Here is a 115,343-nt window from a genome sequence, read left to right on the forward strand (position 1 = left end):
TCGGGCTGATAGTGGGGTGAACTTGTGTTTCAAGTTCCGCGCGTGCAGTTGTTAAAGGCGTGTGCTGCTCGTTAAAAAATATTTCGGTTATTTTGGTTGATGGCTTTGAATAAAAGCCTCTGTTCGGATTCCACCTTAGTGCACGTATTTTGTTCCAGCGGAATCGCACCGCATTGTATGTAGCGGAAGCTAATGCTTTGGCTAAATTCACTACCGTTAAATCAGTGGAGTGAGCCGTAGTTGTGTTGGGCACACGATAATTGTTTTCCAAATCATCGATAGCCGCTATCAATTCGCGACCAGATTGATAGCGTTGGTCAGGATTTTTAGCTAACAGTTTCTCCAGCACTTTTTGATATGCCAGATATTGCAGCGGTAATTTAGGAATGGGCGCGCTTATGTGCTTAAGCGCAATAGTGACCGCTTCTTCACCTTGGTAGGGCAGTGTGCCTGTGAGCATCTCATAAAACACAACGCCTAAACTATACAAGTCAGAGCGGCCATCGACACTGCTGCCTTTTGTTTGCTCCGGGCTCATGTAGTGCGGTGTGCCGACCACGGTACCAACATGGGTCATACGTGAGTTTACAGCGAGGCCGCGCGCAACACCAAAGTCAGTGAGCACTGCTGAATTGTCGGCACGGAATAAAATATTTTCCGGTTTTATATCTCGATGGATATATCCCTTGTCATGTGCATGATCAAGTGCGCTGGCAATTTCACGCGTAATACGCAGAACTTCTTCGCCGCTTAGACCAGTGCTCATTTTGTCGTGCACTGAACCGTTGGGAAGATAATCCATGGCGATGTAATTGAAATCCTCATGGCGGCCTATGTCATAAATCGCCACTATATTCGGGTGGGATAATTGACCTACGATGGTTGCTTCGCGTTGAAAACGTTCGCTAAAAGCTGGGTCATTATTGAGCTGCGGATTCATTACTTTTAAGGCAACGACACGCCCCACGCTAATCTGAATAGCGAGGTAAACGGTGGACATTCCACCTTGGTTAATTTTTCTTACAACCCGGTATCCGGGAATTTGCATTGCCATAAATCAGTATCTATCTAAAAAGAATCTGTGTAAATTTCCAAGAGCGATTGAACTATCAAGCGCCTAATGCCTAAAAGTTGATGACATAAAACAATAACCCAAGCAGTGATACCAGCGCGGAACCAAAAATCCAGGCATCGGCAATGGGTTTTCCGGTTAAATAGGGAATCCATTGCCACAACCCTTTGCGAGCGGAGTTATCGTGCAGTGGCGATTCAATAATTTGCAGCGTGATATTGTCGCGTCCGCCATTGGTAAGTGCAGCATGCAGAAGCTGGTCAACCGCAGCTAGACAATCCTGCGAGTCAGACAAAATGTGCGCGATGGTTTTATCGCTAAGCTCATCGGTGAGTCCATCACTGCACAATAAAATCCATTGGTTTTTTTGCCATTCCTGTTCAATAACATCCACTTTCACCCGCGTTAATTCCTGCATGCCAAGGCATTGGGTGATGATATTTTTATCCGGGTGTGAATCTGCATCCTCTGGCTTAATCACTCCCGTTGTCACCAGCATTTGTACATAGGAGTGATCGGCACTCAGTTGCTCCAGTCGTCCGCCCTCACTGGTTGGTGTCCATAAATAGGCGCGACTGTCACCGACCCATGCAATTTGGTATTTTTTTGACTGACTTTTAAGCGCGACAATGGTTGAGCCCATGCCGGGAGCTCCAACACCCTGTAATGCTGAGGCGAGAATACTGGTGTGCGCATGCTGGATTGAATCGAGAAGGGATATATTCGGATTTTCTTGCGTATCTTGCTCGAGGGTATCGCGCACAATTGCGCTTGCTACTTCGCCTGCTTCATGACCGCCCATGCCATCTGCAACTAGCCAAAGGCCGTGTTCAGGCTGACTGAGAAAACAGTCCTCATTATTATCGCGCGTTAAACCGGGATGGGACGCGGCGCTATATTCCAGCTGGTTGATAGTCATAAGTTTCAACAGGCATCAATGCAACGTTTTATGGTGATGTAGATTCCGTTATTGACCAATACTAGATGACTTTGGCGTGGAAAACTATGTGGCCGGGGGCAAACTATGCACCCCTGCACACTTGGTTGTTTTGCGTTCTTAACAAGTTTTAAGTGCAAGTCCCATTTTTTCAGCCACTTCTTTATTACCGGCATGAGTTACCAGCGCAATACTTGCTTTTTCCGGTATTAAATAAGTGTTAGCTACACGTTTTAAATCCGCTGCGGTAACGGCCAATACTCTGTTGCGGAATAGCTCGCGTTTTTCACGGGTACGATTAAATAGCTCTGCCTGATAGGTTGATTTTGCCTCGCCTGCGGGTGAGCCGGGTTTATCAATACTGCCAATCACACCCAATATAGCTTCTTCAACTGATTGCCATTGGTGATCAGTTTCTTGCAGCCAAACCAATGCATCATCAAAATCTTTCAGGGTTTCAGTCAGGCGCGGATCGCGATAGGAATAAAAACGAAACGCTGCGCTATTGCTGTCCTGATTGGCGCCGCCGCCGTATGCACCACCTTGCTCGCGAATCGCGCGATGCAAATAGCCATTGCGTAAAAATCCGCCCAATACAGTCAATGCTGCTGCATCAGGGTGTTCACTGGGTACTGTTGAGTAGGCTTTTGCACAAAAGTTGACTTGGGTATTGGCGATCCAGGCTTCGCGAATGGTTTCGCTTACCGGTGCTAAATCAAAAGAAGCAAAATCTACAGTTACAGTTTCATTTGGCCAGCGCGCTTGTAAGTCAGCGCGATAGCTATCCAGATGTTCCTGCTCGCCGACAATTAAAAATTGTTTGGGCGCTTTCAATACTAATTGATGAATACTGTTGAGCTGCGCTGCAAACTGGGCGAGATTTTTTTCATCATCCAGTGATTGATCCAATGCTTTTACCGCGGTAATTCCTTCGAGTCCGCCTAATTGGTGGGATATTTTTGCTGAAGGGCTCATGCCCGCGCAGGCGGCTGTCATTGCCAAACTGTGTCCGTGGCCGGTAATACTTTGTTCGCGGCGCGCGCGGTTTTGTGCAATCAATTCACGAATACGATCCAGTTCATCAAAGCGAACGTTTAATAATGTTTCTTTCATTAAATCATTCATGGCCGCGTTATTGCGGCTCAGTGCTTTGGATGAAAGCGTCAAGTAGGCATCAATATTCTGTACATCATTACCCGCGCCGCGAATGCTGCTAAACGCATGTAGTGAACCGACAACTTCTGCTTGCCAGCGCTGGGTTGCTAAATAATCTTTGTCGCCTGCTCCCAGTTCGGTAAGGCAAATACTGTAGTAAGGCAATATTTTGATTTGCTCATCGCTCAGCGCAGGTAACTTGCAAGTAATTTGCTGATACACCAAACCGTTAGTGCCGGCACTATAACGGCGCAATGGAAAATTATTGACGCTTTCATGGCTGCCGGCGATGTAATGCAAATTTGCGGGAATATCATCCAGTCCAACTTTGGGAAGAATGCTTTCATCATCTTGTTGTAACTGGCGCGCTTGTAAGGCGTGAGTTTGCGCAATGATGTGTTGTTTTTCATCATCGCTTAAGTTGGCTTTTAATTGCGCGAGGCGGTTGAGTTCGGCAGCTTGAATACGGCCGTTCATTTGCACATCAGGGCGCATGGTCAAACGAACGCGATGCGGATTATCCAGCAGCCATTTGCGTACTGTTTTTTGGATGAATTCTGGATCGCGGGTTTTGTTGCGCAGATTTTCCAGCGCTGCGTCTATATCGAGTAATGCAATAGCGTCGCCGCGATGTGTTGCCGATGTTAGCCCAGTTAAAATTAATTGCAATCCGTAAGGGTAACCATCGCCACCGACTTCGCGCTGCGATAATTCCAGTTGATGTAGCGAAGCTTCAATTTGCTCTTGTGGAATACCTTCTTCTGCTACTTTGTGCATTACATCCAAAATCATTTTTTCGATTTTGGGCGCGTCTTCTAATGCACAGCCTTCAAGCCCGCACACAAACGCCATTTCAAGTGATGAATCATCAAGCCCGCAGAGCGGCGAGGGCGCTTGTCCGAGTTCGCTGGTTTCTAGCGCTTGCTGTAATGGCGATGCGCTGTTATCGAGCAAAATATTGGAGATTAATTGTGTTTCCAGTGATTCATCGAGATTGGTGGTTTTACCCAGCAGCCAAGACACAACAACGTGGTTTTTGTGTTCTATATCCTCAGCATCATTTTCATCGAGAGGATAGGCTTCTTCTACCGCAATCGGCGCGTGATAGCGTTTTTCATCGCCTACGCTAATCATTTCCTCCAGCTTCTCAAATTTGCTCAGCGCTTGCAGTTCAAATTTTTCCTGATGGGTCGCCGCAGGAATATCACCGTAAGTCATGAAAATTGCATTGCTCGGGTGATAGTGCGTGCGATAAAAATCTTGCAGTTGTTGGTAAGTCAGATTGGGAATATCTTCCGGTTCACCACCGCTGTTGTAATGATATGTCGTCGTCGGGTAAAGATACTTACACAGGGTATGCCACACCTGTGACGAAACCGAACTCATCGCACCTTTCATCTCATTGAACACAACACCTTTAAACACCAGATCTGAATTCGGGTTGTCTGCTTCGGCAAATTCAACGCGATGACCTTCCTGCGCAAAATCCAATTCATCCAAGCGCGAAAAGAACACAGCATCAAGATAAACATCGAGCAGATTATTAAAATCTTTCAGGTTTTGACTGGCGAAAGGGTAAGCGGTCCAGTCGGAGCTGGTGAACGCATTCATGAAGGTATTCAGTGAGCGGCGTACCATCATAAAAAATGGATCGCGCACGGGATATTTCTGGCTGCCGCAAAGCGCAGTGTGCTCCAGAATATGGGCAACACCGGTTGAGTCGTGTGGCACTGTGCGCAAGGCGACGAGAAAGACGTTTTCATTATTATTGGCCGCCAAGTGAATGTGCTGCGCGCCAGTAACCTTGTGGCGATATTCTTCAACACGGATTTTCAATGCATCGATAGTTTGGCTGCGCAGTAATTCAAACGTCGGATAACTCATAAGTCGGGATTTCTCTGATCGGGAATGTGAGAAGGAACAAATGCCGATTGCTGGGCGACGAAATGGCTCATTGCATCTAGCAGGGGCTGATAATCAACCGCCCCCTGTTCCAGTTGTTGTAGAGCGTAACAACTTGCCTCCAGCGTGGAAAGCTGATTTTCGCTATGTGCCTTGCGGATCTTGTAGAGCGACGCCGGTGTGTGTGCCAGTGCGAGCCGCGGCAGGTTTTGGAGTGCAGGATTGAGGTAGAGCATTTTGCGGCTTTTGCGCCAGGTCGCATCTATCACCACCAAGCGAAGCTGATCAAATGGAGTATTGGCAAGTGGCTCGAATGGCGGAGGCGCAATCAAGCCAAGTGATTTGTGCTCTGGCGTATCCGGGTAAAGTAAAACGGGTGTTTTTTGGTTGGAAAACAACCACCGCTGAATGTCTTCAGCATTAAAAGTTTCGCCTACATGAAGCTGGCTGCTTTTTAGGCTTAAATGCAGCAATCCAGCGGTGTTTTTGGCATTGGTTGATTCGTCGGGATGTTGCAGTATCAGAACATCTACACGATTGGTTATATGCTTAACCAGAGCACAAATACAATTGCGGATTGGTCTTGCACAAGTGCTGCAAGTAGGGCGTTTGGTTGTCGAGCTCAATGGGGTAAATCCTCTAATTGATGGTGAGTAATTAGAGTGTTTGTGCGAGCTTGTTGCTCGGCAATCAATTGTTTTTTGGCAGCAGCAGTTAGGGATTTAATCGCATATTCACGCTGGCTGGCGCTGGAGCGATCATGCTCAGCTTCCAGATAACATAACAACACAGGTTTGCGCCCGCGAAAATAGCGAGCCCCCGCCTTTCCAGATGAATGCTCATGCCAGCGGCGCGCCATATTGGTAGTGATTCCGGTGTACACTTGCGCGTCGCTGGTACGGAGCATATAAACAAACCATGAGGTTGAACTAGGCATAATAGTGCGACAATTGTTCATGTATAAATTTGCAGGATATTGACGAATTATATGGCAAAAGAATCAAAGGGGCAGGATCGTAATTTCGATGATCTGGCCAAACGCTTTAAAAAAAATATTTATGGCGGATTAAAAGGCGATATACGCCTTGCAGTATTAGAGCGAGACTGTGCCGCACATATTCCTGTAGCTCCCTTTATTGCGAAGTCAGCGGAATCTGCTAAAGCCTGCTGGACTATTTTAGATGCAGGTGGTGGGCAAGGGCAGTTTTCCTTGCAGCTTGCATTGGCAGGCCACAAAGTGGTGATTTGCGATATTTCCGTAGAAATGCTTAAGCTTGCACAAGAGCAAGTTGATCTGCTCGGTGTGGCTGATCGGGTAACCTTGATTCATTGTGCGTTACAAGATTTACCGCAACACTTAGTGGAAGAAGAACGGTTTGATTTTGTTATCTGCCATGCGGTAATGGAGTGGATGCAAGAACCGCATTCTCTGTTGCCTTGCTTACTTTCCTATCTCAAGCCGCAAGGTTATTTATCGCTTACGTTTTACAATCTCCATTCGCTAATTTATAAAAATTTGCTGCGAACTAACTTTAAAAAAATTGTAAATAAAGATTATGGTGGCTCTGCGGGTAGCTTGACGCCAATTAATCCGCTAGAACCAGCGCAAGTATTGGCTTGGGTTGCAGAACTGCCGCTGCAGCTATTAACTCACAGCGGTATTCGGGTGTTTCATGACTATATTTTTAATGAGGAACATCGCGAGCGGGAGCCGCAGACTTTGTTGCAATTGGAGTTGGAATTCTCGCAGCAAGAGCCTTATAGGTCATTGGGGCGTTATATTCATTTGTTGCTGCGTAGTTCAGAAGCCTAGTGCTTGATCAGTCCCAGTAATAGGTCGCGCGCCTGATTTATTTTTGCGGCGAGATAATCATTGCCGCCTCGGTCAGGGTGAAGTTTTTGAATCAATCGGCGATGCGCCTCTTGAATCATATTTTCATCAATTTCACCTCTACCAATATCGCCAGACAACCCAAGAATATCCAGCGCTTCCTGTGTTGCCATAGCGACAGGAGGATGTTTAGGTTGTTCTTGTGAGGCTGTATGCTGCTGCGACTTTTTACTTGCCAGCCAAAGCGGCAATACCTGGCTGATTAGATTAAAACCAGTGCGGACAAACGGAATAAGTGCTCCTATTGCCGCACCGATCCAATGCATCTTCCCGGTAATAACAAGTAATAAGAGCACGCAGAAAAAAATGCCAGTACCCATTTGCCAGAGAGTTTTGCGTTGTTGGGCGGGACTCATTTTTTTATAACGAGCACCGCCTATGATGATCAGCGTAACAATAACGGCAAATAACAGGATTTTTAACATAGTGCCTCCAGTAATCGATGGGACATTATAGGCATAAGGTTTTACAGCTGATAGTCTCTTTTTTGTACTTGTATTTGCTCTTGGTTATGCTTGATTTGGTTTTTCAATTAATTAAAAGGTATGGCCTTATGTGGCTGATAAACGGTTTGACAAAGGCTCTATCAGGATTGATCAAAAGTGCCCGGATTCTTCCTTTGCTGATTTGCATGTGTTTGATTGCCTGTGGTGGCGGTAGTGGTGGATCATCTAACATCGCTCAAAGCAGTTCAGTTGCAAGCAGTACTATCACAATAAGTGGTCAGGTAACTTATGACTTTGTTCCTTACAGTGAACTGCATAATGGCCTTGACTATTCAGCTACCCAAATTAAACCGGTTCGCAGAGCTGTGGTGGAGTTGCTTGATGCTAATAATGTGCTTTTGATTGCGGGTTCAACGGACGATCAAGGCTCTTATAGTTTGAATGTTGAACTGAACAAAATTGTAAAGGTACGGATAAAAGCACAGTTACTTAAAAGCCAAACACCGAGCTGGAATTTTAAAGTGACTGATAACACCAACGGTAATCGGCTCTACGCTATAGATGGCAGCTTGATCGCGGCTAATTCTGATACTGCTGTACGTAATTTACATGCTGCGTCTGGTTGGACTAACACAGGTTACACGCAGCCGCGAGCGGCTGCTCCCTTTGCGATTTTAGATTCAGTTTTGACTGGCGCGGATCGTTTAATTGCAGCGGGAAACACTAAGGATTTTTCGCCATTAGAATTGCGCTGGAGTGCTCTTAACAAAGCTGCTGATGGTGAAATAACCTTGGGGGAAATTGGCACCAGTTATTATAAAGATTCAGTTGTTTATATTTTAGGGGATGCCAATAATGATACGGATGAATATGACCGCCATGTAATTCTTCATGAATGGGGGCATTACATCGAATATTCATTTTCGCGCTCCGACAGTCTTGGTGGTGATCACGCTTATGGAGAAAAATTGGACATGCGCGTTGCACTTTCCGAAGGCTTTGCCAACGCTTTTTCGGCAATGATGTTGGACAACCCTGAATATCGCGATACCAGCGGCTTTCAGCAAACGGATGGATTTGTTCGTAATCTGAGCCACAAAAATCATGCTGTGCGTGGATGGTACTCAGAGGCATCTATCCAATCAGTACTTTATAACTATTACAACGATATAGCCGAAGCAAAACTACAAAGCATTACCGATATTCTTAACGTAATAAGTTCCGAAAATTATTTTAATACTGATGCAATATTGTCTGTTTATGTATTTGCAGATGAGTTAAGGCACCAAAGTCCTGTTCGCGCAGAAACTCTTAACTCATTATTGATGGGACAAAATATCGCGATTACTGATACTTTCGGTGAGGGTGAAAGTAACAGCGGAGGTTATCCTGGTGCTTTACCGATCTATAAAACCGTATCCATTAATGGCCCGTCTACGAATGTTTGCAGCACCAATCACCTTGGGTCTTTTAATAAGTTGGCGGTCGCACAGTTTTTAAAGCTCGATGTTAGTGCACAAGGGAACTATAAAATTACAGTTCAGGAATCGGGTGATGATTCAGGTGAGTCGGATCCCGATATTTATCTTTATCAACAGGGGCGATTGGTGGGGAAAGCTGAATCGTCAATGGTAGATGGCGAAAGTCTGGTAAGTGATTTGATAGTGGGAACCTACATTGTAGAGCTGGTTGATTATCGAGCAGTAGACTCGGAATATAATCAAGCTGTTACGGCTTGCTTTGATGTTCTTGTGCAGCAAGTGAACTGATTGAGGGTAAATGAGTGAAAATTTCAGATTTTTATAATTCGGTTGTGTTTCTTTTTTCAACTTTCTTTTGCTGTCTCCTGCTGAGCGCTTGCGAAAGTAAATTGGTCGACGGAAATCAGCCAGAAACAAAATTGCATACTTCGTCAGGGACATCAGAAAACGTATCGATAAGTAAGGAAAAGCAGGATAAAAAGACAGGCAATATGTCTGCTCCAGCAAAACCTGGGGCGACAGTAAGATTAAAAACTAGTGAGCCAATTTTTATTGCTGTGTCGGGAGTTTTTGAATATTCATTGGTGTTGCTGTCTGCGCAGCATGAGGGTGAAATGAGTGTTGATATCTCAACCAGTGATGAAATTGCCATTCTTCCATCTGACACAAATACAGAGTTAGAAAATACTTATCGATTCCGTTTGGCACCTGATGGTGAATATGAAATTCCATTAACGCTAAATGTAACTAAAGAGGGGCGCTTTTATATTCATCTACATGTCACCATTCAAGCTGATAATCAGGCTACAACACGTGTTCTAGCGGCTATTTTGCAAGTTGGAAAACCTGATGCTAACGCTCAAAAACCGTCAACGAAAAGTCTTAAAAGCGATGTAGATGACGTTATTTTGCTACCAGCTCAAGAGACAATTTCACCGCGCTAATGTAACGAAATCATCGCTGCGGTTATAATTGCCTCACTTTAATGAGTTTCTTTAAGCTTTAACGAGGACTAGTTATGTCAAGTCAACGATTGCCCGCCGAATGGGAACCACAAGATGCGGTCATGTTGACCTGGCCGCACAAAAATTCGCCCTGGGATTGGATTCTGGACGATGTTGTTGAGCTGTATGAAGCTCTGGCGACAGTTATTTGTGATTATGCCGATGTGGTGATCGCTGTACCGGAAGAGCAAATCAATGAGGTTCGCTCGCGCCTTGAGGCTATGGGGGCACCATTGGAATATATCCATTTATATCCCTGTTCAAGTAATGATACTTGGGCACGCGATCATGGCCCGCTTACTGTTGAAACACCTGATGGTTTTAAGCTGTTAGATTTTCAATTTAACGGTTGGGGGAATAAATTTCCTCATGAGTTAGATAATAAAATTTCTCAGCAGTTAGCTGCGCAGGGAGCCTTTCCTTTTGCCTCCATTGAAACTCAGGACTGGGTGCTTGAAGGAGGCTCTATAGAAACCGATGGTCAGGGCACTTTACTTGCAACTTCATCTTGTTTGCTTAATAAAAATCGCAACCCTCAATTGTCAAAAAGTGAAATTGAAGAGCGTCTAAAGGCGGCATTCGGTGTAACAAAAATTAACTGGCTGGATCATGGCTATCTTGCAGGTGATGATACCGATGGCCACATAGATACTTTGGCGCGTTTGTGCCCTAACAATACAATTATCTACACCGCATGTGATGATGAGCAAGACGAACATTATTCCGAACTTAAAAATATGGAAGTTCAGCTGCAATCATTTTTCAATGCCAAGGGTGAGCCTTATCGATTATTGCCTCTGCCTTGGGCTGGAGCGGTTCTTGGTGATGAAAGCGATGAGCGACTGCCTGCAACTTACGCTAATTTTTTAATTATCAATGAGGCGGTGTTAGTTCCTATCTATGGCTTGCCAATGGATGAGGATGCGCTCGAGGTTGTTTCCCAAGCATTCCCGGGTTATGAAATTTTCGGTATTCCCTGTTTATCTTTGATTGAACAGGGTGGAAGTCTGCACTGCAGCACTATGCAAATTCCAGAAGGTGTAAGGGAGCAAATTTAATGCAAAACAATGCTGGAAAAAAACTACAGGTAGGGCTTGTCCAACAATCTTGCACTGCTGATCTTGCAGCGAACTTTGAAAAAACAATTGCACAAATCCGAATTGCTGCCCAGCAGGGGGCGGAATTGGTGGTGTTGCAAGAGTTGCATCGCGGCTTGTATTTCTGTCAGCAAGAAATCGCCGATTATTTTGATTTAGCCGAAACTATTCCTGGACCTAGTACTCAGGTTTTGGGCGAACTGGCAAAAGAACTTAATGTTGTTATCGTTGCATCTTTATTTGAAAAGCGTGCTGCAGGTTTACACCACAATACGGCGGTAGTGATCGAGCGTGATGGCAGTATTGCTGGCAAATATCGAAAAATGCATATTCCAGATGATCCGGGTTACTACGAGAAGTTTTATTTCACTCCCGGTGATTTGGGTTTTCATCCCATTCAAACTTCTGTTGGGAAGTTAGGCATTTTGGTGTGTTGGGATCAATGGTTTCCAGAAGCTGCACGTTTAATGGCAATGGCAGGGGCTGAGTTGTTGATTTATCCAACGGCAATTGGCTGGAGCCTTGATGAAGATGCTGATGAGCAGGTCCGTCAGCGTGATGCCTGGATTACGATTCAGCGCGCTCATGCCATCGCCAATGGATTGCCTGTTGTCAGTGTTAATCGGGTAGGGCATGAGCCCGATCCTGCTGGTGGTAAGGGGTTAAAATTCTGGGGGAGCAGCTTTGTTGCCGGGCCTCAGGGTGACTTCCTATTTAACGCCAGTATCGATCAGGAACAAACAAAGGTTGTGACAATTGACATGCAGCGCAGTGAGCAGGTTCGTCGCATGTGGCCGTATCTGCGTGATAGACGAATTGATCACTACGGGGATTTGTTAAAAATCTATCGTGACTGAGCTGCGTAGCTTTTATCTGCTCATTGGTACATCCAAGTGATTTCTGGTTGTGGCGCATAATATCGACTAGACTGTTGTTCAAATCTCCTGACTGAATGCAATGGTAACTATGGTTCTGTCTGCGCCACCATCCGATATTGACACTCCTCCTTGCCCGCTTTGCGGTACAACCTGTTTTTGCCAGCAGGAGTTACATCAACTGCGACAAGAAGTGGTACAGCTAAAAGAGCAAGTGCGGACGGATGCACTGACCGGTCTTTACAACTATCGATTTTTTTCTGAAATACTGCCTCTCGAAATAGAGCGTGCCAGCCGCTCTTATCAGCCGTTGTCACTCATACTGCTGGATATAGATCATTTCAAAAAATTCAATGATCGCTGGGGGCATGAGGTTGGCAATCGGGCGCTTTATCATGTTGCCCAATTAATTGGATTGACGATTCGTAAACTGGATTTTGCTTGTCGTTTTGGCGGTGAAGAATTTGTAATTTTGTTGCCTAACACTGACTTGAGGCATGCAATCAATGTTGCCGATCGGTTGCGAGAAATTATTGCCAATACACCCTTGATAAATGAGCAAGAACAAATCAATTTGACGGCAAGCTTGGGAGTTGATGAGTACCGTGGTGTTCAGCTAGGTTCTAAATCTTCAGCGAATGCTGAATCAAATATAGCGACTTATTTTATTGAGCGTGTAGATGCGCTCTTGTATCAAGCGAAAAACTCGGGGCGAAACTGTGTCGCATCGCCGGACGTTGATGAAGTTGATATCAATACAACGGTGACGCTAGAAGAAAAAAATGCACTGTTAGGTGCATTTCGCAGTGATGAGTAACTTGTAACGCACAATGCAGTAAGGTGATAACTAAATGACATTTCCAAAAATTGGCAATCTGGCTCCTGCTTTTGCATTAAAAAATCAAGCAGGGATCGAAGTTTCATTGAAAGACTATAAGCATAAAAAAAATGTCGTTCTATATTTTTATCCCAAGGCATCCACACCGGGGTGTACCGTTCAAGCCTGCGGCATAAGAGATGTACGTTCAGAGTTTGAAGCTTTGGACACCGTTGTTCTTGGGGTTAGTCCTGATGCTCCAACAAGGCTGCAAAAATTTATTGATAAATATGACCTGAATTTTGACCTGCTTGCTGACGAAGATCATTCAATTGCTGAAAAGTATGGCGTGTGGGGCTTAAAAAAATTTATGGGGCGCGAATTTATGGGCATTCTGCGTACCAGCTTTGTAATCGATAAAGAAGGCCGGCTGCAACATGTTATGGAAAAGGTAAATACAAAGACCCATGATCAAGATGTGCTCAAAATTTTGCGCAATGGCATGTAAAGGATTCTTGATATAATTTCTTGTGATAAGTGTCGGCTATTTTGATTGAAAAACGTACTTTGCCCTATTTGAATCAAAAAAAGTTCGTCTATAATCGCTAGGACTGTGTGTCGCTTGATTAGCTAAAAATGTAGCGCAAGGATGACGCTTGTACGGCAGAGTTTGCTCACTGCCAGAAAACTTCTGACTGATTTATAACCGCCCTTAATTGGCAAAGGAGAAGCCGGATGATCCAATTACAGCGTATTTACCGTAACAGCGAATATTTTTCGGAGAACTCGTTTGAAGGGTCTGATATCAGATCTTATGAAGAATATTTGACCATGGCTGAGATCCCCAAATTTGAAGGGGTGTCTGCTCGTGTTATAGATGCTTTGAAACAACGCGTAGGGAGTGAAGATCTTTCAATTGACCGAATTGCTGAAGATCTAAAGCTTTCAAAGAGAACGCTGCAGCGTCGCTTGCAGCAGCAAAACGCAAATTTTGCACAGTTGCGTGATGTATTGCGCTTTCATTATGCAATCAAATATTTAATTGATGAGCATATGAGCGTCGATACTGTTTCCAAAGCGCTTGATTTTTCAGATCGCACCAGTTTTACCAATGCGTTTAAACGCTGGACAAGTTTATCTCCCAGTGTATTTAGAAAATTGTTTCGCGATTACGCATAATTATTTCGCATATCTCCATCATCTCGCTGGATAGGGAAGCACTAATTGCCTGTGCCTTGTAAAACAGGTAGAGTTAGTGCTTTTTATTCTACGAGGTTAGTTTCATGAGTTTCTTTATCGCATCTGCAATGGCTCAGCAAGCAGCACCAGCTCCGCAGGGTAATCCTATGATTACTTTGTTAATGTTTGGTGGCATGTTCCTCTTTATGTACCTGCTGATTATTCGTCCTCAGCGTAAGCGTCAAAAGGAGCATCAAAATTTGGTTGCAGCTTTGGCCAAAGGTGATGAGGTAATAATGACTAGCGGAATGCTGGGTAAAATTCTCAAAGTTGATGATGCTTATGTGGTCATCGAAACTGGCAACAACGTAGAGTTGAAGTTCCAAAAAGTCGCTGTGCACGCAGTGCTTCCTAAAGGTACCATCAAGACTATTGATGCTGCCTAAGCGGTAAAAAATAATAAGGGGCCTCGGCCCCTTTTTTATTGCCCTCAATTTCCCATTCTTATAATTATTGTGGAGTCATTATGGAGCTTATTCATCATTATGTAGCTTGGTTGAATGGCGTTGTGTGGGGTGTTCCCATGCTTATCCTGATTTTAGGAACAGGTTTATTTTTGATGGTGGCGCTAAGGGGAATGCCGCTACTGCGAATTGCAATGGGCTTCAAGTTAATGTGGCAGGGGAGGGCTAAAGGGGATGCTACTACTGGCGAGGTCAGCCCATTTCAGGCTTTGATGACGTGCCTGTCTTCTACCGTTGGTACGGGCAATATTGCAGGTGTCGCGACTGCAATTTTTCTAGGTGGGCCGGGGGCATTATTTTGGATGTGGTGCACAGCGCTTGTAGGTATGGCGACCAAGTATTCCGAAATCGTCTTGGCAGTTCACTATCGTGAAAAGGATGAGCGGGGTGAATTTATTGGCGGGCCAATGTATGCCATAAAAAATGGCTTGGGGGAATCCTGGGCATGGTTGGGGTTCACCTTTGCTCTTTTTGGTGGCTTGGCGGGGTTTGGGATCGGCAATATGGTTCAGTCCAATAGTATGGCTGAAGTGCTGGAGACCACTTTCCATGTTGAACGTTGGGTTACAGGGTTGTTGGCAACTGTTGTTGTTGCCCTGGTAATTCTTGGTGGGATTAAGCGGATTGCAACCGTTTCCAGCTCTTTGGTTCCCTTTATGTGTGTTGGTTACGTTGTAATGTCGATTATTGTATTAGGGATCTATATTGATCGAATTCCTGCTGCCTTCGATTTGATTTTCACTCATGCCTTTACACCTATTGCGGCAACAGGGGGCTTTGCCGGAGCTGCGGTAATGTATGCAATGCAATACGGTGTGGCGCGCGGTATTTTCTCCAATGAAGCAGGATTGGGCACTGCAGGGGTGGCTCAGGCTGCTGGCACTACAGATAGCCCGGTTCGCTCAGGTTTAATTGGCATGATTGGTACTTTCATTGACACAATTATTATCTGTTCCATGACTGGTTTAACAATTATTTGTTCCGGTGTTTGGACGAGCGGTGAGAGAGGAGTCAGCTTATCCGCAGCTGCTTTTGAATCTGCGTTACCTGGTATAGGAAGTTATTTGGTTGCAATAGCCCTATTGATTTTTACATTTACTACCATTCTAGGGTGGAGTTATTGCAGTGAAAAATGTTGGATTTATTTGGGCGGGCGCAAAACTGTAATGCCATTTCGTATTTGTTGGGTTGTGGCAGTGTTTGGTGGGGCTGTGTTCCAGTTGGATTTTGTTTGGCTGTTGGCGGACACGCTGAACGCGCTTATGGCTATTCCTAACTTGATTGCGCTTTTACTGTTGAGTTCTGTGGTATTGAAGTTAACAAAAGATTATTTTGATAAGCAGAGACTTAATTCTTCGAATTAACTATAAGCAGTTGGTTGGTCGTGGTAGCCCTGCAATTTTGCTGGCAATTTTTGCAGGGCTTGGTGGAAATAGTTGTAATAAATAGATGCTGCGTCCTTTTTCTGGGCCAAGTTTTCTCTCGGTATATTTCACCAGTGCTCGCATTGCGGGTGACAGTTCAAACTCTTTGTAAAACTCTTGTAGTAATCTGATGATCTCCCAGTGCTCTGCTGAAAGAGAAATATTCTCCTGCTCAGCCAATGCCTCCGCTACTGATTCGCTCCAGTCATTGAGATTGCTTAGGTAGCCATCTTGATCCAGATTGATTTCATGCCCACCTAAATGAATTTGCATTAGTACCAGCTTTGCACGCAGCGGTGCTCAAGTGTTAGTTGAACAAAATTATTGTAATCAATCGGGGTTATGTTTGGAGCTAACTTTTCTTCGAGTCCTCGCGCCTTAAGGTCATTTACCAGCGCAAACACTTTAACGCCTTGCTGAATTAGCTCTTGTAGCTCTGTTGCACCAGGGATTGAGTTGATTGCACCAAAAACACCGTCTTCCAATAATAAAATTCCGTCGTGGTCACTACAGACCTTAAGGCAGGATGAAAGACTGTTGTTGCTGTAGGGGGATTTGTTGATGGTGTGAAGTGTGCTCATACTAAAAGCTCAGAAGTTGATCTTGCTGATTTAATAGTTGCCCCACGGCCTTATTGTCGAGCATTTTTACGTCATCGATAATAAGTTCGTTGATATTAAGTGCTCTCATGTCAATCGACTCTTTGTGTGCGTAAATATTCTCTATTCCGTACAGGGTTAGTGCTTGCAATATGGATGCAATATTTTTTTGATCGATATCTTGGCTCTTTTGATCTTTTAGCAACTGAAAGACGCCGTCATCCATAAATAAAATACTTATATTCTGATCATAAACAGAAGCGGCTAACGCTACATCGATTGCTTCTCGTGCTGTGCTTTTTCCATAAGGAGCTTGGCGATTAATTAGCAATATCTTTTTTTTCATTTTATTATCCAAAGCTAATTAATCGGTCTGAGGTTGCCGCTGCTTCTATCAGTTGACCTAGACCGCTGAGCGCAAATTCTGGTGCAAGATTCAGTGAAGGTTTGTTGTAGCGCTTGGACTCGTTGCTATCAAGAATGCCACGTCGTAAGGCTGCTGCTATGCAAACAACAAGATCGAGGTCGTACTCTTTTGCGAGCCGTTGCCATGCATTCTGCAGGTTGAATTCGTCCTGAGGTGGGCAGGCAAGGGCGGTTGAATTTTGGACCCCATCTTGATAGAAAAAAACGCGATGCACTTTATGCCCTTGATTTAGCGCAGCCAACGTAAATTGATAAGCGCTGTAGCTTGCCTGTGAGGTGTAAGGCGCTGCATAAATTGCTAATGAAAAAATCATAATTGCCTATGTAAAAAAATAAGGCTCCTCAAGAGGAGCCTCTTTTGTATCTCATTCGTGTTAGTCGTCGCTGGTTACACCGAGCAGATGCAACAGGCTAGTGAATAAGTTGACGATGGAAAGGAATAGGTTAGTAGTAGCCAAAATATAATTCGTTTCTCCACCGTGAATTATTTCGCTAGTTTGATATAGGATCAATGCGGACATTAACAAAACAATTCCTGCTGAAAATGCCAAATGTAAGCCTGAAAATTGGTAACCAAATAGTGATGCGCCCAATAGGAAAAGCATTACGGCGAGCATAACCATCATTCCAACCGCAACAAAACCACCGAGGAAGTTAAAGTTTTTGCGCGTCGTGAGCACATAAGCTGACAACCCAAGAAAAACAATTGCTGTGCCGCCCAGAGCTTGCATAATGATTGTTGAACCATTTGCCATGTTTAGGTATCGGCCAATCACTGGGCCAAGACCTGCGCCGATTAGCCCTGTAAACGCAAAGACTACAAGTAATCCAGTCGATGAATTGGCAGTACGAGGCAGTACAAACCAGATGAGCGCCATAGCAATAAGGCTCATGATCAAGCCTATTCCATGGCCAACACCTGCTGCCATGGAAATACCAGCAGTTAAAGAGCTAAATGCCAACGTCAAGCCGAGAAGCATGTAAGTGTTGCGCAATACTTTACTAGTATCTGCTTGGCTTAATGAGTGTGTTGATTGGGGGTTGTAAATATCTTGCATATTATCCTCGTTTAAAATTTTCCTAATGATCCTGAATAATTGAGTCGATAATACAAAATAAGTTGCAACAAGCCAAACGATTGCAAATTTATCTGATTGGAGTTTTTGCTGTGATATAGCGAATGGTTTGGGGGATAAGTTTGGAAGCTTAAATGAAAAAGGCACTGGAAAATCCAGTGCCTTTTTTGTTGATGCTACGCATCACTATATGGCGGAAGGGCAGGGATTTGAACCCTGGGTAGGCTCGCACCTACGCCGGTTTTCAAGACCGGTGCATTAAACCACTCTGCCACCCTTCCGAGTGCCGCAGATTATACAGAGCTTTTTTTATTGAGCAAGCGGAAAACGTCATTTTTATAGCTAAATATTGCACTGTAAAAAATTGAATCTTACCTTTTGCATATAAAAAAGCCGAATTGTTTCCAATTCGGCCTTTGCTGTTACTTTGTGTTGAATGCGCAGTTATTCGTTAGTGCTGCGCTTGTTTAATCGAGGGTCATTTGATGGTCTCGACAGTGGGCGCGGGTTGTGGTCAACACTTGGTGGTAGGCTGGTGTCCAATGCATTCGATGCCTGTGTCTCAATGGTTTCAGTGATGATGTTAATTTTGCTCACTGGCTTTGGCGCTTTGCGAGGATCATTGCTAGCTCTTGTTGGGGCTATAGAGACTTCGGTAATGGTTTTTCTCTCAGGAATATCGATTTCCACTTCAGTTGTTGAAATGGATTCGGTGTTTTCTGTTGCTGCAGGGACTGATTCGATTATCTCTGAGGTGATTTGTGTCACTTCAATTGGTTGAGCAACCGTTTCGTCTGTCGGCTGTGTTTCTGTGTCCTGCGCGTCTTGTGCTGCATGAGCTGTTGTTACTTCTGATGGCTTGGCAGCAAAATGGTTTTCTGTTGCTGATTCATCGATGTTGGGGATTGAGCTATCGGTTGGCTGAGCTGGTTCATCGATGAATGAATTGGCTACCACTGCTTTCACCATCTGATTTTGTTGTGCGTGTTCGGCAATTGCGGCAGAAATTTGCTGTGCCAGTTGTGCGGACTCGCTCAGCACCTTGGGTTCGGTTGATGTCTCGGGTGCTGCGACACTTTTTTCCTCGGTGCTTGGGGTGTTGTTTTCGCCCTCAAAGTTATCTCCGTTGTGGCGACTACGGCGGCGCTGTTGAGAGCGAGAGCGGCGACCAGCAGGGCGCTTTGATGGGCGTTGATCATCACCATCGTCTTGTGAGAGTTCACTGATAATTGGATCGGCTACAAGTGCCTCTTCTTTTTGGGTGGTGCGGCGATTGTTGTCGCGATCATTGCGCTGGTTGCGATTGCGTGGTTGGCGAGCATCCTCCTCACCAGCCTGTGTATCGCGCGGTTGTTGGTCGCGTTGTTGGTCACGATTGTTGCGCGATCTGCGTTGCTCATTGTTATCGCGGGATTCGCGAGAGAGATTGTCGCGTTTTTCGCCATCGCGAGCGTTTTCACGTCTGTCTTGGTCGCGCGATGGCTTTGCTTCGCCAGCAGGGCGGTGCTCCAGATTGTCGATAATTTCGCGATCTTCTTTGCGATCTCTGTCGCGGCGGTTGCGGCTATCGCGGCGGTTGCGATTTGAGTTGCGGCGATTGTCGCGCTTGTGTTCGCGTTTGCCTTTGGATTCTTCGTTTTTCTCGCCACCAAAAATACTGCTGATTGAGCCAATTAGGCGTGACAATAAGCTAGTTTTTTTCGCCGGCTCAGGTGCTGGTTGGCTTGGGCTGCTAGGTTGCACTAGTGGTTTTGGTGCGTTAAATGGTTTTGCTTTGAGGTCTTCCTCTTCAGCTTTTGTTTCGTCCGCATGTGCAACGATTTTATAGCTGGTTTCCAGTGTGCCCTCGTCGTCATCGCGCAAGCGTTGTACTTCAAAGTGTGGTGTCATCAATTCCGCACTTGGAACAATGACTACGCGAGTGCTGTTGCGCGCTTCAATGTTAGAAATGGTTTTGCGCTTCTCGTTTAGCAGGTAGGTCGCAACAGAAACAGGGCAGATGGCACGAATTTCAGCGCTGCGCTCTTTTTGTGCTTCATCTTCTACAAGGCGAAGAATTGAGAGTGCCAGTGAGCGGGTGCCGCGAATATTACCTACGCCGTCACAGCGCGGGCAAATTTTTGAATGGGTTTCACCAAGTGATGGGCGCAGGCGTTGGCGTGACATCTCCATCAGGCCAAAGCGAGAGATGCGGCCAATTTGCACGCGCGCACGATCCATCATAAGGGCGTCACGTACACGATTTTCAACTTCACGCTGATTGCGTACTGGCTGCATATCGATAAAGTCGATAACAATCAGGCCGCCCATATCGCGCAGGCGCAACTGGCGCGCAATTTCATCGGCAGCTTCAAGGTTGGTTTGTAGGGCAGTTTCTTCAATGTCGCCGCCTTTGGTGGCGCGTGATGAGTTGATGTCAATGGCAACCAAAGCTTCAGTTGCATCAATAACAATAGAACCGCCGGACGGTAATTTTACTTCGCGCTGGAATGCGGTCTCAATTTGAGACTCGATTTGGTAGCGATTAAATAGGGGGATATCGTCCTGATAAAGCTTAACTTTGCTGCGATAGTTAGGCATGACTTGCTGGATAAAGCCGGCTGCCAAGTCGAAGGCTTCTTTATTGTCGACAATAACTTCACCCACATCTTGGCGCAGGTAATCGCGAATAGCGCGAATAATTACGTTACTTTCCTGAAATAAAAAGGCAGGGGCTGGGGTGGTTTTGGATGCTGTTGCTATGGAGTCCCACAGTTGAAGCAGGTAGTTAAGATCCCACTGCAATTCTTCTGAGCTGCGGCCAACACCGGCGGTGCGGATAATCACGCCCATGCCAGAGGGAACTTCAACTTCGCCTAATGCGTCTTTCAGTTCGGCGCGATCTTCACCCTCGATGCGACGAGAGATTCCACCTGCACGAGGGTTGTTTGGCATCAATACTAAATAACGGCCTGCAAGACTGATAAATGTAGTGAGTGCGGCGCCTTTGTTGCCGCGCTCTTCTTTATCAATTTGAACAATAACTTCTGTGCCTTCTTTAAGTACATCTTTGATCTTGATGCGGCCATCAGAATCATTGCTGTTTTTGGTGAAGTATTCACGGGAAATTTCTTTGAGAGGAAGGAAACCGTGACGCTCAGCGCCGTAATCAACAAAAGCGGCTTCGAGGCTTGGCTCTACGCGGGTGATGCGCCCTTTGTAAATGTTGGATTTTTTTTGTTCGCGGTTGCGATTTTCAATATCCAGATCGTAAAGCCATTGGCCATCGACCAGCGCTACGCGCAACTCTTCAGGTTGAGTTGCATTAATGAGCATTCTTTTCATGTTTTACCTAATTGTTTATAGGCGTCCGACTGACGTGGCAATCAGGGTTAACATGATGTGTTTTGCGCAGCCTTATGGACTAAAGCGCTACCCCGTATGCAGGGGCTCGCGTTAGCGGCTGGCGGGATAATCTGTCGGTCATGCAGTGTGATCGCTTAGCAGCGGCTGCGAGTTTGACCTTGGAAACAGATAGCCCATTTGGCTCATTCATCTGCACCGGGTATGTCCGGCTTTTCTATTTGTGGTGCTTATAGTGGCATTCGGTCTAGGCGGTTTTCCATCCTGTATTGACCGGATTGTGCATTCATTGATCTTGGTTGATTGAGTGGCAGAGAAGGTAATCGACCTTCCAGTCTGTTTCTCAATCATGTGGTTAGTGTAATAACTTAAACCACAAGATTAAATTTGCAGTGTGCAAAATTAGCATCGGATAAGGCTTGGATAAAATGTGTTCCTGCTATCCGGAATTTACAAATAGAGCTTTCTTGAGCTCGGCAAAACAAAAACAGTGTTAACAATGAGTGCAACGTTGGTTGACGCGATTGTTAGAGTAGTGGGCGAGCATCCGCTCACGTCCTACCATTGTCAGTTTCATAAAGAGCGGGAGCTTATACGGTAAATGTGTATTTGGCTGGGCTCTTGCTGTCAGCGGTATTTCCTAATGATGCGCCTGTCTTTTGTGCGCGACCCGGAAACCAGCCTGTATCAGCGGCTTGAATATAGCAGCTCTCCTTATATGCGGCAATTAAATCAGTGATTTACACGTTTTTTGGGTGCTTTCCTAAATGTCGCTGGGTGTGGTTAGTTATTTGGATCAGGTATCATGGCTGCTATGAATATATCCTCTGAAAGTACTCCTCCTGTGACTATTGAAACCTCCAGCTCTCCCGCTTTTGCTCAGGTAATGACTCTCTCGATTGATGAAGATCAGGCGGGGCAGCGGCTCGACAACTTTCTTATCGCCTTATTAAAAGGTGTTCCCAAGTCGAAAATTTATAACGTTATTCGCAAGGGTGAGGTGCGGGTAAATAAAGGAAGGATTAAGCCAGAATATAAGTTGATGGCGGGTGACTCGGTTAGGGTTCCGCCGATTAGGACTGCAGAGGCGGGGACTGTGGCCAAAGCCAGCAATCAAATGATGACCTTGCTAGCAAAGTCGATAGTGTTTGAAGATGACGGTTTGTTGATTATCAATAAACCGCCCGGTTTGGCGGTGCATGGCGGTAGTGGCGTGACTCTTGGGTTGATAGAAACTCTGCGCCAGATGCGCCCCGATGCGCGCCATCTGGAGCTGGTGCATCGTTTGGATCGCGATACTTCTGGGTGTGTGATGGTGGCTAAGAAGCGTAGTTATTTGCGTCACTTGCAGGCCGCTCTGCGCGATAAGTCGGCGGGCGCTGTTGGTGGTATCACCAAGGTGTATCAGGCATTGGTCATCGGTGAATGGTCAAAGCGTTTTAATCAGGTCAATATGCCCTTGCTGAAAACGGAAGTGGCGGGAGGTGAGCGGGTGGTGCGAGTGCATCCCGAAGGAAAGCCCAGTTTGACAGAATTTAAGCTACTGCAGCGATTCAATGGTTTTAGTTTGGTGGAGGCGCGTCCAATCACGGGGCGTACACATCAAATCAGGGTGCATGCGCAATACGGTGGTTGCCCGCTTGTGGGAGATGAGAAGTATGGCGATGATGAAATTAATGCATCGATGCGTGATGTAGGTATTAGGCGCTTGTTTTTGCATGCATTCTCGCTCACGTTCACCTTGCCTGATTCGGATGAGTCCATTTATGTGGAGGCGCCGCTGCCGCCTGATTTGGCAACCCCCTTGAATAAATTGGCTGTAGTTTAGTTGTTGGAGAGAGTGTAATTGCTGTTTATCTTTGATTGGGATGGCACCCTTAGCGATTCAAAAGCCAAAATCACCAAGGCGATGCAATTGGCCGCGCAGGATATGGGGTGGAATCCACTGGATGATCATCATATTCACAATATTATTGGTTTGGGCTTGCCGGAGGCTATCCAGGCTCTGTATCCCGATGTCGATTTGATTAATCGCCAGCGTTTGCGCGATGCCTATGCGGTGCACTTTTTGTCGCTGGATGAGGCTAGTCCATCTGATTTTTTTCCGGGGGTTGTTGATACGTTGCATCGCCTTAAGGCTGATGGGCACATCTTAACTATCGCCACAGGTAAGAGTCGCAAAGGGTTGGATCGCATTTTGGGTGTGCTTGGCGTGGCAGAGTTTTTTCATGCAACTCGCTGTGCTGACGAAACTGCCTCCAAGCCTGATCCGCTAATGCTGTCGGAGCTGTTAATTGAGTTTAATGTGGTGGCGCATGAGGCGGTTATGATTGGTGATACCGAATATGACATGGAAATGGCTCGTCGACTCGGTATGCCACGAATAGCAGTGAGTTATGGTGCGCATCATATCGAGCGCCTGCATTCATATGAGCCTGAGTTGTGCCTGGATCAGTTTGATCAGCTGCTTGGTTGGGGTAAGTTACTCAACTAAGTGGGTCTACTCCTTCATTTATAAGCATGCGCGTAAGTGCGATCAGGGGGAGGCCAATTAAGGTGTTTGGATCTTCCCCGTCAAATTTCTCAAATAAGCAAATTCCCAGTCCTTCGGACTTAAAGCTGCCAGCGCAGTCGTAGGGCTGCTCTCGCTGTAGGTAGTTTTCAATTTGTGCGTCGGTAAGCTCGCGAAACTTAACTTTGTAGTGCTCAACACTGATTTGAGTGTGGTTTGTTTTTGGATTCAGTAGGCAAAGTCCGGTCATAAACTCGACTTCCTGATTGCGAAAGCTGCGGAGTTGTGCGATTGCATTTTGATGGGTATGAGGCTTTCCGAGAATTTGACCAGCCAAGCACGCTACTTGATCTGAGCCGATAATCATGTGATTCGGATAGGTGTTTGCCAGTTGGCGAGCTTTTTTCTCGGCCAGTCTGCTCACAAGCTGCATTGGGGGTTCATCGGGCAGAGGGGATTCATCAATATCCGGTGCGGCCCAGTCAAAGTTCAATTCGAGCTTTTCAAGCAGCTTGCGGCGATAAAGTGAGCTTGAGGCGAGTAAGATCTTGGTTTTTGTCATAACAGCGCTGCTTTTATGGGGGGGGGCGGGTGTTGTTTTTCCTGTGTCTGGGCTCTTTTGATGGGCGGGAAACGCTAAATAGAGTGATGATTCTACCTCTAAGCCACTAAATAGCGCTATTTAACCAGTTTTTCTTTGACACTCTAGATTGATATCCCTATTATGGCGCGCTTATGTTTAAGACCCCTTCTAACAAAATTCTGCCTCGGCAGGGTGACCCCCGAAAATTCGCCCAACACGGCGTATCTTTGGAAGGTGTTATTCCTGTATCTGAGTTGCCGCGGATAGTTGAATCTACGGAAAACTCAGTAGGTGAAGTTCAAGTAAAGCTTGAATTTGCAATTAGTGAAGAAAGGAAAAAGGTTGTTACTGGAAATGCTTGCGCCGAATTGGCAGTTGTCTGCCAGCGCTGTTTAGAACCTGTAACCATACCTGTTGAAAGCAATATCTCACTTGCAATTGTGTGGGATGAAGAAGCAGCAAAGGCATTGCCTGAGCGCTTTGACCCCTGGATTGCAGATGAGGGAATGGCAGATCTTTACGATATGATCGAAGAAGAGCTGCTGTTGAGTTTACCTGCGGTTGCCTACCATGATGAGCCCTGTTTGGACAGCAAGCTCTACTCAAGTGGAAAGCCGGTTGAGGTAAAGAAAGAAAAAAACCCATTTCAAGTGTTGGAACAACTTAAGAGCTCGCCGAAATCCTGAGGCGCCTCGGTTCCAATGAGTCAGTAAATAGGAGCTAACCATGGCAGTTCAACAAAACAAAAAATCCCGTTCCAGACGTGATATGCGTCGTTCACATGATGCATTGACTGGCCCAACCCTGTCTGTCGACGCAACCAGCGGCGAGAAACACCTGCGTCACCATGTGACTGCTGACGGTTTCTACCGTGGTCGCAAAGTAATCGACAAAGGCAGCAACGAGTAATTATTTACTCAAGCCGACTGCATCTTGTCTGCAAGAATTCGAATAGCGGTTGACGCTATGAGCGGGGACTTAGGTCCCCGCGTTGCTATTTGTGCTTCGCAAAAATTTCTGGATCAGTTCCCCGATGTGGATTTATTGCTTGTTGGTAATGAACCACAGATTCTCTCCTTTATTCCCAAAAATCAAAAAGTCCACGAACGAATGACACTTGTGCATGCTGCTGATGTAGTAACTATGCATGATGATCCCTTGTCTGCGCTGCGCCAGAAAAAAGACTCTTCAATGTGGATGGCGTTAGATTTGTTGCGCAATGAAGATGCAGATGCTTGTGTCAGTGCGGGAAACACAGGTGCGTTATTGGCTATTGCACGATTTCTGATTAAAACTTTTCCGTCAATCGAGCGTCCGGCTATTTGTAAGTCCATGCCGGTGAGTTCAGGAAATACGTATTTATTGGATTTGGGTGCCAATATCAATTGCTCACCGAGTCATCTTCAGCAATTTGCACTAATGGGAAATGTACTTGCAGGAATGCAGAAAAAGTCCCCTAGTATTGCCTTGTTAAATATCGGCGTTGAGAAGCAAAAAGGAACGGAGGTATTGCAAGCGGCATATTCACTGCTTAACTCTGACTCGCGTATTAACTTTGCTGGTTTTGTCGAGGCTAATTCTATTTTTACTGGTGAGATGGATGTCATTGTCTGTGATGGTTTTCATGGCAATGTTGCGCTAAAGGCCAGTGAAGGGGTTGCAAGACTTATTGCCAATAAGATCTCGGCAATTGCTAAGCAAGATATGATCAGCAGGTGCTTTAGTTTTTTAATGTTGCCATTTTTGCGGAGGTTAAAGCAGGAGTTAGATCCTTCGTCGTATAATGGTGCAAGTTTTTTGGGCTTGCAAAAAACGGTTGTTAAGAGTCATGGCGGTGCAGATGTAGAGGCGTTTTTACAGGCACTGATAGTGGCGCGCGAACAGGTTATTCAGCAAGTGCCTGCGAAAATTCAGCAGATATTGTTGACTGCAAAAAATCATCACTAGGCTTTATGTATAACCTGAAATTTATCCGTTTGTTACTGCTTGAAATCAATCATTCGTAAAACCGTTCGTAAATTAAGAGAAGCGATTAATTACTATGATAAATCAACATCTTGCTTTTGTATTTCCAGGTCAGGGCTCGCAAAAAATAGGTATGCTGGCTGAATTGGCGGCTGAGTTTTCTGTTGTGGAAAAGACTTTCGCGGAAGCATCTGAAGTGCTGGGATACGATTTGTGGGCTTTGGTGCAAACTGGTGCACAGGATGAGATTAATTTAACCGAGCGCACGCAGCCGCTGTTATTGACCGCCAGTGTTGCAGTTTGGCGTGCGTGGCAAGAAAAAAATGGCACGCAACCGTCACTTATGGCTGGCCACAGCCTAGGTGAGTGGTCTGCGCTGGTTTGTGCCGGTGTTGTTGCGTTTAAGGATGCAGTCAAACTGGTGCAGCAGCGCGGTAAGTTTATGCAAGAGGCGGTGCCGGCCGGTCAAGGTGCGATGGCGGCAATTATCGGGCTTGATGATGCATTGATTTTGGAGGCTTGTAAAAAAGCCGAGCAGGGTGAGGTTGTCGCTGCGGTGAATTTTAATTCGCCGGGGCAGGTGGTTATTGCGGGAACGGCGGCAGCGGTTGAGCGTGCAAGTGTGTTGTGCAAAGAGGCTGGCGCAAAACGAGCTTTACCGTTACCGGTTAGCGCTCCATTCCATACGGAATTGATGCGTCCTGCTGCTGACCGTTTGGCAGAGCAGATTGCTGCTACTGCTTTTTCTGCGCCAAAAACACCTGTTGTGCACAATGTGACTGCGGAAGTAGAGGCAAATCCTGAAAAAATAAAAGCGTTAATGATTGAGCAAATTTACAGCCCTGTTCGTTGGGTTGAATGTGTTAGTGCTATGGCTGCAAAAGGTATAAATACAACGCTTGAGTGTGGCCCGGGCAAAGTGCTTTCTGGCTTGAACAAGCGAATCAATGGCGAGCTAACAACAGTTTCTGTTGAGAAGCCGGAAGAGCTGCAAACGGCATTAGCTAGCATTGTGTGATAGCGCAAGAACTAGAAAACCTCTTTTTATCTATTACGCGGGAACGAAAAATGATGAACCTTAACGATAAAGTTGCGCTGGTTACCGGTGCTAGTCGTGGAATCGGTGCGGCAATTGCTGAGCAATTGGGTAAGGCCGGTGCGGTGGTGATTGGTACTGCAACCAGCGCCGCAGGTGCTGAGAAAATTTCAGCACGTTTTGCTGAGTTGGGCATTCGTGGCGCAGGTAAAGTGTTGAATGTGACTGATGCTGACTCGGTTGCAACACTGTTAAAAGATGTTGGTGATGAATTTGGTGCGCCATCTATTCTTGTGAACAATGCAGGTGTCACCAAGGATAACCTGTTGATGCGCATGAGTGATGAAGAGTGGTTTGATGTTATCAATACCAACTTGAGTGCTATCTATCGCCTGAGTAAAGGTGTGTTGCGCGGCATGATGAAAGCTCGCTGGGGGCGCATTATCAATATCAGCTCAGTTGTCGGCGCTATGGGAAATCCTGGGCAATCCAACTACGCTGCAACCAAAGCGGGTGTTGCTGGATTTGCGCGTTCTTTGGCGGCGGAAGTGGGATCACGTAATATTACAGTGAATACAGTTGCACCAGGTTTTATCGATACTGATATGACCAAAGTACTGCCAGAGGAGCAAAAACAACAGTTGATGTCTCGTATTCCTTTGGGGCGTCTTGGTGCTCCTGAAGAGATTGCTTCTGTTGTCGTTTTTCTCGCCAGTGATGCGGGCGCTTACATCAGTGGTGAGACAATTCACGTCAATGGCGGTATGTATATGTCGTGATTTTTTAATTTTAACCTTTTGTTTTTATTGGTTATTTTCTAAAAATCAAAGAATTTTGCCTCTTGGCATTACAACAACCTGAAAATCGATGTAAAATGCGCATCGATTTTGACCGGAATGCTCGGCTCAAGTATTTGTAAATTGATAGTCAGGCATTTCGAACATATAACCACTAGGAGTTACATAACATCATGAGTAGCATTGAAGAACGCGTAAAAAAGATCGTTGCTGAGCAACTGGGTGTGAAAGAAGACGAAGTTAAAAACGAAGCTTCTTTCGTCGAAGATCTGGGCGCTGATTCTTTGGATACCGTAGAGTTGGTAATGGCTCTCGAAGAAGAATTCGAAACTGAAATTCCGGATGAAGAAGCCGAGAAAATCACTACTGTTCAATTGGCTATCGATTACATCAATGCCAACTTGGCATAATTTGCCAACTTGGTGTGATTTGACTGACAGTTGATACCTGTTTTTCAGAAAAGCCGTATTATTGAAAAATAGTACGGCTTTTTCTTTTGCCTAAGGGCATTTCTAATCGTAGTTTCCGATTTCTTACGAAATTAATAAGGTAATTGGTGTTTTCATCTGATTATCTTTCGCAGGAGAACCTCAATCGTGTCGCGTAGAAGAGTTGTTGTTACTGGTCTGGGTATGATCAGTTCACTGGGCAATACAGTTGCTGATACATGGCAGGGCATTGTCAATGGCAAAAGTGGTGTTGCAACCATCACTCACTTTGATGCATCGGCTTTTACCACGCAATTTAGTGCATCGGTGAAAGGTTTGGTGGTGGATGATTATTTCCCCAGCAAAGAAGCGAAGAAAATGGATCCGTTTATCCAGTACGGAATGGTTGCTGGTATTCAGGCGATTCGCGATTCCGGTTTGGAAATTACCGAAGAAAATGCCGGGCGTATTGGTGTCTCGATTGGTTCGGGTATTGGTGGTATTGGAACTATAGAGGATGGCTCCTCGACTCTGGAGCATAAAGGGCCGCGTCGTATTTCCCCTTTCTTTGTACCTAGCGCAATTATCAATATGATCTCTGGCAACCTGTCAATTATGTATGGTTTGCGCGGTCCCAATGTTGCAATTACCACGGCCTGTACCACTGGTACCCACAGCATAGGTTTTGCTGCACGTATGATTCAGTACGGTGATGCAGATGTAATGATTGCTGGTGGTGCAGAGATGGCTACAACGCCGCTGGGCTTGGGTGGTTTTGCTGCTGCTCGTGCGCTGTCTACTCGCAATGATAATCCGCAAGCGGCGAGTCGCCCTTGGGATAAAGATCGTGATGGTTTCGTGTTGGGTGATGGTGCTGGTGTCTTGGTGCTGGAAGATTACGAGCATGCCAAAAAGCGCGGTGCAAAAATTTATGCAGAGTTGATCGGTTTTGGTATGAGTGGCGATGCATATCACATGACTTCTCCACCAGAAGATGGCTCAGGCGCAGCGGCTTCTATGCGCAATGCAATTTTGGATGCAGGTATATCGCCAGAGCTTATTCACTACATCAATGCTCATGGAACCTCAACGCCAGCGGGTGATAAGGCAGAGTGTCAGGCAGTTAAATCTGTGATGGGCGCGGCTGCGTCACAGGTTGCAGTTAGCTCAACCAAGTCAATGATTGGTCACTTGCTGGGTGCTGCTGGTGCAGTTGAGGCGATCTTCAGTGTGCTGGCGATTCGCGATCAAGTTGCTCCGCCAACAATCAATTTGGATAACCCGGAAGACTCTTGTGCGGATATCAATCTGGTTCCGCACACGGCGCAAGAACGCAAAATTGAAGCGGTTTTGTCCAACTCATTTGGCTTCGGCGGCACAAACGGGTCATTGATTTTCCGCAAGTTGTAAAATTTGTTTATTTTCAGTTAAAAATGACGCCGGGCTCTTACCAGTCCGGCGTTTTTGTATAGACTCCGCCTATGCCAATAAATCTTCCTCTAATCAATGTCAATGGTGAGTTCAATGCCGCTATCTCCCCGCTGGATAGAGGCTTCGCTTATGGCGATGGTGTATTTGAAACCTGCTGTTACAGTCATGGCTCTATTCCCTTGTGGGATGCGCATTGTGCACGTTTGCTGCACAGCGCAGAACGATTGAATATTCCTGTTGATATAGATCTGTTAAAGCATTATCTGAATGATGTGTTGGTCATTCTCACGGAAGAAAATATCACTCAGGCAGTAATAAAAATTACACTGACGCGCGGTGTTGGCGGGCGCGGCTACCGAGTGATAGAGCAAGTTCAACCTACCTACTGCATTGGTGTCTTTTCAGGAAGTTCATTGCAGTCAGATAACTACCTGAACGGCGTTTCTGTACGTATTTGTGATTTGCACTTGTCGCAATCGCCCGCGTTGGCTGGAATGAAGCATTTGAATCGTCTTGAGCATATTTTGGCGCGTGCAGAGTGGCACGATGAATTTGCTGAAGGGCTGTTACTTGATGTACAAGATAAAATTATCGAAGCAACAGTCAGCAATGTGTTTGCGGTCAAAAACAACAAGCTCTATACGCCTGATTTATCGTTTTCCGGTGTTGCAGGAATTATGCGCAAAACGATTATTGATCAGCTGGCGCCTTTGGTGGGCGTTGATTGTGATGTGACGGATATGGGGCTGGCGTTTTTGTATGCTGCAGATGAAGTGTTTCTGTGTAATAGCGTTTATGGAATATGGCCGGTAAATTCAATCGTTGATGATCGTCAGGCTCAGATTGTCGAGGTGCAATATTCTCATCATCAAATCACCCATAAATTGCAGCGTCAGTTAGAGCGATTGCTGGGGAATAATACGAATCCTTTATGAGTAAAAAAAATTCTTTCGTAGTTAAGTTATTAGGTGCAACAGCAATTTGTCTTTTGCTGGCTTTATTAGTGGCCGTATCTGCATGGTTTTATGTGCAAACCTGGCTTAAGGCGCCTTTGGAAATTTCAGAACAAGGTTATGTGTATGAGCTGAAACATGGTTTCTCGCTCGGGCATTTAGCTCATGATTTGGATGAGGCAGGGGTGTTGAATCATCCGCGGTTATTGCGTCTTTATGCGCGGCTTAACAATGCCAATAAAATTCACGCGGGCGAATATTTTTTCCCTCAGGGAACAACCCCAAAAAGCTTGCTGGAAAAACTTATCAAAGGCGAAGTTGTTTTATATCAAGTTACCTTTGTTGAGGGATGGACGGCCAAACAAGCATTAGCAGCATTAGAAAAAGTGGAGGCAGTAGAGCATCAGTTAAAGGGTAAGTCCGAGGCGGAGCAGTTGACGTTGCTGGCGTTACCGGTAGATGATCTGGAGGGGTGGGTTTTCCCTGACACTTATAGTTTTAGTCGCAATACATCAGATGTTTCGATTGTGCAAAATTCGTATCGCAAAATGCACGCGTTGCTTGAGTCTGAGTGGAAAAACCGCGCTGCGAATTTACCTTATAAAGATGCCTATGAAGCCTTAATTATGGCCTCAATTATCGAGCGTGAAACTGGGTATCATGGTGAGCGCGAGCAAATTGCAGGCGTTTTTGTCCGTCGATTACAGCAGGGTATGAAGTTGCAGACAGACCCTACTGTGATTTACGGCATGGGAGATAACTACAAGGGGCGTATTACCCGCAAAAACCTTGAGGAGCCAACGGCATATAACACTTATGTGATTCAGGGCTTGCCTCCAACGCCAATTTCACTTCCCAGTGCGGCATCGATCAAGGCGGCGCTCAATCCCGCGCCGGGCAAATCGCTTTATTTTGTGGCCAAAGGCGATGGTACCAGCGAGTTTTCCGAGAGTTTGGATGCACACAATCAAGCGGTTAAACGCTATCAGCTAAAACGGCGCAGTGATTACCGGGCTGCTCCGCCACCAACACAAGAAAAGTGACGATTGCATAGTTACTGAGCTGATGGTTCGCGGTATGAAAAGCGCGCTCTACTCAGTACAATAGCTGCCATTATTGAAATTATTTCTGATTTACGATCACCCCTAATGGATTTTTTATCCCATGAGCGACAATCATTCTGCGATTGAAGCTGCCGCAGCAGGCAGCAGCGAAACAAAAACCAAACCATTGCATTTTATCCAACAAATTATCCGCAAAGATTTGGAGCAAGGGTTACATAACAAAATCGTTACCCGTTTTCCACCCGAGCCTAACGGTTATTTGCATATCGGCCACGCAAAATCTATCTGCTTGAATTTTGGTGTGGCTAATGAGTTTGGCGGCGCTTGTAACTTGCGCTTTGACGATACCAACCCCGAAAAAGAAAACGAAGAATTCGTAAACTCCATCAAACAAGATGTGGAATGGTTAGGTTTTAAATGGGATGGCGCCGTTCGTTATACCTCTGATTATTTTGATCAGCTATACGCATGGGCTATTCATCTGATTAATAATGGCCTTGCCTTTGTATGCGATTTAACCGCAGAGCAAATGCGTGAGTATCGCGGCACTTTAATTGAGCCGGGAAAAAACAGTCCATTTCGTGATCGCAGTGTAGAGGAAAACCTTGCGCTGTTTGAAAAAATGCGTGCGGGTGCATTTGATGAGGGGGCATGTTCTCTACGTGCAAAAATTGATATGTCGTCGCCCAACATCAATCTGCGTGATCCCATAATTTATCGCATCAAAAAAGCTCACCATCATCAAACTGGTGACAAATGGTGTATTTATCCTTCCTACGATTTTGCTCACGGTCAAAGTGATGCGATTGAAGGTATTACTCACTCGATTTGTACGTTGGAATTTGAAGATCATAAACCACTGTACGATTGGTTTATTCAGCATTTGCCAGTGCCTGCTGTGCCGCGCCAATATGAATTTGCGCGTTTGAATATCAACTATTCAGTAACCAGTAAGCGCAAGCTAAAGCAATTGGTTGATGAGCAGCATGTCGATGGCTGGAATGATCCACGTATGCCAACTATTTCAGGTATGCGTCGTCGCGGTTTCACACCGGCAGCATTGCGCGATTTTTGTGAGCGCATCGGTGTGACTCGCTCAGATGGTATTGTAGATGTAGGTGTACTTGAGTTTTGTGTGCGTGATGATCTGGATAAAAATGCACCGCGCGCTATGTGCGTGCTTAAGCCATTAAAAGTGACATTAACAAATTATCCTGCCGAGCAACAAGAAACTCTGACTGTACACAACCATCCAAATCGTGCTGACTTAGGCGATCGTGCAATTCCGTTTACGCAAACAGTATTTATCGAGCAAGAAGATTTCCGCGAGGAAGCGAATAAAAAGTATAAGCGTTTGGTTACGGGTAAGCGTGTTCGCTTACGTGGTGCTTATGTAATTGAAGCAGACGAAGCAATCAAAGATGCTGAGGGCAATATTATCGAAGTGCGCGCCCGTATAATCGAGGGGACCTTAGGTAAAGACCCCGCTGACGGCGTAAAACCAAAAGGTGTTATCCATTGGGTTTCCGCAACCAATAATCTTGATTGTGAAGTGCGCCTATATAACCGCTTGTTCACCGATGAAGCGCCTGATGCTGGCGGCAAAAACTTTTTGGAGTCTATCAACCCTGATAGCTTGGAAATCTTACAAAATTGTAAAGCAGAAGTTAGTTTGGCAAAGGCTGTCGTTGGTGATGGCTATCAGTTTGAGCGTCAAGGTTATTTCTGTTTGGATAGTAAGTACAGCTCCACAGAAAAGCCTGTGTTTAATCGCACCATCAGCTTAAAAGACAGCTTCGGCAAAACAGAAGATCAGGAATAATATGCTTCAGATATACAACACTCTCACGCGTCAGAAAGAAATTTTTAAGCCGATCCAACCCGGAAAAATTTCTATGTATGTCTGTGGTATTACGGTTTATGACTACTGCCACATTGGTCATGCGCGCGTACTGGTTGCGTTTGATGTTATTACCCGATTTTTGCGTAGCCAAGGTTGGGCAGTTAATTATGTGCGCAACATTACCGATATCGACGATAAAATCATCAAGCGTGCAAACGAAAATGGTGAAGAGTTTTCTGCGTTGACCAAACGTTTTATTGACTACATGCATGAAGATGAAGCGCGTTTGGGTATTGCTCGTCCGGATGTTGAGCCGCGTGCTACTGCCTATATCGATCAAATTGTTGATATGAATAAAACCCTGATTGATAAGGGGTTTGCGTATGCTGCAAACAATGGTGATGTTTACTACCGGGTTTCACATTTTGCCGATTACGGGAAGCTTACCAATAAAAATGTTGATGAGTTGTTGGTTGGTGCGCGCATTGAAGTGGATGAAGTAAAAGAAGATCCGCGCGATTTCGTACTCTGGAAAGCGGCAAAATCAGGTGAGCCTGCGTGGAAATCGCCTTGGGGCAATGGTCGCCCTGGCTGGCACATTGAATGTTCGGCGATGAGTAAAAACTGCTGCGGTGAAACCTTCGATATTCATGGCGGTGGACCTGATTTGCCATTTCCCCATCATGAAAATGAAATTGCGCAGAGCGAGGCAGCCAATGGCTGCAAATACGTAAACTATTGGATGCATGCGGGGGCTGTGCGTGTCGATGGTGAAAAAATGTCGAAATCACTCGGCAATTTTTTCACCATCCGCGATGTGTTGGAAAAATATCACTCCGAAGTTGTGCGTTTCTTATTGGTGAGCAGCCATTACCGCAGTCCAATCAATTACGCTGAAGATAATTTAATTGAAGCGCGTGCTGGGCTTGAGCGTTTTTATGGCGGCTTGCGCAACTATGCTGATGTCGCGCCACTTTCATTGAATGAGATGGAAGAGAGCCAATATTATCGTTCGTTTGTTGAGGCAATGAACGATGATTTTAATACTCGTGTTGCGCTCGCGGTGATGTTTGATTTAGTGCGCGATTTAAACAGTGCATTGGATAATCCTGAGCTTGCCAAAAATCTTGCAGGTCAATTGAAGGGCTTGGGGCTGATTCTTGGTATTTTGCAAGAAAATCCAGAGGTGTTTTTGCAGGCGGGAAGTGCGGATGAGATTGCTGCTGAAGCTGTAGAGGCATTAATCGCCGAGCGTATTCAGGCGAAAAAAGACAAGAACTACGCACGTGCTGATGAAATTCGTAAAGAATTAACTGCAAATAAAATTATGATTGAAGACTCAAAAGATGGCACTACATTGTGGCGTCGTGAATCGAATTAAGTGAATTACTATGAAAGCAGAGTTGTTTAGTCAGTACGCATTACATTGGGCAGCCGGGTTTTTAGTTGTCTATGTGTTGGTTCAATTGCTGGTTGCTAAACATCCTCGCTTTCAATTTTTATCGGCCATTCAAAAAAGTATTTTAGTAAAGGTTCTGGCGATTGGTGGTTTTGGCTTGGCTTACCTGATAACGCAATTATTGGCGGCTTGATTTAATAAGCAGCAACTCTTTTCTATTCGCTCCAATCCCTTATTTACAGTACCGTTTTTATCGAGAAACCCCATGATGCTACGTAAACTGCTTAGAAATCGCGGCCTCGGGCTTAATCTTATTGCAGGGGCTTGTTTTATTTTGCTTCTGGTCAATGGTTGGGGGCTGAGCTGGCGTGAATTGGGTGGATATCTGTTAGCGCTGGTAATTTTGCTGGGCGGGGTGATTGCTCTGGCCGCATTCTGTGGTTGGGTATTACATAAAGTGAGGAGGGGGCGTAAAGAGTCGTTCGATCTCCCAGAGAAAACTGATTCTGAACAACATTCAGAATCAGAGCTCAAAAAATAAATTTTTGTTATACGCGGTTTAATACAATCTCTAATACCAGTTTGCTACCGAAGTACGCCAGCATTAAACAAATAAATCCAGCTAGCGCCCAGCGAATCGCTTTATTTCCTCTCCAGCCCATTTGGTGACGCCCCCACAAAAGCAGGGCATAGATAAACCATGCGCTCAGCGCAAACACGGTTTTATGCACCAAGTGTTGAGCGAACATATCTTCTAAAAAATAAAATCCGGAAATAATGGCGAGCGTCAGTAAAATTTCACCTACCCACAATAGCTCAAATAGTAGTGATTCCATCGTTTGCAATGGAGGCAGAAGTCGTGCATTGGCAATACGGTTTCTATGTTTTAGCGCGTAATTCTGATATGCCAAAATCAGCGCTTGTAAGCTGGCAATGGTGAGCAGGCTGTAGGCAAGTATCGATAAAATGACATGTGCCGCAATGCTATAACTCAGTGTGTGCTGCCATTCAGGATTGGTCGCAGCAATCGATGTAAGCACTGAAATTGCCGACAGGGGAAATAATAATAAAAATAGATTGTGCAGCTCTTTTTTTAGACTGCTGATTAACACGATGGCGTTAATCACCCAGAATATAAGGGATGAGGCCGTGAACAAACTAAAGTTCAAGCCATTTTCGCTAACGCTAAGGCCATAAACGCCTACGCCATGAGCAATCAAACCTAAAGCTGCAACGCCAAGTAGATGTGAAGATTTGAATGATTGTTGGCGTGCGAACTTATTGCCAAAATAAATGGCAGCAGCCGTGTAGATAAAAATGGCAATCAGGTTGGCGCTGAGGATTATCATACTGAAAGGGCTGATCCGTGACGTGTTTTCAATGGCTTAACCGAGGCCGCAAGTGTGTCATAAGGTACCTTTAAAGAGAAGGGTAAATGAGAAATGGCCTTATTAGCTTCTGGATGCCTAGCTCAAATCCTCTTTCTATTACACCCATTAGTTTTGCTTTGAGGGTATAATCTCGGCACTTTTATTGGGCGATCTTGGATAAATCCGCAAGGTTTCCCCACCCCGAATCAACTGTTTGTTTGAGACTGGCTATGTTTGAAAATCTAACTGACCGTTTATCCCATACGCTGCGTAGCATCACCGGTAAGGCGCGCCTCAGCGAAGACAATATTAAAGATGCACTGCGCGACGTTAGAAAAGCGCTCTTGGAGGCGGACGTTGCTTTGCCTGTGGTTAAAGCGTTTATCGATCAGGTACGCAGCCGCGCGCTTGGGCAGCAGATTAGTAAGGCATTAAACCCCGGCCAGCAATTCCTCAAAATAGTAGAAGCTGAATTAGTCTCTACTATGGGGCAGGCGAATGAGTCGCTGAATCTGGCTCAGCAGCCACCTGCGATTGTATTGATGGCTGGTTTACAAGGTGCTGGTAAAACGACATCGGTTGCCAAACTGGCGCGCTTTTTAAAGGATCGTGAAAAGAAAAAAGTACTGGTAGTGAGCGCTGACGTTTATCGCCCTGCGGCGATCCAACAACTCCAAACACTTGCGACCGAAGTGGGTGTTGAATGCTTCCCATCTACTGGTGAGCAAAAACCCTTAGATATTGCTCGCAACGCGCTTGATCACGCCAAAAAACAATTCTTCGATGTATTGATTGTCGATACCGCCGGCCGTTTGCATGTCGATGAAGAATTGATGACAGAAATCAAAGAGATTCACGCAGCAATTAATCCGATTGAAACCCTGTTCGTGATCGATGCCATGATCGGTCAGGATGCGGTGAATACAGCCAAAGCATTTAATGATGCGTTGCCATTGACTGGTGTCATCCTCACCAAAGCTGATGGTGATGCGCGCGGTGGTGCTGCGCTTTCTGTTCGTCACATTACCGGCAAGCCCATCAAGTTTTTAGGTATGGGCGAAAAAGTGGATGCGCTTGAGCCATTCCATCCTGATCGTATTGCATCGCGCATTCTGGGGATGGGCGATGTGCTTTCCTTGATCGAACAAGTTGAACGCAATGTTGATAAAGACAAAGCCGAAAAATTAATCAAAAAAGTGACCAAGGGTCAAAAATTTGATTTGGAAGATTTGCGCGATCAATTACAGCAAATGCAAAACATGGGCGGTTTGACATCAATGTTGGATAAATTGCCCGGTCTTGGAAATGTCGCGCAAATGGCACAATCGAACAATATGAACAAACAGTTCAAAACCATGGAGGCAATCATTAACTCCATGACGCCGGAAGAGCGCCGCAACCCGGATGATTTGAGCGGTTCACGCAAGCGTCGTATTACCGCTGGTTCAGGTACGCAAATTCAAGATCTCAACCGTTTGCTAAAACAATACAAACAAATGGCAAAGATGATGGGAAAAATGAAAGGCGGTGGCATGCAAAAAATGATGCGTGGTATCGGCGGAATGATGCCCGGTGGCGGTGTTTTGCCTCCCGGATTTCGTAAATAACGCTTAACGCCAAGATGATAAAAAACCCACAGTTCAAAGAACTGTGGGTTTTTTATTATAGGTCAACTGATTAATCAATTGGCTTGGGAACGGCGAGAATGTTGCGGTTTTCCTGCATTAACGCGATTGCCATTAGCTTGTGGTTTAGCACCATTTTTATGCTGTGGTTTCCCATTACCGTTTTTTGGTTTTTGACCTAGGGACGGTTTTTTAGCGGCAGATTTTCCATTGTCATTTTTGCCTGAACCTGCACCAATTGTCATACGACGGCCGAGTACAATCGGTTCGGGTTTGGCGTTTGGATCTGGCTCGAAACCGCTGATTACTTCTTTGTCGATATCGCGTTTGATCAGTTTTTCAATGTCGCGCAAAAATTTAGTTTCATCAATACAAACCAAAGAAACCGCAATACCTTCTGCATCGGCGCGACCGGTACGGCCAATACGATGAACATAATCCTCTGGCACATTGGGCAGCTCATAATTTACAACGTAAGGCAGTTGGTCGATATCAATTCCCCTCGCTGCAATATCGGTTGCAACCAGAGCGCGAATTGCACCGCGTTTGAAATCATCTAATGCTTTAGTGCGCGCGCCTTGGCTTTTGTTGCCATGAATTGCAGCTGCACTAATGCCATCGTCTTGTAACTGCTCGGTTAATTTATTGGCGCCGTGTTTGGTGCGAGTAAACACCAGCACTTGTTGCCAATCGCCTTGATTAATAATGTGCGATAAAAGTTCACGTTTACGATTGCGGTCAACTGGGTGAACTCGTTGGGTTACTCGCTCGGAAGCGGTATTGCGGCGCGCAACTTCTATCAGTGTCGGTTGATTTAAAAGTTTATCGGCAAGCGCTTTGATTTCGTCGGAAAAGGTTGCAGAGAACAGTAGGTTTTGGCGCTGTTTAGGCAATAAAGCCAATACTTTTTTGATGTCGTGAATAAAGCCCATATCCAACATGCGGTCAGCTTCATCCAGTACTAATACTTCAATGTTGCGCAGACTAACGGCATTTTGATTTACCAGATCGAGCAAGCGACCTGGTGTTGCAACCAAAATGTCGACGCCTCCACGCAACTTCATCATTTGTGGATTGATGCTGACGCCGCCAAAAACCACAGTGGAACGCAGTGGTAAATATTTGCCATAGTCCCGCACGCTTTCAAATACTTGTGCGGCAAGCTCGCGTGTTGGTGTCAGGATAAGCGCGCGCACCGGGCGACGGCCGTTAACCTGTGGGGCAGGTTTTGCTGTTAATTTTTCAAGCAGAGGCAGGGTAAAGCCCGCAGTTTTGCCTGTGCCAGTTTGAGCGCCAGCAAGGATGTCGCCACCTTTTAAAACAGCAGGGATGGCTTGTAATTGAATAGGGGTTGGTGTGCTGTAACCTTGATCGGCAATAGCACGCAAAATATCAGCCCGAAGACCGAGAGTTTCAAAAGACATAAGGGTTTCCTGTTGCTCGGCCTCCCGCGTGGCGGGCAAGGTCTGGCGAGCGGAGATAAGGCAAACATGCGTAGATGTTTGGCTATAAGAGAGGGACACTGACCTTAAGGGTGTCGGCGCGCATGGTACGCAGTTGGTTAAGAATATGCCAGTGACTTTTTGTTTGGTTGCGCTAGAGAAAACGGCTCTTTCTGCATATGTATTTGGGACATATGCAGAAAGACCGGCATTTTATTATTCCGTTGCAGATAATTGCTGTGCCTTTCTGGTGCGAGCAAATTGTAAGATCGCTAGAGCGATTATCCCCAAAATTAAAAAACCACTGGTGACGGGAATAAGTGTACCGTTGTACATCTGGCCGATGGTGGTTCCGATTAACATCGACAAAATGGATGAGGTTGCTCCGATGATCGCCGATGCAATGCCTGCTACATGCCCCATAGGTTCCATAGCCATCGCATTCACGTTTCCAAAAACCAAACCAAAACAAAAAAACAAAACCGAAGCGTAAATCATAAATAACCAAAGGTTTGCGGGGAGCACCATTAGCACGATAAGAAAAATAGCTGAACTAACAATAATTCCAAGTACAGCGCAATTGCATAGATAATCCATTCCCCAGCGCTGAACAAAACGTGCGTTCACCATTGAGGCAGCACCAAAAACCAAAGCCAAAATACCAAAATACAACGTAAATAATTTACCGGTTTGAAATAAATCCTGAAAAATTTGTTGCGATGAATTCAGGTAGCCGAGAAAGCTGCCAAAAAATAATCCCATACAAAGTGTGTAGCACATAGTGGTACGGTTGCTGATTACTTCTTTAAATCCCTCAACAAAGCCGCGCCGACTAAATGGAATTCGGTACTCTTTTGGCAATGTTTCCTCCAAACGAAAAAAGATCCATATACCGATAATAAGTGCATAGACAATATAAAGAACAAAAATGTAGCGCCATGAGCTGACCAATAACACGGCTTGCCCGATGCTGGGGGCGAGGGCAGGCACCATAATAAAAATCATCATGACCAGCGACATAACACGAGCCATTTCATTGCCAGCATATTTGTCGCGCACAATTGAAATGGCAGATACATAGGGGCCTGCAACACCCAAGCCCTGAATAAAGCGCCCAATCAGTAACGTATTAATATCCTGTGCGAAAAAACACATCAAACTGCCGCAGAAAAATAAAACAATTCCTCCGTAAAGCACTTTCTTGCGCCCACTTGCATCCGATAAGGGCCCACAAACCAATTGCCCAATCGCCATACCTAGAAAGAGCGCACTAATAATGTATTGCGCCTGATTGTCATGGGCGAGTGGGATATCGTTACTGATAAAGCCAAGTGCAGGTAGTAACGCATCGATTGAGATGGCAACTATCGACATCAAGAGTGCAACCAACACCGTAAACTCTTGTGAAGATATACGTGAAGGTGTGGGATGAGTTGAGTAATCAGTCATGAGTGTCTGTTCGTGAGTTATTTGCGCGGAAGTTTGTACATGATGCCACCGTCGTAAGGCAGTTTCGGTAGAAACTTTTCCATACGCAAAATTGCATCTGTGTGAATTTGTTTAACGTTCGGTTTGCTGCCCACTTCCATGCGGCGAGAGAGCATGGTCACAGGGAATAGGCACTCGCTTGTTTGTTTTACACAGAGAGCACGGCTGCGGCCTATTTCATCTTCATACACTTTCCATTCAAAGGTATTAGGGAAGTCAGCAAGAATCAGTTTTCCCAATGCAACACCCATAGCCTGTTGTGTTTCATAATCATCTTGGTCTACAAAATTTTTATCGATCAAGCGTTGCATTGTATCCAGATCGCTCAAATCCGTACGCAGGGGTGTACCGAGTTTAGTTTGTGTAAGATCATTGAGAGCGCTTAATTCCTGCTCCATTTTGTTTTGATCCATCCAGCCCAATTCGGTGATTACTGCTTCTTTTTTTGGGGCAGGAGCTGTGGGCTTGGTAACTACATTCATTGGTGATTGAGCATATGCGCTTGTTGCTGCAACCAGTGTCAGGGTGATGACAGTGTTAAGTAGCTTCATGTTTTCCTCGGTAGCTAGAATTTAAAATCGCTAAACGAAATTAAAAAATAAATTTAATGCTTTGATAATTTCTTCTCATCTGAAAAACGAACTTCTGAAGACGAAATGATTAATGGGTGTGGGTTAAATTCATCCAGTGGGATTGAAAATCCGTTGGCATTAACTATGTGTAGATATTCGCTCTTTAGCTGACGTGGCTCTGCAACACCACATGAATGAGCGATCATAGAAACGCTTTTGGTGATGTTGTAGTGATAGGCGGCCACACGTTCTGCTTTGTTGTGTGGATCGAGCCCCTTTTGTAACTTGGTATTATGAGTGGTGATACCCGTTGGGCAGGTATTCTTGTGGCATTGCAGTGCTTGAATACAGCCCAAAGCAAACATAAATCCACGCGCGCTATTAACAAAGTCGGCACCACTGGCGAGCGCCCAAGCCACCATGTGTGGCGTTATCAATTTTCCAGCAACAATAATTTTAATTCGTTCTTTTAAGCCTGCTTCAGTTAAGAGTGTAGTTACCCAAGGCAAGCTTTCTTTGATCGGTAAACCAACATGATCCATTAATGGCTGCGGTGCAGCACCACTGCCGCCGTCGGAGCTATCGAGTGTAATAAAATCAGGCGCAGCTTCAATGCCTTGAATGCGAATTTGATTAATTAAATCGACCAGCCAAGTTTTTTCGCCAAGCACCGCTTTAAAACCTACCGGTTTTCCGGTGACATTGCGGATATGGTTGATCATGCTTAATAAATCCACGACGGAGCGAATATCTGTGTGGCCGTTGGGGCTGATGGATGCTTGCCCCTCCGGGATTCCGCGAATATGAGCTACTTCAGCAGAGACTTTTTCTGCAGGTAAAATCCCACCTTTGCCTGGTTTTGCACCTTGGCTGAGTTTGATTTCAAACATTTTAATCTGTGGTGTTGCAGCTAATTCCATCAAGCGCGCATCACTTAAATTCCCCTCAAGATCGCGCACACCGTATTTAGCTGTACCTATTTGAAATACCAAATCGCAATTGCCATCGAGGTGATAAGGCGATAAACCACCTTCGCCTGTATTCAGCCAGCAGCCTGCTTTTGCAGCCCCGTTTGATAAAGCCTTAATTGCAGGGCTGGAAATTGCACCGTAACTCATGCCGGAAATATTAAAAATCGAATGGGTTGTGTAAGGCGTTTTGCAGAAAGGCCCGAGGGTAACGGGCGAGGGGATCAGTGCTTCAGACTCCATAATGGGAAACGCGGAATTTAAAAAAATTAATGTTCCCGGCTTATTTAAATCGAGTGTGGAGCCAAAACCAATATTGCTGTCCACATTCTTTGCTGCGCGATAAACCCAGGAGCGATCCGCGCGGTTGAATGGCATCTCTTCACGATCACCTGCGTAAAAATATTGGCGAAAAAATTCACCAAGATGTTCAAAAAAATAACGAAAGCGACCTATAACAGGATAATTCTTGCGAATCGTATGAGTGTTTTGAGTGATATCGGCGAAATACATAATCACCAATGCTAAAAGTGCGATACCAATAACTACGATAAAACTAACTTCAAGCCAAGTCAGTAACTGAAGAGCCCAATGCGCATCATTCATTGTGATAAAAATTCCCGGTTGCGTTTTGATTAATTTTTATGGCGTGTGCCGATAATACGTGCAGGGTTGCCCGCAATTTTTGTGTAATCCTCAACGGATTTGGTGACTATGCTACCCATACCAACAACTGCATGATCGCCGATGGTGACGCCATCTACTATACCCGTGTTAGCACCTATCCACACGTCGCGGCCAATATTAATCCCCAGAGAAGATACTGCTTGATCCTTAATCAATTGATCTTCATCCATTCCGTGGTTAAACGCATAGGCGTAGCTGTAGGCTGCTATTCGAGTGTTATCGCCGATATAAATTCCCTTACGGCCGCCATCAAGACTAACGTGATGATTTATGGAAACCCCATTCCCAAAAGTAATAGGGCCATGTAGAACGCAATCGGCGGCGATATAAGAGTTGTCACCTATCATAATCGGGCGCCCCGGCTCGGCGAATAGGCGAGCTTCTGGGGCAATAAAACAATTTTTTCCGATAACAACAGTTTCCATAGCAGCTAGATAAGCTTGCCATTCATCCTGCCAAGCCTGCGCCCAACTGCGATGTGCGGGTTTTAGCGTTGCATATAACCAAGGCATATAGCTAAGCCGCAATTTATGCTGCTGGCGATAGCGTTCAGTATTTTGATCACTCATATAAAAATCAGTTACAAGAATAGATAAGAAAGCGAGGGCGGATTATAGAGGGCAGGGTGGAAAACCGGAAAGGATGGAGGGAAAAAGGTGTCCGCTGATTGTAGGTGATTGGTTTGTTTGCTTGGCCGCTGGCGCTTTTACTCGCGTAAAAAGCTGGGCACAACTGAAAACATGGAGCACTGAGATAAGCGCTCTTAGGGAAAACCCGTCATTGCGACAACCAAAGCGGACACCTGAACTGATTATAGTCAGCCACACTCGGTGCGCTAGAAGTACATTAGTTTTTTATGTCACAAGTCGTGGGTTTTTATAGCCAAAACAATCTTATGGATGAATTTATTCACGGCTGTTAATCTTCGCTCTCATTTTAAATAGAGTCGATTTTATGTACGACATTGTCGAAAACAATCCGGATTTTGTGGTTATTTACAAAAAGCCCGGTGCCAGTTTTCACAGCGATTCTGGTGATGCGGGTTTATTTGAAACAGTAAAACAACAAGAGGGTTTTACGGAGCTATATCCTGTGCATCGGCTTGATAAGGTGACTTCAGGGTTGTTGGTGATGGCTAAGACGCAAGTTGTTAATCAGCAACTTGTAGATGCATTTAGTCAGCGACAAGTCCAAAAATTTTACTTGGCTATTAGTGCAAAAAAACCGACCAAAAAACAAGGAATGATTAAAGGGGATATGGCTCCCGCGCGACGTGGTGCATGGAAACTTGTGGCTAGCCAAGAAAACCCTGCAGTAACGCAATTTTTTAGTAAAAGTATTTGTGCTGGTCGGCGTCTATTTGTGATCAAACCTCATACTGGAAAGACGCATCAAATTCGCGTTGCATTAAAAAGTGTAGGTGCGCCCATCATTGGGGATAGTCTCTATGGCAATGCGCTACAAAATGCCGATTATGAACGTTGTTATCTGCATGCCTATAGTCTTTCATTTTCTCTCTCGGGTAAGCAATATCGCTTTACTGAATTGCCGCGTGAAGGCGAATTTTTTTGTGATGATTGTTTCGCGGTCGCTATAGCTGAATGGCGTGAGCCTTGGTTGCTGGCTTGGCCGCAATTTCCAGCACAATCTTCATCGGCGGAAATATTTTAATGCGATTGCTTTTGGGGTTGATCGCGCTGTTTGTGTCCGTCGCAGTCACCGCACATTATTTTTATCCATTTTTTGATGACGATCGGGCGCTCGAAACTGATTATCGCTTTATCAAAACTACGTGTTGGTTTGATGCAGATTGGAAAGCGACTATTACCTGCGGTGAGTTGCAAACACCAGAAGATTTTCGCTTGGCTGTTGTTATTTTGCACAATGATGGCGACCAGCGCCGCGCTGATCCAATCGTATATTTACAGGGCGGCCCTGGCGCCAGCGCGCGTTTGCATAGCGATGGAATAAAAAGTTGGTTGAATTGGATGCGCTACAGCAATACACGGCGCGATTTAATTTTGATTGATACTCGCGGTACTGGTCATAGTAAACCTGCCTTGGTATGCAGTGATTACAATCAATTTAATCAACAATTGTTGCGCAAGAATCTTGCATTAAGTGAAGAACTTTCGCAGGGGCTGGATGTTGCTTTGAGCTGTTTTTCTGCTGCTGCACAGCAATATCCGCAATTAGACTACAGAAATTTCAGCACCAAAAAATCGGCACAAGATATTCGTGCATTAATGGCGCAGTTGGATTATCCCGAATGGAATATTTTGGGAGTTTCCTACGGCACACGGCTAGCGCTGGAAATCGCACAGCAGGAACAACAAACGGAACAGCAACTGCAGAATACCAAGCTCAAATCCATGGTGTTGGATTCTATCTATCCAGCAGGGTTCGGTGGTGTGCAGACTTGGCCGCAAGTATTGGATGATGGCATGCGGCAATTTTTTAATGGATGTATGGAGTTGCCAACTTGTGCGAGTAAATTGAATTTATCTAATATTTCGTTAGAGCAATATTTTATGAATGCTCTGCACCTTCTGCGAGCGAATCCGTTGAGCATGACCATTCGCCGCTGGGATGGTGAAGCGCCTATAACTTTTTTGGTTAATGACCATCGTTTTTTATCTGCTACCTTTGCGGCTGTTTATAATCCTGTTGATTGGCCAACTATTGTCGAGGCAATAAATGGCGTGTTTGAGCATCGTACAATTTTAATCAAACCACTCATTGAGCCCTACCTCAACAACAGTCTAACCAGCGATTTTAATAGTTTGACATTTACGGCGGTGGACTGTGCGGATAATCCGGTTCATGCAGAGGTTGATTATCTTGCGTCGCTAAAAAAATATCCGTTACTGCAAGATTACACTCGCGATCAATGGCGTTATCAATCGTGCCATCAGTTACAAAGTGAGTTGTCGTTAGAGCGAGCCGCACCTCAGGTGCCGACCTTAATTTTATCTGGTGCTTTGGATCCGATAACACCATTAGCTTGGGCGCGAGCGGTTAATCAGGAGTGGGATCAGAGTCAATTACTTGTGCAAGAAAAGCTCGCTCATTCCGTATTGAGTAGTGATCTGTGTCTGCTGGAAAATTTGGATACATTTTTTGATCAGCCAAGCAAAAAATTTACTGCTTGTTCTAATCAAGATGATTCAAGTGTGAAGTAACTGTAGTGATTATTTTACAGGCTGCTAAAAAGCAAAAGGCCGCATAAATGCGGCCTTTTGCTTTAAATGTGGCTCCGCCTGCTGGACTCGAACCAGCGACCCAATGATTAACAGTCATTTGCTCTACCGACTGAGCTAAGGCGGAATTGTCGTCTTCATTTACGAAGAGGGCGCATGATATAGATGCAAAAAATATCGGTCAATGCTTTTAGTTATTTTTATGAATAAATACTCAAAACAAAAAGGCGCCGAAGCGCCTTTTTTTTACTGCCTGAGAGTGATTACTCGTATTTACACAAGTAAGAAGTTTCAACATCGGCAGATACTTTGAAGCGTTGGTTGGCTTCAACGATAAAGGTTTGGCCTGCAGCAAAGGTTTCTGCTTTGTCGCTGCCTGGCAGTACAACAGTCAGGCTACCACTTACTACGGTCATGTACTCTTTTTGGCTGGTACCGAACTCGTAGTCACCTTTGGCCATTACACCAATAGTGGCTGGCAGGGTTTCAGTTTGGAATGCGATAGATTTAACTGCGCCACCAAAGTATTCGTTAACTTTAAACATAGGATGCTCCGTTCAAGGTGGGGAAAGGGTACTGGTATAAACAGATATAAAAAATACGCGCATAAAAAAGGCCGCATAAATGCGGCCTTTCTCATTTAAATCTGGCTCCGCCTGCTGGACTCGAACCAGCGACCCAATGATTAACAGTCATTTGCTCTACCGACTGAGCTAAGGCGGATCGGTGACTTCCATCGTGGAAGTGGTGCGCATGATATAGAGGCAGTTTTGGTTGGTCAACCGTTTTTTAGGTCTTTGGGTTAACTTTTTCAGCAAAAAACCTTAATGAATTCAATGCTGTTTAATAATCCGGCAGGCTGTTGTCTTCCTGTTCAGTTGTGCTGATTTGAGATTGGTCAATGTCCGAGTTGAATCACTTTAAAACTTCCGTTATCAGCTAAAACCTTGATCTGCTTAAACAATGGTGCGGCTTTACGCTCTAAGGGAATAAATTGATTAACGACAAATAGCGCTATGCCATTTACACCCAACAAGCGCTTCGCATTTTTCAGGAATTTGTCAGTCAAATCGCCATCTATGTCAAATCCTTGGTGGAAAGGAGGGTTGCATAGCAGTAAATCTGCCTTAGCTGTTAGCTCTTTTCCTGCATCCGCGGCGATTACTTCGCCTATTAGATCATTCAGAAGTAGGTTTTTTTGGGCTAAATCCAAAGCTGCCGCATTGTTATCGGTCAATATCCAGGATTCAATGTTTTTGCAGTTGCCGAGGCTTGCAGCTGCAACACTAAGGTAGCCATACCCGCATCCCAGATCGATACATCTGTTGGCTGAGCTGGGGAAGGGGGGGAACTGTTTAAGTTGCTCTATTAATAGGGCGCTTCCGGCATCGATTTTATTCCAGCCAAACAAGCCGGGTTTGCTTAACAGTTTAAGCTCGGAGTCTGGCGTTATTGGGCGAGCTTGAGCGTAAGTGCTATCGTCCAGTAGCTGTGATGGATTGTATATGGCGCGCTTGATGAGTTTTGCTGAGTAAACTGGTCCATCTTTTACGATATTTTTGCTGCATCCAAAAAGAGCTGCAATTTTTTCGATATAGGTTTTAGTGCCTTCATTTTTATAACCGGCAAGAAATAATTCTCCCTCTGGTTTCAAGCAGCGCCAAGCCTGATTAAGTAGGTGATGTACGACAGGTTTTTCTTTTGATACGCGATAGAAAAATCCATCGATACTCTTGTCGCCAATGTCACTGAAATTGAAATCGCTAAAGTTGGTTGTAAATCCGCGTGTTTGTGCTTGCTGCGCGACATCCCAGCGATTAGTCATGAGGAGTAGTTGCTCATGATGAAATGCGAGCGGGAGCGTGTTGAGTGCATTCTCATCTGTGCACCAAAGCAGGTGCGCATTTTTATCGATTGCTGCTTCTGCTAATGCTTGGCTGACTCGGTTGAGTGCTAAATCGTTCATGGCGCTATGCTCGTTATTTCATCGTCGGTCAGTGCGCGATATTCACCTGGTGCCAACTTTGGATCAAGTTTTATACTGCCAATACTTTCGCGATGCAGCGCCACAACGTGATTACCTGCCGCCGCGAACATGCGTTTTACTTGGTGATATTTCCCTTCGTGAATTTCCAATAGTGCTTCATGGCTAGAAATTAATTCCAATCGTGCTGGGCGAGTTGAGTTTTTTTCTCCATGCAATTGCACGCCTTCGGCAAACAAAGTGGTGGTGTCGCTACTGATGGGGTTGGCCGTTGTTACGCGATATATTTTTGCGCATTCATGGCGCGGTGATGTGATGCGATGATTCCATTGACCGTCATCGGTAAGTAATACTAAACCTGTGGTGTCAATATCGAGACGTCCTACAATTTGCAGCTCTTGCCAACGCGGTAAACGAATCAAATCTACCACCACAGGATGTTCACTGTCGCTATTCGCGCAGACATAACCTATAGGCTTATTTAGCATTAAATAGCGAGTTTTAAAGGCTTCGACCTGTATGCTATCGAGCGTTACCAGTTCATCGCCTTGTAATTTTTGATCGCCTTTTTTTGCGAGCACACCGTTAACACTGACTCTGCCTGCTTTAATTGCCTGCTGGATAAGTGAGCGAGAAGAGTCGCTATTTTGACTAAGGAATTTATCAAGGCGCATTATTGTTCCTGAGAGTTTATCCAATTGGCGGGAAGGGCATCTGTCCAGCCAAAATGTTGAATAATTTTAGTAAATGATGGTGCTAGCGGTGCAATAAGTGTGAGCGCTTCATTCGTTACAGGGTGCACAAACTCCATTTGTGGCGATGCAAGCATAAGTCCGCTACATGAAAATTTTTCTTGAAAAAAACGATTGTGATTGCCTTTGCCGTGTTTTGCATCCCCGATGATCGGGTGGCTGATATGCTTGAGGTGGCGGCGAATTTGATGTTTGCGTCCAGTTTTCGGATTGCATTGCACAAGTGAGTAACGAGTGCAGGGATATTTATCGATACTAAACGGAAATTCGATTTGAGCGAGTTTTTTGTATTCAGTGATGGCTTCTTGCGCAGGCTTATTCATGCGTGCCTTTTGATCGGTGTATTTATCTAGTTCTTCGATTAATGGGTGATCAATAGTGCCCTCATCTGGAGTGAAACCTCGTACTAAAGCGACGTAGGTTTTGATGAGTGCATGCCTTGCAAAAATGTCACCGAGTTGCCGGGCAATTTCTGGTGAAAGTGCAAAAACTAAAACGCCGGAAGTGGGCTTGTCCAAGCGGTGGGCCGGATAAACCAGCTGGCCGATTTGATCGCGTAATAGCTGTACCGCAAAGCGAGTTTCGTGGCGATCTATTTCGCTGCGATGCACCAGTAGCCCACCGGGTTTATTGATGGCAACTATGTGTTCGTCGCGATATATGATCGGCAGGGTTTCTGTCATCTTTTGTGAGCGTCGTTAGCGAATGCTGTAAAAACAAAAGCAGGCGAGTGCCTGCTTTTAGGGATTTTTTATCTATGTAGGGAGAAGAAAATCATTAGCCGATTTTTTTCTCACCCGAATCAACGGTTTGATAAATCAAAGTGTTGATTGTCATTGGGCCAACCCCACCGGGCACAGGTGTGTAGGCGGCAACGCGATCTACCAGAGGTTTTAATTCGATGTCGCCAACACCACCCGGGTGATAGCCAGCATCAACTACCACTGCACCATCTTTAATCCATTCTGCTTTGATAAATTCTGGTTTTCCGACTGCACCCACCAGAATATCGGCTTGTTTGATCAATGCAGGTAAATTTTGTGTGCGCGAATGGCAAATAGTTACTGTAGCGTTAGCGTTGAGCAGCATTAATGCCATTGGTTTGCCAAGAATCGGGCTGCGCCCAACGACAACAGCGTGTTTGCCTGCAAGCTCAACTCCATATGCTTCTAACAAACGCATAATGCCTTTTGGTGTTGCGCAACCGTAAGCTTCCTCGCCCATGCTCATGCGACCAAAGCCCAAACAGGTGACGCCATCAACATCTTTTTCGGCGCTGATTGCATCAAAACACAGGCGTTCATCAATTTGATGCGGAACTGGATGCTGCAACAAAATGCCATGCACATTTGGGTTGGTATTGAGTTCTTGAATTTTAGCCAGTAACTCTTCAGTGGTTGTAGTTGATGGCATCTCAACTTTCAAAGACTCCATGCCGATACGTGTACAAGCATTGCCCTTCATTTTTACATAGGTGGCTGATGCAGGATCATCGCCCACAAGAATGGTTGCCAGAATAGGAGTTTGGCCATTGCTGCGTGCTTTTAAAGCTGCAACGCGTGCTGAAAGTTCCTGTTCAGTTTTTTCGGCAAGTGCTTTGCCATCCAATAAGAGTGCGGACATGGGCGCTAATTACCTGTGTTGTAAATGATAAGGGTGATGAGTCTGAGGGCGCGTATTTTCCCACAGCAGGCAAATGCCGCCAAGAGAGTTAAAGTATTTATCGGGTTGGGCAGTGGCTTTTATTGGCGGTCAATCTCAATAGCAATATGTGCTGAGCTTTGAAATAAAAGCATCTTCGGAAATATGTTCGGAAAACAGAATGGAGATAGTGTGCGCTTGTCGTATAAGCCGCGAGGAATTGGGGTGGCTGATGGGGCTCGAACCCACGACCACTGGAATCACAATCCAGGGCTCTACCAACTGAGCTACAGCCACCGTAGCGAGAATAAATAGGTGTAAACCTATTTGAAAACAACTTTAAGAGAAGTGTGGGCGGTTAATACATGCCCAAATGGCGCACCCGGCAGGATTCGAACCTGCGACCACCCGCTTAGAAGGCGGGTGCTCTATCCAGCTGAGCTACGGGCACATGCTGGAACAAACCTTCGCAGGTTCGATAAAAAAATGGTCGGAGTGGAGGGATTCGAACCCCCGACATTCTGCTCCCAAAACAGACGCGCTACCGGGCTGCGCTACACTCCGACGACTTAAAACTGACTGCGTTTCAAGTGGTGCGCATATTAACGATGAGATCCGACCTCGTCAACGAAAAAAACACAATAAAATAAAATATTTAGCACTCCAAGTTAAATTCTAATCAGGTTGAGCAAGGCGCATCCAGATATTGCTGTTGTTGTGCCTTTATTGCTGCAGAAAAGGTTATTTGAGTCTTTGGTGTGGGAAATAGAAATAACTGCGCAGACACTTTTTAGGCTTGTCTGAGTTATGTTCGCTGGTCAGAATAAGCAGTTCTTATTCGGGGGAGTTTATGCAAAACAATAGTTTAACTGTGTCAATGAAATTGGGGATGCGCCGGTTGGCGTCGGGTGTGTGCGTACTATCTACTGCTTTACCGGACAATCAACGTTTTGCGATGACAGTATCCTCTGTTACTTCCGTATCAGATTCTCCCGCCTCTCTGCTGGTATGTATTAACCAGCTGGTCTCCCAGCAGGGGCATTTGGCAACTATCGGTAGTCAGTTTGCCGTTAATGTTTTGTCTGCTCATCATCAGGATGTATCAAATATCTGTGCTGGGCGTGAACCCAACAGAAATCGCTTCGAAGTAGGGCAGTGGGAAGATGATGACACTGGTGTGCCTGTGTTGATGGATGCTCAAGCGGTTTTTCTGTGCCAGACCGATCAGGTTATGACCTATGGAACTCATAAAATTATTGTTGGAGCCATTCATAAGGTCATTTTGCCGGAGGTGGCGGTGGATCCTCTGCTTTACGCGGATGGCAGCTACGGTGCGTTTTTAAGGTAATAAATTCCAGGTGTTTGCTGGAACAAAATGGTCATCTAGGTGGTTCATAATGACGCAATTTTTTTGTAAAAAAGTTGCTTGCAATATGAATATTTCGTGTCTATCGGTTGTGCAAGGTTAATGATCACTAACTCTTTATGCACATCTCCTGTGCTTAATTGCTTGAGTTGCTCGCAGCTTGAACAAAATCGCGAAAAAATGAACTTTCTGCTTATTTTATTTATGTAACATTATGAAAAATAAGGATATTTTTAAATTGGTTGTTTTTTGATCGTTTTGTCATTGGTACTGATTTTATAAGCCTTTGAGGCGGTTTCCCAAAAAATATCCACCAAGTTATCCACAGAAAATGTGGACAAAAATTTGATGAAGGTTTTTGTGCAGAAAAGTTACAGTTTGTGTGTTTTGTATCTTTTGGCTTGTAACAGGTGACGAATTTTTATGGGGTTTTCTTGGTTTAACCACTGGATTTTTTTATGAGTAAACAATTGAAGGTTGCTGTACTTGGCGGCGGTAGTTTTGGTACGGCAATTGCCAATATTATCGCGTGTAACAACCATCAAACTTTTCTTTGGATGCGGTCTGCGGAGCAGGCTGGCATCTGCCAAACCGCGCGCCAAAATGCGCGTTACCTTCCAGGCTATATGCTCAATGATCAACTTGTTGTGACCGCTGATTTGGCAGAGGCTGTGACTGGTGCGGACTTAGTCTTTGTGTCTATCCCCAGTCATTCCTTTCGTGCGGTGACCCAGCAGTTAAAGCCTCTGTTGGGCGAAGACACTATAGTCGTGAGCACGGCTAAGGGTATCGAGCCTGAAGGCTTCACCTTGATGAGTCAAATTCTTGAGCAGGAACTTCCCGGTCATCCTATTGGTGTACTGAGTGGCCCTAATTTCGCAAAAGAAATTGTGCAACAGCAGCAAACCGGGACTGTGATTGCGAGTAGTGATGAGCGTGTCATCGAGTGTGTGCAACAGACATTAAAGTCGTCTACCTTTCGTGTCTATGCAAACCACGATAGCTATGGTGTGGAATTGGGTGGTGCACTTAAAAATATTTACGCGATTGTCTGTGGGATGGCTGCGGCCTTGGGCGCCGGGCACAACACTCAAGCGATGTTGCTGACGCGCAGCCTGGCGGAAATGGGGCGTTTTGCCCAAGTGATGGGGGCAAACCCAATGACCTTTTTGGGTTTAGCTGGTGTAGGTGATTTGATTTTGACTTGTACGTCGGATTTGAGTCGCAACTACCGTGTTGGATTTGCCTTGGGGCAAGGAAAAAAGCTTGATGAAATTGTTGCGTCTTTGGGGCAGGTCGCCGAAGGTGTTAATACGCTCTTGCAGGTAAAACACAAAGCCGACGAGCTTGGTGTATATATGCCTTTGGTGTCGGGATTACATGCAGTATTGTTTGAAAACAAACCAATCGCCGATGTTGCCCGTGGTTTAATGGTCGGCGAGCAAGCTGATGATGTTGAATATTTAAGGGGAAATTAATGAACAATGATCAATTAAAGTCCAATCTCAGTTCAAGTAAACACTGGTTACGCTTGGTATTCATGCTGTTATTTGCCGCAGTGCTGCAATTGGCTACTTTGGTGATGTGGGTATTGGTTGCGGTGCAATTTGTATTTTCATTAGTTACTGGTGAAGACAATCTTCACTTACGCCGTTTTGGTCATTCGCTGTCTACTTACATTTATGATGTGTTCAAATTTTTATGCTACAGCAGCGAAGAAAAACCTTTTCCGTTTGCTGATTGGCCTGCTGGTGTAAATGTTGAACCCAAAACAGAAGTTCAAGTAGAGCCAAGCAAACCTGCTGTAGATACTGCAGAAAAAGCGGCTGAATAAATGACCATTTTTATTCTTCGTCATGGACAAGCAGAGCTGCAAATGACTACCGATGAGGCTCGTCGGTTGACTGATAAAGGTCGGGTCGATACTGCCAAAATTATGCAGAAGCGAGTCGCAGATATGGACTCGCTTACGCAAATTTGGGCTAGCCCTTTGGTGCGAGCGCAACAGACTGCAGGGATTGCCACGGATTACTTTTCTGGGCTTGAAATTCAAACAACTGATTTGTTGGTGCCTGAAGCAAATCCTCAGGTTTTAATCAATTGGTTGGCAGAGCTTTACTCTAAAGAGTCCCAGAATTCAGATTCATCTATTTTGCTGGTTAGTCATCAGCCGCTCGTGGGGCGTGTGTTAAACATGCTTTGCGGTAAGTCTGATGACTATCATCCTATGGGAACCAGTTCGCTTGCAGCTATATCGGCGCCGTTGGTTGCGGCAGATTTGGGTGAGTTGCTCTGGTTGGATCACGCTTGATCGAAACTGTTTTTTATCGAAGTGAATTTTATGGCGCAATCATCCCACCCGCGCGAGCTGCGTTTTAGTGTTAATGGAATGAATTTCGCTGCGCAGGAGTGGGGTGATACCACGCAATTACCTGTTCTCGCGCTGCATGGCTGGCTGGATAATTCCGCCAGCTTTTTTGCATTGGCGCCGCGGCTCAAAAACCTTCATCTTGTTGCATTGGATATGGCCGGGCACGGGCGAACTGATCATCGTCCGGGCAACATGGCGTATACACTTTTAGATGATATCAGCGATATTTTCGCGATTGCCGATTATTTAGGCTGGGATAAGTTTGTTTTGTTAGGGCATTCGCGCGGTGCAATTATTGGAACTCTGGCGGCAGGTACTTTTCCTGAGCGAATTATTGCTTTGGGACTAGTTGAGGGTTTTTTGCCTGAGCCTGCAAAAGCAGAAGATGCCCCCAAACAATTGGCGAGTGCTATTGAGGGGCTGCGTGCGCAACAACAAAAGAATCCTTCCGTTTACCCCGATATGGATATTGCAGTCAAAGCCCGTGAACGAGGAATGTTTCCGCTCGGCTATGAAGCGGCAAAGGCGCTGACTGAGCGTGGTGTGGCAGCTCGAAATGGCGGTTATTCGTGGTGTACTGATCCCCGATTGTTAGCACCTTCGATGATTAAATGGCCGCGTGAATATTTGGAGGCGTTTGTGAATCAGATAAGTGCGCCAACAAAGCTATTATTAGCTGATCGTGGTTTGCCGTTTATGTATGAAAATTATTTGCGCGAAGTGAAGCGCTTTTCTAATGTTGATTATGAGGTTTTGGCAGGCGGCCATCATCTGCATATGGAGCAAGAAGTCGATGTTGTTGCAGAAAAACTCAATGCGTTTTTCGCTCGATTTATTGGCTAATGCCCGTTAACAATAACAACGAATATGTGGTGAGTATTTATGCGGTTTGTGCGATTCGTCTGTGGTTTCTTTGGTCTTTGTATTGTTGGTACAAGCTTCGCTGCCGATTTGCCGGTACAAAATTATCCCAACGCGAGAGTGATGTATCAAAGTCAGGCGCAAGTTGATGAATATATTCTGGCGCTGAGCAGCTATAAAAAAATCGCGGGCAATTGGAGGCTTGATCGTCAGCAGCGCTTAAAGGGAAATCTTGCACGTTACACATTGGAATTGCCCGAGCGACATAGCGCTAGCAACGGTTTTGAATTTTATCTTGATCAGTTGCAAAATTTTAATTTCCGTGAATTGTTCCACTGTAAAGGGCGTGATTGTGGAACCAGTAATTCATGGGCTAACAATCACTTCAAGCTGCAGCAGTTGTACGGATTGGATCAATTTCAACAGTATGGCGCTTACGAAGTAACCTCGGTCGATAACAAGCCCTTCTTTATTGCGCTTTATGCGGTACAGCGCGGCAATAAACGTGTTTATGTTCAACTTGATGTATTACACGTAGATCAAAGGCTTGAGCTAGGTGTTGCTTCAAATTCTGATTCGATTATCAATGCGTTGGATGTAAATGGCTATTACGTGTTTCCAGATTTAGTAACTGATGATGCAAATGGCAATACATCGATTCAAATTAAACCTGCACATTTGAACGCACTCATTGATGCCTTAACGCAACATCCAACATTAAAAATTGCTCTCGTCGGGCATGATTACGCTGCGATACCGCTAGCACAACAGCAACAGGATTCACTGGTCTACGCCAATCAGCTAAAGGCGGCTCTGCAAGAAAAAGGGGTTGTTCCTGCGCGCATTACAACCTATGGGATGGGAAGTCTTGCACCGGCGGGGCGGGGCGATAGAAGTGCGCGGGTTGAGGTTGTTAAACTTAACGATTAGATAAAAGCAGCGCTTTTGAATTAAGAAATTTTAAAATCAAAAAAGGCGACATCATTTTGCATGGTGTCGCCTTTTTTATGCGTTAAAAATTTTGCATCATGAAAAAACCTTAGCGCAGCAGCGACAAAAACTCATTGCGCGTTGCTTGGTTGCTGCGGAAACTGCCGCGCATGGCGGAGGTTTTCATCGAGGAATTTTGCTTTTCAACACCGCGCATCATCATGCACATATGTTTGGCTTCGATAATAACGCCTACGCCAGATGCACCGGTAATTTCCTGAATGCACTCGGCGATTTGTACGGTAAGTTGTTCCTGGATTTGTAGGCGACGTGCAAACATATCGACGATTCGTGCAACTTTTGATAAGCCCAGTACTTTTCCAGTTGGGATATAAGCAACGTGAGCCTTACCAATAAAGGGCAGCAAGTGATGCTCGCATAGGGAGTAAAGCTCAATATCTTTAACCAGAATCATCTCATCCGAGTCGGACGGGAAGAGTGCATCGTTGACCACTTCATCCAGTGTTTGATGGTAGCCGCGGGTTAAAAATTGAAAGGCTTTGGCTGCGCGATCCGGTGTGTCCAGAAGGCCAGGGCGGGTTAGGTCTTCACCGACGCCAGCAATAATGCTCGCAAAATGTTCTCTCATTACAAACTCCTCTAGCGGCAGCGATCATCTGCCTGTCACAAAACAGTAGTTTACCGCTTTCACTGGGAATCGAGAAAACTTAAATCCTGATTTGATCGATTTATTGGGTAGAATGCCCGCACTTTGCCGATTCCCTGAGGTTATTCATGACTGCATCTACCAATCAATTTGATCTGGCGCGCGATCAATTGCTGACCATTCGCGATTTTTTGCGTTGGGCCGCCAGTGAATTTATCGCTGCAAAACTCTTTTATGGTCATGGTACAGATAACCCTTGGGATGAAGCTGAGCAGTTGGTGCTGCACGCCATTCATCTGGCTCCGCCTTTGGGGGATGTATGGCTGGATGCACGCTTGACCACAGCAGAGCGCGAGCGGGTTGTAGCCAATATTCAGCGCCGCATTGAGGAGCGTATCCCTGCTGCTTATATCACCGGTCAAGCCTGGTTTGGGGGTATGCCTTATGTGGTAGACGAGCGAGTACTGGTGCCGCGTTCGCCTATTGGTGAGCTAATCGATAAACACTTTTCGCCTTGGTTGGTAAATGAGCCGCAGCAAATACTGGATTTGTGTACCGGCAGCGGCTGTATCGGCATCGCCTGTGCTCATGCATTTCCTGATGCTGAGGTGCAGTTGAGTGATATTTCGTTCGATGCGCTGGCAGTTGCCGAAGAAAATATTCAGCAGCATGGTGTGACCGAGCGCGTTTTTGCGATCCAGTCGGATTTGTTTGAAAACCTGCTTGGGCAACGCTTCGATCTAATCGTCTCCAACCCACCCTATGTGGATGCAGAGGATATGGCGAGTCTACCCGATGAATTTCACGCTGAGCCTGAACTTGGGTTGGCCTCTGGTGATGATGGCCTCGATTTTACCCGTCGCTTGTTAACTGAAGCATTGGATCATTTGACCGACGATGGTTTGCTGGTGGTAGAAGTTGGCAACTCTTGGCCCGCTTTGGAAGCGGCTTACCCCGAGCTGCCATTTACTTGGGTAGAGTTTGAGCGCGGCGGTCATGGTGTGTTTGTGCTTACGGCGCAAGAGCTGCGTAATGCGCGCGCAGCCGGGGTGCTTTAGGAGTGCTCGAATAGTGTTGTGTCGATGCGTCGGCTGGGCAAGTCACGTATAATCGGCACACTTTTTATTGATTCCTACTTTTTATTGATTTCAAGTGGGATCTTAGATCAGGAAATTGCGAATGTCTGGAAATACGTACGGCAAGTTGTTTACGGTAACTACCTTTGGCGAGAGTCATGGCATTGCCTTGGGGGCGATTGTCGATGGCTGTCCGCCCGGCCTTGAGTTGACTGAAGCGGATATCCAAATTGATTTGGACCGCCGTAAACCAGGCACATCGCGCTACACCACTCAGCGTCGCGAAGATGACATGGTGAAAATTCTCTCTGGTGTGTTTGAAGGTAAAACGACCGGCACTCCAATTGGCATGATGATTGAGAATACCGATCAGCGCTCGAAAGACTATTCCAATATCAAAGATCAATTCCGTCCAGCTCATGCGGACTACACCTACATGCAAAAATACGGTGTGCGCGATTACCGTGGCGGCGGCCGTTCATCGGCGCGTGAGACTGCAATGCGTGTTGCTGCAGGTTCTATCGCTAAAAAATATCTGAAAGATTTTCATGGCATTGAAGTGCGTGGTTATTTGTCGCAGCTTGGGCCGATCAAGATTGAAACAGTGGATTGGGATCAGGTTGATCAAAATCCATTCTTCTGCCCCGATGCCAGCAAAGTGTCTGAAATGGAAGCTTTCATGCAGGCATTAAACAAAGAGGGCGATTCCATTGGAGCAAAAATCACCGTCGTGGCGACTAACGTTCCACCGGGTTTGGGCGAGCCTATTTTTGATCGTTTGGATGCAGAAATTGCGCATGCATTGATGAGTATCAATGCGGTTAAAGGTGTTGAAATCGGAGCAGGTTTTGAATCGGTTGAACAACGCGGCACCCAGCATCGCGATGAAATCACCCCGGAAGGTTTTTTATCCAACAATGCCGGTGGTATTTTGGGCGGAATCTCTTCAGGTCAGGACATTATCGCCAATCTTGCGCTTAAGCCGACCTCAAGTTTGCACCTTCCCGGTCGCAGTGTTGATGTGCACGGAAACCCTGTAGAGGTCATCACCAAAGGTCGTCATGACCCTTGCGTCGGGATTCGCGCAACACCAATCGCTGAGGCTATGTTGGCGTTAGTGCTGATGGATCACTTGTTGCGTCATCGCGGGCAAAATGGTGGCGTTAAGCATTCAATTCCGGTGATTCCTGCACAAGCAAAATAATTCTTCACAGGTTGCGGGTTAGTTGTGCAGCGCCACAGCTAACCCAAACTTGTCTGCTCCTGTTAGTACTTTTATGCCCCTATCTTCTGCGCAGCAAGCAATTCCTTACTGGCGACTTTCCGGATTTTATTTTTTCTATTTCGCCGTTGTCGGTACTCTGATTCCTTACTGGGGAATTTATCTCAAATCCCTTGGTTATTCGTCGCAGGATGTTGGTGTTATAAGCGCGATCATTCTGGCAACGCGGATTATTGCCCCCAATTTTTGGGGATGGTTGGCGGATCATACGCAACAGCGATTGCGCATCATTCGTTTGGGAAGTTTGGCTGCAAGTATTATTTTTGCAGGAATCCTGCTCGATCAGCGCTACTGGTGGTTAGTCTTGGTCGTTAGCTGTTACACCTTTTTTTGGCATGCTGTTTTACCTCAATTTGAAGTTATCACCCTCGGGTATTTGGGCGATAAGTATCATCGCTACGGCCAAATTCGACTTTGGGGTTCATTCGGATTTATGGCTGCCGTTGTTGGGCTTGGCCTAGTGTTTGATGTGTTACCTATTCGATACCTGCCGCTTTTTATTTTGTCATTTCTCATTCTTATTTGGCTGTCCAGCCTCAGTGTGCGCGATTTAAGCTCCAAAAAGACAGCAAATGCGCAGCATTCGTTTTTGCGCCTTGCGCTCCAGCCAACAATTTTGTGTTTCTTAATCGCCAGTTTTTTATTGCAGTTAAGTCACGGCCCTTATTACACGTTTTACACTCTTTATTTGGTGGAAAACTACGGTTATAGCCGTACATCGACCGGGCTTTTGTGGGCATTAGGGGTACTTGCAGAAATTGCGATCTTTTTTGTGATGCACAGACTATTGGCTCGTTTTCCTCTGCGTGTATTGATGTTGTTTGCGTTGCTCACCACGAGTCTGCGTTGGCTGTTGATCGCCTATGGGGCTAATCATCTGTCCGTGCTTTTATTTGCGCAGTTATTGCATGCCTGCAGCTTTGGTATCGCGCATTCAGTGTCGATCGAGCTGGTGCGTACCTATTTTAAAGGTGCAAATCAAGGGCAGGCGCAGGCTATGTACAGCTCGCTTAGCTTTGGTGCAGGTGGTGCGGCGGGCGCATTGATTGGTGGATTCTTGTGGGACTATAGTGCATCAAGTACATTCTTGTTGTCGGCTATATCGGCGCTAATCGCGTTTGCGCTTTGTTATCGATGGCTGCATCCAGCTCATCACAACGAAGAGGAGATTGTTCATCGTGGATAATTTGACTGTCACCTTGGTGCAGCAAGTGATTGTGCCTAATGATCCGCAACAGAATCTTGCGGTATTTGAGCAGGCATTGGAGGCTATTACCAAAACCGATTTGATTATTCTGCCGGAAGTATTTACCACCGGATTTTGCGCTAATGCACGTAATTATGCAGAAACCGTTGATGGCCGTGCATATCAATGGATGGCACAACAAGCGGCCAAACACGATGCTGTTGTCACTGGTAGCTTGGTGGTAAAACTTGGCGATCCCCATGAGAATAGTTATGTGAATCGCTTGATCTGGATGCGCCCCGATGGCTCTTATGTTGAATACGACAAACGCCATTTATTCAGAATGGCAGGTGAACATACGCGTTATGCGATGGGTAATGAGCGTGTTTTGGTTGAGCTTAAAGGATGGCGCATTCTGCCGCTGATTTGTTATGACTTGCGCTTTCCGGTGTGGAGCCGCAATCGCAATGATTATGATCTCAGCTTTTATGTCGCCAACTGGCCAAGTGCGCGCAGCTTGCATTGGAACCGTTTGCTGCAAGCTCGTGCTATCGAAAACCTGAGTTATGTTTTGGGGGTTAATCGCGTAGGCATGGATGAAGCGGGGCAGCATTATGCTGGTGATTCGAGTGTCTACGGCCCTGCGGGTGAGTTGATCGCCACCAGCCAGGAAGCGGAATTGATTACCGTTGAGTTGTACGCTGAAAATTTAACCGAGTATCGCACAAGGTTTCCCGCACACTTGGATGCCGACGCGTTTACCTTGCAATAAACCTGTTCTGTTACGGAGAGTCTGATTATGGCAAAAGGTTTTGGCGATAAGCTGGTAATAGCGATTTCATCGCGCGCCTTATTTAATCTGGATGAGAGTCATCAGGTTTATATCAACCAAGGTTTGGCTGCTTACGCGCAGTACCAGATTGAGCATGAGGATGAGGTGCTTGCACCGGGCGATGCGTTTCCACTGGTCAAAAAACTACTGCGCCTTAATGAGCGACTGGGAGATGATCCGCGTGTAGAAGTGATTTTGTTATCGCGCAATAGTGCGGATACTGGGTTGCGAGTTTTTAACTCTGTAGAGCATTACGGCTTGAAAATTAGTCGTGCTGCATTTTGTGGCGGCACATCTCCTTATCGTTACGCATCTGCCTTTGGCTGCCATTTATTTCTTTCTACTGAACCAGAGGATGTGCGCCAGGCACTTGAACATGGCATGGCAGCAGCAACGTTGATCGCATCCAATAACCAAGTGGAAAATGAAGATGAACTGCGCTTTGCCTTTGACGGCGATGCTGTGATTTTTTCCGACGAAGCAGAGCAGATTTATAAGCTGCAAGGTTTATCCGCCTTTACTGAAAGCGAAAAGGCTTCTGCAAAAGAGCCTTTGAGTGGGGGGCCGTTTAAACAATTTTTGGCTGCGTTACATAATCTTCAAGCTGAATTTGGGGAAGATTGCCCGATACGTACCGCGTTAGTGACGGCTCGATCAGCGCCAGCACATGAGCGAGTTATCCGCACTTTGCGGGCATGGAATATTCGTATTGATGAGTCGCTATTTTTGGGTGGCTTATCAAAAGGTGCTTTCTTAAAGGCCTATGGTGCAGATGTGTTTTTTGATGATCAGCAAATGCACTGCGACTCGGCGCGCGAGCATGTCGCCACGGGTCATGTTCCCCATGGCATCGCCAATAAGCTGATATTGAACTCTGGCAGCTAAGGCTATATACCCAATATAGGGTGTCTAATCGCTATTTTTTGATATTTTTGTAATATTCATCTGCCAAAAACTTTGCATTTTTGGGATATAGTCTAAAGTTGTAACAAGGCTGGCTTGTAGCACAATTAATAATTGCTGTAGCAAGGCGGTGAATTGCTCTATTCTATTAGTGAATAATTTTAGTTAATTTTATAACTTTGAGTTACTCTCAAGGTTATGTTCTGGTGAATGCCTTTGGCGACAACCTTCAGTGAGTGAGCCAATCGGAGGGCTTATGAAGCTGCAACAACTACGCTATATCTGGGAAGTGGCGCATCACGATTTAAACGTGTCAGCGACTGCACAGAGTTTGTATACATCACAGCCTGGTATCAGTAAACAAATCCGCTTATTGGAAGATGAACTGGGTGTTGAAATTTTCTCGCGCAGCGGGAAACATTTGACCCGAATCACTCCAGCTGGTGAAGCGATTCTGAAGACTGCAGGTGAAATCCTGCGCAAAGTCGAAAGTATCAAACAAGTGGCGCAAGAGTTTAGTAATGAGCGTAAAGGCACGCTGACTCTAGCAACCACGCACACTCAAGCACGCTACGCATTGCCGCCTGTGATTGGTTCTTTTATTAAGCAATATCCTGAAGTTGCTTTGCATATGCATCAGGGCACGCCCATGCAAATTTCTGAAATGGCAGCGGATGGTACTGTTGATTTCGCCATCGCGACAGAAGCGATGGAGTTGTTCAGCGATCTGATCATGATGCCGTGTTATCGCTGGAATCGCAGCGTGGTTGTGCCTAAAAACCATCCTCTAGCGCAGATTTCCAATCTGACACTGGAAGATGTAGCAAAATATCCAATTGTGACTTATGTGTTCGGTTTTACAGGGCGCTCCAAGTTGGATGAGGCGTTTATCAACCGTGGTCTTGCGCCTAAGGTCGTCTTTACTGCCGCAGATGCTGACGTAATTAAAACCTACGTGCGTCTTGGATTAGGCGTAGGGATAATCGCGAGTATGGCGTACAACGAATCAACTGATAGTGATTTGGTAGCCTTGGATGCAAGCCATCTGTTTGAGTCAAGCGTAACCAAAATTGGCTTCCGCCGTGGCACCTTCTTGCGTGGTTTCATGTACGACTTCATTGAAAAGTTTGCGCCGCATCTGACTAAAGATGTCATAAATGAAGCATTTAATCGCCATTCTCGTGCTGAGTTGGACGAACTATTTGAAGATATAGAAATTCCCACGCATTAATTATTATTTGTCTTCCCCAAAGCCGAACCTAGTTCGGCTTTTTTCTTTCAGCTGCTTTATTTTCAAACCGCACCATTGAGGCTTTGCCTTCTTTCTGTCAGTGATGTAAAACATAGATGTCATCAGGTTTTAGATAGGGCTGATATGAACAAAATTCCCTTGGGTGTTAGTCAATGCTTGCTCGGAGAGCAGGTTCGTTATGATGGTGGACACAAACACAACCGCTATCTGACAGAAGTGTTGAGCGAATATTTTGAGTTTCGAGCTGTCTGCCCGGAAGTGGCGATTGGATTAGGTATTCCGCGCAAGCCGATTCGATTGGTCGTCTCCAATAACGAAACCCGGGTGCAAGGTAATGACAATCCAGATCTCGATGTTACTGAGGATTTGGTTGAACAAGCGGAAATAGCAGTAGCGCAAATGCCGGATATTTGCGGTTACGTGTTTATGCAAAAATCTCCCAGCTGTGGTGTTTTTGGTATGAAGCGTTACACAGCTGATGGTTATACTCTCGATGCTAATGGGCGGGGAGCTTACGCAAAACGTTTGATGGAGTTGATGCCTTTACTTCCTGTGGAGGAGGCTGGGCGTTTAAATGACGCTGGCTTGCGCGATAATTTTATCACCCGTGTTTATGCCTACCATGATTTTAAAAGTCGGGTGGCGGCTGCACCGACGGCAAAAAAATTGATTGAGTTTTACTCTCGCTATAAATACCAAGTGATGGCGCATCACGTACCGAGTTATTTTTCAATCGGGCGATTTTTAGCCAATCTTTCAGGTCGGGATATTGCAGAATGCAGCCAAGAATTTTTCCGTTTATTTATGACGGCCTTATCGCACCACGCCACCCGTAAAGGTAATACCAATGCAATTATGCATTTGCGTGGTTATCTGAAAACCTATTTGAATACACAGGAAAAGCAAGAGTTGTCGCAGCTGATTGACTCTTATAGAGAGGGATTTGTGCCCTTGGTGGTGCCGCTTACATTGCTTAAACATCATTTGTTAAAACTGGATAACCCGTATTTAGCATCACAAACTTTTTGGGCGCCTCACCCTGAACGGTTAGGCTTGCGTAATCATATTTGAGCTTTATATGACGCTGACACTTCTGCAAAAAATACGCAGTATGCATCTGCAATTTGACAAGAGAATGCTCAAATCATTGGCGGATGTTTACAGTGACGACATTCAGTTCCGTGACCCATTACATGCAGTAAACGGTTTGGATCACCTTAAAAGTTACTATACAACTTTGATGGCAGATTTGATTGAGTGCCGTTTTGAATATCATCACTCAATGGAGATGGCAGATAAAGGTGAGGCCATTTTGTTTTGGACTATGCATTATCGCCACAAAAAATTGGCAGGCGGTAAGTTGCTGGAACTAACCGGAAATACTCATTTGTTATTTAACGAAAAAATTTATTATCAGCGCGATTATTTTGATGCTGGTTCGATGTTGTATGAACACTTTCCACTGACTGGATTTGCGATCCGCAGAATCAAGAAAATGTTGGGGGCGCAATGACGGCTTTGGTTTGGTTGCGTCATGATTTGCGAGTCTATGATAACCCTGCTTTGCATAAGGCGGCGGACTTAGGGCTGGGCGTTGCTGCAGTTTATCTGCACTGCGATGCCTACGTAAAAATGCACAGTATTTCATCCTCCCAGCTGGAGTTTGTTCGTCAGCATTTACATTTGTTAGTAGCGGATTTGGCTGACCTCAATATTCCACTGGTAGTTATTCGTGTTAAAAAACCGGATGAAATTGCACCAGAATTGCTTCGTATTTCTCAGACTTTGCAAGTAGAGCATTTTTACTTTAATGCTGAATATCCAATAAATGAAGTGAATCGCGATCTGGCTGTTAATCAGTTGTTGCGTGATAACGGAATATTGGTAAAACGCTGCCATGATCGCTGTATTGTTCCGCCGGGTATGATTCGTAATGGGCAGGGGGAACCTTATAAAGTATTCACCGCATTTAAAAAGAAATGGCTGAGCATGGTAATGCCCATTTCTATGCAGCCTCTTGGCTTGCCAGTAAAACAATCAGCGCCTCTGGCAATAAACGCCGCGTCGAAAGAGGAGATTGATCAGCTTTTTAGTGAACATGAGTTGCGCGATTTGTCGGCGCTTTGGCCTGCTGGAGAGCGAGAAGCCTATCGCCGTCTGGATCATTTTATTGAGCAGTCTTTGTCAGGTTACAAAGACCAGCGCGATTTTCCTGCAGTGGCTGGAACTTCGATTTTATCGCCTTATTTTGCAGTCGGTTCACTATCACCCCGACAAGCCATAGCGGCTGTGCTGGCCTACACTCAGGGTGAATGGGAGGGCGGTAACGCAGGAGCTGAATGTTGGATAGGCGAATTAATCTGGCGGGAGTTCTATCAGCATGTAGTTGCTGATTATCCGCAAGTTTGTAAGCGCAAAGCGATGCAACCGCACACCGAAGCATTTCCCTGGCGATTTGATCAAGCCTTGTTTGATGCTTGGTGTGCAGGTAATACAGGTATTCCGATTGTGGATGCCGCCATGCGCCAACTGAATGCCACAGGTTGGATGCATAATCGTCTGCGCATGGTGGTTGCGATGTTTTTGACCAAAAATTGCCAAATCGATTGGCGCTGGGGCGAAGATTATTTTATGTCGCAATTAATCGATGGTGATTTTGCCGCAAACAATGGCGGTTGGCAGTGGAGTGCATCTACCGGCACCGATGCGGCACCTTACTTTCGTATCTTTAATCCGATTAGCCAGTCTGAACGGTTTGATCCATCGGGAGAATTTATTCGTAAGTGGGTTCCCGAATTGGCGCATTTATCTAATAAACAAATCCATAATCCGCCGGAATTGGAAAATTATCCCCGGCCGATTGTAGATTTAAGTAGTAGTCGCAAAGAAACCATTGCGCTTTTTTCTCAGTTATCGTCGTTTGCAAAATAAATGTTTAAACGGTTTCGCAATGTGGCTGGACCTATATTGGTCGCTAATCGTGTAGATAAAAAAGAAGCTACAGCAGGCTTCAGGGTTTAAGTTTTGGTTTTTATGGTAGGGGGTTATATGTTCAGTATGAAAGAGAAGAGTTATCGTCGACAGGCTCTTGGGCGCAGCTTGGCTGTGATTGCTTTTGTGGTTGGAGTTAATGCTGTAGGGGCGCTAGCTCAAGACAACTATGTTGCGGCGGGGAGTGCGTACAGTCTTGATGATAATCAGCTTGTGTATCGTGAACTCTACACAGGGCTTGATGAAAACAAATCAGTTCGTGTTGACTATGTAACGCCTGAAGGGACGGTCTTTGCCTCAAAAACCTTGGTGTACCAAGGGGAGCCGTTTCAGCCCAGTTTTAATTTTGAAGATACACGCGATAACGAATTCGCATCGGCTCAATTTCAAGGTGCCAGATTGGTTCTGACTCATGGAATGAATAGTTCGCAAAATGAAAAGGTTATTTTTGATAATGCAAAAACCGTTATCGATACGGGTTTTGATGCCTATATCCAATTAAATTGGGATAAGTTGTTGTCGGGTAAGAAGTTGAAGTTTGACTTTGCGATTCCCGCGCGTTTGGGGAGTGTTGCTTTGGAGGTGCGCAAAATAAAAGGTTCTGATTCGCCAGTTTATGATGCAAATTATGGGAAAGAATGGATTTACTTCCGAATCGCGCCTGCTAAAAAATTCAGCGCGCTATTTGCTGATCCAATCAATCTTGCTTATGACCCTAACGGCAAATATTTGATGCGCTTTCATGGTCGCTCCAATATCGATGATGATCGCGGTGGGCCGCAGGATGTACGTATTGAATATGAATACACGAATTAATTGAAAAACGGGCGATAGAAATATCGCCCGTTTTTATATGCCCCTTAGCTAAAACATTTTATTTGATTTGATAGGAGCACCAATCGCTCCAGCTGCCTGGATAAAGTTTTGCTTTTTTCCCGCACATCTCCAAGGACAAGATATTTACACAGGCGGTAACGCCTGAGCCGCAGTAAATGACTAGATTGTCATCTTGCAAATCCTTCCAACGTTGCTCTTGTTCATTGGGTGATTTGATAAAACCTTGTTCAGTCGTTGCGTCTTGCCAGAAGTAATTCAATGCATTTGGAATATGCCCCGCCACAGGGTCAATGGGTTCTTCTTCGCCGCGATAACGTTTTGCTTCGCGCGAATCGATAAGGGTAAAAATGGATTCGGGATTAAGAATGTCTTCGCGGGTGACAACCCAATCCTGTTGAACAACTGCTTTGAAGTTTCCAGTTTTAGGTGCGGGTTCGCGCCGATCAATTGCGCCGCCGGAATTAACCCAAGCACTGAAGCCTCCATCAAGAATCAACACTTCTTTGTGCCCGTAGTGGCGCAGCAGCCACCAAGCACGCGCGGCATAGCCCATGCGCGAATCATCGTAAACCACAATAGTTGAATGTTGACTTGCTCCTGTCGTGCGAAGTTTTTGGCTGAGAATTTCTTCATCGGGTAAAGGATGGCGCCCGCCATGTGTGGCAATCGGGCCAGATAGATCTTGTTCCAAATCCAGATAGTAAGCACCGGGAATATGCCCGGTGTGATATTGCTCGCGCCCTAATGTTTTATTCATGAGGTTGAAGCGGCAATCGAAAATAACCACTTTGCTCAATTGTGCTTTGAGTTCTGTGCTGGAAATAAAATGATTCATTGAATTCTGCATAGGGTTGATGCGCATCTGTCAAAAAGATGACGTCATAATCGCATCAAACTGCAGGCATGGAAAGGGTGAAATATGGACGATTTGTGTAACTCTTGTAAAAGGGAGGATTGCCAAGTTGTGATTGTTAATCTGCCCAAGCGTCTGGTTTTTTCCCTTCCAGTTGATAAGCGAAGGCGATGATATAGGCCACGGCGATGTAAAGGGATTCTGGTATTTCATCGCCCAGCTCCAAAGTCACCAATAAATCCACCAGCGCGGAGTTATCGCAAAGCGGGACGCCGTGTTCTTGGGCAATGGCAATTATTTGCTCGGCAACTTCGCCAGTGCCTTTGGCGCTGACATGAGGCGCATTTTTGCCGTCGTAATAAAGTGCAACGGCTTTTTGTAATTCGTTTGGCGTGTAGTGAGAATTCATCTGGGCGCCTTAGGTTTTAATATCGACAAGCGAATAACTGAAAGACATTTTGGGTTGTGGCGGAAGGCCGGGCACACATTGCATTTGCGTAACGCGAATCCCTTCTTTTTCAAGCTGTGCTTTTAGCCCATCCATTTTGTGTTTTGCTTCAAGCAGTGTGTTTTCATGTTCAGCCCAAAACTTGGTGGAAAGACTTTCGCCAATCAAGGTGAGCTGTGCATAAAATTTGCCGACTATGGCCAAATCAAAACTGAACATCACATTCCATTGCCGCATGCATGTTGTATTTTTCTCGCTTTGCTCTTGTTGATCTTCAACCCATTGCTGATCTATTTGAATGTGCAGAGGGTGAATGTCATGTCCTTGTCGGACAGGGATTTCAAATTGCCAGGATTGTGTTGGTTGAGCTGGATCAGTTTGGCCAAGTTGATGGTTCAGTGTATGAGCTTGCTGTAGCTGAATTTTTGAAATGCTGCCCAAAGTGTATTGGTGCATCAGCATTACCAGTTGAGTGCGCAATTGTTTTTGATTCAGCTCGCCTTGTTGTTTGTTGGTGAGCATGCCCAGAAATTGGGGCAGGGTAATGGCGAGCAAATTTTTATTAACGTCTGTAGTGAGCGACGAGCTGGGTAGCGCAGGTTTTAAGGTTTCCAGTTCGGTATCTAATTGATGGGCCAAACCCAGGAGTGCACCTTTTAAATCCTGTGCGGCGAGCTTCTCGACTGTCATTGGTGTTTGTGTTGGCGTTGACGTTATCGATTTATTTGTAAGCGAAGCTAGCGCATGAGCTGGCTGGCCAGATGCAAGTATGTTTGTTACAGGTTTTGCGGGGGCAGCGATGGTTGCCGATTCGCTGGTTTTTGGTGAAGCGATCAGGCTTGCAAGTTTGTACTCAAAACTTTGGCCATTATTTTTGAGTGTCATTTCGACCAATTTGGGATTGGTGAGCTGGTCGGATAAACGAATGTGATTGGCCAGTGTTTTCAGTGATTGCTGCACTTGGCTCGATAACCATTCTTTGCGTTCTGCAACCGGCAGTTGCTGGATGAACTGCGCCACTTTGGGTAGGGCTGTGAGTAGGTCTTGCCCCTTATCTTTATTCGGTAGCAAGCGCCGTAATGCATCGCTAATCACTTCTGTTGCTTTGTTTGTCTCTATTTGAAGTTGTCCTGTTGGTGCTGTGCTTGTTGTATTGCCAGCTTGTAACAGCGCCGCAAAATTGGCGGCCTCTGCTTTAGTGAGTGGTTTGAGGAGTTGCAATTTTTGCCCTTCGCTCAGTTGCATCAACAGTGTTTGATTCAGCTCAAGCGGTTGGCTGGTATAGGTGAGAAGTTGCGTGCTTGTGGGGGCGGGCGATGTTAAGGCGGCGGGAGCATTGGAATTGGGAGTATTAATAGAAAGCGTAACCAGTTTGAGTGCAGATGTTTGTACCAACGATTTTTGCGCTTCAAGTTCGCTGATCAATGCTTTAATCGCGGGCGCCGCGGAGTTTTTATTGAGCTGAGCGAGTTGGGTTTCAATCGACTTGATCAACTGCGCGCGTTCATCGGGTGTAGCTTGAGTGATTTTTTGCACATCGGCCAAAAATTGGTCGCCAATTTTTAAGCCCAGCACTTTGGTGATCGCCATTATCTGGTCGATCTGCGCCCGCTGAACATTCTGCAGCAGCTTGTCAGTGACTGAACTCAGCTCCATGGCTTATCTCAAATGGCTATTAATATGCTCAAAAACGTAAATGTGGGTGCTCTGTCGCTGTGCAGGCCGCTATAATCGCGAGCTTTTGGCACTTGTCGTACCTCACCCTTGCTGTGAATCAGGTTGTTCAGAGTATAGCGGCTTGAAGGGCGATTCCTGTAGAACCCCATTCACGCAAGGCAAGTATACGCATGACAGATTTGGTAAATGAAGCGGCAACTCCGCTGCTTGAACTACGCAATCTTGCATGCGAGAGGGATGATCGCCTGTTGTTTTCGGGGCTGGATTTACAGGTGCACGCTGGCGATGTGATTCAGATTGGCGGCCCCAATGGCGCCGGCAAAACCACTTTGCTGCGCGCGATTGCTGGCATTAGCACCGATTTTCACGGCCAAATTTTCTACACGGGTCAGCCGTTATCGGAAGCGGCTTGGGATTTTGCTGGCGATAGTCTTTATCTCGGCCATTTGCCGGGCATCAAAAAAGCCTTAACTCCTGCCGAAAATCTGGAGTGGTACAAAGCGCAAAGTGGGGTGGCTATCGCCATCAATGATGCATTAGCTGCAGTCGGGCTCTATGGTTATGAGGATACGCCTTGCTATCAGCTTTCAGCTGGGCAGTTGCGCAGGGTTGCCTTAGCCAGATTGCATTTGAGTCGGGCGCGCATTTGGATTTTGGATGAGCCTTTTACCGCTATCGATAAAGTGGGCGTAAGCCAATTAGAGGCGCTGATTGCGCAGCATTGCGCCAAGGGCGGTGCGGCGATTCTTACCTCTCATCAGGATTTAACCTTGCCACAGCTGCGTGTGGTTGATTTACAGGCGTATCAACCTGCGAGCGATGACTATCTTGGCAGCGGTGTGCGCAGCGAGGAGTCTTATCATGGTTGATAAGGTGCCTGTCATCAGTCTTTGGGGAGGTTTTGTAGCCAGTTTTCGCCGCGATCTGTTGGTGGCTGCGCGGCACAAGGCAGAGTTGACTAATCCGCTGGTGTTTTTTTTGATCGCCGTTACCTTGATTCCGCTTGGTGTTAGCCCGGAAAAATCCGTGTTGATGCTGCTGGCGCCGGGAATTGTTTGGGTGATGGCGCTGCTCGCGACTCTGTTGTCTTTAGATGGTCTGTTTCGCAGTGATTATGAAGACGGATCTTTGGAGCAAATGCTGATTAGCCCTCAGTCGCTGTATTTCACAGTGATGGCCAAGGTATTGGTGCATTGGTTGGTGTCTGGCCTGCCGGTAACGCTATTGGCACCTGTGCTGGGGTTGATGCTGAGCTTGCCATTTGAAGGCTATGTTCCTTTGTTGATTTCATTGGCATTGGGCACTGCATCCATGAGTTTGATTGGCGCAGTAGGGGCAGCGTTAACAGTTTCGTTACGCAAGGGCGGTTTGTTGTTGTCGTTGATTGTGATGCCCTTGTATATTCCTGTGCTGATTTTCGGCGCAAGTGCCGTGCAGACATCGGTACAGGGCGGAGCTATAGGAATGCAATTGGCAGTATTGGGGGCATTTCTCGCGCTAGCGATAGTGCTTGCCCCCATCGCAGCACTGGGTGCCTTGCGCATCAGCACCAATGGATAACTAAGAATAACGAGCAGTAATTACGACTTTAGAGATAGGGCCTCAGATATGGCATGGCAATGGTTTCATCGTTTAGGTTCCCCGCGCTGGTTTTATGAAAAAACCACACCTTGGCTGCCGTGGTTAGCAGCATTCAGTATCGCTTTGATCCTCACTGGCGCTGTATGGGGTTTGGCCTTTGCGCCCGCGGACTACAAGCAGGGCAATAGCTATCGCATTATTTATATCCATGTACCTGCCGCTTTTTTGGCCTTGGCTGGCTATTACATCATGGCGATTTCTGGCGCTATCGGGCTTATCTGGAAAATGAAGTTGCCATTTATGGTAATGAAGTCGGCCGCACCGATTGGTGCACTTTTAACCTTTGTGTCGCTCATCACTGGCTCCATCTGGGGTAAGCCGACTTGGGGAACCTGGTGGGAGTGGGATGCGCGCATCACCTCTATGCTGATTTTGTTCTTCTTATATTTAGGCATGATCGCGCTGCAGCAGGCGTTTCAACATCGCGATACTGCCGATAAAGCAAGTGCTGTGCTGGCGTTGGTCGGGATGGTGAATATCCCGATCATCTATAAGTCTGTGGATTGGTGGAATACGCTTCACCAGCCAGCGACCATCAAATTTACCAGCAAATCGACTATCGACCCCTCCATGCTTTACCCGTTATTGATAATGGTGATTGGTTTTTACTGCTTCTACGCGTTGGTGCTATTGCTCAATACGCGTGTTGAAGTACTGCGCCGTGAAAGTCGCACACAATGGGTGAATGAATTGGTCGGTGTCTTGGGTAAGAAGGGGTAAATATGAAATTCCAATTTGAATCAATCGCCGATTTTATCGCGATGAATGGTCATGGCCCGTTTGTTTGGGCGTCTTATGCAATCACCTTTGTGGTTCTGGTCTTTCTGCTGGTTAGCCCATTAATGCAGAAAAAAGCGTTTATCAAGCAACAATTAAAACTACAAAAATTAGCACAAACCAATTCTGCAGCTCGTGCTGCTGAATAATTAATCCGTATTAGCCGTTAGAGAATGTAAGTCATGCATCCGGTTCGTAAACAGCGCTTAATGATTGTGATTTTTATCGTGGTGTTTTCCAGTATTGCCGTTGGCCTTATGGTTTATGCATTGCGGGAGAACATCAATTTGTTTTATCCGCCAAGCAAAATTGCTGCAGGTGATGTACCGCACAATACGCGTATCCGCGCTGGTGGCTGCGTTAAACCTGGCAGTGTGCAGCGTTCTGATCAATCCCTTGAAATTCATTTTTTAATTACCGATGGTATTGCTGATGTAAAAGTGAATTTCAACGGCATACTTCCCGATTTATTCGCTGAAGGCGAAGCGGCGGTCATCAATGGGATAGTTACTGAATCTGGCGAGATCAATGCCAGCGAAGTTTTGGCCAAGCACGATGAAAATTACACGCCGCCTGAAGTTGCCGAGGCAATGAAAGGTAAGGGTGAGCATCAAGCTACCTGCGAGGGCATGAAATATGGTGCTTGATCTGATTCAGCTGGCGCCAGAGCTAGGGCAGTTTTCACTTATTTTGGCCATGTGTTTGAGTGTGGCCTTGTTTGTGTTGCCATTGGTTGGCGCGCACTACGGCAGCAATCTGTTAATGCAATCCGGTCGCTCACTGGCTACCGGATTTTTTGTATTTGTCGCTTTTGCATTTGCTTGTCTCGTGTACTCCTTTGTTCACGATGACTTCTCAGTCAAATATGTTGCCTCAAACTCCAATTCACTTTTGCCTTGGTATTACAAAGTCAGTGCGGTTTGGGGCGGGCATGAAGGCTCTTTGTTGTTGTGGATTTTAATGCTTGCCGGCTGGACATTTGCAGTCGTGCTGTTTAGTCGTTCATTGCCGCTGGATATGCAGGCACGTGTGTTGTCCATCATGGGTTTTGTCGCTGTTGGCTTTTTATCTTTTATTTTATTTACCTCAAATCCATTTGATCGCCTTCTTCCAATTCCGCCGCAAGATGGCAGCGATTTGAATCCACTTTTACAAGACATAGGTTTGATCATTCACCCTCCGGTTTTGTATATGGGCTATGTGGGCTTTAGCGTGGTGTTTGCATTTGCAATTGCTGCACTGCTGACCGGGCGATTGGATAGTGCATGGGCGCGTTGGTCACGCCCTTGGGCAACATTGGCGTGGGGCTTTTTGTCCGTTGGTATCGCATTGGGCAGTTGGTGGGCTTATTACGAGTTGGGTTGGGGCGGCTGGTGGTTTTGGGATCCGGTAGAAAATGCGTCTTTCCTGCCTTGGTTGATTGGCACCGCCTTAATCCATTCACTTGCAGTTACAGAAAAGCGCAGCTTATTTAAAAGCTGGACCTTGCTGTTGGCGATTTTTACCTTTTCTTTAAGCCTTTTAGGGACCTTCTTGGTGCGCTCCGGTGTTCTTACTTCGGTTCACGCATTTGCGAATGATCCTGAGCGCGGTGTATTTATTCTCGCTTTCTTTTTTATCGTTGTAGGGGCGTCATTAACCCTTTTCGCGTTGCGCGCTCCAGTGGTAAAGGGGGAGACAGGTTTTAATCTGTTTTCACGCGAAACATTGCTGCTGGCGAACAATATTTTGCTCACCATTATCATGGTGATGGTGCTGATTGGGACGCTGTATCCGTTGATCGCTGATGCGCTCAGCTTGGGTAAAATTTCAGTCGGCCCACCATATTTCAATCTGTTCTTTTTGCCGTTGATGGGGTTGCTATGTTTGCTGATGGCATTTGGCCCTTTATCAAACTGGAAAAAAACGTCAGGTCTGCAATTCATTCGGCTCCTGTGGAAGCCTTGGGCGATTAGCTTGGCTATCGGCTTGGTTTTCCCGCTGGTCTATCGCGATAAGTATGAAATTCTTGCCGCACTTACTGTCTTTATTGCGAGCTGGGTAATCACTGCATTGATTGCCGATGTGTTTTATCGCCTGCGTAACAGCGATTCGTTTATTTCGGGTTTCAAAAAATTAAGTCTAAGTTACTACGCTATGGTGATTGCGCATGCCGGTATCGCGGTGACAGTCGTAGGAGTTGGTCTAACCAGTATTTACACCGAGCAGCGCGATGTGCGCATGGAAGTAGGGCAGAAGGTTACAGTTGTTGAGTATGATTTTATTTTAAATAAACTCTCGCATATTGACGGCCCTAACTACTCTGCGGAAGAAGCGCTGATCACGGTGATGAAAGACGGCAAATTTTTGCGTGAAATGAAACCGCAAAAACGCCGCTATTTAGCGAGTGGCAGCACAATGACGGAAGTTGCCTTGGATGTTGGTTTGTTCCGCGATCTTTATGTTGCAATGGGTGAGCCATTAACTGAAACGGCTTGGGCGATGCGTGTTCATCTCAAACCTTTTGTTCGTTGGATTTGGTTAGGTGCATTAATGATGGCCTTTGGTGCTGTTCTGGCAGTGGCCGATAAGCGCTATCGTAAATCAGTCAAAACAGTGTCAGAGGTAAATGCTTCAGTGGGAAAACTCGTTAATGAATAAGCAGCGTTTATTTCTATTTATACCGCTCATTATTTTTATTGTGTTGGGTGTGTTGTTCTGGCGTGGGTTGTCACTAAATCCAAACGACATGCCTTCTGCGTTATTGAATAAACCTGTGCCGGCCTTTGAGTTGCCAGTATTGCCTGCTCCAGAAAATCCATCTGGATTGGCGACCGCGACTCATGAAATGCTTAAGGGTAAAGTGAGCCTGTTAAACGTCTGGGCAACCTGGTGTGTTACTTGTCGCCAAGAGCATGAGTTTCTCAATAAACTCAAGCAACAGGGCGTGGTGATCTATGGCATCAACTACAAAGACAATAATGAAGATGCCCAGCGCTGGCTGGCGGAATTGCATAACCCTTATGTATACAGTGTGACTGATAATGACGGCCGCTTAGGCTTGGACTTGGGTGTATTTGGTGCACCCGAAACCTATCTTATCGATAAAGAGGGTGTTATTCGCTACAAGCATATTGGTGATGTAAACGAGGAAAATTGGAACTCTGCTATCAAGCCAATATTCGACAGTTTGAAATAGCCATTGAGCTGAATTCGATGGGGTGCAAGGGGATTTGATCCATATCAAATCCCCTTTTTTGTTTTTGCGTAGACTGAAGTTAGTCAATGTGAAGGCGGAGGTAAATATGTACTTGGATTCAGTCGTGGCACTAGGTTTGGTAATTATTGTGCTGTGTTGCGTAATGATTACTTATGTTGGGATTTATGCGTACAAGCACATCAAGGCAGATATTGCGTCTCATCCTGATGAGGCACGCAATAAAATGGCGTGATGTTTAATTAATAATGTGAATATAGCGTGAGTTATAAAACTCGCAGGCATAAAAAAAGCCCCTGATGTGGGGCTTTTTTCATTTCAAATAGTGGCGGACCGGACGGGGCTCGAACCCGCGACCTCCGGCGTGACAGGCCGGCATTCTAACCAACTGAACTACCGGTCCGCGGCAGTCAAAAACCAAAATTACCTTATGAGTAAAAGTGGTGGGCGGTACAAGACTCGAACTTGTGACCCATGCCTTGTAAGGGCATTGCTCTACCAACTGAGCTAACCGCCCAAGATCATTCACCTTTCGGTGATCACCTTGTTGGTGGCGCGTATTCTAATCATGTAAAACTTTCGGTCAACCTTTTTTTTACGGTTTTTTAAAAAAACTGTAAAAAAGTCAAAAAGTGATTGCAAAACAAACACTTGTGATTGTTTTTTGGGCTTGTTTGCAAGCCTTAGCGCTGCTGCCTGTGAGTTGTTATACTCGCGCAAATTTTTTATTTGGGGTTGCAAGCATGTTGATGTGCGCACGCTTAATGAAGGTCTGCTTGAGTATTGGCCTGCTATTAATTTCGTTTTCCAGTTTTTCTGCGATTGAAGTGCATGAGTTTGATAATGAGGTTGATCGAAAACGCTATCAAACCTTTATTGATGAGATGCGCTGCCCAAAATGCCAAAACCAGAATCTAGCCGGCACCAATTCACCAATCGCAGTGGATTTACGCCGCGAGCTGGATGCGATGATCAAAGATGGGAAGTCAGATAAAGAGATCATTGATTTTATGGTGGCGCGCTACGGCGAATATATTCTGTACCGCCCGCGCTTATCGCCCGCCACGATTCTTTTGTGGGGGGCACCAGTTTTCTTGCTGATTATCGGTGTGGTTATGTTGCTGCTGATTGTGCGCAAGCGGAGGTGGGTAAATGTGATGATGAGCTCCGGGCTTTCGCAAGAAGAAAAAAATCGCCTGGATAATTTATTAAATCGTTCAAAGCAGAATGATGCTGAAGTTGTTGGTGCAACAACTCGACAGGAGAAAAACTAATGGTGTCCTTGTGGGTTGGTGTGGCAATTCTGTGTGCCTTGGCGTTAGGTTTTATTTTTTGGCCGCTGTTGAGTGGCGGGCGTGTAGCTGCCCAGCAGCCAAGCAATAACATATCTGATGAATCAATTTCAGATCGACTGGCAGAAAATGTTCGGTTGTTTCGCGAGCATATGGCGGAGCTGGAGGCGCAGTTGGCTTCTGGTCGCATCGAGCAGGCCCAATTCGAGCAGCTGAAGCTGGAGCAGGAGCGAGCCTTGCTTGATGATGAGGCAGATATACGCGCTGCGCAGAAAAGTCGATCTATAAGTGCAGGGTTTAAAACTCTGGGCGTTGTGTCGATTTTGGTAGTTGTTGTGAGCTGGGGCTTATATGAAAAGCTCGGTAGTAGCGCAGATGTGGAGATCCGTTTGGCGCAAGCGGTGAAACAGGAGCTTGATAATGCGGACTATCTTGCCGGGCGCAATCCTGATCCTGTAAGGGCTCGTGAAATGGTGGAGTTGATCGAGGCTCGCCTCGTTGATGAGCCAGAACAGCTGCAATATTGGTTTTTCCTCGCGCGTATGCGCATGGATCTGAATGATTTTCCTCAGGCGGTAGTTGCCTATCAGCAAGTGTTGCAGCGCGATAACAGTTCAACCATGGTGATGGCAGAGCTGGCGCAGGCCATGTTCCTGCGCGATGGCAATACCATGAGTCCACCGATTACCGATTTGGTTAATAAAGTTCTTGCAGCTGAGCCGGATAACACAATGGCATTGGGGCTTGCCGGTATAGATGCATTTGGTAAAAAGGATTACTTGAATGCCATTAAGCACTGGGAGCACGCAGTTAAGTTGACTGGGCGAGAGTTGCCCGGCAGCCAAGCGTTGGTGGCTGGCATTGAGCGTGCTGCAACTTTGTATTTTGCGGAAGGCGGAACCGAGGAATCACTGGCTGCGGCTCGCTCAGGGCGACAATTGAGTATTAATGTCAGCTTGGCTGATGGTGTTGATGCTCGGCCAGATCAGATTGTTTTTGTTTATGCGCGTATTTGGCTGGGTGCCAAAATGCCCTTGGCTATCACTCGGTTTCCTGTTTCTGAATTACCTAAAACTGTGCTGTTAACTGAGGCAATGGCGATGACTCCTGAGATGAGCTTGGGCTCAGTTGATGCTGTTGAAGTAGTTGCTCGCATTTCTCAGGACGGTACTGCGGCTGCAAAGGAGGGTGATTGGCAGGGGAGTTTCGGACCTGTAGATATGAAAGCTATACCTGCTGATCTCGGCATAAAAATTAACCAAAAAGTGGCGCGGTAGTTTTCTTTGTTGGTTGTAACTGGCTTTTTGCCTAAAAACTAAACAGTTACTTTGGTGTCAGTATTTTTGCTGGTCGCGGCGGGTGTAAAGCATCGCACAAATGTGTAGAATTCCGCCCTTATAGGTTTTTTTGGTGTGGTTTTGATTTTTAATAACAGTCAAAAAAATTAACAAAATCAAATAGCTAGGCAATGTGTGGTTGCCAGCACATTTTTTAGTGGACAGGCGGGTTGGAGTGGGTGCTCAAACCTTATATGCCTGATAAATCGTGAGTGTATGGATCTATGCGGCTAAAGTGCATCAAGCTGGCTGGCTTTAAATCGTTTGTTGATCCAACTACGGTCAACTTTCCCAGCAACCTATGCGCTGTTGTTGGCCCTAATGGCTGCGGTAAGTCGAATATCATTGACGCTGTACGCTGGGTAATGGGGGAGTCTTCCGCCAAAAACCTGCGCGGCGAAAATATGACTGACGTTATTTTTAACGGTTCCAGTGGTCGCAAACCTGTTGGTCAGGCTTCTATCGAGTTGGTTTTCGATAATTCTGACGGCACTCTTCTTGGCGAATATGCCGCCTTCACCGAAATTAGCATCAAGCGCAAAGTGTCTCGTGATGGTGATAACAGTTATTACCTGAATGGCACTAAATGCCGTCGTCGTGACATTACCGATATTTTCCTTGGTACCGGTCTTGGTCCTCGCAGCTATGCGATTATCGAGCAGGGCATGATCTCCAAGCTCATCGAAGCTAAGCCAGAAGACCTTCGTGTTTATATCGAAGAGGCGGCAGGCATTTCCAAATACAAAGAGCGTCGCCGCGATACCGAAAGCCGTATGCGCCGTACTCAGGAAAACCTGGAGCGTTTGACTGATATTCGTGATGAGCTTGAGCGCCAACTTGCACGATTACAGCGTCAGGCTCAGGCCGCAGAAAAATACGCAGAATATAAAAAAGAAGAGCGCTCACTCAAAGCGCAGTTGCAAGCACTTAAATATCAACAGTTGGATTTGCAGGCAAAAGCAAAGCAAGCTGGCATTCGCGATCTTGAATTGCGCATGGAATCCTTTGTTACCGATCAGGTCAACAAAGATACCCAGATTGAAAAATATCGCACCCAATACACTGAACTGGGTGACAAATTCAATGAAATTCAAGGGCGTTATTACGCTATAGGCGCCGAGATTGCACGCCTTGAGCAGAGTATTCAGCATGCGAATGAGCGTGCGCGTCAATTGCAGGTTGATTTGGATCAGACGACCCGCGACAGCAAAGAAGCTGAAGAAAACTTATTAATCGATACCCAAAAAACCGAGGCGTGGGAAGAAGAGTTGCTTGAATTGGAGCCAGAGCTTGAGCTGGTGAAAGCAGCTGAAGAGACCTCCGGTGAATCCTTGATCGATGCTGAAGAGGCTATGCAGCGCTGGCAAAACGATTGGGATAGTTTCAACCAGCGTGCCGCTGAGCCGCGTCAACGTGCCGAAGTTCAGCAATCGCGCATCCAACATTTGGAGCAGGTACAGCAACGTCTGTTGCAACGTATCGAAAAACTGCGTGAAGAAAAGGCTAATTTGCAAGATGGTTCAGATGATGAAGCCATTAATGAATTGACAGAGCAATTGGCTGAGTTGGATTTAGTTGCTGATGAAAAACGTCTGCAATTGGATGCGTTTGTTGAGCAACTTGATTCTACCCGTAACGACAATAATCGTTGGGTGAATGAGTTAGACCAAGCACGTAGTCAGTTGCAAAAAATGCGCGGTCGTCACGCTTCGCTCGAAGCATTGCAACAAGCAGCATTGGGCGAAAAAAATAAAGCGGTTACTCAATGGCTTTCACAAAATAACCTTACTGACAATGCCCGTTTGGCTGAGTCTGTGAGTGTAATTGATGGATGGGATAAAGCACTTGAAACCGTGTTGGGTAATGCACTGCAAGCAGTATGTGTCGATCAAGTCGATAGCGTAACCGGGCTGCTTGAAAATCTGACTCAAGGTGAGCTGGTTTTATTTGATATGAATGCGAAATCCGAAATTGCTTCATCATCAAAAGCAACCTTGCTTGCAGCAAAAGTGAATGCCAATTGGGATGTTCAAGGTTTGCTTGCTGGCATTTATTTGGCAGAGGATTTATCTGCTGCATTGGCTTTGCGTAATCAGCTTTCAGTAAATGAATCTGTTATCACCCGTGATGGTATTTGGTTAAGTCCACATTGGGTTCGTGTAACGCGCGATACCGATGCTAGCTCAGGCGTTATTGCTCGCCGTCAGGAGTTGGAAGAGTTAGCGGAAGCAATTGCGACAGCAGAAGAAAATATCGAAACATTGAATGCTCAGCTTGAAGAAGGGCGTGCAGCAATTAAACGTTTGGAGCAAGATCGCGAAGCCCTGCGCCGTCAAGTCGATGAGGAAAATCGTAAGCATGGTGAGCTGCGCTCACAGTTAAGTGCAAAACAAGTTCGCATTGAACAAATGAATATGCGCCGCGAGCGCGCCGATAATGAAATCCGTGAGGCGCGCGAGCAAATGGAACAGGAAGCTGAACATTTGTCGGAAGCGCGTATGATCTTGAGTGAAGCCATCGAGATGATGGAGCAAGATACAGATTTGCGTGAGTCGCTCCTGCAGCAGCGCGATGATATCCGTACGGGTTTGGATACCGCTCGCCAGCGTGCACGTCATGATAAAGATAAAGCGCATGAAATCGCGATGCGTTTCCAATCAGTAAAAACCCAGCTGGATTCTATCCGTTTGGGAATTGGCCGGTTACGGGAGCAGTCATCGCGCTTGCATGAACGTCGTGAGCAATTGTTGGCAAGCATTGCCGATAATCGCGACCCAGTTGAAGAATACAAACTTGAATTGGAAGCATCGCTTTCAAAAAGATTATCTGTTGAATCGTCCTTGACTGAAGCTCGTCGCGCTTTAGAAACGGTTGAGCATGAGCTGCGCAATTCGGAGCAGGCTCGTAACCGTGCAGAGCAGGAAGTTCAAGCTGTGCGTGCTCATTTGGAGCAAGAGCGTTTGGCAGCACAAATGTTTGAAGTGCAACGCGCCGGCATTGTTGAGCAGCTTGAGGAAGAAGAATTAAATCTGGACATTATTTTGGCAGAGATGCCAGAGGGTACAGAGGTCAAACCGCTGGAAGAAGAATTGGAAAGTCTCGCCGGGCGAATTTCTCGCTTGGGGCCAATCAACCTTGCGGCGATTGATGAGTATAAAACTGAATCTGAGCGCAAAAATTATCTCGATACGCAAAATGCCGATTTGATCGAAGCTCTGGAAACGCTGGAAAATGCAATTAAGCGTATCGACCGTGAAACGCGCACGCGCTTCAAAGAAACATTTGATCAAGTGAACAAAAGTTTACAAGAGCTGTTTCCTAAAGTGTTTGGCGGTGGGCATGCTTATCTTGAGCTCACGGGTGAAGAGCTGCTTGATACGGGTATTACCATCATGGCGCGACCGCCAGGAAAACGAAACAGCACCATTCATTTGTTGTCGGGTGGTGAGAAGGCATTAACGGCAATTGCGTTGGTATTTTCAATTTTCCGTTTGAATCCTGCGCCTTTCTGTATGCTGGACGAGGTTGATGCACCATTGGATGATGCCAACGTTGGTCGCTATGCGCGTATGGTTGAAGAAATGTCAGCGCAAGTGCAATTCATTTACATCACACATAATAAAAATGCGATGGAAATGGCACACCAATTGTTAGGCGTTACCATGCATGAGCCGGGCGTTTCTCGTTTGGTTACGGTAGATGTGGATGAAGCTGCAGAATTGGCTGCGGTTTAACATTGAACTATTTATTACGGATTAACTTATGAGTGATTGGAAAGATTGGTTCATCATTATAGGTTTCTTGCTGATTCTATTGGTGCTGGCTGATGGGATCAGACGCAAACGTAATGAGCGCAATGGCAACATTAAAGTGTCACGTTCATTGAAAAAAACATTGAAACAAACTGCGGAAGAATACGAAGAAGACTTGCCAGAAGATCCGCCGAGCTATACCAGCGAGTTACCCAATGGTGGCGCACGTGTTGTGGGGCAGCGCGATCCATCTTTACGTGTCCCGAGTATCGAGAAAAAATCCCAAGCCAAATCTTATTTGGAAAAACAGCGTCGCCATGAATTGGATGAGTCTGTTGTTACATCCCGTTCTCAACGCGAGCCACAGCAGGCAAGTCTGAATTTAGGGCAGGCAGTTCCTATGCTGATGGAATCTGTTGATGACTCAAAATCTCGCGCGCAATCGATCAGTGAACGTATTGAGCCGAGTTTTACTGCCTCCAGAACTGAAGATCTCGATAGCGATTATGATGAGTCATTAGACGATCAATACGATGAGAGAGAATATGAGCGCGATGATCGCTCATACACTCGTGAAGTTGAGGAAGATGAAGAGCTTGATGTTCTTGCCGAAAATCATAGCGACTACGCTGATGATGAATATCAGGCTCAAGAATCTGAAGTCGATGAAGAATACGAAAGCGATGAGTATGACCATGAAGATGGTTATGAAGATGAATACGAAAAAGATGAATATGCAGATGAATTTGATGATGAAGATCATCATGCTTCATCTGCCGCCCCAAAAAACCTTGCTGAAAAACAGCCAGCAGAGCCGGAAGAAGTTTTAATTATCAATGTCATGGCTCATAAGGGTGAAATGTTTAATGGCGGTGAATTGCTCGACATCATTCTGAAGTGCGGTATGCGTTACGGTAGCATGGATATTTTTCATCGCCACAGTGATACCAAAGGCGAGGGCGCATTGCTGTTTAGCATGGCCAATATGGTTAAGCCTGGCACCTTCGACTTAGATGCAATGGACGATTTTGAAACCCCGGGTATTAGTTTGTTTATGACCTTGCCTATCAATGCCGATTCAATGCAATCGTTTGATTTGATGGCGGATACTGCACGCGTTATTGCAGAAACACTGAATGGTGAATTAAAGGATGAGCAGCGCAGTGTGATGACTCGTCAAACTCTTGAACATTGTCGCCAGCGTATTCGCGATTTTGAACGCATGCGTTTATTCCGTCGTCTGCCGCGTTAATCACTGCAAATCTATTTTTTGTCGCACAAGGAGGTGTGAGCAATCTGCAAGCTAAGGCATGAATCGCGCATCGCCCAAGCCGAATCATCAGGTATTTTCATTCATGTCTAACCTCTCTTTATTTGATAATGTTCCCTCTGAAGTTGAGCAAGAAATTGCATCCTTACGCAAGGATATTCAGCATCACAACTATCACTATTATGCGCTTGATGAGCCACAAATTACGGATGCTGAATATGATCGATTGATGCAACGATTGCGTCAGTTGGAGCAGCAGTATCCCGATTTAATTACTTCTGATTCGCCCACTCAGCGTGTTGGTGTAGCACCATTGCCCGCGTTTCAAACCGTTGTACATGAAATGCCAATGCTGTCACTTGATAATGCGTTTAGTGATGAAGAATTAACCTCATTCAATCAGCGAATTTTGGATCGCCTCAAGACCTCGGGCGACATTGAATACGCTTGTGAATTAAAGCTGGATGGCATAGCCGTTAGCCTTCTTTATCGCGATGGTTTGCTTGTGCGTGGAGCTACTCGTGGTGATGGCACTAATGGCGAAGATATTACCCAGAATGTACGCACAATAAATTCCATTCCATTGCGCTTACAGGGTGATAATTATCCTGCTGTGCTTGAGGTGCGTGGTGAAATTTACATGCCCAAGGCTGGCTTCAATGCACTTAATGAAAAAGCACGTGCAGCAGATGAAAAATTATTTGTTAATCCGCGTAATGCTGCTGCAGGTTCCTTGCGGCAGTTGGATTCTCGCATCACTGCGAGTCGCCCGCTTGAGATGTGTGCCTACAGTGTTGGGCTTGTTGAAGGTGGCGTGTTGCCAGAGACTCATAGTGATGTATTACTTGCATTAAAATCTTGGGGATTCTTAACGAATCGCGAAACTAAAAAAGCAAAAAATATTCAGGAAGCTATCAAATTTTATCTGGCGATAGGCGAGAAACGCGATTCGTTAGCATACGACATCGATGGCATAGTATTTAAAGTCAATTCACGCCAACTGCAAGATGAGCTGGGTTTTATTTCACGCGCACCACGCTGGGCAATTGCCTATAAATTTCCCGCTCAAGAAGAATCTACTACTTTGCTGGATGTCGAATTTCAGGTTGGTAGAACCGGCGCAGTTACTCCTGTTGCGCGCCTGAAGCCGGTATTTGTTGGCGGTGTCACTGTCTCCAATGCAACTTTGCATAATCGAGATGAAATTAATCGATTGGGAATCAAAATTGGCGATACAGTCATCGTTCGTCGCGCGGGTGATGTGATTCCGCAGATCGTGCAAGTGATTGAATCCAAGCGTATGCAAGATGCACGGGACATTATTTTCCCTGATACGTGCCCTGTGTGCGGTTCGCCCGTTGAAACTGTTGCAGATGAAGCTGTTGCGCGCTGTTCAGGCGGTTTGGTTTGTGCAGCACAGCGTAAAGAGGCCATTAAACATTTTGCTGCACGCAAAGCGATGAATGTTGAAGGGCTTGGCGATAAATTGGTTGAGCAACTGGTTGATTTGGGGCTGGTAAACACGCTCGCAGATATTTATTCCCTTACCAAAGAGCAGTTGGCGGGGCTTGACCGCATGGGTGAAAAGTCTGCGGAAAATATTTTGCAGGCACTCGAAAATACCAAAAAAACAACTTTGGCTAAATTTATATTTGCATTGGGAATTCGCGAAGTGGGTGAAGCAACAGCGCGAAATTTTGCCAATTACTTCGGTAGTTTTGAGGCGCTTGCGCAAGCGGATTTAGATACATTGCAAAAAGTTCCCGATGTGGGTCCTGTGGTTGCTCATTTTGTTGAAGAGTTTTTTTCGCAAGATTCCAATCAAATTGCAGTGCAAAAACTGCGTGATGCAGGAATCCATTGGGATAATATCGATGTTGTAAGCCCCGAAGAATTGCCACTTGATGGTTTAACTTATGTGTTAACCGGCACCTTGGAATCCTTGTCGCGTGATGATGCCAAAGCACATTTGTTGGCCTTGGGCGCGAAGGTTGCGGGCAGTGTTTCTGCAAAAACTCATTATGTTGTTGCAGGGCCGGGGGCGGGGTCAAAGCTTGCGAAAGCAGAAGGGTTGGGCTTAACCATATTGAATGAAGCAGAGTTGATTGATTTGCTTCGCGAGCATGGGCGACAGATTTAAATGATTGATTCTATTTTTAAGTTGTGTGCATTAGCTGTGTTGCTGGTGATGGCCGGATGTTCCAGTGTGCCGCCTGCCAATCCTAATAATATTTGCGACATTTTTGATGATAAACCCTCATGGTACAAAGACTCCAAAAAAGCGGAGAAACGCTGGGGTTCATCTGTTCCGGTTATGATGTCGATCATGTATCAGGAATCGCAATTCAAGCACAATGCTCGCCCTGCGCGCACCAAAATTTTGTGGATCTTTCCCGGCCCAAGACCTAGCGATGCCTATGGCTATCCGCAAGCAAAAGATGCTGTCTGGAATGAGTATCAGGATCAAAGTGGTAACGGCTGGTCGCGGCGCGATAATTTCGGCGATGCGATTGATTTTATTGGTTGGTATAACAAACAGAGTCAAAAGCGCAGTCGTATAGGTTTGGATGACGGATATAACTTGTATCTGGCATATCACGAAGGACATGGTGGGTACAATCGCGGCACTTATAACAAAAAAAATTGGCTGCTAAATACTGCGCGCCGTGTTGATAGTCGTGCGCTGCAATATCAAGCGCAACTACAGCGATGTGAGGAGCGCTTTAAAGGCAGTTGGTGGTGGCCATTTTAATTTTTAAAATTATTGTCTGTGGTTAAACAGATGAGATTAGGCAAATAGCGGAGCGGTTATGGATCAAGAATCAATTGTTTATGGTTGCATAAAAGACATAGCTCCGTCTTTGTTGGAGTCTGAACGTATTCGTGTCAACCGTGAAGCCATGTTGTCATTACCACACGCGGATGAGTGGCCGTTTTTAAGTCAGGAAATGTTTTCGATTCCCAATGCAGAATCGCCATTTTTTAATTATCAAACAGAAGTAATGCATTTCGGTGCTTCCTATAAAGCCGTTGAATACGAATGGGATCAGTGGATTGCACAATTTGAATCTTTATTGAGCCGGATGTATTGGGTTTCTGCCACTGTGCACCTGGAAACGGAACTGTCTGGTACTCATACATTTACATGGGAAGCAAATGGGAGTTATCACAAGCCAGGTTCAGGCAATATGCGTGTGCGCTGTGAGTGGAGGCATGAAGGCTCGTTGAATATTTAATCCAAATATGAGCAGGCAGCTCCTACATTTATGAGCAGAGAGTTTCTACATTTTTAAGCAGACAATTACTATGCAAATTCCATTAACAGCACCAGATTTTCGTTTTCGCCGCTTGCGCAGAACTGGAGCCTTGCGTGCTTTAGTGCGTGAAATTCACATCTCTATGAATGATTTTATTCTTCCGATTTTTATCGAGGAAGGAATTTCTGCGCCGGTTGAAATTAAATCAATGCCGGATGTTTATCGCTACCCGGAAAGTCAACTTGCAGATGTCGTAACACGTGCTTGGAGCAAAGGTGTAAGAGCGATAATTTTATTTGGTGTATCTACACATAAAGATAGCGATGGTTCTGATACTTGGTGCGAGCATGGTTTGTTAGCACGCATGATCCGAATTGCAAAACAAGCGCAACCAGAAATGCTGGTGATTAGTGACAATTGTTTCTGCGAGTACACTGATCATGGCCATTGCGGAGTAATTTCGCATGATGATGTGGATAACGATAAAACACTTATTAATTTGCAGAAGCAAGTGGTGCTTGCAGCACAAGCAGGTGTAGATATGATCGCCCCATCGGGCATGATGGATGGCATGATCAGCGCCATTCGTGAAGCGCTGGATGTTGAAGGTTTTTCTCATATTCCAGTGATGTCTTATTCGACAAAATTTGCGTCAGCCTTTTATGGCCCCTTCAGAGACGCAGTGGATAGTAGTTTCAAAGGTTCGCGCAACACTTATCAAATGGATCCGGCAAATCCTCGTGAGGCCTTGGCAGAGTCCATGCAGGATGAAGCAGAAGGTGCAGATATTTTGATGGTGAAACCGGGAATAGCATATTTAGATGTGCTTGCCCAGATACGTGCAAACTCAGCGCGCCCGTTAGCTGTTTATCATGTGAGTGGTGAGTACGCGATGATTAAAGCAGGCGCTGCGGCAGGTGTGATCGATGAAAAGGCGATTGTGTTGGAAACTATGACGGCATTTAAACGAGCCGGTGCAGATTTAATTATTACCTATTACGCCGAAAAGATGGCGGAATGGCTTGCTTAGTATGTGGAAGTAAACTTAATGATCCAATTTTTTCGCGAACAAAAATTACTGGCTGCGCTATTGCTGGTAAGTATTCTTGTAATTCTGGCTGGTTTAATCATGATTCAATACAGCAAAAATATCGAAGGTTCGGCCTCATTCAAAGTTGAAGAGACAACGGCGGAATATAAAGAGGCTCAAGCTTTGGTTAATACTATGGCAGTAATTGCCACTATGGCTGACCAGAAGTTACAGGAAACACAGGCACCATCTGAAGCCCCCAGTATGGGCGACAATATCCCGCAGTCTTCTATCGATCATGTTGCTGCATTAAACGGCCGCGTACCTGAGGTGGGTAGTAATGACTGGTGCGAGGTAATGATGGTTAAAAAAGCAAATGAATGGACTGAAGAAGAAAAGGTCATTTTTGCGCAAAACTGCATTTAATCGCATAGCCGTTATCAATAACCGGTTTGATTGATTTTCCTGTGAAGTAGCCCTCGATGTTTTTTAGCGATTCCCGCCAGCACTTTTTTAATCCATTAACCGGGAAATACCGCGAGTTGGTGGCTGAGTGTTTGCGTCTTTTATACCAGCGTTTGTATACCGACTTGCGCGACTATGGTCACGCCATAAATCGTGAGCAGCTTGTTGATATTTTTAAAGAGGCAATTGCTCGCGCTCCTATTCTGGATTCTGATACAGATTTAGAAGAAGGTAGTGTTGATGACGCAAATGAAGGGCGCTTCAAAAGTCAGCGCGATCTAGCTAGTTTTATTATCAATCGTTTGATCGAAAATGGTTGGCTGGAAAAGCAAGTTGATGAAACCAGTTTGCAAAGTAGTTACGGCTTTAGCCGAATGGGGCGTTTATTTACCCAGCCGTTTGCCGACAACGATGCTAATCAATTTCGCACTCGCAATCGCAATACCCGTAATACGCGCAATAGTTTGCAGGCGTTTTATGATCAAGGAGAGATTAATGATCTGCTTGATGCCTATGAATATTCTGAACGTATCATCAGCGACTTTACCGACGTAATTGCGGAGCTGGAAGAGCGCAAGCGTCAATTGGTGCGAGAGGTTGAATCGCGCCAATTAATTCAACAGGCGAGCGATGAATTTTTCGATTTCATGGAAACTGTGTTTAAGCCAGATTTGGAAGTGCGCTTATCTGCAGACAGCGTAGAAAAATACCGCGATCAGATCTCCGATATCATCACAAAAATTCGCCGCAAGCGTAAATATGGTTTAGGTGATCCAGAAACTGCCGCTAAAGATTGGCGTGCGGTAATGGAGATTCGCTTGCGCAAAGCATTACCACAAAAAGTGGTGCAGGGCATTTCGCTGCTGGAAACCTTGTTGCAAACAATTGATTCTCGCTTGAAAAATGCGTGCGATATTATGCTCCCAGCGTTGCGTCGTGCATTGAATACATTTACCCAGCGCGCCGATATTATCATTCGCCAACTCAGTTATATAAATAGTCGCGGGCAGGATGATCTTATGGATATCTATCATGCACTGGGCAAGTTGAGTGGCGAGCAGCAAGATCAGTTATTGCTGGAGCAAGGCGAATTTATTGCAAGTATCAATATGGGTTTTGTTGATCCAGCCCAGATTCAATTGCGTGCCCCGCGTAGAGTTCAAATTGTACGTTCAATGTTGGATGAAGATAGAGCATTGGATGTAGATGCTCAAAAAATATTATTTATTCAACAAGCCTTAGATAAGGCTTTCATATTGCAATCCAGTAGTTTGCGTGAATACGTGCATGATGCATTGGTAAAAACGGGCGAAGTTCGTAGTAGTCAGTTAGAGGCCAAATCCATGCAAGAGCTGCTGAATTTGTCTCATGCAGTTGAGGTTGGCGCTGCTGCTAATCTTTCATCACGCTATCGTTTTGAAGTTACTCAAGATGCTGCTTGGCTGCATGCTAAGCCTCTTGTCACTAAAGATAATTATTTTGTTCAGCGCGACGAGTTTGTCATTCGCCTGATCGACGATGGTGTAACACATGAATAATCCATTAAGTACTCTGCTGCAAGAGCAGCTGGAAAAACAAAACCTGAGTCTGGATAACTGGCGTGAATTGGTTCAGCGCCTTTTGGATTACGGTGTATTGTGTCGTGATGACAGTCAGGTTGAAGCAGAGTTATATGATCGCTTCGTGCGAGTACACGAGTTAGTGAATGATTATTTCAGCTTGATGGGGATTCGCTTTCAGCATGATAGCCATTTCCGCTTTGTTCGCATCTTGCCGCCGGGCGCGCGTCTTCCTGGTATGGATGATGAAACTGATGAAGCATTTAATGCCGGGTTACGCAGCCGTTTGAATCAGCATGAGGTTGCACTGGTTTTGGTGTTGCGTGCGGAATATGACAAAGCCTTACGTGAAGGTGGTATTGATGAGCAAGGTTGCGCCACGTTGTCTTTAGAGGCAATTACGCTTGCGATGAAAAGTTTGTTGCGCCGTAGTTTGCCGGAAAATATAGGTGAGCGTCGTCAGGTTTTCAAACGTTTGCGTCAATTGCGATTGATTAATTTTTTTGCTGAGGCTGATATTGATTCAGGCGAGAGCTGGATCAAGATACGCCCACTTATTATTAATTTGGTGAGCAATGAGTGGTTGGAACAAATCCGTACTCATCTCGCAGACAATTTGCTGCTAATCGATGATGAATCTGAAGAATCGCAAGAGGATTCCGAATCAGTATCATCACGCAAAGTATCTCCACATTTGAACCGCTCGTTGTTTACGGCTGAAGAATAGCTATGTATTTGAAAAAATTTATCTATGTAAATTGGGGAAATGTTCCCAATACGGAATTTGATTTCGGTCCGATCAATTTGTTCTCGGGTGGAAACGGTTCAGGAAAAACGACTGCTGCAGATGCGATCCAAACTGTAATGACTGCAGCGCATGATAATTTATTTCATTTTAATCCGGGTCAAGATGAATCCAGTCAGCGCGGTCGCGGCGGCAAGCTCGTGCGCACTCTGGCCTCTTATGTATTAGGTTGCGATGATGGCGCCTATGCTCGGCCGCAAGGTTGCGACGGCTATTTGGCGGCGGTGTTTTATCCAACTCAGGGTGAAAATAGTGAGCCATTTACCGCTTTGATTGGTATGCGTGCGTTTTTGGAAACCACAGGGCAAGGCGCGTCGCTGCAAAAGGTTGCACGCCTCGATGATACTCAATTTTATATTTTGAGTGATGTTGCTTTGAGCTTAAGTGATTTGCTCAAAGAAGAGAAAACGCATAAGTATGTGGTGCCGTTAGATAAGCTTTACGCAGGCTTACGTCGTCAATATGGGCAGGCACAAGTAGAAAAATACGATAAGAAAAAATCTTATCTGTGCCGGTTGTATGGCATTTTGCGTGGTAAAAAGGATGCGATTTCAGAGCGCGAAGCCATGAATGCTGCACGCGCATTTTCACGCTTTATGGCCTACAAGCCAATCAAGGGTATTGACGAGTTTGTTGCGAATGAAATTTTAGAGTACCGCGATCTGGGTGAGGCGATACGAACTGTCTCAACTATGCTGAAGCGAATTCATACGATGGAGGCAGATGCGCGCACTCTGCGACAAGGTGTTGAGCGCATGGCGCAGGGTCGCCAATGGTCGGATAATTTTATCGCAGGTTGGCTTGAGCAGCAGGTTCTACAATATTCGCTGGCGAAGCGTCGCTACACTGATTCACAGGCACTCTACCTTGAAGCAAAACATAAGCAGCAGTTATTGCGCGAAACTTCCGCTGGCCATCAGCAAACATTGGTTGCCTGTGAAGCTAAGCGAGAGGAAATTAATCAATTAATTCTTGATGCAACTGCGCGCCGACTAGGTGTTCCTGCGTTGCGCGATAAAGACCAGCTTGAGCAAGAAAAGCTCGCTCAGGAAAAACTGATCCAACAGCAGATCCCAGAGCTGCGCAAACAACATCAACAGCTGCAGATTAATCTTGATGCAGCACAGCAGTTTTCGTTAGCGCTTCGTCAAACATCAATCTCCATTGAACTTCCGGTATTAAAAGATGCTGGTTTGACTGCACTTGTTAAAAGCGTGTGTGCGGAAACAGAAGCCTTGGATATCCATCAACTGCTAAACCACGATTTGATTGATATTAGCCCGTTAGAGCCGCAGTTAAAAAAGGTTGTGGCTTTACAGAAAAATCACAATGCTTTTGTTGCCAGCTTATTTGAGACAACTAATAACGGCTCACGCATTAATGTGCGCGATCAACTTGTTCAAGAGTGCGATAAACGAAAAGCACAAACAGAGCGCTTACAAAAGCAGACAGAAGTTAAACGTCGTGAAATACAAACACTCGAATCACATCAAGTTAGTTATCCCGGCTTTGTGCGTGCAGCGCTCGATGCTATTGCAGCCCAGTGCCCTAAGGCAGATGCGCGGGTGTTGTGTGATTACGTCGATGTCACTGATCGCGAATGGCAAGCTGCAATCGAAGGTTATATAGGCGCGGCTCGCTTCGGCATTATCGTTGATCCGGATTATGAGGCAGAATCAATTGCCATTGTTCGCAACATGTCTGGTCAGGGAAATCGCGCGCGTATTATTCAGGGCGAAAAAGCACGTAAAGATGCTGAAAAATCCGCTGATGTTGCATCCAACTCTATCGTTCATGTGATGAAATTTTCACATGCGACCGCAGAGGCTTATATCAAAGCAAGTTACGGCAATGTACAGCGTGTGGAAAACGCAAAGGAATTAAAAAATACTCGTCGCGGTATTACCAAAGACGCTATGGGTTCTGGTAATTACGCAATGTTCCGCTGTGATATGGCCGATTCTGAATTAGTGTTTGGGCAAGGGGCACGCGAGCGTGCCTTGGAAGCTAAACGCAATGAATTTCATACACAAGTGAGTGAATGGCAAGCAGCAACGAAGTTTGCAGAAGAAGCTCAGGATTTGTTGCTCGCCTTGGATAAATTAAAACCTTTGCAGTACGCCGATACGTTGCAATCCATGTTGGTCGCACAGAATAAAATGGTGGCGATTGATTCCAAGTTACAACAGTTGGATTTAAGCGATACCAAAGCGCTTGAGGCCGAATTGGAAAATCTGCATCAGCGTTTGCAAGAACAAAATCAGGAATATGCTCGCCTGAATAACGCTCAAATTGATTGCCGTGCTGAATTAAAGCTGGCGGATAATTTGTGCCATAAGTTGGACGCAGAACAAGACAAAACACTTGCTCAAGCTGATATTTGCGAGAGTAATGTACAGGCTATTACTGCTTATTGGCCGGAGTTTGATGCCGATATTCGCCTGCAGGCAGCAGATGAATCTGTAGTTCAGCAAGGTACAGCTTATTTTGAGGCGCAATTACTCAGTGTAAATGCCGAACTAAAAACGGTTTTACATCGCCTTCAACAGGCTGCAATGGTGCACAACCAATTTTGTGCAACCAGCGATTCAATATTGGTTGATCTCGATTACAACGATGACCTTGGTAGCAATAATTTCCGCGCAATCTGCGATATGCGCCGTCAGTTTGATGCGCTTTATAATCGCGATAAAAACCATATTCTTGCTCAGCGACACCAAGAAATTGAATCCCTGCGCGAAAGTTTTAATAACGCCTTTGTTTCTAACCTTTGTCACTCTATTTATCAGGCCATCAACGATGGCAAAAAAATTCTGGAAGATCTGAATAAAGAGCTAGAGCATCATCGTTTTGGTGCTGATCGCGAACGCTTCCGTTTTGATTGGGAGTGGGTGCCAGAATTTAAGGAGTACTGGCAATTCTTCAAAGCGGTGATCGATAGTCCAAGCTTGGAAGAGGGCGAGACGCTGTTCAATATGAAGTTGGATGAAAAGCATCAACGTGTGCGTGAGCGCTTGATGAATATGCTGCTGGATGAGGATGAACAAAAAGCCTTACGTGAGTTAACGCGTATCGCGGATTATCGAAATTATCGTTGCTACGAAATTTTTAAAGAGCCAGAAGGCAAAGCGCCTATAGCCCTTAGTCAATATGGAACAGGGTCAGGTGGTCAGCTAGAGACACCGGCGTACATAATTCGTAGCGCTGCTATTACATCCGCTTTCCGTTTTAATGAAGGTAATAGCCACTTGCGCATGGTGTTGGTTGATGAAGCCTTCTCCAAAATGGATGAACATCGTTCGCGTGAAGTTATTAATTATTTGACCGAAAGTTTGGGGTTGCAGCTTAATTTCATTATGCCGAGTAGCAAATCTGGCCCCTTTATGGATTTGATCTCAAACCAATTTGTATTTAGCAAATGCCCTACAGCAGAACCTGTTGGTGAATTGAAGACTCGGGTGATGTTGGACAGGCAGGTTTGCGATCAGGAAAAAATTAAAAAATTAATGGCGAATCATAGGCGCGCAATTCGCCAGCAGGCGACGTTGGATTTTATGGCGGAAGTGGAAGGGTGATTTGATCACTCTTCCATTTTGACTTGTGGGAAAAAACGCGCGATTTTTTTGACTAATTTGTCCTGCTCAATGGGCTTCACAACGTAATCATTCACACCATCTTCAATTGCTGAGCGAATTTGTTTGGCTTCGCTGACCGCTGTGACTAGTATAAACACAGTACCTAAATAGCGTTCAGCAGCGCGCATTGCGCTATGTACATCCAAGCCTGATTTACTGGGCATATTCCAATCACACAGCACCAAGTCGTAAATCGGGTGCGCCTCGTACATCATGGTAATTCCGCGCTGCCCGTCATTTGCCTGATCGATTTGGGTTATACCTATAGCTTGCAAATACGCGGTCATTAGCTCGCACATTAATTGATCATCATCCACTAATAAAACCCGTATTTGTGCCGGGGATAGCTTTTGGCGTCGGCCAAAGGCAGCTTGGCGGATAGGTGATATGGTTTTTTCAGAGATGTAATGATTAACGGTATTTTTATCGCCTTTCACTGCATTCAGCTGTAGAGTAATTTTTTGTAAAACTGTATCGATGCTCTGTAGGCTTTGTTCTAACTCTGGTTTAGTGCTTGTATTAGCGCTATCGATTTGCTTGGTGATCCAGCTGCGCTTTTGTGCCAATGTTTGGCTGATAATCTCAAATTCTTGCTTGGTAAACATAGTTGGCCTTAACTTGTATGAAAATAAAACTTCTTACAATATAGCCCAGTCTGTTTTCTTGGCCAGTATCAATTATTAGTTGTTTGCAGCCATATGCTTACTTCCTTTTAATAACCGCAGGAACTTATACGTGTCTGATTTTGAGCAATTTATTGATCGACTTGAACAACTGGTTAATCGTGTTGAAGCTATTTTGCCTCCTGCATTGCCTGTACCTGATTGGACTGCGCAGGCCTTTCGTTGGCGTGTAAAAGCCAACGGTGTGGGATATTTACAGGCGGTTAAGCACCCGCATTATGTTGAACTTGATGCGCTGAAAAATATCGAATCGCAAAAGGCGTCAATCCTGCGTAATACGCAGCAATTTGTTCAGGGAAAAAATGCGAACAATGTGTTGTTAACCGGTGCGCGGGGTACGGGTAAATCGACTTTAGTGAAGGCAGTGTGGACTGCATTTGCACAGGATGGTTTGAAAATCATTGAGGTCGATAAAACCGATTTGTTACATCTGGCTGATATTGTCGATTTGATTGGCGAGCGCCCCGAAAAATTCATCATCTTTTGTGATGATCTTTCCTTTGAAGAAGGTGAAATCACTTACAAAGCATTGAAGTCGGTACTGGATGGTTCGATTTCTGCGCCGACGGCTAATATGTTGTTCTATTCCACCAGTAATCGTCGCCATTTATTGCCGCAGAAGATGCGGGATAATCTCGATGTAAGTTATGAGGATGGTGAAGTTCGTCCGAACGATGCAATAGAAGAGAAGGTTTCTTTGTCTGAACGTTTCGGATTATGGCTGAGTTTTTATCCGTTTAGCCAGGATGATTATCTTGCTGCGGCGAATTATTGGGTCACTCATCTGGGCGGAAAATGGGATGATCAGGTGGAAGCTGCTGCTTTGTTATGGCACAGAACCCGCGGTGCTCGTTCTGGTCGTGTGGCTTGGCAATTCGCCAAAGATTATGTCGGCCGGGTGTAATTTCTATTTTCTGTGCTGACACTAACTGACAGTGAGGCAACATAAGCTGTACTGTCAGATTAATTCATCGCTATAAGGAGCTAATGATGCATTCGGGATCTTCCATGCTGCATAAATCCGACGCAATCGGTGTATTAGATGAAGTGCAGCAACATTCTTCTTTATTGACGCGGTCACCTCTTTTTTCTCGCACGCCAGATTTACGCAACCAGAATACTGCGAGCATGCGCAAAACATTGCGTAATTACTTCATTGATACCTTTGATACTTACGAATCACTTTTTGAGTGCCTCGCTAGTGATGAAGCGTTTTACATCAAGCCAATTAGTTTGCGCCATCCGTTGATTTTTTATTACGGACATACAGCCACTTTTTTTGTTAACAAGCTTTTACTTGCACGGCTGATAAACGAGCGATTGAATCATCGCTTTGAATCCATGTTTGCTGTAGGTGTAGATGAAATGAGTTGGGATGATCTTAATGATGCCAACTACAAATGGCCTACACCTGCCGAAGTGAAAGCTTATCGCGATCAGGTGCGCACTCTGGTATTGGATATCATTGATAACGCGCCGTTAAAAATGCCGATTGATTGGAATAACCCTTGGTGGGCGATCATCATGGGAATCGAACATGAGCGAATTCATTTGGAGACATCATCGGTTTTAATTCGTCAGCATAAACTGGATTACGTTAAAAGCTCGTCCGCTTGGAGGCCCAATACTATTACAGGTGCGGCACCACAAAATAGCTTGATAAAAGTAGCTGAAGGAAAAGTGCAATTAGCGAAAGATAAAACTGATTCTTTTTATGGCTGGGATAATGAATACGGTGTTCATGAATCCGATGTTCCGGCTTTTGAGGCAGCGAAATATCTTGTGAGCAATCATGAATTTCTACAGTTTGTAGAGGCGGGAGGTTATCGTAATCTGCACAATTGGGAAGAAGAGGGTAAAGGCTGGCTGGCTTTTACCAAAGCGCAGCACCCAACATTTTGGGTTAAAAAAACCAAAGGCTGGTATCTGCGCTTGATGACAGAGGAAGTTCCTATGCCGTGGGATTGGCCAGCTGAGGTGAACTACCATGAAGCAAAAGCGTTTTGTAATTGGAAAAAATCGGAAACTTGTTTAGCGGTACGCTTGCCTACTGAAGACGAGTGGTATCGTTTGTATGATGAAGCCAATCAGCATGAAGTAGATGAAAGTGCTGCAGCAGCAAATATCCACTTGGATCACGGCGCATCTTCTTGCCCGGTTAATTATTTTGCGCAAGGAGAGTTTTTTGATGTGGTGGGAAACGTTTGGCAGTGGACGGAAACACCCATTTATCCTTTTGAAGGTTTTGAGGTTCACGATATCTATGATGACTTTACAACACCGACATTTGATGAGCGCCACAACCTGATTAAAGGCGGATCATGGATTTCCTGCGGCAATGAAAGTTTGCGTTCTTCTCGATATGCATTTCGTCGCCATTTTTTTCAACATGCGGGATTCCGTTATGTTATTTCCGGAGATATAAAACCTGTGCCTAGCTCTCATTATGAAACGGATAAACTGGTATCGGAATATGCTGAATTCCACTACGGTGATGAATATTTCGGCGTGCCGAATTTTTCCAAAGCATTAGTTAATCTTGCTTTTGCACACATGGTTGATAAGCCCAAACGCAAAGCGTTGGATTTGGGCTGTGCAACTGGCCGCGCAACATTTGAATTAGCGAAATATTTTGATCAGGTAACAGGAATCGATTTTTCAGCGCGCTTTATTAACTTGGGCGTTCAGTTAGCAGCGGGTGAAACTCTGCGTTATACCTTGGCAGATGAAGGTGAGTTGGTGTCCTATAAATCCCGCTCATTAACTGATTTGGGGTTGGCGGAGTTCAAGCACAAAGTCGAGTTCTCCCAAGGTGACGCCTGTAATTTGAAATCGGTTTTTAGTGGTTATGATTTTATCCTCGCAGCTAATCTAATTGATCGCCTCTACAATCCTGCGAAATTTCTTAGCGTTATTCATGAGCGATTGAATATAGGAGGGCTGCTGATGTTGGCATCGCCCTATACATGGCTGGCCGAACATACACCACGTGAAGATTGGGTCGGCGGTTTCAAAAAAGATGGCGAAAGCTTCACTACTCTGGATGGACTTCAGGAGCACCTAAAAGCGCACTTTCGGCTGTTGAGTTCACCCAAAGAGGTGCCATTTGTGATTCGCGAAACCAAACGAAAATTCCAGCATACCCTTTCAGAAGTAACAGTTTGGGAACGAATTAAGTAGTAATACCTTATTGTTATTCCATTTACATATGAATGGGAGGTGTTTGAATGGAGCATTCAGCTGTACTTTCTATCTAAAGCTTTAACCTTTGCAGACTTAGACTAAGCTTTACTCAGCGGATGAGTTTGAGTTAATTAAGTACTGGTAATAGGTGAAGTAGTATTTTTACCTGTTTGGAAGCCGCATTAGTGCGGCTTTTTTAATGTTGAGTACGCAGAAAAATTAGATATAGAGAGAAATGATGACGTTCGATTTTGATAAATATATTAATCGCGAGGCTACGCAATCAGTCAAATTTGATGGTCGCCAGCAATACTTTGGCACCAGTGATGTCAGCCCACTTTGGGTTGCTGATATGGACTTTGCAGTTCCTGAATGTGTAACACAAGCGCTACAGACGCGGCTAGATCACCCTGTCTTTGGCTATACAATTTATCCCGAAAGTCTTTATCAATCCATTATCGATTGGTTTGTACGTCGCCATAATTGGGTAATCGAACCGGAATGGATTTTAATGGCGCCCGGCATTGTGCCTTCGCTCTTTGCGGCGGTACAAGCATTCACACAAGAGGGCGAAGGTGTGATTGTGCAGTCGCCAGTTTATTTCCCTTTTTTTTCAGCAGTAGAAACGAATCATCGAAAGCTGATTAATAATCCTCTGCGAGAGATTAATGGTCGTTATGAAATTGATTTCGAACATTTGGAGTCCTGCGCGAAACAAAATGCGCGCTTGTTACTCTTGTGTACGCCCCACAATCCTGTAGGAAGAGTTTGGTCGAAAGAAGAATTGGAGCAGGTTTTGGAAATTGCCCGCCGATATGACTTAACCATCCTGTCCGATGATATCCATTGTGATCTGGTTTACTCGGGGGTAACTCATAACATACTCGGCCGCCTTGCGCAGCCTGGTGACAAAATCATCACCACAATCGCTCCCAATAAAACATTTAATATTCCCGGCTTAGGGTTGTCGGCACTAGTAATTCCAGATGCTGTGCAGCGCAGAGCGATGAAGCAAACATTCGAGCGATTACATGTGGGAAATTACAATCCTTTCAGTATCGTGGCCTTTGAGGCCGCATATCGCGGTGGAGATAAATGGTTAGACGCGTTGATGAGTTATCTGGAAAAAACACGGGATTTTGTAGCAGATTTTATTGAGAAAAATATACCAAAAATAAAAATGGTAAAACCTGAAGCGACCTATTTGTTGTGGTTGGATTGTCGTGGTCTTGGCATGAGTGATATTGCATTAAAAGAGTTTTTTATCAAGCAATGTAAGCTTGGGCTAAACCCTGGGGCGGTATTTGGCGATGGCGGTAGCGGTTTTATGCGAATGAATATAGGCACGCCTAGAGAAAATGTTAGAAACGCACTATTTAGTATTGCAGAGCAGCTCAATCAAAAACTTTGATTTTCCCGTAATGGATTTAGCATCGCTAAATGATTGTTAAAAGAGCTTAAAGAGGGCATATACATGTCAATTACTAAAAAATTTATGTTGGCATTGGGCGCAATTGTTTTTAGCGGTTTATTGCTGACGATATTGATGTTTTATCTTATTGAGAGTCGTAATGTTCGCGCGCAAGCGGCTGAAGAAAGCGAATTGATCAGTCAGGAGTCGCTGCGGCTATTGGGTGTGATTGATGTAATTATGGCTGAGCGGGTAAAAAACAGCATGACTCTCTTGCGAGATTATGGAAGTGCGTTAGGTGAGCCGACTCAAGGCGAAAGAGTTCGTGTTAATGAACGAGAAGTGCCCGATTTATTCTTAGGTGAGACCGCAATAGCGAATCAATTTCAGTTAGTCGACAAGTTAACATCCGTAATGGATGGAACTGCAACAATATTTTCCCGTGACGGCGAAGATTATGTGCGCATTTCAACCAATGTAATGACGCCAACGGGCAGGGCGATTGGCACCGTGCTCGCTCCGCAGGGGGCAGCGATAAAATCAATTCAACAAGGGAAACCATTTTATGGATTGGTCGATATTTTAGGAAACCCTTATTTGACGGGTTATGAACCTATCAAAGATGCAAATTCAAATACCATTGGAATTTGGTATGTAGGCTATAAAGCAGATCTACAGGTATTATTTTCTGCTGTGCAAAAAAGTCGGGTTTTGGAAAAAGGCTTCGTCGCGATTAGAGACAATACGGGCGTGATTCGTGTTCATTCTGATGGTGTAACCTCCGAGGAAGTGACTGCCATTTTAACGGAAGATGCATCGGGCTGGACTCTTGATAAAAAAGTATTCGGACCTTGGCAGTATGAAATCATTACGGCTTATTCCAATGAGGAAATTGACGGGATAGTTACATCGGCTTTGTTAAAAGCAGCGGTCATTATTTTGCTGGGTGGTTTGGTTGTGATGTTTATTGTCTATCAATTGATACAAATTGTGGTTGCCAAACCTTTGCACAAAACAACAGAGCGATTGAATGACATCGTGAATGGTGAGGGTGATTTAACACTGCGTTTTAACTCACGTGGTAAAGATGAGTTGGCTGATTTGGCCAATGGCTTTGATGGATTGATGAATCGTTTGCAGAGCACAATTAATTCGGTTTCTCAATCAACTCGACAATTATTTACTTCAGCAAAGGACTTGAAACATATTGCAACACAGTCGAGTGAATCGGCAGTTGCCCAAAATCAGGACATCAATAGCATCGCCAGTGCGATATATGAAATGAGCACCTCCGCACAGCAGGTGGCGAATCATGCCGACAGTGTTGCGCATATGGCAGATCAAGCCAAAAGTGAATCCGATCAGGGTTATAACAACCTGCGGGAGACAATTAATTCTACGCAAGTATTGGCTTCGAATATCGAACAGGCAGCGCAAGGTATTGAAGCTTTGGCTGGTGCGTCCAATGAAATTGGCGCGGTATTAAATGTTATTCGTTCAATTGCGGAGCAAACTAATTTGCTCGCATTAAATGCTGCCATTGAGGCCGCACGTGCGGGCGAACAAGGGCGCGGATTTGCTGTAGTTGCTGATGAGGTTCGTTCATTGGCAAGCCGCACTCAGGCATCTACCGAAGAGGTGGATAAAATGGTGAAGCGTTTTCAAGGCAATTCACTGCAAGCTTCTGAGCGTATGCGTCTGGCCGAAGGGCAGGTTCATAAAAATGTGACTGCTGCGGATGACTCAGGTAAATCGATTCAACAAGTGCTATCGGCAGTTTCTGATCTAAGTAGTCTCAACTACGAAATCTCGGTATCTGTTAGAGAACAAAGCACTGTCGCCGAAGATATAAGCAGCAACATTATGCGTATCAATAGCAATAGTGAGCAAAATCATCAAAGAGTTCAGGAAACTTTGCAGTCGGCAGAGCTTGTGAGTCGTTTGGCAGAGGAAATACAAAAACAGCTATCCAGCTATAAGGTGTAAAAGTCCAAAAGTCGCTACAGCAGGGATGCTATAGATGACAATTCCACGTGAATAGATTATTGATTTGGTTGTTTTTTATCCAAATTTGGATGGAAGTTTTACGCGCATCAGGTACAATCCGCCGACTTTTTCCCGGCACATCCCCCGCAGAGATTTTATGACTGTTAATACCTTCGACCCATCACAGACCACCACGCTGGATACACCAGCCAAAACCCTTGCTAATCAATCGCTTGGCGTTGCTAGTAAAGGTAATACCATAGGTTTTGTGTCGCTCGGATGCCCTAAAAATCTGGTGGATTCAGAGCGAATCCTTACCCAGTTGCGAATGGAAGGCTACAACATTGTGCCCACTTACGATGATGCCGATATGGTGATTGTTAACACCTGCGGTTTTATCGATAGCGCTGTTCAAGAATCTTTAGGCGCCATTGGAGAAGCTCTGGCTGAGAACGGCAAGGTTTTGGTTACTGGCTGTCTTGGCGCTAAAAAAGACGAAATTATCCAAATCCACCCCAATGTGTTGGGTGTGACTGGAGCTCATGCGTATGAAGAAGTGCTGTCGCAGGTGCATGAGCATTTGCCGCCCAGCCCGGTACACAATCCGTTCACCGATTTGGTACCACCACAAGGCGTTAAGCTGACTCCGCGCCATTATGCGTACTTGAAAATATCCGAAGGCTGTAATCACTCCTGTAGTTTCTGCATCATCCCCGATATGCGCGGCAAGTTGGTTAGCCGCCCCATTGGGCAGGTGATGGGCGAAGCCGAGCGTTTGGTGAAAGCCGGTGTAAAAGAGCTGCTGGTGATTTCACAAGATACTTCGGCTTACGGTGTTGATATCAAGCATCGCACCGATTTTTGGGATGGCCGCCCGCTCAAGACCGATATGTATCAATTAGCCGCAGCGCTTGGTGAATTGGGTGTATGGGTGCGTTTGCACTATGTATACCCATACTTGCATGTAGATAACATCATGCCGCTGATGGCTGCCGGTAAGGTGCTGCCATATTTGGATATCCCATTCCAGCACGCTAGCCCGACTTTGCTGCGCAAAATGCGTCGCCCTGGTCAGGTTGAAAAAACCTTGGAGCGAATCAAAAGTTGGCGCGAGCAGGTGCCAAATCTGACTATTCGCTCGACCTTTATTGTCGGTTTCCCTGGTGAGACTGAAGAAGACTTCCAGGAACTGCTGAACTTCCTCGAAGAAGCGCAATTGGATCGTGTCGGCTGTTTCCAGTACTCGCCGGTAGAGGGCGCCAAAGCAAATGATCTACCCGATCATGTACCGGATGACATTAAGCAGGAGCGCTACGACCGCTTTATGCAGCTGCAGCAACGCATCTCTACTGAGCGCTTGAAGTTGAAAGTAGGGCAGACCTTGCAGGTGCTTATCGATGAAGTAGATGAAGAAGGCGCAATCGGCCGCTGTTTCGCGGATGCTCCTGAAATCGATGGCTGCGTTTATCTCAACGGTGAAGAAAATGTAAAACCGGGTGATGTGGTCGATGTATTGATCGAACACTCGGATGAATATGACTTGTGGGGAACCAAGGTTTAATCTTCCTTCATATATTTATCGCAATCCCTCATGTGCGCAGGCCGTGAGGGATTTTTTTTGCCTGATGATCCGGCTGTTACTCTACAATAAAGAAAATTTTCCAGTCTTTATTCTTAAAGGAGCTGTTATGGCTGAAGTACAGCATCTATCTAATGAGCAGCGTTTTGTGATTTTCCATGAGGGTGGTGAAGCAGTATTGGCTTATCGCGTTTTTAATCAAAACGGAAAAGAGTCTATCGATTTCACCAGCACCTATGTGCCTCCTGAATTTCGCGGTATGGGATTCGCTGAAAAATTAGTTCGCACCGGGCTAAAATGGGCGAAGCAGCAAGGTTATGAAACACAGGCAAGTTGTTGGTATGTGGCGAAATTTATTCGTTAATACACCCGGTAAAATATAGGAAAGTATGTGAAAAAAACGACAGGTTTTACTCTTATTGAGATGATGGTTGTGATTGCGATTATCGCTGTTCTGGCATTAATCGCAATGCCGTCTCCTGATCCGACAATCGCTCGTCGACAAGTTGTTGAATCGATGGAGTTGGTTGATAACTATAAAAAGCTGGTGACTTTTTATCATCAAAGTACGCAAACATTTTTACAGGACAATAACGAGGCAGGAATTCCTGCAGCGGATAAATTACTGGGTAACTATGTGGATCGTATCGATTTAAAGCAGGGCGCTTTTCATATCCACTTTGGTAATAAAGCGCATGCAAATATCAAAAATAAAACCCTGAGTATTCAACCAATTATGGTTACTGGCTCGCCAGAAAGCCCTATTTCCTGGATTTGTGGCAAAGCAGCAGTACCGCAAGGAATGCAGGCAGTAGGTGAAAATCGTACTGATCTTGAACTTAAGGATTTACCTCTGAATTGCAGGATGTAAAACATGAAAAAATTTTTATTTGTTGCGGTTGCGCTAGGAGTTTTTCTTAACTGGAATAGCCTGCGTGATGAGTTTAGTCCACCACCTGATTTTTCTGCACAATATCCCGAAGGAGTAGTGCTTTATGCAACTGAGTGGTGTGGGTATTGTAAAAAGACACGCGATTTTTTCAAGCAGCACAATATCGCTTATGTTGAATATGATATTGAGAAATCAGCAGAAGGAAAGTCGCAATATGATCAGCTTAGAGGGAGTGGAATTCCGCTGATTGTCATTCGCGGAGAAGTGATGCGAGGTTATGATCCTAATGCATTGGCTAAAGCCTTAAACTTGTAGCTTTCATTAAAGGGCGGAGTAATGATTCGATTGCAAAAAGATACAGCCGGTACGTATCGTCAACGTATTAGTGTTGATGCACATGAAATATTTTCTGACGTTGACACAGCGCTTGGTGGTGAAAATTCTGCACCAGATCCGCATGGTTTACTGGATTCGTCATTGGCTGCTTGCACAGCTATCACATTAACTATGTTTGCCAAGCGTCGCGGCATTCCCTTGGATAGTATCAATGTTGATGTGGGGCGGGATTCAAGTAAAGAAAAACAGGGTGAATATAATCTGTCTATGAATATTCAATTTGTAGGCAGTTTAAGTGAGGAACAAAAACAGCAGCTACTCGCTATTGTTGAAAAATGCCCGATCCATAAATTGTTGTCTCATGCGACTATTAATATCAATACGCACCATCACCTTTAATTGATATAGCTATGTGTGGTATCGCTCATTGAAGATTGTTTTTGTAGATTTTAACTTGTTATATATGAGTTTTTTGCGGAGCTTAGGGCTACTTTTATTGTCTACAAAGAGATACCTGTATTTGAAATACTTTGATTGGTTATCGCAAATTTTCGGGGGACGATACTATGCCTTTATTAATTTCTCCTCGTGTTCAGGATATAGGTTTCACTGTTAAGCGATTGCTACCTTCCCGTGTGCAGCAACGCGTTGGCCCCTTTATTTTTGTGGATCATATGGGGCCTGCGCATTTTGAGGCAGGTACAACGGTGGGTGATGTTCGCCAGCATCCTCATATCGGGTTAGCAACGGTGACTTATTTGTTTACCGGGGCGATGGTTCATAAAGACAGCTTAGGCACTACACAGCGTATTGAGCCGGGCGCGATTAATTTAATGACAGCAGGTAATGGGATTGTTCATTCCGAACGCTTACCTGCAGATATTCGCCAAAAAAATGAAGTAGTTGAAGGCATTCAAACCTGGCTAGCTTTACCAACTGATGTCGAAGATTGTGAACCTTCTTTTGCACATTATTCTGCGGATCAAATTCCCTCAATTCATTTGCCGACCCTAAGCGCACATGTATTAATTGGAAAGGCATTCGACGTTGAGTCGCCTGTTAAAACACCGAGTGTTACTACTTATATTGATATTTCACTGGGTGCAGATGCTCAGTACACGCCTGATTTTCCTCAGCAGGAATTAGCAATCTATGTTGCCTTCGGCAACGTGACAGTAAATGGCGAGATGGTGCCGGAATTTCATATGGCAGTATTGGATGAAGGAGATGTTATCGAAACTGTGAGTGGTGCGCGCATTTTATTGTTAGGCGGAGAACCGCTGGCGGGTGATCGATTTATTCTGTGGAACTTTGTGGCGTCTTCGCGAGAAAAAGTTCGTGCTGCCGGAGAACGCTGGGCGAATGGCGGCTTTACCATGGTGCCAGGTGAGGTTGATTGGATTCCTTTGCCAACCCTTAGTTAAAAACTCTAAATTAAAAATGCCCGATCTAGTCGGGCATTTTTAATTTGCTATCAAATAAAACTGAGATTAGGAAATAGCTTTGTCAACAATGGTTTGAGCTTCAGCAATAACCTCTTGCAAGTGCTCGCTTCCTTTAAAGCTTTCAGCGTAAATTTTGTAAATCTCTTCTGTGCCTGATGGGCGCGCTGCAAACCAGCCGTTTTGTGTCATCACCTTAATTCCACCAAAGCCAGCATTGTTGCCTGGTGCCTGCGTGAGGATGGTTTCAATTTTATCCCCTGCTAGTTCGGTTGATGTGATTTGTTCTGGTGTGAGTTTGGCGAACGCTTTTTTCTGTACGCTATTTGCTGGCGCTTCTACACGTGCTTCTGCTGCGTGACCAAATTCATCAGCCAATATTTTGTAGCATTCACCTGGGTCGCGTCCGGTTTTGGCTTTAATTTCAGCTGCAAGTAGCGATGGGATTATGCCGTCTTTGTCGGTTGTCCAAACACTTCCATCAATGCGCAAGAAAGAGGCGCCAGCACTTTCTTCACCGCCAAAGCCGAGTGAGCCATCAAATAACCCCGGGGCAAACCATTTAAAACCGACGGGAACTTCGTACAGGCGGCGGCCGATTTTTTGCGCAACCTTATCGATCATTGCACTGCTCACTACGGTTTTGCCGATAGCAGTGTTGGCGTTCCATTGCGGGCGATTTTGAAATAAATATTCAATTGCTACTGCAAGATAATGATTCGGTGGCAACAAGCCGCAGCTTGGCGCAACAATGCCGTGACGGTCATGGTCTGCGTCACACGCAAAAGCGACATCAAACTGATTGCGTCGCTCCACCATGCCTTGCATTGTGTAAGCAGAGGATGGGTCCATGCGGATTTTTCCATCCCAGTCAGCGGTCATAAATGAAAATGTTTTATCGACGGCAGTGTTGAGTACTTTTAAATTTAAATTGTAGTAATCGGCGATTGCACTCCAGTAGCTGACGCCAGCACCGCCCAGCGGATCAGCGCCCATAAGAATGTTTGCATTGCGAATCGCATCCATATCAATGACGTTGATCAGATCTTTTACATAGTGTTCGATGTAGTTATGCTGATATGTGTTGCTCGCTTTCAATGCCTGTTGATAATCCATACGCTTCACGTCGCGCAGATTATTTTCCAGTAATTCATTTGCGCGCGCTTGCATCCAATTAGTGATGTCACTGTCAGCAGGGCCACCATTGGGTGGGTTGTACTTAAATCCGCCATTGTCGGGCGGGTTGTGCGATGGGGTGATCACAATGCCATCGGCCAAGCCGGTAGTGCGGCCGCGGTTATAAGTTAGGATTGCATGGGAGATGGCTGGGGTTGGAGTGTATTCGCCGTTTTGGGCGAGCATAATTTCAACGCCGTTAGCAGCAAGTACTTCAACGGCACTGATTTGCGCTGGCTCAGACAGCGCGTGGGTATCAATCCCCATGTAAAGCGGGCCGGTAATACCTGCATGTTGGCGGTAATCGCAAATGGCTTGGCTAATCGCAAGTACATGGTTTTCATTGAAGCTGGTATTGAATGATGAGCCGCGATGACCTGATGTGCCAAAGCTGACACGCTGCTCTGCAATACTGACATCTGGTTTATTGTTGTAATACGCATCGATGAGCTTGGGAAGATCTACCAGTAAATCGGCGGGTAAAAGTTGGCCGGCCAGAGGGCTTGTAGGCATAAAAACTCCTGTTTACTTCTTTAAATAGATGATTGGCTGACGTTATTTGTTTATGCGCCTATAGTATCCTGCTTTGAATTAATTTAACCACGTCAAACAACAGAGTTTGATGACAAGTCTTTAAGTCGCGATCAAATACGAGGGAATTATCATGCGTTGGAAACAAGGTCGTCGCAGTGACAACATCGAAGATATGCGCAGCGCCAGTCCGCCTTCTATGGCGATGGGTGGAGCATCTGCTGTTGGGCGAATTTTGCCCTTCCTACTCCAAACAAAAACCGGCCGAACGTTACTGATTATTGGGGTAATTGTATATTTTGGCGCCAAGTTTATGGGAATAGATCTGCTGCAATTGACTGCGCCATCCGGTTCTGTTGCAACCAGTTCACAAGAGTTATCTCCAAAAGACCAGGAGCTCGCCGATTTTGTCTCGGTAGTCTTGGCTGACACCGAATCCACTTGGCATCTTGAATTTAAAAAGCTTGGCCTGACTTACGAGGAGCCCAAATTAGTGCTGTTTCGCAATGCGGTGAACTCCGCTTGCGGCTATGCACAGTCTGCGATGGGGCCGTTCTATTGCCCGGGGGACCACAAGCTCTACATCGATTTGGCTTTTTATGAGGATATGAAAAACAAGTTGGGCGCGCCGGGTGATTTTGCGCAAGCCTATGTGATTGCACACGAAGTTGGGCACCACGTACAAACCTTGCTGGGAACTTCGGCAAAAGTGAGTCAGGCCCAGCAGCAGGTTTCAAAGGAACAAGCCAATCAACTTTCAGTCAAGCTTGAGCTACAAGCTGACTGCTACGCCGGGATTTGGGGCTATTACGCGGATAGCGACCGTCAAATGCTGGAGGAGGGCGATATAGAAGAAGCGCTAAATGCAGCTTCTGCAATTGGCGATGACAAACTGCAACAACAAGCTGGTGGTGTAGTGCGCCCGGAAAGCTTTACTCACGGCAGTTCAAAGCAGCGAGTTGCTTGGTTCAAGCGGGGTTTCGAGCAAGGGAAGGTGGAGGCGTGTAATACCTTTAAATAGAGTTGAGCGCTTTGCTTTCACCAAACGAAAAGGCCAGCATGTTTGCTGGCCTTTTTTAATCGCCTTGTATCAGGCTTTAGCGACGGTATAGGTCGAGGTATGTTGGGTTTTTGTGCCTTGTGCGGTGTAGAGCGATGGTGCCGCGACTTTGCCGCGCAGTAAACCAAGCAAATGGTTCAGGGTTTGTTGTGAGCGTGCGATCATCTTGCCGTTGATGTCGTTCATCTTTTGGCAGTCTTCAAATTCACTGACCACTAATTTCCAATCGTTCACCAGCGGTTGAGTGGTGGCATTGCGCTGTAAAAACTGATCCCAGCCATCGGCATTTGCAGGCAAATTTAGGGTGGTGAGAATTTGTTGGCGCTGTTTCGCGTTATGGTTGAGTTGATCAAGCAAAATCGCTTTTTGCTCAACGATGCGCGGGAGTTCATCTTGTTTGCGCTGTTCCAATTGTTCGCGTTCATGTGCGAGCAATTGTTTGAGTTGAGCAAGAGCGGCGGAGTCCTGCGCGATCATGTCACGCAGTAATGTGATGTTGAGAGACATAGCAACCTCTTCGATTAGGTAAAACTTCTACTTCGATAACTTTTAGTTAAATATGCTGGTAGTTAAATGAGCCGATAGTCAATCAGCTGGTGCAAAGGCAAATTGTAAAAGCAAAACACTAGCGGATTACCAGCACAGGGGAGGGCTGTTAATCCGCCGGTTAGTTGTTAGCCCAGTAATTCGTCTTGGTTGAGCATATTTTCAGCAATACGCTCAGGATTGATCTCAAAGCGACCTTCTGCGATGGCGCGTCTGATTTCCGCCACCTTGTCCATATCGACATCAGGTGAGCTCTCGATCTTGGCTTGCAGGCGTCCAAGATTTTGCGCTTCTTGGCTCAAAACCACTTGGTCGCCAGCAGCTTTGCTCGCTGGAGCTGCTTCTGGTGTTTTGGTTTCGGGTGTATTCGGCGCTGCAGGTTTGCTGCGAGTACCCTTGGTACTTACCGAGTCCAGCGTGTTGTTGGTATTTAAAATCATGTTGTTCCCCTGTATGCCTGTGAGCGAATGGCTCTTGGGCGATTAACGTCAAAAATGCCGCGGTTGCTATGTCGTGACAGTGATGACTCCCATAATGGTGAGTGCAATTTTGGGAGTCTCTGGCAGGCTATCGGCCAGTTGTCGCCTAACTTTAGCAAATATTTAAAATATCTTTCATGAACCCGGAAGCGGATTCTTCTTATAAATCAAAGCGTTTGCACTTTTCACATCAGAGCGTTTGCGCTCTTCATTTAAAGTGTTTGCACTAGGCCCTGGCTGACCACCACACCGCTGATGACGCGCTCTGATGAATTGTTGCGTACGCGTATTTTCTGGCCGATACGTCCATCCGCCATAGCTGTTCCCATACTGCTGACCTTGATGCTGCCCGCCAGAGATTCTAGTGTCACAAGTTCGCCGCGCTTTACAGCGGTAGGTGCATCTAAAACGGCGGTTCTAAAGGGTTCGCCTTTACCGATGTTGCGTTTGGCTTCTTTGCCGATAATCGCCTCTGCATCGGGTAAAAATGCCTGCCGAATGCTGCTGACATTGACCGTATTGCTGGTAATGTGGGCTTGGCTGATTATTTCTCCGCGAGCTATATCGCGCCCGGCAATGGCAATTTCACGATAAATGGTGACTTGCGCTGGTACATGCACCGACCAGGTTTTGCCGCCATCACACTGGGCTTTCACACTGATGTTGCCGCCAAAACCGCTTTGATCCTGATTGATAAATTCGACCGGCTGCGAGCAACTAGCAAGGCGCAGGCGGTTATCCAAATTGCTGACACTGATATCGATGCGTTCATGGGTAGATTGCTTGTAATCAGCCGCCAAAAAACTGGCGATATCGAGTTTCAATTGCTGCAATGGATAGATTTGTGCCAAAACCGATGAGCTTAGGCTGGATAGCAGTATGCACAACCCTGCGATTGGCAAGGTTGACGGCTTTTTCAGCATCTTTTTACTGCTTTTCTCGTGGCGCAAAATATTCCATAAGAATGTTTTGTAAAAACTAGGAAGTTCCATATTTTGTCCTATCCTCAAGGGTAAGAACTGAGTGTCTGCTTAAGAACATAACGACTAAAGTCTGACACTTTTTTGCCGCTAAGCTGGTTTACTAAGCATCAAAGCAAATACTGTGCCGCAGTCCGACGCTAATTTGCCGGTAGGTTGGATCAATATCTGAGAATAAAAGAGGTTACTGATGGCGGGAGTAATGGATAGTGTCAATCAGCGCACTCAGCTGGTTGGGCAAAACCGTTTGGAGCTACTACTGTTTCGGCTGGGTGGTCAGCAGCTGTATGGCATTAATGTCTTCAAGGTTAAAGAAGTGCTGCAATGCCCGCAGTTAAATGCCATTCCCGGCCGCAGCTCGGTGGTACGTGGTGTTGCCCATATCCGCGGTGGCACCTTGCCGATTATGGATATGAACCTTGCCATAGGGCGCCGTGAGCTGCCAGACATAGAAAGCTGCTTCGTCATCATCACTGAATACAATCGCACTGCCCAAGGCTTTTTGGTGCGCTCTGTTGAGCGCATCGTCAATATGAATTGGGGTGATATTCACCCGCCGCCAAAGGGTGCTGGTAAAGAGCACTATCTCACTGCCGTTACTCAGGTTGATGGGCAGCTGGTAGAAATTATCGATGTGGAGAAAATCCTCGCCGAGGTATCACCTGCACGTGAAGAGGTGAGTGCAGGGGTAATAGAAGATGGTATCGCCGACCGTGTGGTGCAAAAGCACGTATTGATTATTGATGACTCGACCATTGCGCGTAAGCAAATTCAGCGTGTGGTAGAGGGCATGGGGATTAAAACCACCGTTAAGAAAGATGGGCTGGAGGGCTTCAACTATTTGCAGGATCTGCTTAACGAGGGTAAAGATCCCTTGTCAGAACTGATTATGATCATTTGCGACATCGAAATGCCGGAAATGGATGGTTATACCTTTACCGCTGAGGTGCGCAATAATCCCGCGCTTAAAAAATTGCACATCATTCTTCATACATCGCTCAGCGGTGTATTTAATGAAGCGATGGTGAAGAAGGTGGGGGCGGATGATTTCCTCGCTAAATTCCACCCGGATGAGTTGGCTAAGCGGGTGAATGATCGAGTGTTGGCGATCACTGGTGAGAGTTTGTTACCACCGGACGAGGCGTGACTAAGAGCTGCCCTAGGCAATTCAGCCTGCGGCAGCGGTTTTACATTGGAAATATATGATTAATAAAGAGCCGCCTTTTGCCAAACCCTTGGGTCGGGACACCATAGACCAAGCCGAGTTTGATCAATTTCGTCAGTTTCTCGAAGACGCCTGCGGTATTTCGCTGGGCGATAACAAGCAATATTTAGTGACTAACCGCATCCGTCGCATTCTGGAAGAGAACAATATCGGCTCATTTGGCGAGCTGGTGCGGGTACTCAAGCAGGGGTTTAACCGCAAATTAAAAGATCAAGTGGTCGATTCCATGACCACCAACGAGACTTTTTGGTTTCGCGACAACTATCCCTACGACCACCTGAAAAATATCCTGCTGCCTCAGTTAATGGCTGGCAACAATCGCATGTTTGGCCCGATTCGCATCTGGTCGGCAGCCTGTTCGTCGGGTCAGGAGCCTTACTCCATTAGCATGATGGTTGAAGAATATAAGCGCCAGGCGATGGGTAATTTGGCGCGGCAGGTGCAAATCGTAGCGACAGATTTGTCATCTACCGTGTTGGATCAGGCCAAAAAAGGCGAGTACGACCGCTTGTCGGTGATGCGGGGCTTATCCTCTGAGCGATTGGAGCGCTATTTTGATAACCCAACGCCTGCTATCTGGCGTGTGAAAAGCTTTGCTAAAGAGCGAATCGATTTTCGCTCGCTTAATTTGATGGATTCTTACGCTGCATTAGGTAAGTTCGATATAGTCTTCTGCCGCAATGTGCTCATTTATTTCAATGCCGATTTAAAACGGCAGATTCTGCAAAAGATCCATGCCTCCTTAAAGCCGCAAGGTATTTTGTTTTTGGGTTCGTCCGAAGGCTTGGCGGGCGCAGCAGACCTGTTTGAGATGGTGCGCTGCGAGCCGGGAATTCTCTATAGGGCAATCTAGTTCTTCTGTTTTGATATTTGCTAATCCTAAACCGGGCCTTTTGAGCCCGGTTTTGTTTTGTGTGTCTGCGTCACTTTTCCCGCCTATTGGCTGCTTGCCGCCATTTTGTGTTTTGCCTTTTGGGGCGGAAAGGCTTTGCCGCTTTATCAATTGCCGCTTTTTAAATATCTTCTCTATCTGATTTTATATCCTTTAAAAACAATGTCTTACGTATGTTTTTGGTGTTTGGCATAAGTTTTGCTTTGTTGTAAGTAACAAAAGGCTATAACCACATTGGTTGCCGCCAGTCATCACCAGAAGGCACACGCATATGTCCATCTCTTTTGAAAAAGCGCTCGGGATTCACGAAACAGCACTGCGTTTTCGCTCTGACCGTGCGGCGGTGCTGGCAAATAACCTCGCTAATATCGATACCCCGAATTTCAAAGCGAAAGATTTGGATTTTAAGCAAGCCTTGAACCAGAAAATGCAGGCATCGAGCAGCTTTGATCTGGCGACCACTCAAAACGGTCATATTGATGGCAGTGGTTTTAGCACTAATGAAGGCGATGTTTTATATCGCACGCCGCAACAGCCATCGATTGATGGCAACACAGTGGAAGATCAAATCGAACATGCCGAATACATGAAAAATGCCTTGGCGTTTCAATCGAGCTTTCAGTTTTTAAATAGCAAGTTCACTGGTTTGCGCACGGCGATTCGTGGCGAATAAGCCGTTTGGACAGCACTGCTAACCCTGTTTCTGATCGAATTTTGTAGGTACTCAATCATGGCACTTGGAAATATTTTTGATATCGCCGGCACTGGAATGAATGCGCAAAGTCTGCGCTTGAACACCACCGCCAGCAATTTGGCCAATGCGCAATCGGCCAGCTCCAGTGTGAATGAGGTTTATCGCAGTCGTCAGCCAGTGTTTGCTGCCATGCATCAAAATGCCATGCGTGAAGCGGCAGTGGAGGGCACCTATAGCAACAATGAATTGGATGCGGCTGCCGGTGTGCAAGTGCTCGGGATTGTCGAGAGTGATGCTCCCTTGGAGCGCCGCTATGAGCCGACTCATCCTAAGGCTGATGAAGAAGGTTACGTGTATTACCCCAATGTAAATCCGGTAGAAGAAATGGCCAACATGATTGCCGCATCGCGCTCATTCCAAATGAATGTGGAAGTGATGAATTCAGCCAAACAAATGGTTCAGCGTGTGCTGACCTTGGGTCAGTAAGGAGTTAGATCATGGCCGTATCCAGCGCAACTTCCAGCAGTAGCGTTACCGATAATTTAAGTATCGCGAATAAAACTGAAACCAAAAAAAATACCAATGAATTGGGGCAGGCGGCATTCCTTGAGTTGATGATCACTCAAATGAATAACCAAAACCCACTCAGCCCACAGGACAACAGTGAGTTTGTTGCACAGCTGGCGCAATTCAGTTCGGTTGAAGGTATTGAGCGTTTGAATACTACCTTCAGCAGTTTTATGTCGAACAACGCGCTACAAGCATCATCGCTAGTTGGTCGCAGTGTCACAGTGGAAACCGATACCAGTATGTTGAATACCGGTGGAATTGTGTCGGGTAGCGTGAATCTGGATCTGCCCGGTTCCAACATGAAGGTCAATATTTACGATGAATCCGGTGCATTGGTGCAGGCCATTCCAGTCGGCGATGTACCTAGTGGCGAAACTGTTTTCCGTTGGGATGGCCAAGCATTTGAGGTCAATGGTGAGTTGGTTGATTGGGAGCCAAGCGAAGATGAAATCGTCGGTGCTGGTAAATATCGTTTTGAAGTGACTGCAATGCAGGATGGAAAAACAGAAGCACTGAATACCTGGTTGAGTCTCAACGTAAACAGCGTAACTGTGGGCGATAACGGCGAACTGACATTGAATTTGGCGCTCTTGGGTGCCGTCGATGCAGCGAACGTAAAACAATTTAATTGATACAAACCATTAATCGATATGGTCGAGGTGTGATATGTCGTTCAATACAGCGTTAAGCGGAATTCGTGCAGCTAATACTGATCTGCAAGTAACCGGAAATAATATTGCCAACGCCAGTACGATTGGTTTTAAAAGTTCGCGCGCTGAGTTTGGCGATGTATATGCAAGCACACTTTTAGGTGGCGGTTCCAACACTGCAGGTAGCGGTGTGGTTATTCAAAATATTCGCCAGCAATTTACCCAAGGTAATTTGAAATTCACTCAAAACGAATTGGACTTGTCGGTTAATGGTGAAGGTTTTTTTATCGTCGAAAAAAATGGTGAGCGTCTTTATACCCGCGCCGGTGCTTTTGGTTTAGATAAAAACGGCAATATCGTTAATGGTTCCGGCGCATTGCTGCAAGGTTTTGCTGCGGATGATGAAGGTAATGTCGCCGGTGTGTTGGGTGATTTACGTGTTGATGTAAGTTCGCAAGATCCACGCCAAACTACAGGCGTTTATGCTTCCTAC

At 45.6% G+C, this 115,343-nt stretch carries 114 protein-coding genes and 8 tRNA genes (2 of these 122 running past the window's edge); 81 read left to right on the forward strand and 41 right to left on the reverse strand.

The window, feature by feature from the left end:
* From SPL68_RS07640 to SPL68_RS07660, 5 genes are all read right to left on the reverse strand, one after another.
* Positions 1–1,054 carry the start of a bifunctional serine/threonine-protein kinase/formylglycine-generating enzyme family protein gene (locus tag SPL68_RS07640; protein WP_323814507.1) on the reverse strand. 1,298 nt of this gene lie to the left of the window's left edge, so only the first 1,054 of its 2,352 coding nucleotides appear in the window; its start codon is at positions 1,052–1,054; the stop codon falls past the left edge of the window.
* A 70-nt stretch (positions 1,055–1,124) separates the two neighbouring features.
* Positions 1,125–1,991, reverse strand: a complete 867-nt coding sequence (locus tag SPL68_RS07645) for a PP2C family protein-serine/threonine phosphatase (RefSeq protein ID WP_323814508.1) — start codon at positions 1,989–1,991, stop codon at positions 1,125–1,127.
* Between the two features lie 138 nt (positions 1,992–2,129).
* Positions 2,130–5,048, reverse strand: coding sequence for an insulinase family protein (locus tag SPL68_RS07650; protein ID WP_323814509.1), 2,919 nt, complete (start codon positions 5,046–5,048; stop codon positions 2,130–2,132).
* Complete coding sequence (locus SPL68_RS07655; RefSeq protein ID WP_323814510.1) at positions 5,045–5,692, reverse strand: tRNA-uridine aminocarboxypropyltransferase; 648 nt, start codon at positions 5,690–5,692, stop codon at positions 5,045–5,047. The genes SPL68_RS07650 and SPL68_RS07655 overlap by 4 nt, the downstream gene beginning before the upstream one ends.
* Complete coding sequence (locus SPL68_RS07660; RefSeq protein WP_323814511.1) at positions 5,689–5,973, reverse strand: GIY-YIG nuclease family protein; 285 nt, start codon at positions 5,971–5,973, stop codon at positions 5,689–5,691. The genes SPL68_RS07655 and SPL68_RS07660 overlap by 4 nt, the downstream gene beginning before the upstream one ends.
* Positions 5,974–6,054: 81 nt before the next feature.
* On the opposite strand from SPL68_RS07660, the gene SPL68_RS07665 reads away from it, so the two are divergent.
* On the forward strand, positions 6,055–6,879 hold the full coding sequence (locus SPL68_RS07665; protein ID WP_323814512.1) for a methyltransferase domain-containing protein: 825 nt from the start codon (positions 6,055–6,057) through the stop codon (positions 6,877–6,879).
* Here SPL68_RS07665 and SPL68_RS07670 read toward each other — a convergent pair.
* Positions 6,876–7,382 carry a J domain-containing protein gene (locus tag SPL68_RS07670; protein ID WP_323814513.1) on the reverse strand — a complete coding sequence of 169 codons (507 nt, stop codon included), beginning with the start codon at positions 7,380–7,382 and terminating at the stop codon, positions 6,876–6,878. The two genes, SPL68_RS07665 and SPL68_RS07670, sit on opposite strands and share 4 nt — an antisense overlap.
* A 128-nt stretch (positions 7,383–7,510) precedes the next feature.
* Between SPL68_RS07670 and SPL68_RS07675 the strand changes: the two genes are divergently transcribed.
* From SPL68_RS07675 to SPL68_RS07715, 9 genes are all read left to right on the forward strand, one after another.
* Positions 7,511–9,172: a hypothetical protein gene (locus SPL68_RS07675; protein ID WP_323814514.1), complete on the forward strand. Its 1,662-nt coding sequence runs from the start codon at positions 7,511–7,513 to the stop codon at positions 9,170–9,172.
* A 14-nt stretch (positions 9,173–9,186) separates the two neighbouring features.
* Positions 9,187–9,828, forward strand: a complete 642-nt coding sequence (locus tag SPL68_RS07680; RefSeq protein ID WP_323814515.1) for a hypothetical protein — start codon at positions 9,187–9,189, stop codon at positions 9,826–9,828.
* A 74-nt stretch (positions 9,829–9,902) separates the two neighbouring features.
* Entirely contained in the window at positions 9,903–10,946 is a 1,044-nt protein-coding gene (locus tag SPL68_RS07685; RefSeq protein WP_323814516.1) for an agmatine deiminase family protein, read from the forward strand.
* Positions 10,946–11,842 (forward strand): carbon-nitrogen hydrolase, encoded by an 897-nt coding sequence (locus SPL68_RS07690; protein ID WP_323814517.1) that lies wholly within the window; start codon positions 10,946–10,948, stop codon positions 11,840–11,842. The genes SPL68_RS07685 and SPL68_RS07690 overlap by 1 nt, the downstream gene beginning before the upstream one ends.
* Before the next feature lie 100 nt (positions 11,843–11,942).
* A complete protein-coding gene (locus tag SPL68_RS07695; RefSeq protein WP_323814518.1) occupies positions 11,943–12,677 on the forward strand; it encodes a GGDEF domain-containing protein in 735 nt (244 codons plus the stop codon).
* 34 nt (positions 12,678–12,711) lie between these two features.
* Positions 12,712–13,185, forward strand: a complete 474-nt coding sequence (bcp, locus tag SPL68_RS07700; RefSeq protein WP_323814519.1) for a thioredoxin-dependent thiol peroxidase — start codon at positions 12,712–12,714, stop codon at positions 13,183–13,185.
* Between the two features lie 227 nt (positions 13,186–13,412).
* Positions 13,413–13,856: a helix-turn-helix domain-containing protein gene (locus tag SPL68_RS07705; protein ID WP_323814520.1), complete on the forward strand. Its 444-nt coding sequence runs from the start codon at positions 13,413–13,415 to the stop codon at positions 13,854–13,856.
* Between the two features lie 104 nt (positions 13,857–13,960).
* Complete coding sequence (gene yajC / locus SPL68_RS07710; RefSeq protein WP_323814521.1) at positions 13,961–14,302, forward strand: preprotein translocase subunit YajC; 342 nt, start codon at positions 13,961–13,963, stop codon at positions 14,300–14,302.
* Between the two features lie 80 nt (positions 14,303–14,382).
* Complete coding sequence (locus SPL68_RS07715) at positions 14,383–15,744, forward strand: alanine/glycine:cation symporter family protein (RefSeq protein WP_323814522.1); 1,362 nt, start codon at positions 14,383–14,385, stop codon at positions 15,742–15,744.
* Here SPL68_RS07715 and SPL68_RS07720 read toward each other — a convergent pair whose 3' ends face one another.
* The 7 genes from SPL68_RS07720 to rne all read right to left on the reverse strand — a co-directional run bounded on the left by SPL68_RS07720 (position 15,745) and on the right by rne (position 21,229).
* Complete coding sequence (locus SPL68_RS07720) at positions 15,745–16,077, reverse strand: TusE/DsrC/DsvC family sulfur relay protein (protein WP_323814523.1); 333 nt, start codon at positions 16,075–16,077, stop codon at positions 15,745–15,747.
* The gene (tusB, locus tag SPL68_RS07725) at positions 16,077–16,385 is read right to left on the reverse strand and encodes a sulfurtransferase complex subunit TusB (protein ID WP_323814524.1); all 309 of its coding nucleotides are present in this window, start codon (positions 16,383–16,385) and stop codon (positions 16,077–16,079) included. The genes SPL68_RS07720 and tusB overlap by 1 nt, the downstream gene beginning before the upstream one ends.
* A gap of 1 nt (position 16,386) precedes the next feature.
* Entirely contained in the window at positions 16,387–16,749 is a 363-nt protein-coding gene (gene tusC, locus SPL68_RS07730) for a sulfurtransferase complex subunit TusC (RefSeq protein ID WP_323814525.1), read from the reverse strand.
* 4 nt (positions 16,750–16,753) lie between these two features.
* A complete protein-coding gene (gene tusD / locus SPL68_RS07735) occupies positions 16,754–17,143 on the reverse strand; it encodes a sulfurtransferase complex subunit TusD (RefSeq protein WP_323814526.1) in 390 nt (129 codons plus the stop codon).
* 60 nt (positions 17,144–17,203) lie between these two features.
* Positions 17,204–17,887, reverse strand: a complete 684-nt coding sequence (locus tag SPL68_RS07740; RefSeq protein WP_323814957.1) for a Bax inhibitor-1/YccA family protein — start codon at positions 17,885–17,887, stop codon at positions 17,204–17,206.
* Between the two features lie 209 nt (positions 17,888–18,096).
* A tRNA-Ser gene (locus tag SPL68_RS07745) sits at positions 18,097–18,186 on the reverse strand.
* A 163-nt stretch (positions 18,187–18,349) separates the two neighbouring features.
* Positions 18,350–21,229, reverse strand: coding sequence for a ribonuclease E (rne, locus tag SPL68_RS07750; RefSeq protein ID WP_323814527.1), 2,880 nt, complete (start codon positions 21,227–21,229; stop codon positions 18,350–18,352).
* A gap of 823 nt (positions 21,230–22,052) precedes the next feature.
* Between rne and rluC the strand changes: the two genes are divergently transcribed.
* Both rluC and SPL68_RS07760 read left to right on the forward strand, forming a co-directional pair.
* Positions 22,053–23,075, forward strand: a complete 1,023-nt coding sequence (gene rluC / locus SPL68_RS07755) for a 23S rRNA pseudouridine(955/2504/2580) synthase RluC (protein ID WP_416377418.1) — start codon at positions 22,053–22,055, stop codon at positions 23,073–23,075.
* Between the two features lie 18 nt (positions 23,076–23,093).
* Positions 23,094–23,741 (forward strand): HAD-IA family hydrolase, encoded by a 648-nt coding sequence (locus tag SPL68_RS07760; RefSeq protein ID WP_323814528.1) that lies wholly within the window; start codon positions 23,094–23,096, stop codon positions 23,739–23,741.
* On the opposite strand, the gene SPL68_RS07765 is transcribed toward SPL68_RS07760, so the two are convergent.
* Entirely contained in the window at positions 23,734–24,321 is a 588-nt protein-coding gene (locus SPL68_RS07765) for a Maf family protein (protein ID WP_323814529.1), read from the reverse strand. The genes SPL68_RS07760 and SPL68_RS07765 overlap by 8 nt on opposite strands.
* 248 nt (positions 24,322–24,569) lie before the next feature.
* Between SPL68_RS07765 and SPL68_RS07770 the strand changes: the two genes are divergently transcribed.
* The 13 genes from SPL68_RS07770 (at position 24,570) to SPL68_RS07830 (ending at position 35,799) form a co-directional block, all read left to right on the forward strand.
* Positions 24,570–25,028, forward strand: a complete 459-nt coding sequence (locus tag SPL68_RS07770; RefSeq protein ID WP_323814530.1) for a YceD family protein — start codon at positions 24,570–24,572, stop codon at positions 25,026–25,028.
* A 40-nt stretch (positions 25,029–25,068) separates the two neighbouring features.
* Entirely contained in the window at positions 25,069–25,251 is a 183-nt protein-coding gene (gene rpmF, locus SPL68_RS07775) for a 50S ribosomal protein L32 (RefSeq protein ID WP_323814531.1), read from the forward strand.
* Positions 25,252–25,275: 24 nt separating this feature from the next.
* Entirely contained in the window at positions 25,276–26,289 is a 1,014-nt protein-coding gene (gene plsX, locus SPL68_RS07780) for a phosphate acyltransferase PlsX (RefSeq protein ID WP_323814532.1), read from the forward strand.
* Positions 26,290–26,383: 94 nt separating this feature from the next.
* Positions 26,384–27,325 carry an ACP S-malonyltransferase gene (gene fabD, locus SPL68_RS07785; RefSeq protein WP_323814533.1) on the forward strand — a complete coding sequence of 314 codons (942 nt, stop codon included), beginning with the start codon at positions 26,384–26,386 and terminating at the stop codon, positions 27,323–27,325.
* Between the two features lie 53 nt (positions 27,326–27,378).
* Positions 27,379–28,122: a 3-oxoacyl-ACP reductase FabG gene (gene fabG, locus SPL68_RS07790; RefSeq protein ID WP_323814959.1), complete on the forward strand. Its 744-nt coding sequence runs from the start codon at positions 27,379–27,381 to the stop codon at positions 28,120–28,122.
* A gap of 191 nt (positions 28,123–28,313) precedes the next feature.
* Positions 28,314–28,550 carry an acyl carrier protein gene (acpP, locus tag SPL68_RS07795; RefSeq protein ID WP_007640684.1) on the forward strand — a complete coding sequence of 79 codons (237 nt, stop codon included), beginning with the start codon at positions 28,314–28,316 and terminating at the stop codon, positions 28,548–28,550.
* Positions 28,551–28,736: 186 nt separating this feature from the next.
* Positions 28,737–29,978 (forward strand): beta-ketoacyl-ACP synthase II, encoded by a 1,242-nt coding sequence (gene fabF / locus SPL68_RS07800; RefSeq protein ID WP_323814534.1) that lies wholly within the window; start codon positions 28,737–28,739, stop codon positions 29,976–29,978.
* Positions 29,979–30,049: 71 nt separating this feature from the next.
* Complete coding sequence (gene pabC / locus SPL68_RS07805; protein ID WP_323814535.1) at positions 30,050–30,934, forward strand: aminodeoxychorismate lyase; 885 nt, start codon at positions 30,050–30,052, stop codon at positions 30,932–30,934.
* A complete protein-coding gene (gene mltG / locus SPL68_RS07810) occupies positions 30,931–31,995 on the forward strand; it encodes an endolytic transglycosylase MltG (protein ID WP_323814536.1) in 1,065 nt (354 codons plus the stop codon). The genes pabC and mltG overlap by 4 nt, the downstream gene beginning before the upstream one ends.
* Before the next feature lie 121 nt (positions 31,996–32,116).
* On the forward strand, positions 32,117–33,838 hold the full coding sequence (locus SPL68_RS07815) for a glutamine--tRNA ligase/YqeY domain fusion protein (protein WP_323814537.1): 1,722 nt from the start codon (positions 32,117–32,119) through the stop codon (positions 33,836–33,838).
* 1 nt (position 33,839) lies between these two features.
* Positions 33,840–35,240: a cysteine--tRNA ligase gene (gene cysS, locus SPL68_RS07820; protein ID WP_323814538.1), complete on the forward strand. Its 1,401-nt coding sequence runs from the start codon at positions 33,840–33,842 to the stop codon at positions 35,238–35,240.
* 10 nt (positions 35,241–35,250) lie between these two features.
* A complete protein-coding gene (locus tag SPL68_RS07825) occupies positions 35,251–35,451 on the forward strand; it encodes a hypothetical protein (RefSeq protein WP_323814539.1) in 201 nt (66 codons plus the stop codon).
* 72 nt (positions 35,452–35,523) lie between these two features.
* Entirely contained in the window at positions 35,524–35,799 is a 276-nt protein-coding gene (locus SPL68_RS07830; RefSeq protein WP_323814540.1) for a hypothetical protein, read from the forward strand.
* Between the two features lie 7 nt (positions 35,800–35,806).
* Here SPL68_RS07830 and SPL68_RS07835 read toward each other — a convergent pair whose 3' ends face one another.
* Positions 35,807–36,607 (reverse strand): cytochrome C assembly family protein, encoded by an 801-nt coding sequence (locus SPL68_RS07835; RefSeq protein ID WP_323814541.1) that lies wholly within the window; start codon positions 36,605–36,607, stop codon positions 35,807–35,809.
* Between the two features lie 251 nt (positions 36,608–36,858).
* On the opposite strand from SPL68_RS07835, the gene ffh reads away from it, so the two are divergent.
* A complete protein-coding gene (gene ffh / locus SPL68_RS07840) occupies positions 36,859–38,235 on the forward strand; it encodes a signal recognition particle protein (RefSeq protein ID WP_323814542.1) in 1,377 nt (458 codons plus the stop codon).
* A 74-nt stretch (positions 38,236–38,309) separates the two neighbouring features.
* Here ffh and rhlE read toward each other — a convergent pair whose 3' ends face one another.
* The 5 genes from rhlE to SPL68_RS07865 form a co-directional block, all read right to left on the reverse strand.
* The gene (gene rhlE, locus SPL68_RS07845) at positions 38,310–39,677 is read right to left on the reverse strand and encodes an ATP-dependent RNA helicase RhlE (protein WP_323814543.1); all 1,368 of its coding nucleotides are present in this window, start codon (positions 39,675–39,677) and stop codon (positions 38,310–38,312) included.
* Between the two features lie 234 nt (positions 39,678–39,911).
* Positions 39,912–41,144 (reverse strand): multidrug effflux MFS transporter, encoded by a 1,233-nt coding sequence (locus SPL68_RS07850; RefSeq protein ID WP_323814544.1) that lies wholly within the window; start codon positions 41,142–41,144, stop codon positions 39,912–39,914.
* Between the two features lie 17 nt (positions 41,145–41,161).
* Positions 41,162–41,734 carry a DUF3806 domain-containing protein gene (locus SPL68_RS07855; protein WP_323814545.1) on the reverse strand — a complete coding sequence of 191 codons (573 nt, stop codon included), beginning with the start codon at positions 41,732–41,734 and terminating at the stop codon, positions 41,162–41,164.
* A gap of 53 nt (positions 41,735–41,787) precedes the next feature.
* Positions 41,788–43,329: an FMN-binding glutamate synthase family protein gene (locus SPL68_RS07860; RefSeq protein WP_323814546.1), complete on the reverse strand. Its 1,542-nt coding sequence runs from the start codon at positions 43,327–43,329 to the stop codon at positions 41,788–41,790.
* 29 nt (positions 43,330–43,358) lie between these two features.
* On the reverse strand, positions 43,359–43,979 hold the full coding sequence (locus tag SPL68_RS07865) for an acyltransferase (protein ID WP_323814547.1): 621 nt from the start codon (positions 43,977–43,979) through the stop codon (positions 43,359–43,361).
* Between the two features lie 385 nt (positions 43,980–44,364).
* Between SPL68_RS07865 and SPL68_RS07870 the strand changes: the two genes are divergently transcribed.
* Positions 44,365–45,081 carry a TIGR01621 family pseudouridine synthase gene (locus SPL68_RS07870; RefSeq protein WP_323814548.1) on the forward strand — a complete coding sequence of 239 codons (717 nt, stop codon included), beginning with the start codon at positions 44,365–44,367 and terminating at the stop codon, positions 45,079–45,081.
* Positions 45,081–46,592, forward strand: a complete 1,512-nt coding sequence (locus tag SPL68_RS07875) for an alpha/beta fold hydrolase (RefSeq protein WP_323814549.1) — start codon at positions 45,081–45,083, stop codon at positions 46,590–46,592. Before SPL68_RS07870 ends, SPL68_RS07875 begins: the two co-directional genes overlap by 1 nt.
* Before the next feature lie 69 nt (positions 46,593–46,661).
* Here SPL68_RS07875 and SPL68_RS07880 read toward each other — a convergent pair.
* The 10 genes from SPL68_RS07880 to SPL68_RS07925 all read right to left on the reverse strand — a co-directional run bounded on the left by SPL68_RS07880 (position 46,662) and on the right by SPL68_RS07925 (position 51,551).
* Positions 46,662–46,737: transfer RNA gene (locus SPL68_RS07880), tRNA-Asn, on the reverse strand.
* A 136-nt stretch (positions 46,738–46,873) separates the two neighbouring features.
* Positions 46,874–47,155 (reverse strand): pyrimidine/purine nucleoside phosphorylase, encoded by a 282-nt coding sequence (gene ppnP, locus SPL68_RS07885; protein WP_078042810.1) that lies wholly within the window; start codon positions 47,153–47,155, stop codon positions 46,874–46,876.
* 102 nt (positions 47,156–47,257) lie between these two features.
* Positions 47,258–47,333, reverse strand: a tRNA-Asn gene (locus SPL68_RS07890).
* A 175-nt stretch (positions 47,334–47,508) separates the two neighbouring features.
* Positions 47,509–48,576, reverse strand: a complete 1,068-nt coding sequence (locus SPL68_RS07895) for a methyltransferase (protein WP_323814550.1) — start codon at positions 48,574–48,576, stop codon at positions 47,509–47,511.
* Entirely contained in the window at positions 48,573–49,268 is a 696-nt protein-coding gene (rsuA, locus tag SPL68_RS07900) for a 16S rRNA pseudouridine(516) synthase RsuA (protein ID WP_323814551.1), read from the reverse strand. Before rsuA ends, SPL68_RS07895 begins: the two co-directional genes overlap by 4 nt.
* Entirely contained in the window at positions 49,268–50,029 is a 762-nt protein-coding gene (gene truC / locus SPL68_RS07905; RefSeq protein WP_323814552.1) for a tRNA pseudouridine(65) synthase TruC, read from the reverse strand. Before truC ends, rsuA begins: the two co-directional genes overlap by 1 nt.
* Positions 50,030–50,123: 94 nt before the next feature.
* Positions 50,124–50,969, reverse strand: coding sequence for a bifunctional methylenetetrahydrofolate dehydrogenase/methenyltetrahydrofolate cyclohydrolase FolD (folD, locus tag SPL68_RS07910; protein WP_323814553.1), 846 nt, complete (start codon positions 50,967–50,969; stop codon positions 50,124–50,126).
* 239 nt (positions 50,970–51,208) lie between these two features.
* Positions 51,209–51,284, reverse strand: a tRNA-His gene (locus SPL68_RS07915).
* Positions 51,285–51,361: 77 nt separating this feature from the next.
* Positions 51,362–51,438 (reverse strand) — tRNA-Arg (locus tag SPL68_RS07920).
* Between the two features lie 36 nt (positions 51,439–51,474).
* Positions 51,475–51,551, reverse strand: a tRNA-Pro gene (locus SPL68_RS07925).
* 286 nt (positions 51,552–51,837) lie between these two features.
* Here SPL68_RS07925 and SPL68_RS07930 point away from each other — a divergent pair.
* From SPL68_RS07930 to SPL68_RS07955, 6 genes are all read left to right on the forward strand, one after another.
* Positions 51,838–52,335 carry a flavin reductase family protein gene (locus tag SPL68_RS07930; protein WP_323814554.1) on the forward strand — a complete coding sequence of 166 codons (498 nt, stop codon included), beginning with the start codon at positions 51,838–51,840 and terminating at the stop codon, positions 52,333–52,335.
* Positions 52,336–52,811: 476 nt separating this feature from the next.
* Complete coding sequence (locus tag SPL68_RS07935; protein ID WP_323814555.1) at positions 52,812–53,831, forward strand: NAD(P)H-dependent glycerol-3-phosphate dehydrogenase; 1,020 nt, start codon at positions 52,812–52,814, stop codon at positions 53,829–53,831.
* Positions 53,831–54,187 (forward strand): DUF4389 domain-containing protein, encoded by a 357-nt coding sequence (locus SPL68_RS07940; RefSeq protein WP_323814556.1) that lies wholly within the window; start codon positions 53,831–53,833, stop codon positions 54,185–54,187. The genes SPL68_RS07935 and SPL68_RS07940 overlap by 1 nt, the downstream gene beginning before the upstream one ends.
* Positions 54,188–54,664, forward strand: coding sequence for a phosphohistidine phosphatase SixA (gene sixA, locus SPL68_RS07945; protein ID WP_323814557.1), 477 nt, complete (start codon positions 54,188–54,190; stop codon positions 54,662–54,664).
* A 30-nt stretch (positions 54,665–54,694) separates the two neighbouring features.
* Positions 54,695–55,567: an alpha/beta fold hydrolase gene (locus SPL68_RS07950; protein WP_323814558.1), complete on the forward strand. Its 873-nt coding sequence runs from the start codon at positions 54,695–54,697 to the stop codon at positions 55,565–55,567.
* 39 nt (positions 55,568–55,606) lie between these two features.
* A complete protein-coding gene (locus SPL68_RS07955; RefSeq protein ID WP_323814559.1) occupies positions 55,607–56,515 on the forward strand; it encodes a DUF4892 domain-containing protein in 909 nt (302 codons plus the stop codon).
* A gap of 109 nt (positions 56,516–56,624) precedes the next feature.
* Here the strand turns inward: SPL68_RS07955 and folE are convergent, their stop codons facing one another.
* Positions 56,625–57,164: a GTP cyclohydrolase I FolE gene (gene folE, locus SPL68_RS07960; RefSeq protein ID WP_323814560.1), complete on the reverse strand. Its 540-nt coding sequence runs from the start codon at positions 57,162–57,164 to the stop codon at positions 56,625–56,627.
* A gap of 146 nt (positions 57,165–57,310) precedes the next feature.
* Here folE and prmB point away from each other — a divergent pair, with 146 nt between their 5' ends.
* The 10 genes from prmB to SPL68_RS08010 all read left to right on the forward strand — a co-directional run bounded on the left by prmB (position 57,311) and on the right by SPL68_RS08010 (position 67,520).
* On the forward strand, positions 57,311–58,240 hold the full coding sequence (prmB, locus tag SPL68_RS07965) for a 50S ribosomal protein L3 N(5)-glutamine methyltransferase (protein WP_323814561.1): 930 nt from the start codon (positions 57,311–57,313) through the stop codon (positions 58,238–58,240).
* Between the two features lie 121 nt (positions 58,241–58,361).
* Complete coding sequence (aroC, locus tag SPL68_RS07970; protein WP_323814562.1) at positions 58,362–59,462, forward strand: chorismate synthase; 1,101 nt, start codon at positions 58,362–58,364, stop codon at positions 59,460–59,462.
* A 73-nt stretch (positions 59,463–59,535) separates the two neighbouring features.
* A complete protein-coding gene (locus tag SPL68_RS07975) occupies positions 59,536–60,726 on the forward strand; it encodes an MFS transporter (RefSeq protein WP_323814563.1) in 1,191 nt (396 codons plus the stop codon).
* Complete coding sequence (locus tag SPL68_RS07980) at positions 60,719–61,498, forward strand: amidohydrolase (protein ID WP_323814564.1); 780 nt, start codon at positions 60,719–60,721, stop codon at positions 61,496–61,498. The genes SPL68_RS07975 and SPL68_RS07980 overlap by 8 nt, the downstream gene beginning before the upstream one ends.
* Before the next feature lie 27 nt (positions 61,499–61,525).
* Complete coding sequence (locus tag SPL68_RS07985; protein ID WP_323814565.1) at positions 61,526–62,443, forward strand: 5'-nucleotidase; 918 nt, start codon at positions 61,526–61,528, stop codon at positions 62,441–62,443.
* A 274-nt stretch (positions 62,444–62,717) separates the two neighbouring features.
* Positions 62,718–63,692: an HTH-type transcriptional regulator CysB gene (cysB, locus tag SPL68_RS07990; protein WP_323814566.1), complete on the forward strand. Its 975-nt coding sequence runs from the start codon at positions 62,718–62,720 to the stop codon at positions 63,690–63,692.
* Positions 63,693–63,836: 144 nt separating this feature from the next.
* Positions 63,837–64,784 carry a YbgA family protein gene (locus SPL68_RS07995; RefSeq protein WP_323814567.1) on the forward strand — a complete coding sequence of 316 codons (948 nt, stop codon included), beginning with the start codon at positions 63,837–63,839 and terminating at the stop codon, positions 64,782–64,784.
* A 7-nt stretch (positions 64,785–64,791) separates the two neighbouring features.
* Complete coding sequence (locus tag SPL68_RS08000; RefSeq protein ID WP_323814568.1) at positions 64,792–65,226, forward strand: nuclear transport factor 2 family protein; 435 nt, start codon at positions 64,792–64,794, stop codon at positions 65,224–65,226.
* Complete coding sequence (locus SPL68_RS08005; protein ID WP_323814569.1) at positions 65,223–66,644, forward strand: cryptochrome/photolyase family protein; 1,422 nt, start codon at positions 65,223–65,225, stop codon at positions 66,642–66,644. The genes SPL68_RS08000 and SPL68_RS08005 overlap by 4 nt, the downstream gene beginning before the upstream one ends.
* Positions 66,645–66,761: 117 nt before the next feature.
* Entirely contained in the window at positions 66,762–67,520 is a 759-nt protein-coding gene (locus SPL68_RS08010) for a hypothetical protein (RefSeq protein WP_323814570.1), read from the forward strand.
* 58 nt (positions 67,521–67,578) lie between these two features.
* Here SPL68_RS08010 and SPL68_RS08015 read toward each other — a convergent pair whose 3' ends face one another.
* The 3 genes from SPL68_RS08015 to SPL68_RS08025 form a co-directional block, all read right to left on the reverse strand.
* The gene (locus tag SPL68_RS08015) at positions 67,579–68,376 is read right to left on the reverse strand and encodes a sulfurtransferase (RefSeq protein WP_323814571.1); all 798 of its coding nucleotides are present in this window, start codon (positions 68,374–68,376) and stop codon (positions 67,579–67,581) included.
* Positions 68,377–68,512: 136 nt separating this feature from the next.
* A complete protein-coding gene (locus SPL68_RS08020; RefSeq protein ID WP_323814572.1) occupies positions 68,513–68,803 on the reverse strand; it encodes an EscU/YscU/HrcU family type III secretion system export apparatus switch protein in 291 nt (96 codons plus the stop codon).
* 9 nt (positions 68,804–68,812) lie between these two features.
* The gene (locus SPL68_RS08025; RefSeq protein ID WP_323814573.1) at positions 68,813–70,498 is read right to left on the reverse strand and encodes a flagellar hook-length control protein FliK; all 1,686 of its coding nucleotides are present in this window, start codon (positions 70,496–70,498) and stop codon (positions 68,813–68,815) included.
* Positions 70,499–70,689: 191 nt separating this feature from the next.
* Here SPL68_RS08025 and ccmA point away from each other — a divergent pair, with 191 nt between their 5' ends.
* The 8 genes from ccmA to SPL68_RS08065 all read left to right on the forward strand — a co-directional run bounded on the left by ccmA (position 70,690) and on the right by SPL68_RS08065 (position 76,368).
* Complete coding sequence (gene ccmA, locus SPL68_RS08030) at positions 70,690–71,388, forward strand: cytochrome c biogenesis heme-transporting ATPase CcmA (protein WP_323814574.1); 699 nt, start codon at positions 70,690–70,692, stop codon at positions 71,386–71,388.
* Positions 71,381–72,079, forward strand: coding sequence for a heme exporter protein CcmB (gene ccmB / locus SPL68_RS08035; RefSeq protein WP_323814575.1), 699 nt, complete (start codon positions 71,381–71,383; stop codon positions 72,077–72,079). The genes ccmA and ccmB overlap by 8 nt, the downstream gene beginning before the upstream one ends.
* 48 nt (positions 72,080–72,127) lie before the next feature.
* A complete protein-coding gene (locus SPL68_RS08040) occupies positions 72,128–72,880 on the forward strand; it encodes a heme ABC transporter permease (protein ID WP_323814576.1) in 753 nt (250 codons plus the stop codon).
* Positions 72,881–72,882: 2 nt separating this feature from the next.
* Positions 72,883–73,086 (forward strand): heme exporter protein CcmD, encoded by a 204-nt coding sequence (gene ccmD / locus SPL68_RS08045; protein WP_323814577.1) that lies wholly within the window; start codon positions 72,883–72,885, stop codon positions 73,084–73,086.
* A gap of 33 nt (positions 73,087–73,119) precedes the next feature.
* Positions 73,120–73,584: a cytochrome c maturation protein CcmE gene (gene ccmE / locus SPL68_RS08050; protein WP_323814578.1), complete on the forward strand. Its 465-nt coding sequence runs from the start codon at positions 73,120–73,122 to the stop codon at positions 73,582–73,584.
* Between the two features lie 10 nt (positions 73,585–73,594).
* Positions 73,595–75,577, forward strand: a complete 1,983-nt coding sequence (locus tag SPL68_RS08055; protein WP_416377421.1) for a heme lyase CcmF/NrfE family subunit — start codon at positions 73,595–73,597, stop codon at positions 75,575–75,577.
* Positions 75,570–76,115, forward strand: coding sequence for a DsbE family thiol:disulfide interchange protein (locus SPL68_RS08060; protein ID WP_323814580.1), 546 nt, complete (start codon positions 75,570–75,572; stop codon positions 76,113–76,115). The genes SPL68_RS08055 and SPL68_RS08060 overlap by 8 nt, the downstream gene beginning before the upstream one ends.
* Before the next feature lie 106 nt (positions 76,116–76,221).
* Positions 76,222–76,368, forward strand: coding sequence for a hypothetical protein (locus tag SPL68_RS08065; protein WP_323814581.1), 147 nt, complete (start codon positions 76,222–76,224; stop codon positions 76,366–76,368).
* Positions 76,369–76,459: 91 nt separating this feature from the next.
* Here SPL68_RS08065 and SPL68_RS08070 read toward each other — a convergent pair.
* A tRNA-Asp gene (locus SPL68_RS08070) sits at positions 76,460–76,536 on the reverse strand.
* Between the two features lie 38 nt (positions 76,537–76,574).
* Positions 76,575–76,650: transfer RNA gene (locus tag SPL68_RS08075), tRNA-Val, on the reverse strand.
* Between the two features lie 226 nt (positions 76,651–76,876).
* On the opposite strand from SPL68_RS08075, the gene SPL68_RS08080 reads away from it, so the two are divergent.
* The 12 genes from SPL68_RS08080 to SPL68_RS08135 all read left to right on the forward strand — a co-directional run bounded on the left by SPL68_RS08080 (position 76,877) and on the right by SPL68_RS08135 (position 94,475).
* The gene (locus SPL68_RS08080) at positions 76,877–77,407 is read left to right on the forward strand and encodes a cytochrome c-type biogenesis protein (protein WP_323814582.1); all 531 of its coding nucleotides are present in this window, start codon (positions 76,877–76,879) and stop codon (positions 77,405–77,407) included.
* Entirely contained in the window at positions 77,407–78,702 is a 1,296-nt protein-coding gene (gene ccmI / locus SPL68_RS08085) for a c-type cytochrome biogenesis protein CcmI (RefSeq protein WP_323814583.1), read from the forward strand. The genes SPL68_RS08080 and ccmI overlap by 1 nt, the downstream gene beginning before the upstream one ends.
* 284 nt (positions 78,703–78,986) lie before the next feature.
* The gene (gene smc / locus SPL68_RS08090) at positions 78,987–82,496 is read left to right on the forward strand and encodes a chromosome segregation protein SMC (protein ID WP_323814584.1); all 3,510 of its coding nucleotides are present in this window, start codon (positions 78,987–78,989) and stop codon (positions 82,494–82,496) included.
* A 28-nt stretch (positions 82,497–82,524) separates the two neighbouring features.
* Positions 82,525–83,766 (forward strand): cell division protein ZipA, encoded by a 1,242-nt coding sequence (gene zipA / locus SPL68_RS08095; RefSeq protein ID WP_323814585.1) that lies wholly within the window; start codon positions 82,525–82,527, stop codon positions 83,764–83,766.
* 103 nt (positions 83,767–83,869) lie between these two features.
* Positions 83,870–85,924 carry an NAD-dependent DNA ligase LigA gene (ligA, locus tag SPL68_RS08100; protein ID WP_323814586.1) on the forward strand — a complete coding sequence of 685 codons (2,055 nt, stop codon included), beginning with the start codon at positions 83,870–83,872 and terminating at the stop codon, positions 85,922–85,924.
* Positions 85,925–86,536 carry a transglycosylase SLT domain-containing protein gene (locus SPL68_RS08105; protein ID WP_323814587.1) on the forward strand — a complete coding sequence of 204 codons (612 nt, stop codon included), beginning with the start codon at positions 85,925–85,927 and terminating at the stop codon, positions 86,534–86,536.
* Positions 86,537–86,594: 58 nt separating this feature from the next.
* On the forward strand, positions 86,595–87,020 hold the full coding sequence (locus SPL68_RS08110) for a hypothetical protein (protein WP_323814588.1): 426 nt from the start codon (positions 86,595–86,597) through the stop codon (positions 87,018–87,020).
* A 70-nt stretch (positions 87,021–87,090) separates the two neighbouring features.
* A complete protein-coding gene (gene hemB, locus SPL68_RS08115; RefSeq protein ID WP_323814589.1) occupies positions 87,091–88,071 on the forward strand; it encodes a porphobilinogen synthase in 981 nt (326 codons plus the stop codon).
* A gap of 18 nt (positions 88,072–88,089) precedes the next feature.
* On the forward strand, positions 88,090–88,497 hold the full coding sequence (locus SPL68_RS08120; protein ID WP_323814590.1) for a DUF3012 domain-containing protein: 408 nt from the start codon (positions 88,090–88,092) through the stop codon (positions 88,495–88,497).
* A gap of 56 nt (positions 88,498–88,553) precedes the next feature.
* Complete coding sequence (locus SPL68_RS08125) at positions 88,554–90,074, forward strand: Wadjet anti-phage system protein JetA family protein (protein ID WP_323814591.1); 1,521 nt, start codon at positions 88,554–88,556, stop codon at positions 90,072–90,074.
* On the forward strand, positions 90,067–90,822 hold the full coding sequence (locus SPL68_RS08130) for a DUF4194 domain-containing protein (protein ID WP_323814592.1): 756 nt from the start codon (positions 90,067–90,069) through the stop codon (positions 90,820–90,822). The genes SPL68_RS08125 and SPL68_RS08130 overlap by 8 nt, the downstream gene beginning before the upstream one ends.
* Positions 90,823–90,824: 2 nt before the next feature.
* Positions 90,825–94,475 (forward strand): ATP-binding protein, encoded by a 3,651-nt coding sequence (locus SPL68_RS08135; protein ID WP_323814593.1) that lies wholly within the window; start codon positions 90,825–90,827, stop codon positions 94,473–94,475.
* 5 nt (positions 94,476–94,480) lie between these two features.
* Here SPL68_RS08135 and SPL68_RS08140 read toward each other — a convergent pair whose 3' ends face one another.
* Complete coding sequence (locus tag SPL68_RS08140) at positions 94,481–95,140, reverse strand: response regulator (protein ID WP_323814594.1); 660 nt, start codon at positions 95,138–95,140, stop codon at positions 94,481–94,483.
* Between the two features lie 130 nt (positions 95,141–95,270).
* On the opposite strand from SPL68_RS08140, the gene SPL68_RS08145 reads away from it, so the two are divergent.
* The 10 genes from SPL68_RS08145 (at position 95,271) to SPL68_RS08190 (ending at position 106,029) form a co-directional block, all read left to right on the forward strand.
* Positions 95,271–96,122 (forward strand): ATP-binding protein, encoded by an 852-nt coding sequence (locus tag SPL68_RS08145; RefSeq protein WP_323814595.1) that lies wholly within the window; start codon positions 95,271–95,273, stop codon positions 96,120–96,122.
* 104 nt (positions 96,123–96,226) lie between these two features.
* Positions 96,227–98,398, forward strand: a complete 2,172-nt coding sequence (gene ovoA / locus SPL68_RS08150; protein ID WP_323814596.1) for a 5-histidylcysteine sulfoxide synthase — start codon at positions 96,227–96,229, stop codon at positions 98,396–98,398.
* A gap of 241 nt (positions 98,399–98,639) precedes the next feature.
* Positions 98,640–99,812: a MalY/PatB family protein gene (locus SPL68_RS08155; protein WP_323814960.1), complete on the forward strand. Its 1,173-nt coding sequence runs from the start codon at positions 98,640–98,642 to the stop codon at positions 99,810–99,812.
* Between the two features lie 63 nt (positions 99,813–99,875).
* Positions 99,876–101,798: a methyl-accepting chemotaxis protein gene (locus SPL68_RS08160; protein WP_323814597.1), complete on the forward strand. Its 1,923-nt coding sequence runs from the start codon at positions 99,876–99,878 to the stop codon at positions 101,796–101,798.
* 157 nt (positions 101,799–101,955) lie between these two features.
* Positions 101,956–103,359, forward strand: coding sequence for a 30S ribosomal protein S12 methylthiotransferase RimO (rimO, locus tag SPL68_RS08165; RefSeq protein ID WP_323814598.1), 1,404 nt, complete (start codon positions 101,956–101,958; stop codon positions 103,357–103,359).
* 127 nt (positions 103,360–103,486) lie between these two features.
* Entirely contained in the window at positions 103,487–103,741 is a 255-nt protein-coding gene (locus tag SPL68_RS08170) for a GNAT family N-acetyltransferase (RefSeq protein ID WP_323814599.1), read from the forward strand.
* Between the two features lie 27 nt (positions 103,742–103,768).
* Positions 103,769–104,248 (forward strand): pilin, encoded by a 480-nt coding sequence (locus tag SPL68_RS08175; protein ID WP_323814600.1) that lies wholly within the window; start codon positions 103,769–103,771, stop codon positions 104,246–104,248.
* Positions 104,249–104,251: 3 nt separating this feature from the next.
* Entirely contained in the window at positions 104,252–104,584 is a 333-nt protein-coding gene (locus SPL68_RS08180; protein ID WP_323814601.1) for a glutaredoxin domain-containing protein, read from the forward strand.
* 21 nt (positions 104,585–104,605) lie between these two features.
* Positions 104,606–105,004 carry an OsmC family protein gene (locus SPL68_RS08185; protein ID WP_323814602.1) on the forward strand — a complete coding sequence of 133 codons (399 nt, stop codon included), beginning with the start codon at positions 104,606–104,608 and terminating at the stop codon, positions 105,002–105,004.
* A gap of 167 nt (positions 105,005–105,171) precedes the next feature.
* Positions 105,172–106,029 (forward strand): pirin family protein, encoded by an 858-nt coding sequence (locus SPL68_RS08190; protein WP_323814603.1) that lies wholly within the window; start codon positions 105,172–105,174, stop codon positions 106,027–106,029.
* A gap of 66 nt (positions 106,030–106,095) precedes the next feature.
* On the opposite strand, the gene pgm is transcribed toward SPL68_RS08190, so the two are convergent.
* Positions 106,096–107,736 carry a phosphoglucomutase (alpha-D-glucose-1,6-bisphosphate-dependent) gene (gene pgm / locus SPL68_RS08195; protein WP_323814604.1) on the reverse strand — a complete coding sequence of 547 codons (1,641 nt, stop codon included), beginning with the start codon at positions 107,734–107,736 and terminating at the stop codon, positions 106,096–106,098.
* 151 nt (positions 107,737–107,887) lie between these two features.
* On the opposite strand from pgm, the gene ypfJ reads away from it, so the two are divergent.
* Positions 107,888–108,775: a KPN_02809 family neutral zinc metallopeptidase gene (ypfJ, locus tag SPL68_RS08200; RefSeq protein ID WP_323814605.1), complete on the forward strand. Its 888-nt coding sequence runs from the start codon at positions 107,888–107,890 to the stop codon at positions 108,773–108,775.
* Positions 108,776–108,844: 69 nt separating this feature from the next.
* Here the strand turns inward: ypfJ and SPL68_RS08205 are convergent, their stop codons facing one another.
* The 3 genes from SPL68_RS08205 to flgA all read right to left on the reverse strand — a co-directional run bounded on the left by SPL68_RS08205 (position 108,845) and on the right by flgA (position 110,831).
* On the reverse strand, positions 108,845–109,321 hold the full coding sequence (locus SPL68_RS08205; protein ID WP_323814606.1) for a flagella synthesis protein FlgN: 477 nt from the start codon (positions 109,319–109,321) through the stop codon (positions 108,845–108,847).
* Positions 109,322–109,488: 167 nt separating this feature from the next.
* Positions 109,489–109,800: a flagellar biosynthesis anti-sigma factor FlgM gene (flgM, locus tag SPL68_RS08210; RefSeq protein WP_323814607.1), complete on the reverse strand. Its 312-nt coding sequence runs from the start codon at positions 109,798–109,800 to the stop codon at positions 109,489–109,491.
* 251 nt (positions 109,801–110,051) lie between these two features.
* Positions 110,052–110,831 (reverse strand): flagellar basal body P-ring formation chaperone FlgA, encoded by a 780-nt coding sequence (flgA, locus tag SPL68_RS08215; RefSeq protein WP_323814608.1) that lies wholly within the window; start codon positions 110,829–110,831, stop codon positions 110,052–110,054.
* 178 nt (positions 110,832–111,009) lie between these two features.
* Between flgA and SPL68_RS08220 the strand changes: the two genes are divergently transcribed.
* The 6 genes from SPL68_RS08220 to SPL68_RS08245 form a co-directional block, all read left to right on the forward strand.
* Positions 111,010–111,966 carry a chemotaxis protein CheV gene (locus tag SPL68_RS08220; protein WP_323814609.1) on the forward strand — a complete coding sequence of 319 codons (957 nt, stop codon included), beginning with the start codon at positions 111,010–111,012 and terminating at the stop codon, positions 111,964–111,966.
* Positions 111,967–112,021: 55 nt separating this feature from the next.
* The gene (locus tag SPL68_RS08225) at positions 112,022–112,897 is read left to right on the forward strand and encodes a CheR family methyltransferase (protein ID WP_323814610.1); all 876 of its coding nucleotides are present in this window, start codon (positions 112,022–112,024) and stop codon (positions 112,895–112,897) included.
* Between the two features lie 310 nt (positions 112,898–113,207).
* Positions 113,208–113,609, forward strand: coding sequence for a flagellar basal body rod protein FlgB (gene flgB / locus SPL68_RS08230; protein WP_323814611.1), 402 nt, complete (start codon positions 113,208–113,210; stop codon positions 113,607–113,609).
* A 57-nt stretch (positions 113,610–113,666) separates the two neighbouring features.
* Entirely contained in the window at positions 113,667–114,116 is a 450-nt protein-coding gene (flgC, locus tag SPL68_RS08235) for a flagellar basal body rod protein FlgC (protein WP_323814612.1), read from the forward strand.
* 11 nt (positions 114,117–114,127) lie between these two features.
* A complete protein-coding gene (locus SPL68_RS08240; RefSeq protein WP_323814613.1) occupies positions 114,128–114,832 on the forward strand; it encodes a flagellar hook assembly protein FlgD in 705 nt (234 codons plus the stop codon).
* Positions 114,833–114,866: 34 nt separating this feature from the next.
* Positions 114,867–115,343, forward strand: the 5' end (the start) of a protein-coding gene (locus SPL68_RS08245) for a flagellar hook-basal body complex protein (protein WP_323814614.1). Its footprint extends 1,971 nt past the window's final position; 477 of the gene's 2,448 nt are visible here — the first part of the coding sequence; its start codon is at positions 114,867–114,869; its stop codon lies beyond the right edge, outside the window.

It is taken from the genome of Cellvibrio chitinivorans, assembly GCF_035117775.1.
In the GTDB taxonomy this organism is placed as follows: Bacteria; Pseudomonadota; Gammaproteobacteria; order Pseudomonadales; family Cellvibrionaceae; genus Cellvibrio; species Cellvibrio chitinivorans.

Excerpts from the sequence above, each read along its gene's own strand:
- SPL68_RS07645 (WP_323814508.1), bottom strand. The coding sequence starts at position 1,991 with ATGACTATCAACCAGCTGGAATATAGCGCCGCGTCCCATCCCGGTTTA.
- SPL68_RS07650 (WP_323814509.1), bottom strand. The coding sequence starts at position 5,048 with ATGAGTTATCCGACGTTTGAATTACTGCGCAGCCAAACTATCGATGCA.
- SPL68_RS07660 (WP_323814511.1), bottom strand. The coding sequence starts at position 5,973 with ATGCTCCGTACCAGCGACGCGCAAGTGTACACCGGAATCACTACCAAT.
- SPL68_RS07665 (WP_323814512.1), top strand. The coding sequence starts at position 6,055 with ATGGCAAAAGAATCAAAGGGGCAGGATCGTAATTTCGATGATCTGGCC.
- SPL68_RS07670 (WP_323814513.1), bottom strand. The coding sequence starts at position 7,382 with ATGTTAAAAATCCTGTTATTTGCCGTTATTGTTACGCTGATCATCATA.
- SPL68_RS07675 (WP_323814514.1), top strand. The coding sequence starts at position 7,511 with ATGTGGCTGATAAACGGTTTGACAAAGGCTCTATCAGGATTGATCAAA.
- SPL68_RS07685 (WP_323814516.1), top strand. The coding sequence starts at position 9,903 with ATGTCAAGTCAACGATTGCCCGCCGAATGGGAACCACAAGATGCGGTC.
- SPL68_RS07690 (WP_323814517.1), top strand. The coding sequence starts at position 10,946 with ATGCAAAACAATGCTGGAAAAAAACTACAGGTAGGGCTTGTCCAACAA.
- SPL68_RS07695 (WP_323814518.1), top strand. The coding sequence starts at position 11,943 with ATGGTAACTATGGTTCTGTCTGCGCCACCATCCGATATTGACACTCCT.
- bcp (WP_323814519.1), top strand. The coding sequence starts at position 12,712 with ATGACATTTCCAAAAATTGGCAATCTGGCTCCTGCTTTTGCATTAAAA.
- SPL68_RS07705 (WP_323814520.1), top strand. The coding sequence starts at position 13,413 with ATGATCCAATTACAGCGTATTTACCGTAACAGCGAATATTTTTCGGAG.
- yajC (WP_323814521.1), top strand. The coding sequence starts at position 13,961 with ATGAGTTTCTTTATCGCATCTGCAATGGCTCAGCAAGCAGCACCAGCT.
- SPL68_RS07715 (WP_323814522.1), top strand. The coding sequence starts at position 14,383 with ATGGAGCTTATTCATCATTATGTAGCTTGGTTGAATGGCGTTGTGTGG.
- SPL68_RS07720 (WP_323814523.1), bottom strand. The coding sequence starts at position 16,077 with ATGCAAATTCATTTAGGTGGGCATGAAATCAATCTGGATCAAGATGGC.
- tusB (WP_323814524.1), bottom strand. The coding sequence starts at position 16,385 with ATGAGCACACTTCACACCATCAACAAATCCCCCTACAGCAACAACAGT.
- tusC (WP_323814525.1), bottom strand. The coding sequence starts at position 16,749 with ATGAAAAAAAAGATATTGCTAATTAATCGCCAAGCTCCTTATGGAAAA.
- tusD (WP_323814526.1), bottom strand. The coding sequence starts at position 17,143 with ATGATTTTTTCATTAGCAATTTATGCAGCGCCTTACACCTCACAGGCA.
- SPL68_RS07740 (WP_323814957.1), bottom strand. The coding sequence starts at position 17,887 with ATGCAAGATATTTACAACCCCCAATCAACACACTCATTAAGCCAAGCA.
- rne (WP_323814527.1), bottom strand. The coding sequence starts at position 21,229 with ATGAAAAGAATGCTCATTAATGCAACTCAACCTGAAGAGTTGCGCGTA.
- rluC (WP_416377418.1), top strand. The coding sequence starts at position 22,053 with ATGGCTGCTATGAATATATCCTCTGAAAGTACTCCTCCTGTGACTATT.
- SPL68_RS07765 (WP_323814529.1), bottom strand. The coding sequence starts at position 24,321 with ATGACAAAAACCAAGATCTTACTCGCCTCAAGCTCACTTTATCGCCGC.
- rpmF (WP_323814531.1), top strand. The coding sequence starts at position 25,069 with ATGGCAGTTCAACAAAACAAAAAATCCCGTTCCAGACGTGATATGCGT.
- fabD (WP_323814533.1), top strand. The coding sequence starts at position 26,384 with ATGATAAATCAACATCTTGCTTTTGTATTTCCAGGTCAGGGCTCGCAA.
- fabG (WP_323814959.1), top strand. The coding sequence starts at position 27,379 with ATGAACCTTAACGATAAAGTTGCGCTGGTTACCGGTGCTAGTCGTGGA.
- acpP (WP_007640684.1), top strand. The coding sequence starts at position 28,314 with ATGAGTAGCATTGAAGAACGCGTAAAAAAGATCGTTGCTGAGCAACTG.
- pabC (WP_323814535.1), top strand. The coding sequence starts at position 30,050 with ATGCCAATAAATCTTCCTCTAATCAATGTCAATGGTGAGTTCAATGCC.
- mltG (WP_323814536.1), top strand. The coding sequence starts at position 30,931 with ATGAGTAAAAAAAATTCTTTCGTAGTTAAGTTATTAGGTGCAACAGCA.
- SPL68_RS07815 (WP_323814537.1), top strand. The coding sequence starts at position 32,117 with ATGAGCGACAATCATTCTGCGATTGAAGCTGCCGCAGCAGGCAGCAGC.
- cysS (WP_323814538.1), top strand. The coding sequence starts at position 33,840 with ATGCTTCAGATATACAACACTCTCACGCGTCAGAAAGAAATTTTTAAG.
- SPL68_RS07825 (WP_323814539.1), top strand. The coding sequence starts at position 35,251 with ATGAAAGCAGAGTTGTTTAGTCAGTACGCATTACATTGGGCAGCCGGG.
- SPL68_RS07830 (WP_323814540.1), top strand. The coding sequence starts at position 35,524 with ATGATGCTACGTAAACTGCTTAGAAATCGCGGCCTCGGGCTTAATCTT.
- SPL68_RS07835 (WP_323814541.1), bottom strand. The coding sequence starts at position 36,607 with ATGATAATCCTCAGCGCCAACCTGATTGCCATTTTTATCTACACGGCT.
- ffh (WP_323814542.1), top strand. The coding sequence starts at position 36,859 with ATGTTTGAAAATCTAACTGACCGTTTATCCCATACGCTGCGTAGCATC.
- rhlE (WP_323814543.1), bottom strand. The coding sequence starts at position 39,677 with ATGTCTTTTGAAACTCTCGGTCTTCGGGCTGATATTTTGCGTGCTATT.
- SPL68_RS07850 (WP_323814544.1), bottom strand. The coding sequence starts at position 41,144 with ATGACTGATTACTCAACTCATCCCACACCTTCACGTATATCTTCACAA.
- SPL68_RS07855 (WP_323814545.1), bottom strand. The coding sequence starts at position 41,734 with ATGAAGCTACTTAACACTGTCATCACCCTGACACTGGTTGCAGCAACA.
- SPL68_RS07860 (WP_323814546.1), bottom strand. The coding sequence starts at position 43,329 with ATGAATGATGCGCATTGGGCTCTTCAGTTACTGACTTGGCTTGAAGTT.
- SPL68_RS07865 (WP_323814547.1), bottom strand. The coding sequence starts at position 43,979 with ATGAGTGATCAAAATACTGAACGCTATCGCCAGCAGCATAAATTGCGG.
- SPL68_RS07870 (WP_323814548.1), top strand. The coding sequence starts at position 44,365 with ATGTACGACATTGTCGAAAACAATCCGGATTTTGTGGTTATTTACAAA.
- SPL68_RS07875 (WP_323814549.1), top strand. The coding sequence starts at position 45,081 with ATGCGATTGCTTTTGGGGTTGATCGCGCTGTTTGTGTCCGTCGCAGTC.
- ppnP (WP_078042810.1), bottom strand. The coding sequence starts at position 47,155 with ATGTTTAAAGTTAACGAATACTTTGGTGGCGCAGTTAAATCTATCGCA.
- SPL68_RS07895 (WP_323814550.1), bottom strand. The coding sequence starts at position 48,576 with ATGAACGATTTAGCACTCAACCGAGTCAGCCAAGCATTAGCAGAAGCA.
- rsuA (WP_323814551.1), bottom strand. The coding sequence starts at position 49,268 with ATGCGCCTTGATAAATTCCTTAGTCAAAATAGCGACTCTTCTCGCTCA.
- truC (WP_323814552.1), bottom strand. The coding sequence starts at position 50,029 with ATGACAGAAACCCTGCCGATCATATATCGCGACGAACACATAGTTGCC.
- folD (WP_323814553.1), bottom strand. The coding sequence starts at position 50,969 with ATGTCCGCACTCTTATTGGATGGCAAAGCACTTGCCGAAAAAACTGAA.
- SPL68_RS07930 (WP_323814554.1), top strand. The coding sequence starts at position 51,838 with ATGCAAAACAATAGTTTAACTGTGTCAATGAAATTGGGGATGCGCCGG.
- SPL68_RS07935 (WP_323814555.1), top strand. The coding sequence starts at position 52,812 with ATGAGTAAACAATTGAAGGTTGCTGTACTTGGCGGCGGTAGTTTTGGT.
- SPL68_RS07940 (WP_323814556.1), top strand. The coding sequence starts at position 53,831 with ATGAACAATGATCAATTAAAGTCCAATCTCAGTTCAAGTAAACACTGG.
- sixA (WP_323814557.1), top strand. The coding sequence starts at position 54,188 with ATGACCATTTTTATTCTTCGTCATGGACAAGCAGAGCTGCAAATGACT.
- SPL68_RS07950 (WP_323814558.1), top strand. The coding sequence starts at position 54,695 with ATGGCGCAATCATCCCACCCGCGCGAGCTGCGTTTTAGTGTTAATGGA.
- SPL68_RS07955 (WP_323814559.1), top strand. The coding sequence starts at position 55,607 with ATGCGGTTTGTGCGATTCGTCTGTGGTTTCTTTGGTCTTTGTATTGTT.
- folE (WP_323814560.1), bottom strand. The coding sequence starts at position 57,164 with ATGAGAGAACATTTTGCGAGCATTATTGCTGGCGTCGGTGAAGACCTA.
- prmB (WP_323814561.1), top strand. The coding sequence starts at position 57,311 with ATGACTGCATCTACCAATCAATTTGATCTGGCGCGCGATCAATTGCTG.
- aroC (WP_323814562.1), top strand. The coding sequence starts at position 58,362 with ATGTCTGGAAATACGTACGGCAAGTTGTTTACGGTAACTACCTTTGGC.
- SPL68_RS07975 (WP_323814563.1), top strand. The coding sequence starts at position 59,536 with ATGCCCCTATCTTCTGCGCAGCAAGCAATTCCTTACTGGCGACTTTCC.
- SPL68_RS07985 (WP_323814565.1), top strand. The coding sequence starts at position 61,526 with ATGGCAAAAGGTTTTGGCGATAAGCTGGTAATAGCGATTTCATCGCGC.
- cysB (WP_323814566.1), top strand. The coding sequence starts at position 62,718 with ATGAAGCTGCAACAACTACGCTATATCTGGGAAGTGGCGCATCACGAT.
- SPL68_RS07995 (WP_323814567.1), top strand. The coding sequence starts at position 63,837 with ATGAACAAAATTCCCTTGGGTGTTAGTCAATGCTTGCTCGGAGAGCAG.
- SPL68_RS08000 (WP_323814568.1), top strand. The coding sequence starts at position 64,792 with ATGACGCTGACACTTCTGCAAAAAATACGCAGTATGCATCTGCAATTT.
- SPL68_RS08005 (WP_323814569.1), top strand. The coding sequence starts at position 65,223 with ATGACGGCTTTGGTTTGGTTGCGTCATGATTTGCGAGTCTATGATAAC.
- SPL68_RS08010 (WP_323814570.1), top strand. The coding sequence starts at position 66,762 with ATGTTCAGTATGAAAGAGAAGAGTTATCGTCGACAGGCTCTTGGGCGC.
- SPL68_RS08015 (WP_323814571.1), bottom strand. The coding sequence starts at position 68,376 with ATGAATCATTTTATTTCCAGCACAGAACTCAAAGCACAATTGAGCAAA.
- SPL68_RS08020 (WP_323814572.1), bottom strand. The coding sequence starts at position 68,803 with ATGAATTCTCACTACACGCCAAACGAATTACAAAAAGCCGTTGCACTT.
- SPL68_RS08025 (WP_323814573.1), bottom strand. The coding sequence starts at position 70,498 with ATGGAGCTGAGTTCAGTCACTGACAAGCTGCTGCAGAATGTTCAGCGG.
- ccmA (WP_323814574.1), top strand. The coding sequence starts at position 70,690 with ATGACAGATTTGGTAAATGAAGCGGCAACTCCGCTGCTTGAACTACGC.
- ccmB (WP_323814575.1), top strand. The coding sequence starts at position 71,381 with ATGGTTGATAAGGTGCCTGTCATCAGTCTTTGGGGAGGTTTTGTAGCC.
- SPL68_RS08040 (WP_323814576.1), top strand. The coding sequence starts at position 72,128 with ATGGCATGGCAATGGTTTCATCGTTTAGGTTCCCCGCGCTGGTTTTAT.
- ccmD (WP_323814577.1), top strand. The coding sequence starts at position 72,883 with ATGAAATTCCAATTTGAATCAATCGCCGATTTTATCGCGATGAATGGT.
- ccmE (WP_323814578.1), top strand. The coding sequence starts at position 73,120 with ATGCATCCGGTTCGTAAACAGCGCTTAATGATTGTGATTTTTATCGTG.
- SPL68_RS08060 (WP_323814580.1), top strand. The coding sequence starts at position 75,570 with ATGAATAAGCAGCGTTTATTTCTATTTATACCGCTCATTATTTTTATT.
- SPL68_RS08065 (WP_323814581.1), top strand. The coding sequence starts at position 76,222 with ATGTACTTGGATTCAGTCGTGGCACTAGGTTTGGTAATTATTGTGCTG.
- SPL68_RS08080 (WP_323814582.1), top strand. The coding sequence starts at position 76,877 with ATGTTGATGTGCGCACGCTTAATGAAGGTCTGCTTGAGTATTGGCCTG.
- ccmI (WP_323814583.1), top strand. The coding sequence starts at position 77,407 with ATGGTGTCCTTGTGGGTTGGTGTGGCAATTCTGTGTGCCTTGGCGTTA.
- smc (WP_323814584.1), top strand. The coding sequence starts at position 78,987 with ATGCGGCTAAAGTGCATCAAGCTGGCTGGCTTTAAATCGTTTGTTGAT.
- zipA (WP_323814585.1), top strand. The coding sequence starts at position 82,525 with ATGAGTGATTGGAAAGATTGGTTCATCATTATAGGTTTCTTGCTGATT.
- ligA (WP_323814586.1), top strand. The coding sequence starts at position 83,870 with ATGTCTAACCTCTCTTTATTTGATAATGTTCCCTCTGAAGTTGAGCAA.
- SPL68_RS08105 (WP_323814587.1), top strand. The coding sequence starts at position 85,925 with ATGATTGATTCTATTTTTAAGTTGTGTGCATTAGCTGTGTTGCTGGTG.
- SPL68_RS08110 (WP_323814588.1), top strand. The coding sequence starts at position 86,595 with ATGGATCAAGAATCAATTGTTTATGGTTGCATAAAAGACATAGCTCCG.
- hemB (WP_323814589.1), top strand. The coding sequence starts at position 87,091 with ATGCAAATTCCATTAACAGCACCAGATTTTCGTTTTCGCCGCTTGCGC.
- SPL68_RS08120 (WP_323814590.1), top strand. The coding sequence starts at position 88,090 with ATGATCCAATTTTTTCGCGAACAAAAATTACTGGCTGCGCTATTGCTG.
- SPL68_RS08125 (WP_323814591.1), top strand. The coding sequence starts at position 88,554 with ATGTTTTTTAGCGATTCCCGCCAGCACTTTTTTAATCCATTAACCGGG.
- SPL68_RS08130 (WP_323814592.1), top strand. The coding sequence starts at position 90,067 with ATGAATAATCCATTAAGTACTCTGCTGCAAGAGCAGCTGGAAAAACAA.
- SPL68_RS08135 (WP_323814593.1), top strand. The coding sequence starts at position 90,825 with ATGTATTTGAAAAAATTTATCTATGTAAATTGGGGAAATGTTCCCAAT.
- SPL68_RS08140 (WP_323814594.1), bottom strand. The coding sequence starts at position 95,140 with ATGTTTACCAAGCAAGAATTTGAGATTATCAGCCAAACATTGGCACAA.
- ovoA (WP_323814596.1), top strand. The coding sequence starts at position 96,227 with ATGCTGCATAAATCCGACGCAATCGGTGTATTAGATGAAGTGCAGCAA.
- SPL68_RS08155 (WP_323814960.1), top strand. The coding sequence starts at position 98,640 with ATGACGTTCGATTTTGATAAATATATTAATCGCGAGGCTACGCAATCA.
- SPL68_RS08160 (WP_323814597.1), top strand. The coding sequence starts at position 99,876 with ATGTCAATTACTAAAAAATTTATGTTGGCATTGGGCGCAATTGTTTTT.
- rimO (WP_323814598.1), top strand. The coding sequence starts at position 101,956 with ATGACTGTTAATACCTTCGACCCATCACAGACCACCACGCTGGATACA.
- SPL68_RS08170 (WP_323814599.1), top strand. The coding sequence starts at position 103,487 with ATGGCTGAAGTACAGCATCTATCTAATGAGCAGCGTTTTGTGATTTTC.
- SPL68_RS08180 (WP_323814601.1), top strand. The coding sequence starts at position 104,252 with ATGAAAAAATTTTTATTTGTTGCGGTTGCGCTAGGAGTTTTTCTTAAC.
- SPL68_RS08185 (WP_323814602.1), top strand. The coding sequence starts at position 104,606 with ATGATTCGATTGCAAAAAGATACAGCCGGTACGTATCGTCAACGTATT.
- SPL68_RS08190 (WP_323814603.1), top strand. The coding sequence starts at position 105,172 with ATGCCTTTATTAATTTCTCCTCGTGTTCAGGATATAGGTTTCACTGTT.
- pgm (WP_323814604.1), bottom strand. The coding sequence starts at position 107,736 with ATGCCTACAAGCCCTCTGGCCGGCCAACTTTTACCCGCCGATTTACTG.
- ypfJ (WP_323814605.1), top strand. The coding sequence starts at position 107,888 with ATGCGTTGGAAACAAGGTCGTCGCAGTGACAACATCGAAGATATGCGC.
- SPL68_RS08205 (WP_323814606.1), bottom strand. The coding sequence starts at position 109,321 with ATGTCTCTCAACATCACATTACTGCGTGACATGATCGCGCAGGACTCC.
- flgM (WP_323814607.1), bottom strand. The coding sequence starts at position 109,800 with ATGATTTTAAATACCAACAACACGCTGGACTCGGTAAGTACCAAGGGT.
- flgA (WP_323814608.1), bottom strand. The coding sequence starts at position 110,831 with ATGGAACTTCCTAGTTTTTACAAAACATTCTTATGGAATATTTTGCGC.
- SPL68_RS08220 (WP_323814609.1), top strand. The coding sequence starts at position 111,010 with ATGGCGGGAGTAATGGATAGTGTCAATCAGCGCACTCAGCTGGTTGGG.
- SPL68_RS08225 (WP_323814610.1), top strand. The coding sequence starts at position 112,022 with ATGATTAATAAAGAGCCGCCTTTTGCCAAACCCTTGGGTCGGGACACC.
- flgB (WP_323814611.1), top strand. The coding sequence starts at position 113,208 with ATGTCCATCTCTTTTGAAAAAGCGCTCGGGATTCACGAAACAGCACTG.
- flgC (WP_323814612.1), top strand. The coding sequence starts at position 113,667 with ATGGCACTTGGAAATATTTTTGATATCGCCGGCACTGGAATGAATGCG.
- SPL68_RS08240 (WP_323814613.1), top strand. The coding sequence starts at position 114,128 with ATGGCCGTATCCAGCGCAACTTCCAGCAGTAGCGTTACCGATAATTTA.